Source organism: Candidatus Yanofskybacteria bacterium, assembly GCA_016181175.1.
Classification (GTDB): Bacteria; Patescibacteriota; Minisyncoccia; order 2-02-FULL-40-12; family IGHO2-01-FULL-4-A; genus 2-01-FULL-44-17.
On record JACOZV010000003.1, the window covers coordinates 1 to 115343 of the forward strand.

Genomic DNA, 115343 nt, shown 5'->3' on the forward strand with positions numbered 1-115343 from the left:
CGGAAAGGCGGCGGAGCCGCACGAATCAAAACCGCAAAAGAACCCGTTAAAAACATCGGCTCGAACCATATTTTGTAGAAGCAGAAAAGAAAAATTTTCATAAGATTCCTTCAGGATAATTTCAGCAAAAGTGCTGATTTTTTATTTGCCCTTGACTTGGAGTATGGTATATGCTATATTCTTTATTAGCGTTGGGCAATAGCCCAAAATCAAGTTCCTTGAAAGGAGAATACAATGTACCCAGTAGAATCCTTGATGCTTGACCGAGTACTCGATTTTCCAGTGACCATCTCGCGTTTGGAATATCGTCAAAGTCTCATAGAGGAGGAGAATGATATACTGACTGCTCTAAACTCGTTCATCCATTCATTGACCGATAAGATGGCCAAGTTTTGTCTCTTTCCTCTTTCTGTTGAAAGTGGGTGGCATAAAGATTGGTACAACAATGGAGTGTGCATGGAGCTGGTTGAGAGCAGGAGGATTTTTGGTGTCTCGATCTTTGAGAACATGTTCTTCCGCAACCACAAGCTGCTGGGTAGGTCATTCACCAGACAGAAGCATCTACGAGTCAATGTACACTACAACTCTCAGCTGAATGAAGTGCATATATACTCCCATTGTCTTGGAGATTACGAGCTGGTAGAGCCACTCATCAAAGAATTTCTTTCCCTACGGCCGAATCTCAAAATCCGGTGTCTAGTTCTTTATCTCTTTGAGGATAGACTTCCCCAAGGCGAATCGACCGCAAAAGGACAGATTCAAAAACTGGAGAGGGTTTTCTTTACTAAGGCTAACTAGGTAGCAAGTAGAGAGACTTCCTTCCCTCACAAACCGCTACGGCTAACACCGGCGCGGTTTTCTTTTTAATTTGAAAGAACAAAGAATTTGCCGCCAATCAATGCATTTTTCAATAATTTTTAGATTGAAAAATGCATCGAAATGAGTTATCATTAACTCATTAGAAAAACTTGAAATTGTCATTCGTGCGGCTCCGCCGCCTTTCCGAATTTTCGCGGGGGTACTTCCTCGCCGCCGCAGGCGGCGAAAGCGGTTCGGACTAATTCAAGTATTCTGCACCTCGGATGAGTACTACTGTTCTTATAATCCTTGTAGCTATCCTAAACGGCATGTTTAGTATTTTCGTTTCCAGGGCAAGCGGGAAAATCGACGCCAATCTAAGCCCGTCTATTTTTAACAGTCTGGGCGCGATAGTGCCCTTGTCGGTTTATTTGTTTTTGAGAATTACAAAACCTCTAGAAATTGCCGCAACCAAAACTTCGGGAATTATGTTTTCTGTTTTGGCAGGAATTTCAATAGCGCTTTTCTCTATTCTTCTGCTTAAAACATTTTCAAGGGGAATTAATCTGTCTTATGCCTTTCCCATCATATACGGGGGCACCGTCGTTGTTTCCACGTTAGGAGGACTGATTTTATTTAAGGAACATGTCTCACTTCTTCAGGGTGCCGGCATCATTAGCATCGTATTTGGCCTTGTTCTTGTCGCCGTTTCTAAGTTTTAGCAGAATATCCGCTACTCTAATTTTTTGAAAAAATAGCTCAAAAATGCTAGCATCTTTTTAATTAAGTTCATTAACAACTACCGGAGATTCTCTTGGAAACACCCGCAAGCAGAGATTTCTTGAAAAAGTTTAAAAAGAGACTTAAAAAAGACTACTGGGTCATAAAGATTAGGCGGCAACCGTGGTTAAAGTGGGTCCTGCTCGGATTTTTGTCATTTGCCACCGGCAGTTATTATGCTTTCTATTATTACACCGGCAATATCCCCTTTGTGGGCGATTTAAATGACGACAATGGCAAACCACTGGATTTTAGCAAACTTGCCCATTCTGATTTTAAAAAGGCATCATATGCTTATGCCTACGACAACAAAACCAAAATCGGAGTATTCAATGACGAAATAAGAGACCCGCTAAGGGCGAGCGAAATACCCGCTGTTGTTAAAAATGCCTTTATCGCAGCCGAAGATCAAAGATTTTATAATCACTCGGGTATTGATCCGCTAGCCATAGGAAGAGCCACCTTTGGAAACTTATTATTTAAGATAGGAATTGAGTATTGGACCAAATCCGGCGCCAGTGGCATTAACCAACAAGTGGCACGGCGGATTTTTGAAGAAGAAGTTGCTGATTTTAGAAACCGCGCGCCAACATTTAAACGAAAAATAAAAGAAGCACGTGTGGCCATCAAATTGGACCGTATGTACCCCAAAGAAAAAATACTTGAAGCATCTTTGAATCTGCCATGGCTTGGCAACGGCGCATATGGCGTGGCGGAGGCAACAAGATTATATTTCGGTAAAAATATCAGAACCGAGCCCATCAACTTAAGAGAAGCATCAATTCTGGCAAGCTTGAATAAATATCCGTCAAAATACTCCCCTATTTTCAAAAAACCAGAGGAAATTGATTTACGGCCAAACTCAACAGAAAAAGAAAAAGAAGAATTAAAAAAGAGACACGAAACAGAGTTGGCCATAGAAAGCGCCCGCTTGATCCAAGCAAAGGATCACTATAATTGGGTTTTAAAGCGCATGGAAAAAGAAGGCTTCATAAGCCGCAGTGACTACACCAGGGCCAGTTTCAAAAAAGAGGAATCACTCCAGCCGGATGTCATAAAGTTAACACCACTAAAAAATCAGGAATTCGGTTATGGAACAAGGCTGGTTAAAGAAATGCTCATGCATGATGGCTACAAGGATGAAGAGATTACGACTTTCGGCGGTCTAAGGATAAGAACCTGCATTGATGCCGATATCCAAAAAATAGTAAATGAAGAAATTGCCCGCTTACTGGCCGAACTTAACAAAGAAGTGGAAAACCCCGAAAAGCTTCACAACGTGGCAAGCAAAACCAACCCGATTGATGGATCGGCGGTAATGGTTGATGTAAAAACCGGCTGTGTAACAGCAATAGTCGGCGGACACAACTATTTAGAAACGCCATACGACCGGGCAATGGCTCTGCGATCGGTGGGGTCTGCTGTTAAACCGTTCGTCTATACCGCGGCATTTGAAGCAGGTAAAACTTTTGATGACACGATCGGCAACTCTCCATTTAGGATGCGCGGGGCCTATGGCAAACCGTGGGTTCCAAAAAACTTTAGGGAAGACAATCCGGTCCCTCTGGGCCAAATACCTATCTATGTGGGCCAAATCAGATCAGTCAACCTGCCCACACTCCGTTTGGCAATGGAAATAGGAATGGGCAAAGTGGTCGATACTATGCATAGGATGGGCATTTGGGGCGTCCGAGGAATAATTAAGGATCCAGGCGGCAATATAATATTTCGCATGCCCGGCATTAAAGACACCGGCGATGGCATCATTCCCCTGCTCCCAACCGCCATTGGCGCTTCGGATGTTAATCTTCTGGAACTAGTAAATGCATATGCGGTGTTTTTCAGAGACGGTTTGTACTTGCCGCCCAAACTTGTTTTGGAAGTTAAAGACCAAGACGGTGAACTGCTTTATCAAGCGCCTGAATCTAAAACATACAGGTCAATTTCAAAAGAAACAGCCCTAAAAGAATTAATCCTGATGCGCGCAACAACAAAGGTTGGCACCGCAAAAATCTCCATGCGCAACATTGAACAGCAAGTTGCCTGCAAAACCGGCACCTCCAATAATCCAAATGAAGAACTTGGTGAGGGTCCGGGCGATGTTTCTACTGTCTGCGGCACACCGGAATTTGTTATGGGTATAAGAATCGGGCACGATATGCCTAGGCCCATCGTAATTCCTCGCTACATGCAACGTGTCAGTGGCCGTGCAAACATGCAAGTATCCGGCGGCTGGGTTGTCGGGCCATTAACCAGAAGAATATGGGACAAAATATATACCAAAAGACCAAAGGTTAAATTCCCGCAGGAAGTTGAAACCGGCTTGCAAGAACTACTGGCGATCTACCCGGATAGATACAAATAAAAAACACCGAGCTTTGCTCGGTTTTAACTTGAAAAAAACAACAAAAAGTGGGATAATTAAGATTATCGGTGGGTTGGCCGAATGGGTTGAACTCAACTGCTTGAGTTCAACGGGAAATTTAGCCGAAGCTACGCGAAGGCGCAAAATTTCCCTGGAAAGGCACAATGCTCGTCCCGTTCATGGCGGAGGAGTGGCCGAGAGGTTGAAGGCGCGGCTCTCGAAAAGCCGTAAGGGCGCAAGCTCTTCGTGAGTTCGAATCTCACCTCCTCCGCTTTGAACAGAACATTAATCGGTCCGGCTTTGCCGGACACGGTTCGACAGAATTTTGCTTTCGCTCGTTCCTCGCTCAAGCCAAGAACTGATGGTTCTCTAAAATTATGGGAAAAGACAAATTGTTGTCTTTTTCTCCTTTACCCACCGCAAGGTTGATATCTTCATATTTGTGTTGTGGTATAATAAAAATAGTGGACGTAGAGCTCATTTCAGAACCCTCTTTGAAGCAAAAAGTAGCGTTTTGAAATGGGCTCTCAAATAAGCACAACCATTAGGATTTACTGGCGCGAGATAACTGGCGTGAGGGATTCTTTATTTCTGTTTTTGGCATCATGGACCGCAATGGTACTAATTATGGGCTGGGCAGATTTTTTGGTCCCCTCGCTGGACACACCAGATGTAGCAGTAACCAGTTACTTGATACTACTGGGCGTTTACATACTTCATAAAGAGTTCAACCGCTGGACTGGTATAAAAATGGCAGCTAGGCCAGGTGAGGTTATAGTGTATGTTTGGTGGACTTCACTAATGATTATGGTGCTAGTTAGCTTTCTTACCGAATTACAAGTACCCGAAGCCCTCAAATTCATGTCCTACGAAATACTCGGCGCCCTGCTTATTAGTGAAATATCCAAAAGTTTAAATTCTTATAAAATTAAAAACTCAATCCTTTTTAAGAAGATAAGACATTAATAGTCAGGTTTGCCTTTAAAAACCCGTTTTAGCGGGTTTTTGTTTGTAAAAAACCCAAAAAAATGTTACTTTTTTTAGCATGTCAGTTAAATCAAAAGCCGACGAACAAAATCTAAAAACCAACCATTCACCGCGTCCCCCGATTGTGGTTGTTTTGGGTCATGTTGACCACGGTAAAACCTCAATACTGGATAAGATCAGGAAAACAAAAGTGGCCGAAAAAGAGGCTGGCGGAATTACACAGCATATCGGAGCTTATCAAGCAGAACACAATGCTAAAAAAATAACTTTCCTTGATACGCCGGGGCACGAAGCATTCAGTGCGATCCGTTCACGTGGAGCTAAAGTGGCTGACATAGCCATACTCGTCATAGCCGCTGAAGAAGGTGTTAAGCCACAGACAAAAGAAGCAATTCAAATTATAAAAAAAGCCGAAATTCCATTTATTGTAGCAATTAATAAAATTGATAAAGAGGGGGCTAACCCAGCCAGAGTCAGACAGGAACTAGCTGAACTAGAGGTACAGGTTGAAGATTATGGCGGAACAGTGCCCGTAATAGAACTATCGGCCAAAAAGGGCAAGGGCATAAACGAACTGCTTGAAATGATACAGCTAGTAGCGGAAATGGAAGAACTTTCTGCGCCAATGGACACGCTAGCCAAGGGTGTGGTTATTGAATCGCATATGGACGGTCGCCGCGGCTTGGTTGCCACCCTCATTGTTCACGAAGGAGAACTTAAGATAGGCGATTGGGTTTTTGCCGGCAGTGCAACTGGCAGAGTAAAATCACTGGATGATTTTCTTGGCAAATCCATAAGCTTAGCCATCGCTTCACAGCCATGCGTAATGCTCGGCTGGGAAACAGCACCAAGAATCGGACAGGAATTCCTGGTTACTGCCAACAAAGAATCCGCTCAAAAATCAGCCGCGGGTTTAATGCTGGGCGAATCTTTGAATTTATTCGCCAAAGAGATAAGCACCGAAGAGCAAAAAAACAACAAAAGAACTGCCAATTTAATAATTAAAGCCGATGTGCAAAGCTCTCTGGAAGCCATAGATCAAGTATTGAAAACAATACATTCTGAAGAGGTTACTTATAATGTAACAAGTTATGGCATCGGATTGATTGGCGATAATGATATTAAAAATGCCAAGGCCACCCAAGCATCCGTAATCGGGTTCCATGTTGGTATAGACGGTTCTGCAAAACAACTAGCCGAGAGGGACAACATTAACGTCCGGACTTTTGAAATTATTTATGAACTTGTAGAAGCCGCGCGTTCAATCATGGCCGATCTGCTAGATCCAGAAATTAAACGTATACCACTTGGTAAATTAAAAATATTAGCTACATTTAAAAATACGGGTAAGTCGCAAATAGTCGGCGGCAAGGTTGTACAAGGCAAATTAGCACGCGGCACAATGATAGACGTTGTAAGGAATGGGGTCATAGTTTCAAATGGAAAACTAGGCCAATTGCAGCACAACAAGGCCGATGTTGCCGAGGTTAGCGAAGGATTAGAAGCAGGAATAAGGTTTGACATGCAATCACAACCCGCGCCGGCACAATTAATAAGAGAAGGCGACGTATTAGAAATTTATCAGGAAGAGAGGATTAAACGAACAATATAACCACTTAAACTAATAATCAAAAATTAACTTGTCAGATCGGCTTAAAAAACTAAATGATTTACTCCGCGACGAAGTCGCTAAAATACTTTTAATCGAACTGGAAAAAGATGACGGCATCTTGGTAACCGTAATTGGCGCCGATGTTTCCCCTACTTTGGAGCACGCCACAATCAAAATATCGATTTTTCCAACGGTAAAAGAAAATCAGATTTTAGAAAAAATAAAAAAAAGAATTTATCAGATCCAACAACTATTGAATAAGCGGTTAACTATGCGGCCAGTTCCCAAAATCAGATTTGAAGTTGACCGAAGCGAAGAACATGCCAACAAAATTGATGAAATGTTAAAAAATCTATAAAATTAACTTTGGCCGGGTAGCCAAGTGGTTAAGGCGTGAGTCTGCAAAACTCTTATACGTGGGTTCGATTCCCATCCCGGCCTCTATGACTAAAGGGGTGATCCTTGCTGGCGGTAAAGGCACGCGCTTACTCCCGCTGACCAAAATTACAAATAAGCACTTGCTCCCGATATTTAATCAGCCAATGATTGAGTATCCGCTCCAAACCCTTCTGAAAGCCGGCATTAAAGAAGTTCTGATTATCTCTGACCGCGAACACGCCGGTGATTTTGTTGAATACCTTGGTTCGGGCAAGGACTATAGTGCCCGCTTTACTTATAAAGTCCAAGACGAAGCCGGCGGTATTGCTCAAGCACTGCTTTTGGCTGAAGATTTCGCCGATAGTAAACCAGTTACTGTGATACTTGGCGATAACATTTTTGAAGATAGTATCTCTCGAGCGGTCAAGACGTTTCGTAGTGGCGCAAGTATTTTCTTAAAGAAAGTTGCTGATCCGGAACGTTTTGGCGTGGCAGTGCTTAAAAATAAACGCGTCATAAAAATACTGGAAAAACCTGAAAAATCACCAAGCCAATATGCCGTCACTGGTTTATATCAATATGACAAAAACGTATTCAAAATAATTAAACGGCTCAAACCATCCGCGCGCGGTGAATTGGAAATTACGGATGTAAATAACGTCTACATAAAACACGGCAAACTTAAAACTGAATTGATGAATGGTTTCTGGAGCGATGCCGGAACTTTTGATTCTCTTTCCAAGTCCACAAGCTGGGCTTTGAAAAAATCAAAAAGATAAGTTAAAATCACTTTGTCCAGTTGTGTATCAGTAGCGCTCGGGTGGGTGAAAAGCGAGCAGACATAGCTTTTCACGGGCAACAAAAAATTGCCCAGGCCAACACCCGAAACAATTTTTTGATTGAGGCTTTGCCGAGAAAATAATATGCTCGGGTGGTGGAATGGTATACACGCAGCACTTAAAATGCTGTGGCCGCAAGGCCGTGTGGGTTCGAGTCCCACTCCGAGCACCAGAAGTAACTTGTTCGGAATTGACTGCTCCGCGCGGCGAGTACGCCGCGCTCCGCAGGGCAAAATCCGCTAAAAGCGGATTTTGTGTTTGACCTTTGGGGCTAGCGGCGGTATAACAAAAAGGTAAAAGAACCTTAACAATTACCGGGGAGGTAAGATGAGATCAGCAAAAAACATGTTTTCTATTTTCCTATGTTGGACTATTTTGTGGAGCCAGTCGGCAAATCTCCAAGCCGGCCAAATCAATACAGGCAATACCGCAACGCCGTCTCTTGATGAGATTATAAAACTTTCATCGTGGCAAATACGCGACATTGCCGAAAAACACGACTTTGCCAAGGGCGAAATTGATAAGAAAAGTAAGGAAATTGAAAAAGCGGGTAAAGCCGAAGAACAAAATGCTAAAAAAATTGAAAAAGATGCGAAGGTAAAAATCAAAGCTACCGAAAAAAAACTTAAGGACATCCCGCAATCCGTTACCGACCCCAAAGCAATTGCCACCCGCCAAAATCTTAAATGCGACATCGTGGCCATCAAAAAAGAGATGGTGCAACAAATAGTTGCTTCTAATAGCAAGCAAACCGCCTACGATGTTTCGATCTCTAAACTTACACTCTTGAGGGACTGGCGAAATACCGCGATGGAAATTGATAAAAAAACAAAAGACGGAACAATTTCCCAAAGGACACTTGGCGACTCTAAGACACAAATCGGCAATGTTCTTGATATCGGCTCGCGCAGTTCTGAATCGCCGTTTGAAGGACAAGAAAAAGATATTCAGCTGGGCGCCGACGATCTAAAAAGATTAAAAATGTCGGGACAATTCCCTAAAGAAGTGGTTGATCCGTTAATTACAGAATACGTGAATCGTTTGGCACAAAATATTGCAAGAAATAGCGATCTCACGGTACCGCTTAGTGTGACGGTTGTGAGCGAAACCGAGAAATGGAACGGCCGTCCCGTTCTTGACAAGAATGGCCGGAAACGGCAAGTGGTAAATGCGTTCGCTGAACCAGGCGGATTTCTAGTTGTCTATGCCGGTCTTATTTTAGAAGCGGAAAATGAAGCTGAATTTGCCGGAGCTTTGGCTCACGAAATTGCTCATGTTACTGCTCGCCATGGCCATCGTATTATGAGCCGGGCCGCCAAGTTCAGCATTTTAAAAACGGCCGGGCAAATAACCGCACTTATTATTACAAGCGGAGCTAGTTACTTAGTATACATGTTGTTGCAATATGGCTTCAGTGGTTTGGATCTTTTTCTAAACCTTAATCTTCTTGGCGTATCAAGAGATTTTGAACTGGAAGCCGACCAACTTGGAATGCAATATGTTTGGCATGCTGGATATGACCCGGCAGGTTTTACGGCGTTGTTTGACCGCATGGCTTCGGAATTTGGTTACGCAAGCCACACATCATTTTTCCAAACACATCCGGCTTTTGGAGACAGAATTCTTGTGGCCAGCAAAGAAGAAAAAGCGTTGCGTTCTGTAGATCCTAACAGGGAATACACCAACAACACTTCTGAATTTGACGGAATTCGAGAGCGCGTACGCATGCTTGTTGACATTACCCACGAAGAAGAAGCAAAAAACCCTGACCAATACCAGCCGTCTCTTTACGCAAACGAGCAAAAGGATGAGGAAGCCTGCAAAGACATTCTTCCTGTTGCACCGCCATTATCATCAGTAAAATCTGTGCCCAATACACCTCCGGTTACTTCAATACCAAAAACAGAAGAAACTGCACAACCAGAACAAAAAACTGACGAAGAAGACAAACCGCCGGTCCTTAAAAGAAAAGAATAGCTCAAACCCTCAATTGAGGGTTTTTTTATACAAGGTAAGTAAGTTTTTCAAAACTGCAGCAATAACTATGGGCCCCACGCCGCCGGGAACAGGTGTAATCCAGCTAGCTTTTTTGCTAACTTCATCAAAATCAACATCTTTGGCAAAATCAATTATTACTGAACCTTCTTTTATCATGTCCTTCGTAATCAGGTCTTCCTGTCCAGTACCGGCAACAATAATATCTGCATGGCATGAAAGTTCCGCTGGATTGGACGTAAATTCATTTATGATTGATACTGTAGCGCCTTGACTGGCCAGCCAATGACCTATCGGCTTGCCCACCAATAAACCATAACCGAAAACGGCACAATTTTTACCTTTTGGATTGATGTCATACTTTTCAAAAATTATTTTTACGGCTTCAACTGCCGGCGGTAAAATTAACGACCTGTCCGCCAAAAAAGCACCTTGCGATTTTTCAGACAAAACATCCACGTCCTTTTCTTGCGGAACCGCATTAATAATATATTGGGTATTAATGTGCAGTGGCAAAGGTAATTCAACTAACACTCCGTGGTTTACTCCGGCTTTGGCAATATCGGCGACTTCCTTGTGTAATTTCTGCGTTGTGATGTTTGCTGGAAATTCATATATACGAAAATCAATACCAACTTTCTCTGCGGCCTTTTTCTTTAACTCCAAAAACTTTTTTACCCCGTTAGAAATCTGATGCCAACCGGCATCAGCTTCATTTCTAATGGGGACGGCGACCATAACTGCCGCTAGCCTTGGCGGCTTGTCTTTGGTTTGCCGAAGAACTTTCATTTCCTCGGCTAATTCGGCTAACATTTCTTCCGCTATTTTTTTACCGTCAATAATCATAATACTATTTTAGCAAAACTTTTTTAATTTTTCGCGCAATCTTGACCATTTCTTTTTCTTTCATTCCCCGCGTGGTAACTGCGGGGGTACCAAGACGTATGCCAGATGGATCCCATGGTTTACGCTGGTCATAGGGTATAATATTTTTGTTTACAACGATACCGGCGTGCTCGAGCCGCTCCCCCGCCTGTTTGCCGGTTAGGCCAAGCGGAGTAACATCAACCAACATCAGATGATTATCAGTACCACCGGTGATAACCATAAAACCCAGCCGCTTCAATTCACCAGCCAATACTTTAGCATTTACAACAACTTGTCTGGCATACTTTTTAAAATCTGGCTTGAGTGCTTCTTCCAAACAAACCCCGATTGCGGCAATAGTGTGCATTTGCGGTCCGCCCTGCAATCCGGGGAAAATTGCTTTATCAATTTTGTCTGACAAAACTTCTTTTTCATTTTTAACTTTACGTTTTGAGCTTATTATAACTGCACCACGCGGACCTCGCAGGGTTTTTTGTGTCGTAGTGGTAATAATGTCTGCATACGGAAACGGTGATGGATGCACTCCGCCAACAACAAGACCCGCAATGTGCGAAATGTCAGCCATTAGTAATACACCGTCTTGACTTTGCCTGGGATAAACAACCGAATCGGCAATTTGGCGAAATTTTTTAAAATCTAACTTACGCGGATAAGCAGTGGCCCCACAAACAATCAGCCGGGGTTTGAATTTCCTGGCAATCTTGGCCACTTCATCATAATCAATAAAACCATTGCGTACCACCCCATAATGCTCAAATTTAAACAGCTTTCCGGTCAGACTAACATTGTGCCCGTGAGTCAAATGGCCACCATGATCCAAGGACATGGCCAAAATCCTACCACCCAGACTCACAGAACCTAGATAAGCCGCAAGGTTGGCGATACTGCCTGAATATGGCTGAACATTAACACCAAATTTTTTCGGTGAAATTTTAAAAACCTTATAAACTAACCGCTTAACCTCATTCTCAATCTCGTCAACCGCTTTGGTGCCAAAATAATATCGCTGGCCAGAATAACCCTCGGAGTATTTATTGGTCAGCGGCGACCCCAAAGCCGCCAAAATATTTTTGGAAACATAATTCTCCGAAGGTATAAGATTAATTACCCTCCCTTGACGAACGATTTCTTTTTTTATTAAGTCTTTTATCATGTCCCAAGTAATCTCATTAATTGCCCTGGCTTAGATGGACCGACGCGTAAGATTTTTGGCTTAATGGTAGAGAGGTCCAGTATCGTTGCCGGTAACGATTTCGGCAAAACTCCGGCATCCAAGATTAAGTCGGGTTTCCAAATCTGGCTACGGAATAACTCAATTATTTTATTTATATCCCCTGTCGTTTCTTGGCCAGATATGTTGGCCGCGGTAGCCGTAAGGGGAAAACCGTATTTACCGAGAAGTTTATCTACAAAAGTATAATCCGGAATTCGGATTCTCACGTTTTTATTGCCAGCCGTAACAATCGTGGGGATAACTTTTTTTCGCGGCAATATCACTGTTGTAGTTCCGGGCCAAATTTCTGACAAGAGTTTCTCGAGTTTGGGAGGAACAAAAGCCAACTCCACGACCCATTTTATATTGCGGGCAATAATCGGCAATGGTTTTGATAACGGACGATTTTTAATTTTAAAAACCAAATCTACGGCATGATGGTCGCAGGCGTTGGCACCGAGCCCATAAACCGTATCCGTTGGATAAACAATAACTCCCCCATAGCGCAATACGTTAACCGCCTCGAGTAAAACATCAGAATAATCTTTATTAAAATCAATAGATAAAATTTTCATTTAGTTGAATTCAAAAAATTTAAAATAAATAACCGCTTAAAAGCGGCAAGTTGTTTCTCTTTTATCCTTTCCTAAAAACCGGATAGTGCCATTAAAACTTTGGCCAGCTTCTTTCTGGGATTATGGCGCACAAAACTGCCTTGGTCAAGTAAGTTGGCAAGCACTAATTTTGGTTTCTTCCCTTTTAAATCCAACCCCGAGACGTCAACAAAATGCGAATTTTCTTCCAGATATCGTTTTAAAATTTTAGGGGCCGGTTTTTTATTGTTAAAAACGGCATAATCCAGAGTTTCTTTACCGAGGTATTCTTCAACCTTATTCAAAAAGTCATGCGCTTTGAAACAGTGGGTCTCGCCAAACTTAGTCATTAAATTACAAACATAAACTTTTTTAGCTTTAGACTTTTTTATCGTGGCGATAACGCCATCAACCAAAAAATTCGGAACAATACTGGTAAACAAATCGCCTGGACCGATTACAATCATGTCAGCTGACAATATTGCCTTTTTCGCTTCCGGATTTATACGTGCTTGCGGACTTAACCAAACTTTTTTGATGGGCAATTCCGGATTGTGTTTGGGTTTATCTATGTTGGTTTCCCCTTTTATGACAACCCCGTTAGCTAATTGAGCATAGAGTGTAATGTTTTTTAATGTAACCGGCATTACGCTGCCTTTTATATTCAAAATCTGCGAAACAACTTTTAGCGCTTCAGCGAAGTTTCCTGTCATTTTTTCAAGTGTACTTAAAAAAATATTGCCAAAATTATGTTCCTTTAGATCGCCTGATGAAAATCGATAATTAAAAAGGTCTCGTAATGTCTGCGGGGCATCGGATAGTGCCACTAAAGCACGGCGCACGTCACCCGGCGGTAAAACACCGTATTGGTCGCGCAATCGACCGGTTGATCCGCCATTGTCAGCCATTGAAACAATTGAAGTTAAATGAACCGGGTAGCGACGCAAAGCAGAAAGCACCATAAAACTCCCGGTTCCACCACCGATTACGACGATTTTTTTATTTTTTACTCCGCGCTTCATGAGACTGGGGACAAAGCAATTTTTCGGCTTTCTTTATATCTTCGGGGTAACCTATGGGCAACCAAAAGTTAGTTTTAATCGCATATACTTTTATACCAGCCGCAATCATCTGCGCGATACTGTCTGACAAATAGTATTCGCCATTAGAATGCTTTCCAGCCGGAAAATTCATAACCTCTTTTGTGAGTAACTGAACCCCTGTTAACACCAAGTTTGTTTTCGGATTATTTGGTTTTTCCTCAATACCGGCAACACTGCCATCACCGGCCAATTCAACCACACCAAATCTGTTAGGAGTTTTGCTTTCGTCAATTACCAAACTTGGATTTTCGGATTCAGCACAGAGTTTTAGAGCCCTAGGATCGTGCAGATCATCAGCATATATGAGTAAAAATCGCTCTCCGGAATGCAAAAGATGCTCACAAAGTTTTAGGGCGTGGTAAGTGCCAAGCTTATTTTCCTGGACAACATAAGTTATTTTAAAACGCCGAACCCCGCACCTTTTGTGGACAGGAAAATTTGAATTGCGCGAAACGCAGTCCAAAAAAGGTGCGGGGCTGAAATTATCTCCAAAATAGTCCCTAATCTGATCCCGCAAATAGCCTACAACCAAAACAAGTTCATCCACTCCAGAAGGTAAAGCATCTATAATATATTCCAAAAGCGGCCGACCACAAATTTTTATCATCGGCTTAGGTGTCGCTAGTGTCAACGGCCGCATTCTTATACCCTCGCCTGCCGCTAAAATAATACAACGCATACATTTAGAACACCGGCCTCCCTACCGATGGAAAAAACAACATCAAACGGTTTAAGCTATTCTAATAAAGGAGTTGTCCAAACCACGACGAAGCTTACTGGCACGAAGAAGAAAAGCCAGAATACCCAACGCCAAGAGAACATATAAAGCCGCCGGCGAAAGAAAAAATTCGTAAGCGCCGACAACCAACTGGCCGAATGGCAAGCCAGAAACTGAAAAATAATCACCGCGCACTAAAAGCCAAGCCTCACGTACCGCCAATGGCACCATAGACAAAACCACGGCCAAAAAATAACCCGTCCAGCGCTGACGCCGGTTAATCATGCCGATTTTGGCCATAACTTGTCTGGTAAAATCAGCTGGAGGTTCTATCAGATATTTAGGCCGGCTTAAATCCTGAACCCTCAACCTAATAAGATCGTCTATTTGTTTGTCGTTATGTTTCATAATTTAATACCAAATCTTTTAGAGTATCGTTTGTCTGAATGGCCTCGAACAAAATTTTTCTTGCTCTATGAAGACGACTTTTTAACGTGTTCTGATTGATGTGCAATAATTCGCCAATTTCTTTATAAGAAAAACCCTCATAGTAAAGAAGTTTGATAATCGCCCTGTCTTCCTTAATTAGCTGTTCAATGCAATGTTCAAGTTCTTTGGAAGTCTCAAGATTGGCCACACGTTCTTGATAATCAACCGCCGTGGCTTCGGCAACATTTTCAAGAATGGCACTGTCCAACGCAAACGGCTTGTTTTTATTTTTCCTGAAAAAATCTATGACCGTATTGCGCGCTATGCTATAAAGCCAGCTTTTTAGTTTATCAGGCTCTTTGAGCGTATCAAATTTCTTGTACGCCTTTATGAAAGTTTCTTGGGCCAGATCTTCCGCCTCATAACGATTACCCACGAATCTATAGTGAAAATTGACCAAATCCCGCTGGTACTGGTTTACAATATCCTCAAATTGTTTCACTTTGTTTGTCTCCATTAATAAACCGATACTACCAAAATATTAACAGGATTACCAGTTAAGACGCTAAAAAAACACGACTAGTTGCGGTCATATGTTAGAGGGCACTAGCCCTCTTTTATTTTAATTAAATCACAAAATTTACAAGACGATCGGGTATATATATAAACTTCCTGATTTCCTTAAGTCCGATGTGCTTTTTAATTTTTTCTGAAGCCAGCGCAGTTTCTCTGACAACGGCCTCGCCCAACCCAACAGGCACTTCAATTATATCACGCGTCCTGCCGTTAACTTGCACCACTAGTTTGATTACGTCTTCAACAATTAATTTTGGATCATATTCCGGCCATTTTTCCAAGTGGATTGACTTTTTATTTTTCAAAACATCCGTCCATAATTCTTCTGCAAAGTGTGGAGCAAAAGGAGCAAATAATATAATAAAGGTTTTAATACTGTCTTTGCTTATTTCAACATCCGAAGGCAAACCTTCTAATGAATTAGCTGTCTTCATTAACTCACTGACTCCGATATTAAAACGCAGATTTTCAATATCCTTTCCTATTTTTTTAATTGCCGAACTAATAATTTTAGCCGCCACTTGATCGTGTGTTTTAGAAACAAATCTTCTTGTATTTACGAAATTCCACACTCTATTCAAAAATCTGTATACACCCACGATTCCGCCGAAATTCCACGGCCCGCCTTGCTCATAAGGGCCCATAAAAGCCAGATACATTCTTACGGCATCGGATCCATATTTTTTTACCAGATCATCGGGGTCAACGACATTTCCGCGCGATTTAGACATCTTCTGGTTGTCTGCGCCCAATATAACCCCGTGATTTCTACGCACAGTAAACGGCTCACCGAACTCCAACAAACCAAGATCACACATCGCCTTGGTAAAAAATCTGGAATACAGAAGATGCATCGTATTGTGCTCCGTGCCACCGACATAAATATCGACAGGCAGCCATTGTTTCATTTTGATCGGATCAGCAAATGTTTTTTTGTTTTTGGGGTCAGTGTAACGCAAAAAATACCATGACGAATCCACAAAAGTATCCATGGTATCGGTTTCCCGTTCGGCCTCACCGCCGCAATTTGGACATTTAACATTGAGCCAGTCTGTTGCTTTGGTTAATGGCGAATGACCGTCTGCGCTTGGTTTATAATCCTCCAATTTTGGCAGTTTGACCGGCAAATCTTTTTCGGGCACGGGTCTGTAGCCACACCTGCCGCAATTTATCATGGGAATCGGCGTTCCCCAGTAACGCTGACGCGATAAAACCCAATCATGAAGTTTGTAGTTGTTTTTAAATTCAGCCAAACCTTTTTCTTTGAGTTTTTCCACTATTTCCTCTCGCGCGTCAGCCGAGGTAAAACCGGTAAACGTATCTGACTCAACCAAGGTGCCTTCGCCAACAAAAGCAGCTTTCTTAAAATCCCACTCCATATTCGGTCTTACTACGATCTTAACGGGCAAATCAAACCTTTTGGCAAATTCAAAGTCTCGGTCGTCGTGAGCCGGCACAGCCATCACCGCTCCGGTGCCATACCAACCGATTACGTAATCAGAAACCCAAATCGGCACCCTTTCGTTGTTTATCGGATTAACAGCGTGGGCACCGGTAAAAACACCGGTTTTTCCCTTTTCCAGGCTAGTGCGTTCCAGTTCAGATTTTTTCTTTGTTTCCTCTAAATACTTACTGACAGAATCAAGATACTGGTCCTTGGTAAGTTTGGTAACCAACGGATGTTCAGGTGCAAGCACCACATAAGTTGCCCCATACAAAGTATCGGCCCTGGTTGTAAAAACTTTTATTGTCTCCGTTGAATTGGGCAATAAGAAACGGACTTCGGCCCCGCGCGAACGGCCAATCCAGTTACGCTGAGCGGTTTTGGTAACCTCGGGCCAATCCGCCTTTTCAAGGTCGTCAATTAATCTGTCGGCATAGTCAGTAATTTTATACATCCACTGGAACATTTCTTTTCGTATAACTTCCGTACCGCAACGATCACAACAGCCATCAACCACCTGTTCATTTGCCAAAACAGTCTTATCATTAGGACACCAATTAACCAGGGTCTTCGCCCGATAAGCCAAACCCTTTTTATAAAACTGCAAAAAAATCCATTGAGTCCATTTGTAATAATCCGTATCAATAGTTGATATTGTCCGCGACCAATCAAAAGACGCCCCCATGCTCTTGAGCTGTTTGGTCATGTAAGAGATATTCTTTTTAGTCCAGTCCTCTGGCTGAAGGTTATTTTTTATGGCTGCATTTTCAGCTGGCAAGCCGAAAGCGTCAAAACCGATTGGATACATGACATTCTTGCCTTTCATGCGCCAATATCGGGCAGCGATATCGGGCACTGAAAACGCATACCAATGGCCAACGTGGAGATTGCCGGAAGGGTACGGAAACTCCGTCAAAAAATAAAGATTCCCTTTGGATTTCACTGTATCTGACGCAGTAAAAAGTTTCTTGGTATCCCAGTATCTTTGCCATTTTTTTTCAATAAGTTGTGGATTATATTTTTTCATAATTTTCTTAATTTAAGGAGGTTCATAAGTCAACATTTTATTATTTTTACTCGCATGATACCCTGCAAGTAGAACCTATACAATAAAACAAGCGGAGAAAACATGGATAGTGATGAATCAACCGACTTGATAAATTGGGCTCATGTTAAACATATTAGTGAAATAAGCCGCGAGGATCAAGAAAAAGCATTTGAAATCCGCGATAAAATAAACCTCATATTAGAAACGTGTCTCCTGTTGCCAGCAGAAGAAACCAAACTACAAATAAAACAAGTGGCTAACCTAAGAAAGGAAATAGAAAAATTAGGATTTTTCATAAATATTGAATATGCAGAAGATGACTACAAACGTTTAATAGCAACAATCCGCCTTTATACTCTCAAATGTAAAACCGAAATTGTTAACTAACTAGATAAAAAATAATCTTCTGATATTCTCGCTGGTCTGTGTTTCAATATTTTCTAGCTTATCGCCCCTCAATTGGGCGATTTTTTTAGCAACTTCGATTATGTATGCCGGCTCGTTGCGCTGGCCACGATATGGTTCCGGGGTCAGATACGGCGCATCAGTTTCCAACAATATCATATCTGGCGATGCGTACTTTACCACCCCATCATACTGTTTAGCGAACGTAACTATACCGTTGAAACCAAGACACAAGCCCAAATTCAAAAACTGTTTCGCATCATCCAGACTACCCGTATAGGAATGCACCACTCCCCCATTTTTGGCATAACCATTCCTTAGAATATCGATCATCTGCGGATATGCTCTGCCCGTACTGCCAGCTTTGGAATCACGGCAGTGCAAAATAATCGGCTTTTTTAATTTATCGGCAAGTTCTAACTGCTTTATAAATCTTTCTTTTTGCAACTTTTGATCTTCAGGATTTTCGGTTCTGTAATAATCCAGCCCGATCTCGCCCATCGCTACAACCTTGGACATTTTTAATAACTCTTCATACGCTTTTTCGTCAAAACTTTCATTTAAATTATCATTCGGGTGCAAACCAACTGTCGCCCAAATACCGTCATATTCTGCCGCCAGTTCAATTCCTTTTCGTGATGTTTCAAGATCCGTCCCAACGCAAATCATTTGGATTCCAGCATCCAACGCGCGCTTGATAACTTCCTTTCGGTCTTGGTCGTATTGAGAAAACTGCGGATGGCAATGTGAATCTGTTATCGTCATTTTAACCTTGGAAACAACGGCTCTGTTTTTGTTACAATAAACTTCTGCCCCGCCAATTTATCGACTTGCGATGTCGAAAGATTAAACCCAAAGGCATTGCCTATTTTTTGTGAAGTTTCAGGTAAAAACGGCTCTGAAAGTTTTGCTCCATTTATTATGACAGCAACAAGGCTCGTAATGGTTTTGAGAAAATGCTCCGGATGATCGGCTAAATCCGCCCACGGCTTTTTCTCGTCAATATAGGCATTGGCAAAAGTAAAAAGATCCCAAATACGCGTTAATGCTTCGTGCAATTTAAATTCTTCTATCGCTTTATGGTAATCTTTTCTTGTTTTTTCAATCTTCGCTCCGACTTCTTTGTCAAAAAATTTATCATCAAAATTCAACTCGCCTTCAAGTTTTGTTTCAATCAATTTGGCCACGCGACTAATGAGATTGCCAAGATTATTCGCCAAATCACCATTGTATCTGTCCTCAAGTTTTTTATATGAAAAATCGCCGTCTTCTGTTGTCGGTATCTCTCGAAGCAGATAATAGCGCACCGGATCAATACCATATTTGCTAATGGCATCTTTGGGCGAGACCACATTTCCAAGAGATTTACTTATTTTTTCACCGTCAATTGAAACATAGCCATGGATATATATCGACTTGGGCAATGACAAGCCGGCAGACAAAAGCATGGCTGGCCAGTAAATCGCGTGAAAACGTAAAATTCCCTTACCTATAACGTGAGTATCGGCCGGCCACCATTTTTTAAAATTCTCCTCATCTCGGCCATACCCAACTGCCGTAATGTAGTTGGCTAGTGCGTCAAACCACACATATTGAACTTGTGTAGTATCGTCCGGTACCGGTATGCCCCAGCTGATTTTTTCAATCGGTCTGGAAACGCTGAAATCTTCCGCGTCGTTAAGCAAGTTTAGTATTTCGTGGCCCCGGTTTTCTGGCACAATTTTTAATTCGCCGGATTTGATTAACTCGCTGATTTTTTTCTTGTACTTGGTCAGTTTGAAAAAATAGTTTTTTTCTTTCACTTTTTCCGGCCTGCTGTGATGTTCGGGGCACTCTCCGTCAATTAGGTCTTTTTTATTTACAAATGCCTCACAACCAACACAATAAAGACCCTCATACTCTTTGGCATAAATATCTTCGGCGCAAGCACGCCAAAGTTTTTGCGCTCCCGGCCAATGCCGCGTCCTGTCGCTCGTCCTGATAAAATCATCATATGAGATGTTGAGGATTTCTTTGAGCTTAGCAAATTCGGCGGAATTGCGGTCAACATATTTCTGGAAGCTGATTCCTTCCATTTGAGCACTGCGATATACCTTAAGGCCGTGCTCATCCACGCCAGTCAAAAACCATACATCATTACCCAGCGCACGATGATAACGAGCCAATACGTCAGCTTGAACTATTTCCAAACCAAAACCCACGTGGGGATTCCCATTTGGGTATGGAATCGCGGTCGTTACGTAAAATTTATTCATGTGAGTAAGATAAAAACAGCCTTTGGCTGTTTTTATCTTACTCTAAAATTTAAGAAAAATCTACCTTACCACTATCTAACCACTACCGCTTTGCGGCTTTCTTTGTGTTTGGCCATGTCGTCGAAAATTTCAACTATAATCACGGCTACCGGCACTGCCAATAAAATACCCAGAATACCGGCGATCTTGCCACCGACAAGAAGGGCGATGATTACCGTGACTGGGTTAAGTCCCAGCGTTTTTCCAAGTATGAGTGGCGCAAAAATATGGCTCTCTACTTGTTGAACCGCAACATAAAAAACCACAACCCAAACACCCAGGGTCGGCGATTGGGTAAAAGCAAAAATAACGCCCGGTATGGCTGAAATAACCGGACCGACAACTGGAACAATTTCTAAAATCATAGCTAAAACCCCCAATAATAAAGCGTACCTTACATTCAATAATGAGAGGCCGACAAAAACTATCAAGCCAACCGAGAGCGCCATCAAAAGTTGTCCCTGCAACCAGCGTCCCACCTTATATTCTGCTCTCTTCCAAAGACTCACAACATAATCCTCGTATTTTTCAGGCAAAACAGAACTGATAAAGCCTATTATGCCACGGCGCATCACTGACAAATAAAAGGATATAATAATTATCGCGACAAACGACAAAATACCTCCGAAAATATTGACTATCAAATTAATCGCCGACTGGGAATAAACTTGTAAAAACTGTGCGAAGCTGTCCAGCAAATTCTGGATTTCGCTAAAAAAATCAAAGTAGCGGCTTGAGGAAGTTTGTTGGGCTTTTTCAAGAGCACCGGAAAGACTGGAAACAAATTTGGGAAGAGCTTGCGTCAATTGGCCTAGTTCTGACGCTAAAAATGGGACCACCAGCGACAAAAGGAAAACTACCAGCCCAAAAAATGCCAGGTACAAAAACAACACTCCCAGAAGACGAGGAATTTTTTTCTCTTCAAGCCAGTTTGCGAAAGGGCCGACGGCTGATGCGATAATTATGGCCAAAAACAAAATAATAATCACGTCTCTGACAAGATATAGAAAAACCAAACCCAGGAGGATGAATACCACCTTGAAAATTGCTGATGTATGGATGTCGATGGTTTGATGGTCTGGCATTTTGTTATTCTACCACGAATTCAAAATTTCTTTAATCTCTTTGTTTTCCCCCTTAAGCGGCCCGATTATTGCAAGATTAAGTTTTTCCGGCTTGAAAACATCGCGGGCCACCTCCAAAATATCCTCGCGTGTTATCGCGGTTATCTTGGCAAGACGCTGTTCAGGTGTTTCAATTTTATGTTCCAGCAGTTCCTGCTCACCGTAAAATGAGGCCATATCATCTGACTGCTCCAATCCTATGACAAACGAACCAAGAATCTGATCTTTTACTCTTTTTAATTCTTTTTCATTGACTAATTCTTCAACAAGTTTTTTATGCTCAGCAAGAATTACTTTTAAACCTTCGTTTAGGTTGGCGTTATTTAATCCTGCATAGGTAACCAGATTGCCGGTTTCATTATAGGCTGTCACGCCAGTTCTAACCCTATAGGCCAAACCGCGTTTTTCCCTGATTTCCACAAAAAGACGGGAACTCATTCCCCCGCCAAGTATTATAGCTAATATTTCCAAGGCTTCATATTTAGGATGAAAACGGCTATATGAACGAAAGCCGACGTTAATGTGTGTCTGGTCTGTTTTTTTATATTCAATTATAAGCCGGGGCTGTTTTTGGTCATCGTCCGTTACCGGCGGTTCAGTTCGTTGGCCATTGCGAATGTTGTCAAAATATTTGTTAATTTTTTCCTTAATTTCACCGCTAACAATATTTCCGGCAACAGCAATAACAGTATTGTTGTCAAAATAGTGGCTTTTGAAATAGTCCAGAAGATCTTGATGGCGCATCTTGTCTATATTTTCTTTTGTACCGCCTATATCCCATCCCAACGGCTGATCGCCATACATAAGAGTCTCGAAGATCTCAGCAACTCGGCGAGGCGGATGATCCATATACATATTTATTTCTTCTTTGATCGGACCTCTCTCTTTATCCATTTCGTGAGTATCAAATTTGGAATTTTGGAAAATATCAGAAATTACATCTAAAGCAATATCAACTTTTTCTGCGGCACATTTCACATAATAGCCGGTATATTCTTTTGAAGTAAAAGCGTTGTATTCAGCGCCGAGCGAGTCTAGCTCTTGCGATATATCCAGAGAACCAGGACGCTTAGTGGTACCTTTGAACATCATGTGCTCCAAGAAATGCGATATGCCGTTTATCTCTTTGGCCTCATAGCGGGAACCGGTGGCCACCATTACCAAAACCGTTACGCTTTTTGTATGCTCCATTGGCACGGTTATCAGCCGTAATCCGTTAGAGTAGGTGTGGAGATCGTAGTGATTGTTAGATTTTGACCGCATTGGACTTGATAATAACATGATTTAAGCCCAAAGACAAACCACGCTTTAAAGCGTGGTTTGTCTTTGGGCTTCGGAACACTATGAATTTAATTTGCCTAACAAATGTTCGCTTAGGTTTGCAATCTCTATTCTTTCCTGCTCCATAGTATCGCGGTCACGGACGGTAACTTTTTTGTCATTGATTGAATCAAAATCGTAAGTTACACAAAACGGGGTGCCGATTTCATCTTGGCGACGATAACGCTTGCCGATGGATGCCGTCTCGTCATACTGGCACATAAAGTGCTTCTGAAGATCACGGTAAATTTGGTAGGATGGCTTGGTTAATTCTTCTTTACGAGACAGCGGCAACACGGCAACTTTTATCGGCGCAAGAACCCTTGGCAAACGCAAAACAACCTCTTTCTCGTGTACTGCCTCCTCATCGCCTGATCTTGCTTCAACTTCTTCATAACTATTCACCAATACGGCCAACATTAATCTTTCCAAACCACAAGTTGGCTCTACAACATAAGGTAAAAATTCATCTTCTGTTTCAGGGTCTCGGTATTTCAAGTTCTGACCCGATAACTTCTCGTGATTTTTCAAGTCAAAATCAGTTCTTGAGGCAAGACCCGTCAGCTCGCCCCAACCGAAAGGAAATTCGTATTCCAAATCCGCCGTGCCCTTTGAGTAATGGGCCAATTTTTCTTTTGGATGCACATATCTTCTTATTTTGTTCTTATCCAACATTAGATTGTCAGTTAAAAACTTTTCGAGAAGTTCATCCCAATTTTTATAATGCTCGTCCTCAGTCCCGGGCTTAACAAAATATTCCAGTTCGGCAATGGTAAATTCTTTAGTGCGAAAAATAAAATTGCCCGTCGTAATCTCGTTGCGGAATGCCTTGCCAATCTGAGCAATGCCGAATGGTAGTCGTTTGCGAGTAGTTTCAAGTATTGTTTTAAAATCCGTAAACATTGTCTGCGCCAATTCCCCCCTTAAATAGGCCAGGTGCTGTTGATCTTCCACCGGACCGATATAAGTTTTGAAAAGCAGATTAAAGTTTTTGGGTTCTGTCCACTCGGCTTTGCCTTTGTGCAATTCGGCATGCTCTTTTAACTCCTCTTCTTTGTCCTGACGAAATCTTTCATGGCAAATTTTGCACTCCACCAACGGATCAGTAAAACTTTGCAAGTGCCCCGATGCTTCCCAGACCTTGGGATTCATGATAACCGGCCCGCGCAAACCAACAATGTCATCTCGCTCCTGCACGAATGTCTTCCACCACAAACTGGCGATATTATTAAATAACTCATTACCAAGATGCCCAAGGTCCCAACTATTTGCTAAACCGCCGTAAATCTCGCTCCCGGGAAAAACAAAACCACGCCGCTTGCAAAGCGACACTACTTTTTCTAGCAAATTTTCGTTTTCTTTTTTCATTATTTAGGGCTGGACCGCTCCGCTTTGATTCGTATCGCTCATGTTGTTCGTGCTTACGTCAATTATTGTACGGGTTATTTTTTCTTTAGTAAACGTATCCACACCGTCCAATCTCACGTTCTTCAAAAGTGCCACCAATTCTCCAACCTGGTTAGTTGACGGAGTAATTGATATTTGGAAATAAGATTCAAATTTCGGAAAACTAACCCCGGTTCCCGCAGGCAAGGTACCCAAATCCCAAACGACAGCGTTCAATCGCGTGTCATAAATCGGCTCAATGCCAGTTCCGCTGACTTTACTCACATTTTCCCAATTAACCCCGGGAGCCAGGGTCGCCGTAACTTTGGCTTGTGATAAGTCGTTGGATGGATTGACCAAATTCCAATTAACAGTAAGACTCGTTTTCTGATTGACTTTGGGCGGAAAAGGGCCGCTTGAACCGGAAGTTGGATTACTTACTAAAAGTTTTTGGTCAAATGTCGGCGCCGTAGATATGCGGGTTACCAACTCACCACCAGCGGTCAGTTTATCAAGATCAAGACCAGATGGCACGTTTGGCGTTTCCAGACGAGCAGTCACCTTAACAAAAGAGTCGCTCGCACCAAAACTGCCCGAAAAACTTTTTCTCAGATAAACCTCAAACTCAACTGACCCATCTCGATTCCTTGGTAAAAGGTTAAGCGTTGACACAGTTGAAGCGTTCCAGAATATAGTATTTTGCCGGCTATCAAAAAATCCGTCAGACTTTACGGTGACAAAATCATACATGTCGCCGTCCAAGCGCACTGACAAACTTAATCCTGTTATATCCGCATCATTATTATTCCGGAAAAGTATTTTGTATTTTAAAACATCACCCAAATGGGCTACATAGTCAGCAGAGTCATTAATCTTAAGCTCAAGAGAAAGAGGCGGGGTAGAAATAACCGAAGAGGCTTGGGATTTTTCAAAATCAACATAGACATCACCGCTCGGCGTGGTTATTTTTTTCTGGAGAGTAACCGATACGGTTTTGGTTTCTTTCTCGTTACCGCTAAGTATTCCTTGAATGGTAATTCTTGAACTGTCGCCCTGTTTTAGCTTGGGTATATCCCATATCGCTTGACCCCGCACGTTTAACGATGAACTAGGTGAAAATTTATTAGGTAAGAAACCTTCTGGATATTTAAATATGAAACGTAGGTTTTCAAGATCTTGGCTAGACTGGTTACGATAATCTATAAGATAACTTGTGCTCTGGCCGCTTATAACCGTAGGAGTCGCAACAAATGTAATAGGCACAGCCAGGGTTGTTATGGTAGTTGCAAGAGACGCCTCTTTTTGAAACGTTGAACTTAATTTACCAGCTCTATAAGTAAGTACCGCCTTGAGCGTCTTAATATTTCCGCTATCACCCACAATATATGCCGTTAATTCTTTCTCTCCAGCTTCATTACTATTAACAGTGCCTAAGTCAAAATTTTCTGTTGTCAGATTTATGATGTTACCATCCCTGACAACTATAGAGTCTGTCGGATAAAAAATATTAAGTTTTACGTCTGAAAGAGAAACTGCGCTGCTATTTTTGTAAGTTAATTTATATGTTACCAACTCACCACCAGTTACTTCTTTCGAACCATCAACCTTCAATTCAACGCCACTTTCACGAAATGACCCACGCCCCCAAAAGAAAAAAATAACGGCAATCAACAAAAGTATTACTAAACCATAAATAATATGCTTTGTTTTTAAGAAGTTAAAAATTGGCCACCTTGATAGCTGTTCAATAATAGAAGGATTTTGCAATGGTTCAACTTTGAATTCCATAACTCTAAAAACTTATTTTATTCTAGCACTTTTCTTGCAAATTGTGATGACTTGAATTGTGCATTAGCCACGTACTCAATAGGCACACTCGGATCGTAACCTAGAGTTTTTAGAATTTCCTGGCGAGTTTCAGCAATTAATTTGGGCCAGTCGATCGCCAATAATGATTGCCCGTTATAAATCTCTAATCGCGTCAACAAAAAATCCCACAACTTGGGATCAGACTCGCCCTCAAAAACCAGTTTATCAAAACATTCAAGTAAAAAAAACGCCGCGGCCATAGCTGAAAGCGATGATTTTAAATGTGGAAACGCCTTAAGACAGTATGCACTGGTTATAATAGGATGACTATTTTTATGTACCAGTGAAAAATCAACCAAATTAAGTATATCAAGATGGCCGGCCTGTTTGGATGTGGGCTGTAATATACCTTTGGCTTGATAAATCTGTTTACCCGAGTCTTTGATATAACAAATCACCAGCGCATCATATTCCCGAATCGGAATTTTTTTTAGAATTATTGCTTGAGTTCTCATCCCAAAAGTTCTTTTACTATTTTGCTCACCGCACCGCCATCTGCTTTACCTTTGAGTTTTGCCATAACCGCTCCGATTACTTTGCCCATATCCTTGATCCCAGCGGCACCAAGTTCAGAAATAGTTTTTTGTACTTCAGCGCGAATTCCGTCCTCGCTAAGCTGTTCCGGCAGATATGTCAGCAAAATATCTAATTCTGACTTTTCTTTTTGTGCCAGATCATCACGGCCGCCAGTCTTAAATTGCTCCATCGCCTCTTTTCGTTTCTTCACCTCACTCCCAATTACTCCAATAATTTCCTCGTCCATCAGCTGGCTCTGTTTCTCAAGCTCACCAGCATCACTGATTGTTTTACTTAATTGCTGGCGTTTCATCAATTCCTTATTTTTAACCGCAGTCATCAACATACCCAAAACCAACCGTTTGAGCTGGTCCTTTTCCTTTAGTGCCATATTTAAGTCGTTTTGTAGTTGTTGTTTTATCATAAAATCCTTATTTTAAGCCATTTTTTAGCATTTTCCAGTAAAATACTTGACAAACACACACCGAATTTGCTATACTTAAGTGACAGGCTGGTGATCCGGGCACAGCGGTTTTATGCAGCACCCACAGACATTTTTGATTGTGGTCTACCGGACCCAGCCTTGTTCTTTCTTCACCTTCGTAAAAAGGGGTGAAATTCCTCGGCCTCTGGAATCTTCCAGTATTCAGGGGCGGCAAGCTTGGCTAGGCCAAGACTTACTTTATTCGCATTGGACCGAAAAACTGGACGGTCCCGCCAATACTCCTTTATGGCGCAAGGGAGACGTGCTCGGCAAGCTATCACGATAGGCCGAGCTTTTTATTTTTCAAAACTACTCAAAAAATTACAACTGCGGGAGCCGATACCAATCGGCGATTTTTATTACTCCACACAAGATGTAGGTGAGACGAGCGACTATAGTGAGTTACCGGATTTTCGTCATTCGTCTGCCGACTAACAAATTGCCGAGTTGAGCGTACCTGCCTGCCGGCAGGCAGGTATTGTTCCGTTTGAAATATGCGGGTTGCGAAGCAGGAATGGATAACCGCATATTTCCAGGAACAATAGCTCAACGAGAATAATTTGTAGGAAGACATGACGTTGAAAGAAAATCAGGTAACGAACTATAGTCCGAGCTTCTGTTTTAATTTTTTCTTTTCGTCTTCAAATACCTCTTCTTCATACTGCCCGAATCGTTCCATTCTTTTCCTTAGCCCACGTAATTCCTCGCGCATAATCGCACGGTTTTTTTCAACGCGCTCATTTGGCTTCTTGGTAAAGTATCTGGCAGATTTAGCTCGAACCAAAAGCCGGCTCTGCTGAACCAACCGACTAAAGCGCCTCATCAGTGAACCTACGCTTTCATTTGGTTTTCGTTTAACTTCCATAAAATCCTCCTTCCTTGCCTCGCCATAGCCACAAGGACGAGGGCGGGTCAAAATTATTTTGTGTCACTTACGATTTTAGCTCCCAACTTCTTCCCTCCCAATAAATGTACGTGCAAATGCGGAACTAGCTGTCCGCCGTGCTCCCCATGATTTATTATCAGACGAAATCCCTTTTCTTCCAACCCTAATTTTTTTGCAACCTGACTTGCAGCCATCATTAATTCTCCAAGTAATTTGGCATCATTTTCAGTAACTGAACAAATATCAGCCAAGTGCTTCCTGGGAATAATCAAAACGTGAACCGGTGCCTGCGGGTGTATATCATTAATCGCAATCCAACCGTTGTCCTCTGCCACAATATCAGACGGCAATTCTTTATTTAAAATTTTACAGAAAACATCTTGAATCATTCTTTTTTGAGGCGTTGTTTTACAGCCACCAGTATTTTTTCCTGCGAAATAGTCTCCTGCACTCCGGAATCCATTTCCCGCAATATAACCGTTCCATCCAACGCCTCTTTCTGGCCGATTATTAGTGTATATTTTATTCCAAGACGATTTGCAATTCTTAATTGCGACTTGATGCTGTCCCTACCAAACGAAGCTCTGGTCGCAACACCGTGCTTACGAAATTCTTCAAAAAGAAGCAAACCCTTTCTTTTGGCTAACTCGCCCAATTGAGTAACAAAAACTCTGGCTTGCGGGTGATGTTCTGGTGCCTCAATGCCGGCTTCTTTAAGTTTCAATATAACGCGTTCAATACCCATACCCCAACCAGATGCTGGAGTCTTGGGCCCGCCAAGCATACTTACTAGTTTGTCGTACCGTCCTCCACTGCATAATGCCCACATTAACTGGCTATCACCTTCTTTTTCCTCTGGCCAAATTTCAAAAACAGTTCGCGTATAATAATCTAGTCCCCTGACTAAACGCGGCTCAAGCAAGTACGGAATCTTGGTTTCATCTAAAAATTCCAGCACATTCTTAAAATGCAGCTTGCAGTCTTCATCAAGAAAATCAACCATCTGAGGCGCATCCTTGCCTAAGTCTCTACAATTCTGCTCCTCACAATCCAACAAACGCAAAATATTTGTTTTCAATCTTTTCTTGCATTTATTGCAAACTTTTTTGCCGCGGTTACGATAAAAGTCCTTCAACGCTTTCAAATATTGCGGCCGGCAACTGGAATCACCTATACTGTTCACTTTAACAATTAGGTTTTTAAGACCAAGGCTTTCCAGCAATTTATATCCAATAAAAATTAGAGACGCATCGGTAGCTGCATTATCGTCGCCGAATGACTCAACGCCCAATTGGTGAAATTGGCGAAATCTGCCAGCTTGCGGATTGTCATGCCTGAAAAATTGGCCTGCATACCAAAGCTGAACCGGATGAGGCATAACGGACATTCCATGTTCAATATATGCCCTGGCAACCGCCGCGGTACCTTCTGGTCTTAATGATAATTCATCTCCGCCTTTGGTTTTAAAATTATACATTTCTTTCTCTATTATATCGCTCGCCTCACCGACAGAACGAGTAAAAAGCTGAGTCGACTCAACTATTGGAGTATCAATTTTTTCAAAACCATAATCAGACAGAATAGCTGATGCTTTTTTTAACACAAAATACCAATACGGCTGATCTGCCGGTAATATATCATTCATGCCCTTAACAGATTGTATTGATAGTTTAGCCATAGTCTAAATAGTCTAATATGTTGCCGTAGGCACACCTCCGAACTCATTAACAGGCCAAGCCCTAAAAAAAACTCTGCCGGTAATTAAAGCTCTGTTTAGCGGGCCCCAGCGGCGTGAATCAGAACTGCGCAGACGGTTATCTCCAAGCACAAAGTATTCGTTGGGATCTAGTTTCATTCTCATATCGCCCATTGTGTGTTGTCCGGCTGATAAATATTTTTCTTCCAAAATGAAACCGTCTGGATGTTGTTTATTGTAAATAATAACATCGTCGTTTTTAATCTCCACGGTTTCTTCTGGCAAGCCGATAATTCTTTTTATAAAAAACTGGGTTTTATCTTCCGGAAAACGGAAAACTACGACTTCGCCCCTTGTTGGATCACGAAAACGATAGCTTATCTCATCTATTAATATGTAATTGCCGTCCTCAAAGGTTGTCTCCATGGACGCACCTTTAACGAAAAATGGTTGGACAAGAAAATAACGGACCGGGACTATGATCGCAAGTGATATAACTACGATCTTGACAGTCTCCCAGATAAAAGTAAGCCCCGCACCTTTTGGGGACTCCGCTTCGCGCTGGCCCTTTGGGCTTGTCCCTAAAAGGTGCGGGGCAAGCGCCTCCTGGCGCGCCTGCGATTTAGGTTCCTGGCTGGATTGGGGTCCAAATTCTTCCGTCATTTTAGTGATCATAGCAGAAAATTTGGGTTTTGCAAACTAAGTCAATTTGGTTATACTTAGTTATAATATGAAACTAATCATTGGCTTGGGCAACCCGGGCGAAGAATATAAGAATACCCGTCATAATGTCGGGTTTGCGGTAGTAGAGGAAATTTTGAAACAAAGTGGGCCCTCCTACGCTAAAGCTTCAGAGGGTGAAAACTTTCAGTTTTCAAAAAAGTTTAATGCCGAAATCTCCAAGACGAGATTTAGCGGCAAACCGATTGTGCTGGCCAAACCGCATACATTTGTAAATAAATCGGGTGAAGCTGTTCGCAAGCTAAAATTATTTTATAAAATGAAGCCGGAAAATATTGTGGTGATACATGACGACTTGGATATTGAGTTTGGCAATTTTAAAATGTCATTTGCCAAGGATTCCGGAGGCCATCGTGGCATACAATCAATTATTGATCATCTTAAAACCAATAAGTTTTGGCGACTACGAATTGGTACCTCAAACCGCAAACTGACTACCGCTCGGCATCAACGAACGCTCAAAGCCAAAAAAGAATCCGTTGGTAATTTTGTTTTGTCCAAATTTACTCCAACCGAACAAGCAGAACTTAAAAAAGTAATCAAACAAGCGCTAGCAAGACTAGCGGAATCCTTGCCTTAGACTAAAAAATAACGGCTCACCCAGGTGAGCCGTTATTTTTTAGTCGTTGTTGCCCAATCACAAAGAAGCTAGTCCGTCGGTTTTTAGGAGGGGTAAACCGATGTTTCACCGCCTTGCGACGGGACAACAAAAACCAAACGTGTAAAAACTATCTCTGGGTATAGCAAGCTACCAATAGACCGTCAAGCATTATCAGAAATTTGCAAAATTTAAGTTTTGCGCCTAATATCTGCGAAATGACCGAGGTAAATCTAAAATTTCTTAACGCAATTAACATTCTGGCAACCGCCAAAAGCGGTGCACTGCAAGCAATCCATGATGCTTTTGGCGATGATTGGGAGCGGGCATGGCGCGCCAATCTTACTAAACACATACCGCGAGATAGAGATATTGAAGGCAGATTGATTGCCGCGGATTACGCCAAATTACAAAAGAAAATTAATCCCGACAAAGAATGGACGCAACTTATAAAAGAGGGCATCAACCTGATGACAATTTTAGATGAAGATTACCCCGAGCCACTGCGCCATATCCCCGACCCTCCTTTCCTATTATATGTAAGGGGTTCGCGGGAAGTACTGAGCAATAATTGCTTCGCCATCGTGGGCACACGGGCATTGTCAGAATACGGCAAGCGAAGCGCGCCGAATATCACTTTTGACATAGCCAAAGCCGGTTTTACAATTGTAAGCGGCTTGGCGATGGGCATTGATACGCTGGCCCATAAAGCCGCACTCGATACCGGCGCAAAAACCATCGCCGTACTCGGTACCGGTATTGATGGTGAGACTATTTTCCCCGCGCCTAATCTTGGACTTGCTCGCAAAATTATAGAAAAAGGTGGAGCAGTGATAAGCGAATATGCGTTTGGAACACATGGGACAAAATTCTCTTTTCCCCAGCGCAACCGGATTATAAGCGGGCTGTCACGAGGGGTATTGGTGGTTGAAGCAGACGAACAAAGCGGGGCAATGATTACGGCCAGGTTTGCCGCAGAGCAAGGACGCGATGTTTTCGCTATCCCCGGAAATATATTTGCCAAAACTTCCCAAGGCACGAATAATATAATAAAGAAGGGCGCGAAGATGGTAACTTGCGCCGAGGATATACTGGAAGAGTATGAAATTTATTTGAAAAAAATTGAGCGTAAAATAAAAGCAGACAACGAGACTGAAGAAAAAATACTTAGCGTATTGAGTAGCGAACCGACAACTACGGATGAGGTAATCCGACAAACCAGACTGGACGCTGGACATGTCAATGCGACATTGACAATGATGGAATTAAAAAAGAAAATTAAAAGCTCTGGTAAAGGATTTATTTTATTTCAATGAATTTAATAATAGTAGAATCCCCGACTAAAGCTAAAACAATTTCCAAGTTCCTCGGGAGCGAGTTTTTGGTGCGCTCATCTATGGGCCATGTACGCGACTTGCCCAAGTCAACAATGGGCATAGATGTAGAGCATGGGTTCAAACCCAAGTACACTGTGCCAGCCAAAGCCAAGCCTATTATCGCCGAGCTAAAGGAAACGGCAAGCAAATCAGACACCGTAATACTGGCAACCGACGCCGATCGTGAGGGTGAGGCAATTTCTTGGCATTTATTGGAGGCGCTCGGACTCCAGAAAAAAAATCCGCAACGGATCGTATTCCACGAAATCACCAAACCGGCAATAGAAAATGCGCTCAAAAACCCCAGGGAAATTGACTACAATCTTGTGGACGCCCAACAAGCCAGACGCATACTTGATCGCCTAGTTGGTTATGAGCTTTCGCCGTTTCTGTGGAAAAAAATACGCTACGGATTGTCGGCAGGAAGAGTACAAAGCGTAGCTTTGCGACTGGTTGTAGAGCGTGAACGTGAAATAGAAAAGTTTATCAAGCAGGAGTATTGGACTATTGAAGTAGATCTCTCAAAAAATAACCAGGAAAAAGTATTTAGAGCACGTCTTATAAAAATTGGGGAAAAATCCCTTGATAAATTAGATATACCAAACCAGTTGGAAGCAGAGAAAGTGGCAACCAGTCTTGAAAACGCAAAATATAAAGTTTTAGATATCAATCGCAAAGAAGTCGTCCGTAATCCCGCTCCCCCGTTTATCACATCTACACTTCAACAAGAAGCCTCGCGCAAACTAGGAATGTCAGCAAAACAAACCATGATGATCGCTCAGCAACTATATGAGACCGGCTATATAACTTACATGAGGACCGACAGTGTTAATCTTGCAGATTTAGCGCTCCATCAAGCACAAGAGGTTATAAAAGAAAGTTTCGGAAATGAATACGCATTGAGCCAACCGCGACACTATACGACCAAATCCAAAGGTGCCCAAGAAGCCCATGAAGCAATCCGGCCGACTGACTTAGCTCAAAAAACAGAAATCCTCAAAAACTCGTTGGATTCAAGGCAATTGAAACTATACGACCTTATCTGGAAACGAACGATAGCCAGCCAGATGCAGTCGGCTGTTTTTGACCAAACCGCAGTGGACATAGTTACCAGTTACCAGTTACCAGTTACCAGTTACACATTTCGTGCCAACGGCCAAGTCGTAAAATTTGACGGATTTATCAGGGCATACACAGAGGGACGCGACGAAAAAGACGAGGACGAAGCGGAGGGCATTCTGCCGGAACTGGAATCAAACGAAACGTTAAACTTTGTTGAACTCTTTAAACTCCAACACTTTACCGAACCTCCGCCCCGGTACACAGACGCGACTCTGATCAAAATCCTCGAAGCTCACGGAATCGGCAGACCGTCTACATATGCGCCAACCCTAGCTACCATACAGGAACGTGATTATGTTGAAAAAATTGATCGTCGCTATTTCAAGCCGACGGAAGTTGGTTTTTTGGTAAACGATATGCTTGTGGAAAATTTTCCGGAAATAGTTGATATTAATTTTACCTCTCATATTGAAGAGGAATTTGACGATATTGCCGAAGGTAAGATTAAGTGGGTACCGGTAATTGAAGAGTTTTATATACCCTTCAAAAAAAATCTTGACGAAAAAACTGCGAGCGTAGAAAAGTTAGTTGAAACCTCCAGTACGCCATGTCCGCATTGCGGTAAAATGATGATCATAAAATTCGGCCGCACCGGTAAATTTTTAGCTTGTCCGGAACCGGGTAGCAAAATTACACAACCCTTGCCGGAAGAAGCGGCAAAGATTAAAGAACTTACAGAAAAAACAAAAGATGAAAGATGCCCTATTTGCGGTAAACAGATGGAGGTCAAACGCGGCAGATTCGGCTACTTCCTCGGTTGCACTGATTATCCAAAATGCAAAGGCATTAAAAAAATATTCAACAAAACCGGATTCAAGTGCCCAAATTGTCGAGCACTGCGAGATGGTGAGCAAAGTCGAACCACGGAAGTTGGAGATTTGGTTGAACGAAAATCACATGGTCGGGGCAGGATTTTTTACGGTTGCAGCCGATTCCCTGAATGTAATTTTTTAGTTGGTAAAAAACCGGAAAATGAAGAAGAATTGAAAGTCGCCTTTGAAGAATGGAAAACCAACCCGCCTAAGACTAAAGATAAGAAACCATTGAAAAAATCAGAAAAATAAGTTAAAATAGGAAAAATGGAGGGGACGCATATCGGCTCGTGCAGAGGTTTGCTAAACCTCGACCCCGTAAGGGGTCAGGTGGGTTCGACTCCCACTCCCTCCGCAGTATTGGACTGCTCGCGTATAAATGTGCGAGTTGTTCTTTATTTGCGCTATTTTTGTGAGGTTCTACCCGGCTATGTATTCGCTTTAATTCCTTTGACGCATCTTCAAGATACAAAAGCGGTTTTTCTATGGTAATACTTATCTTTTTATCTTTTAGGAGGAGGTCCGACCCTAAATTAGCCAAGATGTTTTTTCTTGTTTCTATCCCGCCATTTTCAAAAGCATCTTTTGCCGTTGTGGCAAATTGAAACATCTCATCGGCTTTCTTTAGCCATTTGCCTATCCGGTCGCTTGTATCTTTCAGCAGTTCTTCTAGGCGGATTCTTTCTTTGTTGAGGTCGCCCTTCATTTCTTTGTATTCTTTGTCTGCTAGTTCTTCGTCAGCGCGCATATTATTAACCCTCTTTATTTTCTCAACGACCGCTTTATACGCCTTTTGGACATTATCAATAATTTTAGTGATGTTGCCGGCTTCTTTCTTATTCTCCTTTTTATATAAATCTAAAGCCCATTCTGTAAATTCGGGGTAAAGAGCAATTTTGTCTATCTTTACCCGTATTTGCCTGTTTAACTCTTTTTCCTCAATACATTTTTGGGTGCAATTCGGGTTTTTCTTTTTGCCGCAGTGATAATAAATATAATGGTGGACGTTGCCATTTTTCTGCCGCTTGGTTTTTTCTTCGGCTGTTATCATGCCTCTGCACTCACCGCACCTAATCATACCTGTAAAAGCAAATTCGTGGCTTCTGGGGCGTGGTTTTCCGTCTCGGCCAAGGATTGTTTGTATCTTGTCGTATTCTTCCTCTGCAATCATCGGCTTGTGTATGCCTTTATACCAGTTGCCGCTTCTGCGAGGATATTCAAACGAGCCGTAATAAAACGGATTGGTAAAAAGATAATAGGTGGCGGTCTTGCTTATTGGCCTGCCGCTAGGCATAGTAAGTCCTAATTTTTTGTGTGCTATCTTCTGTATCTGCGGAACGGTATGCGTGCCGGCAAGCATTAGGTCAAATAACTTGCGGACTAAATTAAAGCGTTCCTCATCTGGTATTATCGTCTTGTCGCCCTTAACAGCATAAGGGTCGTTTTTATAACCTATTGAAGCCGGCGCTGGATAAATGCCGCGTTCAGCTCTGGCGTGTAACCCGCGCTTAACATTTTGGCTTAAGTCGCGTAGATACTGGTTTGCCATGCCAAATTCTACACTCATCATTAAAACATTATCCGTTGGGTAATAGTCCCTATCGTAAGCGCGGATATGTTTTATCACTCCCTGTTGTAACATCCAGTTAATACTTCCGCCATCAACCGGGTTTCGGGCCAAGCGGTCTAGTTTCCAACAAATTATTCCCTGTGCTTCGCCCTTATGTATTCGTTCTAACATTTGGTTAAAAATCGGCCGGCCCGGCTCTTTAGCCGATTGGGATTCGGATAGTGGTTCGCCTATTACTTCTAATCCCTCTTTTTGGGCCAACTTTTTTAATTCGTCTATTTGCGAATCAATGGACAAAACCTGCCGGTCTTCTGATTCGGAAGATTTACGTGCGTATAGAAAGTATTTAATTTTCGTTGCGTTAGTATTCATAAAACCTTAAAGGGGCGACCTAGTTGCCCAACCACTTGCTCCGAACGGAGTAGTATTGCTGGTAGATCGCCCCATTAAGGGGAACAATACCAAACAAAAACCGTTCGGGTAGTATGTGGTTATGGGCAACGATATAAATATATCATATTTTTGTTAGAGCAACTATCGTCTTTCTGTATACCTTTTAATCTGGTCATTAAAGTATCTTCTCTTATCTCTTACCTTGCCTTGGCGTTCTGCGTCTTTAGTTATACTAAAACATTCTTCTATTCCATTCATACCGCATTGCGGATTTTTTCTAGCACTTAATATAAAGTTGATATGCTTTTCTCCTAACCACTCCGCTATCTCTGAACATCTAAAGTCGTCTCCGCTTTGTGCTTGGTCTCTAAATTCAGACGGCGTTGTCCCATTAAAAGAGAATATCTTTATAAGCGATTGCCTCTTATCGTTATTATAAATATTGTTTACCGAGGGGTTATCGTTTGTTGGCAGTTCTTCCGATGACGGAAAAACTTCTGGCGGTAGCAAGGTTTTACCTTGTTTTATCTGCTCTTTGTCCGTAGGAAGATTTCTTCCTCCGGTATAGTAGCGGGTTAGCAGGTCTTCCAAAATGGGTTTTGATATTGAATATTGATTACTGCTCCAAATTATTTGTCCTTTATCTATTTCTTTATTCTGTCTTGCTGTTATAACGGGCTGTCCGCGATATGTTGTTTTCTTGGCAATAGATACCCATGTGCTTATAGTTCGTTCGGTTTTGTTAAATATTCTGGCCAGCGTGCCCTCTTTTGGATTACACTCGCCGTTCTCATTTATGAAAGGTGCTAAGCCAATAAGCAATAGAAAAACCCTCTCGCCAATTTGAGGGATAATTCCGGACTTAATACCATCATCAAATATTTGACTATATTGTTTCGTTATCTCGGTCATTAAATAATTCATTAACCTTTTCTGTGATTGCATCTTCAATACTTTTTCCTGCTTCCTGACTAATGGGGTGAAAAAAGTTTAGATTCTTCTCTCCTAGTTTCTTGGCCGGATAAACAAGGCGGTAGCCGGATTTTCCTAATCTGGTAAAAATCGCCACACTTCCGACATAATATTTTCCGTCCAGCACAAAAGAAGCAAAGGCGATTAGCCCATCTTTTGGCTTTACTGGAGATATTTGGATTTCACTTATTGAGGATTCGTGGTTCATATGTATTCGCTACTTCTTTAGTTTCGCGAGACAGAAAATCAAAAATGGTTTTATGGAGTTCATAAACTCGGTTGGCCTTTTCTATGGCCTCCTTGTCACTCAATTCCTCCCCGAATTTTCGGGAGTATATTTGTTTAAATTCTTGGACGGCTTCTTTGGACAACATAGTTTTGCGCCCACTTTTTGAGAATAAAAAAGTAGGATTACTTTAATCCTACTCCTGTACAGAATGAGTCATTTTAGAGTCATTACGCAGTCCTAATGCTTTCTATAAAATGCTAATTCTGCCCATATAAACAGGTCTTTTTTGGTTTTATCTTTAATCTTGTCATTAACCATGTGCATTAAATCATATATTAATTGGCGTCCATGCTTTGGGTCATCTGCTAAATCTGTACCCATCTTTTCCGCCATTATATCCCACGAGATTACTTCTCCCGGGCCAAACCCGAACGCTTCTTTACAGAAAGCAAATTGTTTCTTTCCGGCTGGTATTTCTATTTCAAAACTGCCCCAGCGAATACGCGGTGGATTATCTAAAAATTCAGAGGGGGTATTGTTTAATTTTTCCCGTAGTTCTTTGGGGTTATTAAACTCTACTCCAAGCATTTTAGCTTTTTCCTTTAACCCGGCGGGATTTTTAGCTTCTAAGTAAAAAATTGTGCCAAATTCGCTGTTAGGTCCGATTTCGGCTACTTCTATTTGGCAAAGTCCGTCTAGCAGTTTGCGAGTGTATGTAATAACCAAATCTTTCTTAACACGATTAATATCGTCTTTGGTTATAGGAAATGTTTTGCCTTCAAGATTTGAGTTTGGGAAGAATTGTAGCCAATGCTCACCTCCTTTTGTCATTCTGGCAACTAATTCCTCGTGGCTTATATTGTCCTCATTTATTATTTCAATTTCGGGGTATGGTGTTGATTCTTCAGCCACCCTTAATTCTACGGGTTTTTTACTCCGTTTAGATGAATGTTTTAATACCTTACTTAATAAATATTTCTGATAATCAGTTGTTGCCGCGGAGTTTTCCGCTATTTGTAAAAACATAATTACTTTTTCATTACTTATTAAAATGACTTTTATAAGCCGGGGTTAAATCTTAGCTTTTTGAAGGGTCTAGTTCGTGTTAATGGTCTGCACCTCCTTATTCTACCCAACAAATAGGTCAATTTGCTTAATCCGTTACAAAAAACGCTGGAATCTAAATCCCGGGCATCTAAATATACGCTTTCAAACACGTCTTTAGCGGCTTTTTCATAATCAGGAAGAGTTATTAACCTTTGTGTCTCTTTTATTTTCTTGGTTTTCTTCATTTCATAATTCACCCCCTTTGTTTAGATATAATCTGGCCTAAAATAGCCCTTTCGTCAATTTTCCGATAGTCCTTTAGGAGGAGGGACATACCCATACCCTTTTAGAATTTTTTATTTTTCAGGAGTTACGGTATTCATTTGCCCCCGCCCCTCATTTTTCATCCTCATTTTTTCCAGCACTAATATATTTATTTATATCTTAAAAATTTAAGTGTGTTTGAGAAAAATACTTTAATTTTAGCCATCAGATGATTACCATTAGCCGGCTTTAGAGATATTGTGCCGCTTCGTGGCACTGCGCCGGTGTTTGCAGGATTGCATCGCCCAAAACATAACTTTGGCTTTACCGCTTAAAAAATATGGATTAAGCCAAAGTTATTGCTGATAACGACCCCTAGAGTAATAATCAAAAAGGAAGCCCGTTTACAGGTGTTATACCTCTCGGGTTTCCTTTTTGATTTCCTATAAATGATTTTATGAGGTCGTTTTCAGCAGATTTGGGCGATCCGGCGTCTTTGGGGAAGTTCTCGGGGTAAAACCTGCCGAAGACCCTTTAGGGTCTTTATTAGCGAATTTTAGCCCGATACGGGCAAGCGAATAGCGCGAGGAACATTCGTGCCGCTTGTCCGTGAAGGTGCTAAAATTCAACCTTTAGTAATCGCCGGCTGGTTTTATACCGCTAGTTCCTCCACCAAGCCCTGTGAGTTCAGGCGTAGCCCACTTGAAAATTAAAGTATTTTTCTCAAACACACTTAAATTTTTAAGATATAAATAAATATATTTATTTTGGCCTGATTTTGTGGTATATTTTACCCGTCTACCCATTATTCATTATGCCTGAAGGTGTAAGCCGCTCGTCTTTCCCGATTTGCGATTAAAGACGGGTGGCTGACCGCCACAAGTCGGACTGCCTTCGGGCACCCGATGAATAGTGGGTAGACCGGTCGGCTGCCCTTTTTTGTTATTTGTAGAACCTAGTTCTGCTAAAAATAGATAGAGCGCCGGAAATCTTATGCGTCTACCAAAGGTTTTATGGGTTTTTGTACTGGTCGTTTCTGTTGCCTATTTTGGCTACTCGGTTTATATGTTTTACTGGCGCATACTTTATTGTTCCAACTTGGCAACAGAGGGCTCTAAAATACCACCCATAGAGATTTATGACACCATTGCTTACGAGAAAACCTTTAGGAAAGTTTGTGGCGGAGGGCCAGGATTTATACCTATTGTGATTAGTGTTGTCGGAATGTACTATGGATTTCGTGGCTGGGTTCTAAATTCCGTAAAAGACCATAAAAAATAAAGGTGAATAAAAATATAACCATGTTATCCAAAAAACATATTAGAATTTTTTCTCTTGTAATCGCTATTATTTTTGTCGTCCTTTCCGTGGGCAATATGGTTTTAAGAGTTGCTACATGTATTCAGCTAGAAAAACCGACCGCACCGCCGACAGATTATAGTTCAGATAGCGAAGTGGACGCATGGATTACTTATAAAAAGTTCTGCAGAAATCCCGTGCCTTATATTATTCTTCTCTTAAGTGGTGGATATTTAATCTCTGCTATTCGGAAATTAAAGCGCAAGTACTAAAGGTATAGAAAATATAATAATTTAGTGCTAAATTGGATTTATCTAATAGTTTTGTATTACTCAAAGATGTAATGAAGAATCCTAAATTTCCAAAAGATTTTATAAATAAGATTGTCTGTGGTGATGTTTTAGATATAATGAGACATATCCCGAATGACTCTGTTGATTTAGTAATTACTTCACCGCCATATAATCTCAAGAACTCAACTGGCAATGGTATGAAAGACGGCCGAGGCGGTAAATGGGCAAATGCCGCTTTACAAAAAGGTTATACTCATCATGACGATTGTATGCCTCACGAAGAATATGTTAAGTGGCAGAAAAATTGTCTTACCGAAATGATGAGGATTATCCCTGAACATGGCGCTATTTTCTATAACCACAAGAGGCGAGTTCAAGACGGCATATTGCAGGACCGCCAAGATATAGTGGGCGGTTTCCCGGTGCGTCAAATTATAATCTGGCAGCGTAAGGGCGGTCTCAATTTTAATCCCGGTTATTTTCTTCCGACTCATGAGGTCATTTATCTTATCGCAAAACCCAAATTTAAGCTTGCACCTAAAGCCAACGCTCATGGTGATGTTTGGGAATTTACTCAAGAAATGAAGAATAAACATCCGGCCGCTTTTCCGGTAGACCTTATTGACCGGATTGTTTCGTCTACTACGGCCCAAACCATTTTAGACCCTTTCATGGGTTCGGGCACTACGGCAATTTCTGCCCTTAATCATAAAAGAAATTATATCGGGATTGAAATTTCTCCCGAATATTGTAAAATGGCACAACAAAGAATTAAAGACTATAAACCCCAAGACCCATTTTTATTACAATGAAAAAAGAACCGGTTATTTATACAAAGCAAGCGCTTATAGAAAAGCTCAAAGAAATTGCCGATATGGGTTGGATTAAGAACGCTCGCCATGGCAATCAGGGCGGTGTTGGGAATACTTTAGAAGATTTGCTTGGTATAGAGGAGAACAATCTGCCAATTCCTAATGCGGCCGAATGGGAGTTAAAGACACAAAGATTAAATTCCGGCTCTTTGTGTACTCTTTTTCACATGGAGCCATCGCCCCGGGCCATTGGATTTGTTCCGAAAGTTCTTTTACCTAAATATGGCTGGCCTCATCAAGAGAGTGGTAAGAAATATACCAAAGGAGAAATGAGTTTTAGGCAAACCATTCAAGGACTTTCTAGGAGCGACCGCGGATTTATGGTTAAGATTGACCGGAAAGCAAAAAGGGTGCTGGTTTCTTTTGACACTAAAAGCGTAGATGCACGACACAAGAAATGGCTTAAGTCAGTTGAAAAACGCGTAGGTTTAGGCGAATTAAATCCACAGCCCTATTGGGGCTTTGACGACTTGGAGCATAAGGCCGGGACCAAATTGCTAAACGCTTTCTATGTCCAAGCTAAAGTTAAAAAGATACGAGGCAAAGAGCATTACAAATATAGCAAGGTTATGATGTTGCAGAAGTTTAGTTTTGAAGGATTTTTGAAGGCGATTGAGGAGGCACAAATCTTTGTAGATTTTGATGCCCGCACCGGTCATAATCACGGGACGAAATTTAGGGTAAGAGAGGACAGTTTACCGATGCTTTATGAAAAAGTAACGACCATTTTATGAAAGGTATAAAAGAATCCAAACCCTGGAAAATTGCTAGAAGGGCAAACGATTTCTTACTTCGCTGGTTTGGGTTTGATTTAATCATTGTCTTTCTTTTGGTTGTAGGAATCATCGTTATAATTAATTTCGGCGATCGGTCTGATTTTGACAAACTTGCTGTTTCTTTAATTCTTTGGGGAACTGCACTTTCTATTATTCAATATACCAAAGAAACACACGGGCTTAGACTTTCAAATAAACGGCTTCTTGACAGTAGCGAGAGAGCAAACAATATAGCAGCAAGGCCGATACTTGCACCACGTTTTTTAGAAACAAACTACGGTACTGCTAATTACATCTCGGTTAATCTAAAGAATGTAGGAGGAGGGGTTGCAAAAAATATTCGGTGGAGCATCAAAGTAAATAAAGATTCAGATAGCCTAGCTGATAAAAATTTATTCTGGCGGAGTTTAAACGAAGACACATTGCCTAAAATTTGGCCTAACTTTGGATATAGGGTAACAATGTTTAAGAAAATGGATTACGATAACCTGTGGAAGACCGTTCTTATTGTTAAGTATGATTGGGAATTTAGAAACAATGAAACCGAGGTCTTTCCGTTGGACCTAGATTATTACGCGTCCTCTGACTTATCCGGAAATCTCTTAGAAAAGTTGGACGATGTCTGGGTTCATGAAAAAATTAGAGAAATCGCGATTCGGCACGTTAAATCACAGATAAATGAATAAGACGGGTTCAAATATCGTTTAATAGTCGGGGGGTAGTGTGATAAGATAGGTTCTAATATCATTCAATACCCTCCGCCAGTTAGGAAATGAAGTCATTGGCTCGCCCGCTACGCGGGCTCGCCAGCCGTTTTGAATCTAAAATTATGAGAAAATTAATAATTTTTATCATCATCGCAGTTATTGTCGGCGCAGGCGTGTACTACGCTAGTTTTTATTTCAGAGAGACAAGGGTACAGGAAGAAATTCCTAAAGAAATGCTTACTAATATCAAGACGCTTCGCCGGGGCAACTTCGAAAAAATTGACATTATCCACGGCGGTTCTGGAAAGGCCCTGTTGCTGGAAGATGCCACTGGGCACAAACTGTTGAGGTTCGAGAATTTTGAAGTAACTAATGGCCCCGATCTTTACGTTTATCTTTCACGTAATCTCAAACCAACCGGAGACACCGAAAGTTTGGGTGATTTTATAAATCTTGGGCCTCTCAAGGGTAGCAAGGGTAACCAAAATTATGAGATAAATCAAAATATTGACGGCTACAACACGGCGGTGATCTGGTGCAAACAATTTGGGGTACTATTTTCTTTCGCGGTTTTACAATAATTCGAATTGGTTTGGAGCTTCTCAAAACCACAATTTTGTGGTATTTTTATACTTGGAGGGTTCGCCTAATGGTTAAGGCACCACTCTTTAATCCAGCTCTTGGCGGTGAGGTGGCCGAGTGGGTTGAATGCGAAGCAAGCAGCATTCAACGGGCAACAAAAAGTTGCCCCGGAAACATGAGGTCAACAGTTTTTTGATTGAGGCTTTGTTGAAATTATTGGTGAGGTGGCCGAGTGGTTTAAGGCAACGGTCTTGAAAACCGTCATACGGGAAACCGTATCGTGAGTTCGAATCTCACCCTCACCACCAAGAGCTGGGCAAGTGCTATATAAAAAATGGCTCACATAATTGATCTTAAAAATAGGCAGACGGTATTGAAACCAGAAAATGGCGAAAGGTTGAATTTAGAGCAATCCTCAATCAGGGTTATTTCCTGGTCCGGCCGACTTTATCACCAGCCCAATAGGTTTGCGGCTACGGTTGCGGCAGTTATTTTTTTTGGAATCGCTGTTTTGATCCAAATTTTTCAAAAAAATCTCATCACAACCGTTTTTTTTGCTTTGATTGGTGCGGTAATTTTGCTCAACACAAGACATGAACCCACAAACAATAATTTTGAAATAAACCCGGGCGGCATATCAGTAAATGGCAAAATATACAACTACCGTGAAATCAAATCGTTTTGGATTGAATATGACCTAACGCTTGGCATAAAAGAATTGAGTCTGCAATTAAAAAAATGGCACACGCCTTATGTTAAAATACCCATAGCCGAGCAAAATCCTGTACAGCTGAGGTTGGCTCTGCTAGAGTTTTTACCTGAGGTTGAACACAAGGATACACTTGTTGAAATATTGGCGAGAAAATTAGGAATTTAAACCTCTCGTAGTTCAATGGACAGAACGCGAGATTGCGGATCTCGTAATCCAGGTTCGAATCCTGGCGGGAGGACAAAATTGAAAAGCCGCCACGTTCTTTGGGGTGTGGCGGCTTTTCAATTGGAGAGATTGGTGATATTAAAGTTATAATTAAACCATGTTTGACTTGAACACTCCCATCGAAAAACTCACTCGTGTCGGACCGAAGTTTTTGGCACGTTTGAAAAAACTGGAAATAAAATCAATCAAAGATTTATTGTGGCACTTCCCGGCACGCTATGACGACTTCAGTAAGTTATTACTAATATCAGACATTAATAACGCGGGGGAAGTTGTAAGTATTGCCGGCGAAGTGACAGATATCGAAATGGCAAGGTCATGGCGGCGCAGAATGATCATTGTTAACGCAACTGTTGAAGACCAAAGCGGTTCTATCCGCGCTGTCTGGTTCAACCAGCCTTATATCGCTGATGCCTTAAAAATCGGGACAAATGTCAGCTTATCCGGCAAAATTTCCATGGACAAAAATGGCTTATACTTTTCGTCACCATCTTATGAAAAAATTTTTCCGCTAGAAACCGGTTTAACACACACCGGCCGGCTGGTTCCTGTTTATCCGGAAACCGAAGGCATTACCTCCAAGTACTTGCGTTTTTTGATTAAACCAATCCTTTTAAAAATGAGAGGTGTGCCCGATCCCCTACCGTCAGAGATTATTAAAAAATATAACCTGCCAAACTTAGTTAAAGCCATCAATCAAATACATTTTCCGAAAAATCTGGAACAAGCCGAATCGGCAAGAAAAAGATTTACACTTGAAGAGTTACTTTTATTCCAACTGAGAACGTTGCGCGATCACAGGCAACTCCGAATGTTAAAAGCACCCCGAATTAATTTTGACAAGAAAATAATATCAGACTTCGTGAAAAATCTGCCCTTTAAATTGACCGATGATCAGAGAGTAGCGGCATATGAAATTCTACAAGACTTGGAACGGCCTTTTCCCATGAACCGGCTCCTTAACGGCGACGTCGGTTCCGGAAAAACTGTTGTGGCATTAATATCAGCTTTTCAAACAGTTTCAGCCGGCTTTCAGACAGTATTCATGGCCCCAACGGAAATACTGGCCAAACAACACTTTGACTCGCTTTGTTCAACCATACTCACTGCAAGTCGCTCGCTCAACGCGGACGCAAAAATCAAAATCGGATTGTTAACCGGGAGTGAAGCAAAGCAATTCCCGACAGACGAGGTTGTTGAAGAAAAAATCAGTAAGAAATTGCTGGCATTAAAAATTGCCAAGGGGCAAATAGATATTGTAATCGGCACCCATGCAGTAATTCAAAAGGGTATAAAATTTGCGAAATTAGGCCTTGTAATAATAGACGAGCAACACAGATTCGGAGTTAAACAACGAATGCAGCTAATTAAAAATCAAGAATTGGTGCCGCACCTCCTGTCCATGACCGCGACTCCGATCCCGCGCACACTAGCTCTGACCGTCTATGGAGACTTGGACGTTTCACTGATTAAAGAAAAACCCAAAGGTAGGCAGCAAATTATCACCAAAATTATTCCGCACAGTAAAAGAAGTGACGCTCTTGAATTTGTAGAACAACAAATTCGGTCTGGACGCCAAGTTTTTGTCATATGTCCTCAAATTGAAACATCAAAAACAGAAGAACCGGCGCAAAACAAACCAATTTCACAAACAAAATTAGTTTGGGCCGAAATTAAGGCCGTATCCGATGAGTACGAGAAACTCTCAAAAAAAGTTTTTTCCCACCGTAGGGTGGCAATGCTCCATGGAAAAATGAAACCAAAAGATAAGAATGAAATTATGAAAAAATTCAAAGATGGGCATTATGACATACTGGTATCCACTTCCGTTGTTGAAGTGGGCATGGACATACCCAACGCCGCCGTCATGATGATTGAGTCGGCCGAAAGATTCGGCTTGGCCCAATTGCATCAATTCCGGGGACGGGTCGGCCGCGGCAAACACCAATCATATTGCTTATTGTTTACAAGCAGTAACGACACACGGACAACCCGTAATTTAAAAGCACTTGAAAAAACCGACAGCGGTTTTGAGTTGGCAGAAGCTGATCTAAAAATACGCGGTCCCGGGGAATTTACGGGAACGCAACAGTCAGGCCTTCCTGATTTTGCAATGGCGTCACTTGCCGACATTGATCTGATAAAAAAAACCAGGCTTGAAGCCAGGTTATTATTAAAAGATGATCCGGCGCTGAAACGCCATCCGCTCCTTGCCGCCAGATTGGCAGAAATGCAAAGATTGGTCCATTTTGAATAATTTAGCCGGTAATTCTTTGTTTCACAACCTCGGCTAACTTTTGAAATTCGTACACGTCAAATGATTTTTTGTATGCCTGAATCTTTAGAATTTCTTCTATCTGCCGGTCAATAAACTCACAAATGGGCAAAATGTCTAAAAAGTCTCTGGAGCTCACGGAAGGATCATTATCCATTTCCAGCAACTTTTGTTCTAAATCTTCATAATCATCCAAAATCCTATTGACCCTTTTTGCTCTTTTAATGTCGTAAAGAATTTTAAGGGTAAACGATATGACGGCGCCAGCCATCAAAAGGAATAAAAGCGTAGTGTTTGCTCTCACACCGACCCTCATTAAAATATTAAGATTCTGTATTAAGAATATAAATAAATACTTTACTTGTAAAGATCACCCCTTAGGTTTTTGGGTAACTCCGCGACTTTGGAGTTACCCAAAAACCCATATATTTACCGAGCATAAGACGGGTTTGAGCCTCAAGACCCGGTAACGAACCAAGAAGAATAGTCGTTACCGGAAATAGAATCCACTGAAGTAACATCCAAACATGCTTAAATTTTCCATATCGCGGAGGCCTGGGTGGCAAAACAAAAATTGTAAATATGGCTGACGTCACCAATCCAATCATCGCAAAGGTCATAATTAAACGCGTAATAAACGGCAAGTTAAAAGACAAGACTGTTCTGTTAAACTGACTGCCTCCAACAATTACAGGCAACCAGCCAAGTAAAAATATTATAATCGCATTGGTGGCCCATGACCAAAATCTTTCCAACATTGTAAGGGCCAGGTAAATTTTCTTACCCAGACCGATTGCCTTATTTTTATAAAACCCAAAAATAAAATATGGCACATTTTCTACGCCATATCCCCAACGCCGCTGTTGCTTATAAACATTTACCATGGTTCGCCAAAACGTTTGGCCCACATTAGCATCCATTGAAACTGGGTAATATAAAGGTTCTACCTTGTATCGACTGTCATACCGCAAAAAACATTGCCAAAAAATGCGCGAATCCTCAGAAACCATGTTGGTCTGCCAAAAATCCACATCAACCAATGCGGCCAATGGCATTGAATGGCTAGAAAAAGTAGTGTCACTTTCCATGCGTTCCTGTTTTATCGTATGCCAGAATGTTGAAGAAAAAGCCACAACCCGCGCAAATGACGGTGCTTCCCAAATGTTATTGGTATAAAACGGCACTGGCTGATAAGAAGAATGCAGTGGATCTTGCGAAGTAAGAAATGTATAAGTTAGGCGTAAAAAATATTGCGGAAAAACGATAGTATCAATATCCAGAGCCGAAACTAAAACGCGATCATGTAAAATTCCCATATTATCTATTACTTCGCGTTTAGTAAATTTACCAGCCCAAGCAATGTTAGATCCCTTGCCAGCCAACTCACCCTGTAGCGAAGCTGGGTGTTCAACAATTATCAATTTTAAAAAAACATTTTGGTATTTTGAAATTATTATTTTTGCTACCGAGGAATTAAAATCTTTCCCTGCCCGTTCTTCCTGAGCAACTACGACAATCATCCTGTTCTTTGGGTAATTTGAATTTGTTAATCCATCCAAGGTTGCATTTATCATTTCCGGATCTTCCTTGTAGGTAGGTAACAAAACTAAATGATAAATATCCTGCCAAGACTTAATGGCTGGCAACTGATAACTGGCGACTGGCAACTGGTTTAAAGCCTTTGACCAGTCAATTTTCATATTCAAGCGCATTTGTTTAAACGCGACCCGCAAATGGAAAGACAAGTAAACCGTTTTAACAAACCAATAAACATCAAAAATAATTATAAAAATTGCGACAATAACAGGTTGAATAAATGATAAAACAACCGCAGCTATTAAAGTGGCCCAGGCCAGAAATCCAGGCAAAATCTCAAAAAACCGGTATAAAAACCGGTCCTTTTTATCAATTAAATCAGGGGCTCTACCTAATTTTAAATAACTATCAACCACAGACTCACATTAGTTTAAAAATTAAAAGGGGGCAACATGCCCCAGCTATTCGCTAATTGTGCCATTTTCCTCCGGCTCTAAGTTTATAGGACTTGCAGTGTCAATATCCGTAAATGAGTCGGTATATTGAGATACGACAACTTCTTGCTGTAATTTTTCCACAATAGACAAAAGGCGGTCAACAACTTTGTCGGTTTTGAGCATCTCTTCCTTGAACTCAAGACTAAAAAAAGTAGGAAAATTAACTAGTATGTGCCAAGGCAGAGAATAAATGATTTCTTTTTCCCTTCGTTGTACGTCGATTCCTGTTAACTGCCCGGCAATTAATTTACGAAGCTCCTGCTCTTCTTTGGGAATTTTCTCTTGCCATTTTTTCAAAAACAAACGTATAGACTCAACACACCCCCATAAAATTGGCATTTGTGCGCCAGTCAATTCACCAATGGTAGAAATATCTTCCAGCTCTTTGATGCTTGCGATCAGCACCCCTTTATCACGCCAAATTTTAATTGCTTCGGCCCTTGATTTTCCGCTTAAAAAATAAGCGTTATCCTTTTTTTCTAGTGAGCATACGGTTCCGACGAACCACAGTTTTGAGTCTAACTTACCCTCGGTTTCATTTTTTAACACTAGAAATCTTGCCTCGTCGAGTTGTTCTGGCAATTTAAAAGTTTTGATAAATCCAGTAACTTTCAAAAGTGTTGACGGAAAAATTATTGATTTTGACACGAATACTGGTAAAACAACGTCGTCACCCGCGCTCACAATTTGACCCGCAGATTTTGACATAGCTAACTCCGTATAAATTTAAGGTGCTCATTTAATGCTAACAGATTAAACGCTCATTTAAAACCCTAAACGGTTGCGGAGAATACAAACCTAAAAAGGCTGTTCTCAATGTCTGATACGCCCGATTTTACTTCAATGTCCATTTGCGCTAGTGAAGCAAATAATCGCCTAAGCTCGTCAAGGTCATAGCCGTGGCACTGTTCGTATGTTTTTTTAACAACAAATGGATTAAGGCCTGTTTTTTTTATAATCATTGGAAAGGGCACCGCATTTTTCATTAAGCTTTTGACTCGAAGTAAATTTCTGAATTGGTAAACAATCATGGAAAAAATGTAGTGTGGATCATCGCCATTTTCTATGTGATTGTGAAGTAACACCATGGCTTTCAGTTTATTTTTACCGGCCACAGCATCTACAATCTTAAAAATATTTAAATTTTCCTTGGAATAGACAAGCAGGTCAACGTCGGCAACGGTAATTTTTTTGTCATCAAAACCAATTCTGTAGTTGGTAAGTTTTGCAATTTCTTGGCCAAGACGCCAACAGTCGTTATCCGCATAAGAAATTAGTTTTTTAATTGCAGCGGGTTCAATCTCTATTGATGCCAATCTGAGTTCTTTTGTAATCCAGGTTTCCAGTTTTTTTCCTTCTAAAAATTCAAAAGATTTAACAACATTCGGCTCCGCCGTTAATATGGCAAAAAAACTTTTATTTTTCCTTGCCAACTCCGCTCCATCTATTTCTTCAACAAAAATAAGAATCCTCTGCTTGTCACCTATTAAACTCCAGGTTTCTATAAGTTTACCGATTGTGTCGGACTCATTAAAAGATTTCTTCAACACAATCAGCCGTTTCTCATCAAAAAAAGAAACCGTTTTTACGATATCTTCCAACAGGGCCATCTGACCCGTTTCGTCAAAGTCTAAGACCGAGTAACCCAAACCACTATATTTTTTTTTATATTCATCAATAATCTTTTCCAAATTTTGTTTAAGCCGATACCCATCCCGGCCGTATAAAAAGATAATCACGTAATTTAGTTTGTGGTTATTTCTATCCAAACACTTCCCGGAACAAAAGGTATCTCTTTGTGGTTTTGATCATAAAAATATAGTTTGCTTTTGTCGATTTTCTTTTCCCAGGTACCAGAAACTACTTGGCCGTTTTTATAAAGCAATAAACCACCTGAACCAATAGTTTTAACCCGAATGTAATCTTTACTGATCGGTGACCATGAAGTTTTCATAATAACAACATTTTTAGTTTCTACTTGTTTGTTGGTATTTTTATCTACTTCCGGCTTATCAGCACGAAAACGTAAATACGAATTTGTTTCCTTATTGTAACGCCATGCGACATCAAATCCATGATTAAAAACTGGCTCTGGTTGGACTTCGGCCTTGCTTTTATCATCTTCATCGTGGGGATACTTAACTTGATCGCCATCCAATTTGTAACCCAGTTTTGAAGAAATCTCGATCAAAAGATCAAAATTGGTAAAAGCATTATGCGGCATGGGGATAGATTTCTTACGGTAATAAATTGTACCGTCGTACTTGAGACCGTCAATGTTATCTATAATCCCACTGTTTAATTCTTCGAGTGCTTGACGCTCTCCACCGAAATGAGCATAAATTGCATTAAGACCGAGTGCTAGTGGCACAAAATCAAGCCGAGATGAACGAACAGAACCAAGTTCCTTGGGACGATTACACTGGTAAATTGCCATCATGCGCGTAAAACCATTCTCAACTACCGGCATCTCAAATACCATATCCGCCTCCCCCACCCCGGACAACGACCTCGCTTCTTTGTCTGATGACAACATCACCGCATATGGCCGCGCATCATAATTAATGCATTGAATGCCGGCAATAAAGCTCGTGCCAAGTTTTTGACTTTTTACACTGCCACTATTGAAAATCTCAATATTTTTGTGGCCAAGTCTTACGAACCACAAAACCAGCAATAACGTTATTACCAAAATGGATATGATTATTTTTTTGTTTTTGTGCAATTTCATTTTTGATGCACCGAACAGAAATGAGCGGAGCGGCCACCCACAACAAGACGTTTGATGGTGCCGCCATCATGCTTCTGGCATTTTTCACCGGTCAACTGATAGGCTTTCTGCATATTTTGGTAATTGCCGAATTTTCCTTCAAGCGTGCGATAATCTTGCTGGCTATTACCCTTGGCGCCTATGGCTTTTTTCAAAATAAATTTAATATATTTGTAAATCTCGGCAAGTTCTTTATCGGTTAATTTTTCTACCCGGCGCAGTGGCATAACGCCAGCGTACCAAAGTATTTCGTCAGAATAAATATTGCCGATACCAGCAATCACAAACGGGTCCATCAGAACTTTTTTGACCACTCCCCTCTTGCGGCGCATGAGCTCTTTGAATTTTGCCAACGTAAATTTCAAGTCCAGGGGTTCCGGTCCAAGACGGCCAATCTCGTTTATGTTTTCAACCTTGTCGGTATCACCTAAAAAAACCTTACCAAAACGCCGGACATCAGAAAGCCCCAGCATGTAACCGTTGCTTAAATATAAAATAAATCTGATAAAACGGTTAAAAGGATCAGACTTAATCGGCCCCGCCATTGCCGGCTTAACTTTCTTGCCGTCAACTTCCCACTTTCCATACAAGAGGTGACCGGAAATTTTTTGATGAATTATAAGCGTTTTACCACCAGACAGATCCAACATTATATATTTTGCCCGCCGATGAGCACGTAAAATTTTACGGCCATTTATTTCGCGTTTAAATTTATCAAGCGAGTGCGTCTTAATAGTTTTCGCCCAGTCGGTCCAGGCACCCTTAATTTTAAGTCCAACCACTTTGTGATTAAGCCCGCGAACAATAGTTTCTACCTCCGGTAGCTCTGGCATAGGAGTATTTTAAATAAAAATGTGCGATTTGTCCATTTAAAAACCGGCTTATTGGGCCGGCAACGTTTTTTCAGATAGGGCAACAATTCTTTCGGAACTTTCGGTTAAGCCAAAATGAAGCAAACCGTCTCTGACAACATTTTTATCTTTTAAAAGTTCCACCGCGAATCTATCCGCAACAAGCTCATCACTTGTTGCTTTTATTATATGACCCAGCTCGTGAGCTACGGCCACTTTTAAATACCTTGATTTCACTGCTTTGGGCGTTAGAAAAACTCTATTTCTTCTCACGCCATGAAAATCCGACATAGTAAAAGCATTACCATTGGGGGTCCTTGGTAAATCATAAAAACCATAATAAACTGCGAACGATGTATCCTTGCGTTTTACAATCGGACTGGCCATTACTTCCTGGCAAACTACAAAAGCATGTCGGTCTATAATCGCTAAAGGCAAAGAGGAAATTTCCGGGTAAATAAATGAGACAAATATGTAAAAATTTATAAAAATAAATAAAAAAACAACAGCGAAAAGAATCCAGAATAATTTGCGCATTTGACTCCAATTCTCCTATTTTAAAATAACTACGGTTTATTCATTTCCTGCCAATTCTGGCCACACTTTACATCTACTATTAACGGTACGTCAAGGTGGTGGACCGATTCCATAATATGTTTAAATTCGGGAAAAAGTTTTTTAGTTAAGTCGGACTTGACCTCAAACACAAGTTCATCGTGAACCTGAAGCAACAGCCTTGCCTGACTGTCATCCAAATTTTTATGTATAAAGTTAGAAATATTTATCATGGCCATTTTCATCAAGTCAGCCGCGGTTCCTTGCACCGGATGATTTATTGCCGCACGTTCTGCCTGGGACTGCATCTGGGGCATGGTTGAGTGAATGTCAGGAAGCTGACGACGACGGCCGAATATAGTCTCGACATAACCATCGCGGTGAGCCTTGGCTTTCATTTCTTCCATATATCTAGCAACACCGGAAAAATCGGCAAAATATTTGGTTATAAACTCGCGGGCGCGCAAAGTACTGACTCCCGCAGCACGCGCGAAACCAAGCGGCCCCATGCCGTAAATTATTCCAAAATTTAATGTTTTTGCCTGTCGGCGCATTTCTTTAGTTACCTGATCTGGTTTTACTTCAAAGATTTCCGCGGCCGTCGCGACGTGAATATCCTCACCACGACGAAAAACATCTATCATTTTTTGGTCTTTAGCAATATGGGCGACGATACGAAGTTCGAGCTGTGAATAGTCAAGCGAAATCAACTGATAACCATCTTGTGCAATAAATGCCTTGCGGAACTCCCGCCCCAGCTCGGTTTTAACGGGAATATTTTGAAGATTTGGGTTTTCAGAAGATAAGCGGCCGGTACCGGTACCGGTTTGATTATAAGTTGTGTGCAGTCGGCCATCTTTCGAATCAATTAGTTGCGGGAAAGGCTCGATATATGTTGTCTTTAATTTTTGGAGTTCTCTATATTGTAAAATCAAATCAATAATCTGGTGTTCACCGCGAATTTTCTCAAGCTCCGGAGCGGCTGTAGAAAGCGCCCCCTTACCGGTCTTACGCACCCTACCCTTTATGCCAAGCTTGGAAAATAAAATTTCGCCAAGCTGTTGCGGCGAGTTAATATTGAATTCTCCACCGGCCAATTTATATATTTTTTTCTCCAGTTGTGCCTGCACACCGGTTGCCGACTTGAGCAGTCTTGCGATGTTTTTTACATCTATCTTAATGCCCCACAATTCCATTTCAGCTAAAACAGGAATCAAGGGCATCTCAATGTCTTCAAAAACTTTAACCAAATTAGCCGATTTTAATTTTTCCCAAAGCTGTTTTTTAAGTTTCCAAATAAGAGCCGGCTTTTGTGACACACTTTCACCTGGCATTTCATTAAATTCAGCGTAGTAAATCTTAGTAAAATCATAGTCTTTGGTATCGGGATTTAACAAATAGGCGGCGATCTCCGTATCAAAAACTCGATTTTTAATATGTTTGCCCTGCCCAATGGCAAACTTAAAAAATCCCTTAAGATCGTGGCCAGTAAGAGTTGCTTCATTACTGGCAAATACTTTTTTAATTGTATTTCCGTCGTTAGAGTCAATGACATATATATTGTTTTTGTCTGGGTCAAATTCTAATTTTGCGACATCTGATGCTCGCAAGACATCCAATGCTGTAATATTTTGTTCGGGCTCAAGATTAACCTCCGGCAATCTTTTCAATAAACTTGAGAAACCCAAATCCCTGAAAGTTTTTTCAATTTTTTGCAAATCTAAATTCTTTCGCCAATCAGCTTTTTCAAATGAAAAATCAACATCTAGGTCTGTTACCATTGTTGCAAGTTGTTTGGAAAAAAATGCCTGATCTTTATTGCTAAGCAATTTTTCTGTGAGTTTTTCGCTAATTTCTGATTTTTCGGTTTCTGCTTTTTGGACTTTAGATTTTGGACTTTCAAGAAACTGATAAAGAGACCCCAAGTTGCCAAATCTTTTTGTCAGTTCCGAAGCAGTCTTCTCCCCCACTCCGGGTACCCCCGGTATATTGTCCGACGGATCACCCTTCAGGCCTTTGTAATCGTTAAGCTGATCCGGACGCAAACCGTAACGCGCCGCGACTGCTTCTTCATCATAAACCACCGTGTCACTCACGCCCTTGCGCAAAGTAAAAACAACTACCTTTTTGTTATCCACCAGCTGAAGGGCGTCCAAATCACCGGTAGCTATAATGACTTGTAGGTCTTTTTCCACTTTTGCTTTAAAAACAAGCGAACCTATAAGATCATCGGCCTCATAACCCTCTTTTTCATAAATCGGTATGCCAAAAGCTGATACCACTTCTTTAACCAAAGGAATCTGATTGTATAATTCCTGCGGAGCTTTTTCACGGTGTATTTTGTATTCTGCGAATTTTTCATGGCGAAAAGTCGGTCCTTTTAAGTCAAAAGTTGCCGCTATATAATCCGGCTTGATATCTTTAATTGTTTTTAAAAGTATGGAAGTAAAACCAAAAACAGCATTGGTTACAATGCCCGTTGGCGAAGTCAGGGGCGGCAAAGCGTGGAAGGCGCGATGTACCAGCGCATTACCGTCAATTAGAATCAATTTTTTCATTGGAAATTTGAAATAGTAATTTTTCTTACGGTTTGGTTGATATGATCAATGTGAATTTTGATATATTTCTTGGGCAGTATCTTTTTAACCCGGTCAGACCATTCAATTAAAACGATATTTTTTGAATCGGATATAATTTCTTTTATACCAAGCGTTATAAAATCTTGATAATTTTTTAGTCTATATGCGTCTATGTGAACCAACAATCTGTAACCTGCGACCGATAATCTATAATTACGAAGTATTACAAATGTCGGACTGGTTACTTGGGATTTAATGCCAAATGCCCCGACAAAACCTTTTACAAAAGTGGTTTTCCCAGCGCCAAGCTCACCCTCTAAAGCAACAACTTGCGCATGTTTTGACTGGCCGTTTTTTTTTATTTTTTTACCCAGTTCAAAAGCAATTTTTTGTGTCTGCCGCGGACTTTTGGATTTTAATACCATTATGTAAAGAATAGCTTTTTTAGTGCTTTTTTTCAATAAAAAATGCCCCACGCGATGCAGGGCATGACATGGGCCATTGCGGCCCAAACAAGTTACGGGAGTTGATTCCAGACTCGGCATCGCCGATATCTGGTAGGTTCCCGCGCCCAGTTGGCACAGGGATCGATTGAACGTTGCTCCCCAGACTCAGCTGCCGGCGTTAAAACCTTATCCGACTGTTTTAGATTCTCGGCAATTTTGCCAAGGCCCCTTTCAATCGGAGTCAGATCCACTGCTGCGGTAGTTGCCGACATAGCGGCAGATGCAGATGTAGTAGAAGCAGCATTTGTTTTAACTGCTCCAAGTCTATCCGCCGCTGACTTGAGGTTTGCAGTAGCTTCTTTAAGTCCCGGTATTTCCACCGTAACTTTGGAGGCTACCGGCTGGGTTACTGCCGGTTGCGACGGAGTGGCGTTGTTTGTGGCCGCCGGTGCGATTGATTGCGACGGAACAGCAACGGCTACTGCTGGAATTGCTGACATGGGTGCCATCTCGGCCTCTGGTGTCGTCCAGCGACCAACCATGAACCCCATATATAGCAACCAGAACAAGAAAGCCACTCCACCGATTCTCAACGCCCACAAAAGAAAACGATTCCAATTGTGATCGATGAGATCTTCATCTCGATTCACTGTAGTATTCAATCTTTGAGTTGTTGTTAGGCGGGCCATCACCTTCCTCCTTGAGCCGCTTCGGCCGGCTCTTCAAACGCCCAACCATTCGTGGTCGGGATTGGATACAAACGGTCGGATGAAAGCCCGCCGTTGTAATTGGGAATCAGGGTATAGCCATAATAAGACTCGCCCGGTTTCGGCGCTTGGACTGCCCAAGTGTCGCCGGAACCCAACCGACCGAGAAACTTGTCCTTACCCTTTTGATTCCGGAAGTAAATATCCGCCGGATATCTCATAAGGTTGGAAAGTTCAAAGTCTCCTCGGCCGCCACCAGCTGATGGGCCGGCAGCTGCTGAACCGCCTCGAGTCACAAGCATAGACGCTCCGAATCCAGCGCCGCCACCAATGATAGCGCCCCGACGGCCGCCCAAGGTACCACCCATGACAGCGCCAGCGATGATGCTACCGATAACAGTAGTTCGACGACTAACGCCGCCGATACCTACGCCGCCTCCATAGTAACCACCAGAGCCAGCTGCCCCAAGAATGCGGTCAATGGGCGCATAGGCTTGTCGAGCGATACGCTCAGCGCAAGGCCCGGGAATCAGTTCACAGGTCGTACCCTGGAACTGGGCATTTGCCAGCGACACAAGCGCCACCAGCATGAACAGAGCAAACATTATTCGCTTCATTTCAATCTCCTTTTCTGGCCTGTTTCCAGGCCTTTCATTTTGCAAAATGGATGAGAATGTCCCATGCCACCTCAAATAACTTGCTCGCACTGAGCGAGCAAAACGAATCGAAGTGTTAAAGAACAAACCTCATCTTGACTGACTTAATTATATCAAAAATAGACAATAAAGTCAACACAATAAAAAGCTAATAAAATAAGGGGTTTTAGCCCCTAATTTCTTTAAGTACCTCTAGGTCAAGCATTCTTTTTGAATCCTCGGTTTCCAATAGCCAGTCAATTTTCATAAACTCCGGCGTTTTCAAAATATTTGCTATTCCGATTTTGCCCACAAACCCGTCTCCGATATGCTCGTGCCGATCTCGCTTTCCGCCCAGATCTACTTTTGAGTCGTTCACGTGCGCCAGTTTCAGGTATTCAAGTCCAATTTTTTTATCAAATTCCTTAAGCATTTGCTGGACGGTTTCGGGAGTACGAAAATCATAACCCGAAGCAAAAGCATGACAGGTGTCAAAACACACTCCACTTAAACCATTTATATTCTTTACGCTGTTTAAAATATTTCCGATTTCTTCAAATTTATCTCCGATTATATTGCCGGTCCCAGCGGCAATTTCAAGCAGTAATTGCGTAGAACCGAGATAACCATCCAAAATCTGGCCAACCGAGTCTGTCACTTTCTCTAACCCTTCTTCAACGCTCTGACCCGTATGCGAACCGAGGTGTGTCATGACATAACGCGCGCCAAGCGCACTCCCCCGTTCCAACTCTTCCCTCACAACCCTGATTGATCCATGCCTAATGCGCAGATCAAGAGAGGCAAAGTTGATATAGTAAGGCGTGTGTATGTAAAATGTCTCAAACCCAAAGTTTGTCATTTGCGATTGGAAACTGGCAACTAGTGATGGTGTAAGTTCCGGTGCCGGTCCGCCCTGCGGCGACCTGGTAAAACACTGGAATGTTTCACAACCCAAGTCCTTAGCACGATTAGGCGCCAAATGTATTCCGCCAGATATTGAAATGTGTACTCCAATTTTTGCCATTATCTAATAATAGTAATTTCTAGAGCAAAATAAAACCCCGAAATGGGGTTTAATGGCTCTTTGTTACCAGATATCCTTCTCTGTGTAAAAGTTTGGCGGGTAACGGCTGCCACTTGCCATCTGAACTGACATTGCCTACGCGTACCCTGATTTTAACCTCATCGCCGTCTTTATAATCTGGGCTTAATTCATAACTAAGATGGTATTGATTGCGAAGATCCTGCAACACTTGCCTGGCAATTTCCGGCAATTTGTTCTGCTCGGGCAGATCAAAAAACCTTCCACCAGTTAGTTGAGAAATCTGTTTAAGGTTGTTTTCATAACTATCAAGGAGAAAAGAATCAATATCGTGCTTGGCCGTACCAATCGTGTAAATAGGCAGGTCAACTGCTTGAGCACGATAAGTAGATTCTTTCAAATCAGCAAGCGCCACGTTGTCCTGGCCATCTGCCACGATAATCAGAAAATTGGCAAAATTACCGCGGGCTTCTTTTTTGAATTTTTCTGCAGCGAATCTTACACTGCCGAAAAGTGGACTGGTACCAGCGGCTTTTTTTGTCTTTCTGACTATGGCTCTTACCAGAGCGCTGCTATCGTCAGACCAATCCTGTTTTAATGTAAATGCTCCTTGGCTCGGATTTAAGTCAAGCGATTCATAGTAAAATTCGGCAACAAAAAATTTGTCGCCGCGTTTTTTGTCGCCTACCGCTTTTATAATCCACTTTACCAGTTCTGAAGCCACATCCAGCTGATAACGGAATTGCCTGGCTGTTGAACCGCTGGTATCTATGATTATGCCACCACGAAGCGGCAATTGTTCTGGCTGATCAAGCTTTATATTTCTTTCACGAAAGTTCTGCCCGCCAGCCAAACTCTCTTCTAACTTGAAATTCTGTTTCTCAAGCTGGGGTAATGGTTTACCGCCAGCGCTTAAGGCCACAACGGTTACATTAACCATATCTACTTCGGCGCTAAAAATCGGTTTATCGTAAGCCGGTTCGGCCGTTACTTGTGCCTTTGCCAACCAGGGCAAAATTGACACAAAAGTCAGAATAAAAATAAACACTTTCATTCTTTGCCTCTAATCTTTTTAACGAACATATGGCTTTTGTTCTATCACATTTTATAAAAAAAATAAACCCCCGAGGGGGTTTAGGGCATATTACCATTTATGTGATTCTTCTGAATTATTCTAACTTTGGTTCCTATGGGTAAAAGATTTATTACTGCCGGCTCCTTTAAGCTTTCGCTGTTAATATCGTAGATTATGGTTGGCGATTTTTGCGTTAAAAGATTGAAAAGAATCCGCCCCGTGGCACTAAAACCAGCGGCGGTGATACCAGCAATAGCAGCGTTTTTTATCTTACTTTCTGATGGTTGAATGCTTTTTGGCGGATCAATTACGCCCACTCTGGCAATAATTCCGCCGCTCGCTCCGCCGATGATAGCGGTAGTTCCCACTCCGTCAATTAGATCTTTCGAATCTCTGACTGCCAAGCTCTCAATATCGGCCAAACCCAATTCAATGCTTTGTGATTTCTTGATCTCAATAACTATGCTTTTTGAGGGTTCTACCCTAACAATTCGCCCTTCAATGGCCACGGAGAATTCGGTCGCCCAAACGCTATTTGCACAGGAAAAAATCGCTAAAATTGCAACTGAATATACTAATAGCTTTTTCATCGGGTTCCTCCTTGCTATTATGCTCATTCTACTCTCAACCTTGCCAACAAGACGGTAAAGTTTACCTCGTAAATTATGGCTTTTTCCCTAACCTCGTCGGTAACCGTCAGCTTTAACTGGTAATAACCGGTGGGCAACGGATTGTCCGTCGGCCAACCGAGCATAAAACTAGTCAGCCTCTGATAGTCCTTACTTACATCAATATACTTATTGGCCTCATTTATCATGAATCTACGTTCACGGACCAACTGTGGCTGATCGTCATTTTTGCTTGTATAGTAAAATATTTTTGACTCTACCGATATTTGCGGAATATCCTTTTTAAAAAGTGTTCCGGCGCTTGCCTCTTCAACTTTGTAACCCACTCCTTGCAAAAGTAAGACCATAACCGGATTTTCGTCGTCATAGAATACCAATTCAACACCAGAGTTTTTCCTAAATCGCAACAATTCCCTTTGGATTTTGGCAAACTCATTTGCTAACTGCTTTAAATTTTCCTCAAATTCGTTGACCAGGGTTTCAATTTCTCGCCGACCACCGGCATTTGAGTTAATCAAATTTAGAAACTGTTTCTTGTCATTTTTTTTAGGCGACAGGGTGTTTTGCCAAACCGCTATCTTGTCGAATGCTTTTTGACCTTTTTCAGAAGTAAGAAGATCGTCTTTTACTTTGTTGTAAATCTTATTTAAGGCGTCGGCTTGAGCAAAACTCAGTCGGCTGATTTTTGTGTTAAAAACTATGCTTACCAGTTCAAGATTGGCAAGCGCGGCGCCGCCTTTGGCATTTTCAGCAATGGCACCCAGACCGAATTGGTCCGCAAACCTGAACCTACCGGATAGCAATTGCTCAAGGACCTCTTCCGGTGTTCCGGCCATCTTGCTCTTGTAAGCAGCTACAAGTTGGTAGTCCTCAAATCCGGTTCCTTGGCTTTGGCACAGATTAGCCAACGCCAAATCGCGCATTTGGGGTTGTAGATATTGATTTGAAACAAACCAGTCTAAGTTGGGATTCCTTTCCGCAAAAACAAACTGATAAGTTCCCTCTTGCCCGGTGTGATATTCAATAATCATAATTTTGGGCGGCGCGCTCAACTGAAAAGTTCCGGAAATTCTTTGTTGTGAATCTGGTCTCGAAGACTGTTGATCACCCAAATCACCAGAATTACCGGTATACATGCCACCAGTGGGTGCAAAACACGTAGACGCGCTTAAAAGCATTTCTGTCCCGTCATTAATTTGAAAACTAAACCTCCCCATGGGTCCGACCCTGACATTCCTGGGGTCTGGATGGCCCATTTTTTCAACAACTACGTCCCTGCCATCCTTAAATTCTTTAGGCTGAGATTTGGTTTTATCTCTGAATCGCGGCGCCCTTTTTAATTCCTGCTTTATTTTTTCAAACGAATCATCAATGACTCGTAAAATACCTAATACGGGCTCGTAATCTTCAGTAAGATTGGCCTCAAGATAAAGCTTTTCGGCTTCTTCCAATAAACTTTTGGAATTGTCAAGTATTTTTTCGGCTTGGCTGGTATTGACACCCTCCGCCCTTTTGGTGGCAAGAGTTATCTCGTTTTCTTTGAGTTTCTCCCACAGAGAATCAATTTCTTCTGTTGTTTGGGCTTTAGTTTTTATTCTTTTTTTGTTTTCTTTGGCAATTTTTTCCACGTCTTCATTTTCTTCCAATGCTACCTTCACCGCCTCTGGTGTTTTGGGCAGGCTAGAAGGAATAGGCGCTGTAGAACGTGAGTGGACACTGCATCCAATACAAGAAAAAATAAAAACAGAAACAGATAGAAATAAAACCAAAAATGACTTATTCACTTACTACCTCGCTTTTTGTTGTTAATGTTCTTGTTTAATTTACGTTATTACTTTCTGGATACGGGGTCAACCCGTCCAAATTTTTGGGCTGGCATCAGAAACATAAAAGCCGAAGGCATGTTCAAAAACTTGGGCGGGCTAAACGTTTTTAAAATGTTTGATTTTTGCTTTTTTATTAACTCTGTCAAAAACCACAGATATTACATCGATCTGCCATTCCAAATCCATGCCGCACAATTCATGCTCAAGATATAACATAGCGGTACGTTTAATTTTTGCCATTTTTTTCCAATCAACCCTGACTTCAGGGTTAAAATCACCCTCAAATTCTTGGCTGTTTGACTTAACCTCAACAAAAATCACCACTTCATCTTTGCGGGCAATTATATCTATCTCTCCCCACGGCTTACGATAATTTTTATCAACCACTTCGTATCCCCCGACTTCAAGATATCTTGCCGCAATATTTTCTGCGAAAAATCCCAGTTCTTTGGAGTTAAGCATGAACCTAGTATTGTGAATTATAAACCAATAATCAAGCCACTGAACCATGACAACCTATTGACAAATTTAGTATATAGCTTTAAAATAGAATAGTGGTATTTTAAGGAGACAAATCTATGTATCCAGAGTTTCAGTTAATACACCGAGAGTATGGAAGGGTTGGTGGGGGTTCGGACAGCAAAGCAGAGTTTCCGTTAAGTTCATTGAAAATAGAAAAAGGTGGATGGTTTACATATGCCTCTTTGAAGTTAAGAGGGGTAAATGGCGAAGAGTTTGATGTTTCTTTTTATGAATGTTGCGCGCCAGAAAGGTTTAAATTTGAAGTGGATAATTCTAAAAAGCATATTACTGTTCTAATTTTTTTACGCGTTATTGTTGTTGCCCCTGAAGATGGCACTAGAAGTTTTGATATTAAATTTGTTGGTCCTGATGATAAAATAAGGAGCTTAAAAAGGAAAATATATGAAAGTCAAGGATTTGTTTTTGTTGATTAAAAAATTATTGCCGAGAAAACCTCGGCTTTTGTATTAACTAATTATCAACTTATGCCTCTTGACTTACCTACTACACATTGCTACTCTTAACTCTAGATTCTCGCGAGAGAATCGTTATTGTTTTCAGCAATATTTCAACATTCTAGCTAGTAACCGCAAACCGATAGCTGGAAATTAACCTTATTAAAACACTTATAAATAATACTTTTTTTGGGCAATTTTTAAAAAACGAGAGAGTCGGATTTTTTGTTGTTATGAGTCTAGCTATTATTGTATTGATTTTTAAAGGTTCGTCAGAGGGTCAGAGAAGTGTTCTTGGTAACCTACTAACAAGCTATGTAGAAGAAACCGCTGCTTCAGTAATCACTATCCCATCCCAAAACCAGCTTGCTGACATTAATAGCCTCGCTGCCTATGCCGGAACTGAACGCATGCCAAAGCCGTCCGTACTTAACACAATTCAAGACAACTCTCTCGTTTCGCGAGGAACAATTTTGACAGATATTCTTGATGAATTTTTAGATAGAGGATCTCAAATAGCAATCTATACTGTACAAGAGGGCGATACCCTCTCTTTTATTGCTTCTGACTATGGCGTGAGCATTAACACTATAATTTGGGCAAATAATCTTAGCGATGCCGATGCAATTAGACCCGGTATGGATTTGAAAATACCGCCAGTTACAGGAGTCATACACAAGGTTAAAAAAGGCGATACCGTTGCTTCGTTGGCCAAAAAATATGGGGTAAAAGAAGAAGAAATAGTTAGTTTTAACGGTTTGCCGTTAAGCGGAGACCTGCAAACAGATGAAGAAATTATAATTCCTGGTGGAAAAATAAATACGCCCAAAGCTCCTCTCCAACAAAGCACAGCTCCAAGATTCGCCTATTTACCAACATTAGCGGGTTACTTCATCCAACCGGCTACAGGCTATAATTGGGGCAGGATCCACGGAAGGAACGGCGTAGATGTAGCTAATTCATGCGGTACGCCGATATACGCCGCCGCCAATGGCAGAGTAACTATATCTGATGCTGTGGGTTATAATGGCGGCTTTGGCAAATTTATTAAGGTAAATCACCCCAATGGCACCGAAACTCTTTATGCTCATGCCAGCCGATTATTGGCCAATGTCGGAGATTTTGTTGCACGCGGTCAGCAAATTGCAGTTATGGGTTCTACTGGCCGTTCCACTGGCTGCCACGTCCATTTTGAAGTACACGGAGCGAAGAATCCATTGGCAAAATATTAGAGATGGTTTCAAAATCCTATTTCTACTGCAATCTCTAAAGGTTTTGAAACCATCTCTAGAAGGGGAGGGACCTTTGAAAATGATTGAAGAAAAAGACGGCTATCGTGAAAAATATCTGGGAAAACCCGCTATATTTTCAATACCCTCGTCAAAACTTGAAAAAGTAGAGTACGAAATACACGCTTTTCTGGAGAAAAGTTACGGCCACGCCTGGAGCCGAACAGAAAAAGTTAAGGGCTTCTGGATGGGAAAACCAGATGGCGAATACACAAAATTTGAGATTTCTTTTGTTGGTAAAGAAAGGATTCCGAATCTTAAAAAATTTTTAGCCAAAATCGCCAAAAAGATAGGGGAGGAATGCATTTACTTACTCACTGGAGCTGATTCCTGGTACGTATATCCACCTAAATAAGCCAGCTTTGCTGGTTTTTTGTTTACCCTCACTTGTTTACAAAGGCGGGGTTTCCCATGAAACATTGATGGACGAATGAGCCGGTATTTAGCATTTCGTCATTCATCCCGTTAGAGAGCCCGCTATTTAAAAGATGATTGTTATTCGATGGATTACCTAACTAATATAACACTCTCTAACGGGATTCATCTGCCGACTAATAAATTAACGGATTGAGCGTATGATTGTTACGCTAGAAATATGCGGGCCCCGGAGTCAGAAGACGAAGGGGGAATGGATAACCGCATATTTTTAGTAACAATAGCTCAAGGAGGAAAATTTATAAGAAGGCATGATGTTGAAAGAAATGTTAAATACCGGCAAATGAGTCGTTTTCTGGGCGAATACGGTACGCTATAGCTTCGGCCACATGATTGGCCTGTATAATTTCACTATCAGCCAAATCGGCGATTGTGCGCGCAATTTTGAGAATTTTGTGGTAGCCACGTCCAGAAAGACTGTGAGATACAACTGCGTTTTTAACCAGTTCCTCGGCTTCCGCAGTAAGCTGGCAGAATTTTTTAATATCTTTAGGACCCATCTCGCTATTCGTATGCAATTTGGCATCAATAAATCTGTCCTGCTGTATTTTTCTTGTTTTTGCCACGATTTGCCTAATTTCACAGCTAGTTTGGCCACTTTTTTCACTAGTCAAATTGGCATAAGTTTCACGAGGAACACTTATTTGAATATCGATACGATCAAGCATGGGACCAGAAATTTTTCGCTGATATTTATAAATCTCATGTGCCGAACACACGCAAGGCTTAACTTCATCACCATAATTACCGCAAGGGCATGGATTCATGGCGGCCACAAGCATAAACCTGGCAGGAAATCTTACGGAACTTGAAGCGCGTGAAACGACAACTTCGCCACCTTCCATTGGTTGGCGAAGCGCCTCAATAACATTTCGCGGAAATTCAGGAAATTCATCAAGAAATAACACGCCGCGATGAGCAAGAGAAATTTCACCTGGCTTTGGCCACGTGCCTCCGCCAACCACTGCAACGGCTGAAGTAGAATGGTGTGGATTGCGGAATGGACGCTCAAAAATTATCGCTTGGTTCTTTATGAGACCACAAATGCTGTATATTTTTGTCACTTCTAGCGCCTCATCTCTGCTCATTTCTGGCAAAATACTTGAAAGGGCTCTAGCCAAAAGCGTCTTGCCGGTACCAGGCGAGCCATGCATCAACAAATTGTGGCCACCGCTAGCAGCAATTATTAGGGCCCTCTTGGCACTTTCTTGTCCCTTCACGTGGGAAATATCAAAATCACCACAATCGTAGCTCTGCGAGCCATTTTTTACCAAATAATCATAATCTAAATGTTCTGCTGGAGAAATTACGGTCTTGCCTTCAAGATACCCGGTTAATTCCGTTAAATTATTTATACCAATTATATTAATTCCACCAACAACTGAAGCTTCAACGGTATTTTCTTTGGGTAAAATTATTTCCTTAAACCCTTTGGCCTGTGCCATCAGCGTTACCGATAAAACACCATTTATTTTACGCACAGAGCCGTCAAGCGACAATTCCCCAAGAAAAATTCTGTTTTTATGTTCAAATTTTATTTGTTTAGTTGTAAGCAAATAACCCAACGCAATCGGTAAATCGTAAGCAGGTCCTTCTTTCTTGATATCCGCTGGCGCAAGATTGACGATTATTCTTTGGTTTTTCTTATTGGGCGCAATAAAACCGCTATTTTTGATAGCGGAGCCAATTCTATCTTTAGACTCCTCGACTGATTTATCAGGGAGCCCAACAATATTTAGTGAATGAAGTCCAGGTGTAGAATCAACTTCAACCTCTACGGTAAGAGCGTCGAGGCCAGTAACAGCGGCCGAAAAAACTTTAACAGATGGCATTCCCAAAGCAAATTAGCATTCCTCCTAATCAGCTAATCGATTACCTTTGATTTTCTTAATTGCACTTTTCCACTCACGTTTCTCTATCTAAAAAGAGTTTATAATAACTTTACTTTTTTGGCACAATCAACACAAAACTTAGCTACTGGTATAACTTTTAAGCGCCTTACATCAATAGGGGATGAGCAATTCTCACAAATACCATAAGATTCTTTGTCTATTTTCCCAAGAGTCTCGTTGATTTCACGTAAACGCAATTCAAGATTCTGTTCAACCGCCCTTTCTTGCTCAGAATCAGTTACGCTGTGAGCTTTTTCATCAGAAGTATCTGACTGATCAACAGCATGGAAGTGTGATTTATAGTCACCCCTAACAACTGGGTTTTCTGTAGTAAATTCGCCTAGTAATTTTTCAATATTTACCTTTTCGGTTAATAAATCTTCTTTTAATTTTTTTTGTTCTTCTTTGTCCACCCCGTTAGAAGTAGTAACAGCGGTATGCAAGTTTTACTTACAGTCGCTGTTTAACTTTGATAAAATAATAATTTTGGCTCGCAAACCCGTTAGGGCTACTTCTAACGGGGTCCATAGTGTTTTAGAATAAACTCAAAAAGAAATTGTAGCACGAGATATTATATGTAGGCAAGAAAAAAACGGGCATCGAGGCCCAGAAACAAAAGTTGCTTAGAGGCTGACACCCGTAGTGCCTGCCCAAGTTTCTAGAAACACCGTTACATCAACACTAACTTAGGTGCTAGTCTAAAAACTTGAGCAGGCTGCAAAACTGCCGGTCGTTCCATCACATCGGAACAACTAGCCAAAAAGAGAACTATACTTAGTATAAATGCCCCCAAGAATGATGACAAGTAAAATCTGTGGATAAGTTGTCATCATTAATCACTAAATTACCCTTAAAAACAAGGATATCTTACAATGATGTCAATGATGTCAACACTTTAATAACAATGGTGTCGGGTAACCCGACACCATTGTTATTATTAAGAAATATATTTTTAAGTACTGCTACTTAATCTTATCTATTACTCCAAATATGTGGTCCCTAGAATTAACCAAAACGAGATAGGCATCGTTATTTTTTGCTAGAATTACCGAATAATCAATCGTTAAATTATGATCTGGAAAGTTAATATATCTAATTGCTGTCCCGTTGTAAGTATTATCTAAGAATACCATGGATGATGCCTTGGATTGGTCAAATTGAAGCATGTTAACTAACGTTTGTTTCATTGTGTCTTCCCAATTTTTTAAGATTGTACGCACTATTGGGGTCATATCTGTGCTTTGAATTTTTACAATAAAACCAGGGCTAATAGTACCATCTATTTTGGGCATAAAAGTCAACCAAAAGTTTTTATCATCAATCAAGGTTTTCAATTCTAACGGTAAATTAGCTAACATACCATCCATAAATTCTTCAAATCCATACCGCTTAGTCCCATCTACATTATTAACCTTGTAAATTCCAATCTCCCCGGATGAAATCAATGAATCAAGCTTTCCAGAACTGGAAAACTGGCTTACTAGGGTCGCAGGTGCAGTACCTCCAATTGAAAAATTTACCGAATCCACCACCGAAAACAGGTTTTCAATAGAAATTGGCGTGACAGTTGGTGAAGTAGAAGGAGATGGACTAAATATTGGCGTAGGTATTGTTTGACTACGATAAACAAAAAATTCAGTAATAGCAGCAATTAAAACTACCAGACCAATAATAATAAAAAGCGTCCTTTTTGAACCAGCTTTGTCAAATTTACTCCAAAAACTACCTGTGGACGGTATATTCAATGAAGGCTTCGTTAAGCTAATAGGGGGCATCGTCGGCTGCATCGTCGGCTGTGAAACTCTTGGCAAAACTGCTGGCGGAATAGCTGTGCCTGGCAATGGCTTGGCTTTTTCAAGCTTACCAAGCTCAACGTGAGATATTGGTGATAGTGGTATTTTTGTTGGAATAGGTTCAGGCATTGTTTTAACTTCTTTTTCCGATTCTTTTTCTATTTTAAAACCGGCTGGTGTCTGGCCTTTTTTGATAGCTCCCAGATCGTCCAGCATTGTCCTAATTGAAGATTTAAAAACAGTAGATGGTTGACTCTGTTGAGTAACTGGCGGCAACGTAGGAACTGTGGGTCTGGAAAATCCTGGCGTTGAAGGTCGTGGTGGTATTGGCATGGTAGGTATAGCCGGCCTAACAAAAGTGGAAGTTGGTGATTTCGTTTCACTAATCGGCAAATTAGGCGGAATTTTAATATCCGGGGTTAGAGGACTTGCTTTGCCCTCCATAGCTACAGGCGAAGGAGGGTTCACGCTGGGTTTGGGCGGCGTTGTTACGCTTGGAAAAGAAGGGGGTGGCGGTAAACTAGTCGACCTAGAAACTGGCGGTTTTATTTCATCGGCCATTTGCGGAAGGTTTTAGGTTTTAGGTTTTAGGTTTTAGTAAAATTTATAAATCTAAAAACTAACGCCTAACAGCTAACACCTAATTTTTTACTAGACTAATTCTATCACACATACCCAAAATCTTATCTACAGCCTAGCGTTTTGGTTATTAATTTTTATGAAATTGATTTTATTTGTAAAATATATTATTCTTTTGCCAGAACTTTAATATTCTACCAAATAAGAGGATTGGCTGATATGGAAAATATTCTCAAGTTTTTCTTTCTTGCCTTTTTTCAATTACTACTACCTGGCCTTGGCCATTGTCTTATGGGGAAAAAAGGATCGGTTTAATTTTTATTGCTATTTTTTCCTTATCTTTAGCTTGTTATGCGGTTTCTCTGAATCCATTTCTTCCAATTGTCTGGTGGCTTCTATAATTTTTATCCATTATTCATCTCACTAAATATTTTGTTTCTTACAAACCAGAGGAAAAACAAAATTAGTCTTGCGCCTAGCAGGACTTTTATTTTGAAAAAGATCCTCTTTTCAAAGACCTTCTTTAATCTAGCACCAGTACGACCGCCACTACCGGCGGTTTTTGATTTAACCTAGCACTCCATCGTATTTTATGCTTTAATTGTGGCTACAAATGGGCACAAAGAAAAACAAAATTAGGGTCGGGGTTATATTTGGAGGAAAATCGGTTGAGCACGAGGTTTCCTTGCAATCGGCCAAGAATATCATGGAAGCGATTGATAAAAATAAATATGAAATCGTACCGATTGGAATTGATAAGAATGGCAGATGGCTTCTCAATAGCTCCACAAGGTTTTTGTTAAATGCTAATGATCCCAAACTAATTAAACTTAACAATGAAGCCAATGTCGCGTTGGCATTATCACCGGGAGAACAAAATAGACAACTTCAAAGTTCGTCTGACAAAATTCAGGCAAAACAAATAGATGTCGCTTTCCCGGTTCTTCACGGAACTTTCGGCGAAGATGGCACGATGCAGGGCTTACTAAAATTACTAAATATACCATTCGTCGGTGCGAGCGTATTGGGTTCGGCCGTGGGAATGGATAAGGACATCCAGAAACGATTACTGACGGCTGCCGGTATACTAACTGTCAATTTCTTGGTATTTGAAAAGAGTTCAAAAATAAATTTTAAAAATACTGTAAAACAATTGGGGCTGCCATTTTTTGTAAAACCAGCCAACTCCGGTTCTTCCATCGGAATATCGAGAGTAGATAACCAAAAACAATTCAAAAGTGCCGTAGCCAAAGCGTTTAAATATGACAGGAAGATTTTAATTGAGGAGTTTATTAAGGGCAGAGAATTAGAGTGTTCGGTACTTGGAAATGATAAGCCAATTGCTTCAATTCCTGGCGAGATTGTAGTAAACAATCACGATTTCTATTCTTATGAAGCAAAATATGTTGACGAGAAAGGAGCGATACTTGCGATTCCAGCAAAATTGCCAAAAAACATAATTAAAAAAATTCAAAACATTGCCGTAAAATCTTTTAAAACCCTCTGCTTAGAAGGTATGGCACGAGTAGATTTCTTTTTAAGAAACGACAACGAAGTGATCGTGAATGAATTAAATACCATTCCTGGTTTTACTAAAATCAGCATGTATCCGAAGCTTTGGGAAGCCAGTGGGATATCTTATAAAGAACTAATTGATAGGTTGATTATGCTAGCCATTAGACGATTTAACGAAGAAAAGAAACTAAAAACGTCAGTTGACTTGAGCTAAAGCGACGCCTTTATTGGAACCGCGCAATGGTTAGTGCAAGTCCTTGCCAAAAATTATTCAAAGCGAACCATTATGTCTTATAGCACCGTTGAAAGGGTGGATTGCATGGTCGCCGAGTAGTAAAATATTCATCACTGCGAGACGAATCCACGCTTTCAACGGAACGTAGAATTCTCGCTGGGAATTCAAGTGGTGATAGAAAACATAATGGCGAGCGATAATTTTTGACAAGGGCGAGCCTTACCGCATTGTAAGGTTTATGCGTCCCATCTCGTCTATTTGTTTCACGCGTACATGCACGGTTTGGCCAACCTTGAGGACATCTGACGGACGGCGGATATGATCTTTTGATATTTCGGAAACATGAACCATTCCTTCCTGGCCGGGCATAAATTCAACAAAAGCACCGAAATCCATAAGTCGGGTTACCTTACCGTCAAACTCATCACCAGGTTTGGCTTCATAAGTTATCGTTTCAATCCATTTAATCGCTTTTTCCATGCCATCCGGACTATCAGAGGTTATAAATACCGAGCCGTCCTGCTCAATATCAATTTCAACACCGGTTTTTTCAATTATTTCGTTAATTACCTTGCCCTGTGGGCCGATAACCATTCGGATTTTATCCGGATCAATTTTTATAGTTGTAACTCTGGGAGCATATTTAGATAATTCTTCACGCGGCTCTTTGATTGCTTTCGCCATGTGATCAAGTATTTCTAGTCTTGCTTTACGGGTTTGTTCCAACGCTTTTTCAAGTATTTTTTCGTCTATACCCTCTATTTTCACATCCATTTGCATGGCAGTAACACCGTCCCGCGTACCCGCCACCTTGAGATCCATGTCACCATGATGATCTTCCGGTCCTTGAATGTCTGTTAGGACCTTATACTTTTCGCCTTTTTCATCAAACATTAAGCCCATGGCAATACCGGCGGCTGGCGCCTTAATTGGAACCCCTCCGTCCATCATGGCCAGCGATGAACCACAGACAGATGCCATGGAAGAAGACCCATTGGAGGATAAAATTTCTGAAACTACTCGAATCGTATAGGGGAATTCGTCTTTGCTTGGTATCAACGGCTCAAGAGCGCGTTCAGCTAGGGCTCCGTGGCCTATTTCTCGCCGGCCAGCCCCACCCATGCGTCCGGTTTCACCGACACTGAATGGCGGAAAAACATAATGATGCATAAACCTCTTCTTGGTAAGCTCAATCTCCATCGTCTCTATCCATTGCTCCATTCCGGGAGCAGCCAAAGTCAAACTGGATAATGCTTGCGTTGTGCCACGATTAAACAAACCCGTGCCATGCGAGTGGGGGAGTATTCCAACTTCAGCGCTTATATCTCGCAATTCGTCAATCTTACGACCATCAGGACGCTTTTCACTTTCAAGAATATTTTTGTGCACAATCCTGTCAATTTCCTCTTCAAAAATTACATTGGCTTCTTTGAGTTTTTTACTTAAATCGGGATGATCGGTATATTGAGCGGCAATATACCCAGCCAGTTCGTCTTGGGCTTTGTGCAAACCCTCAACATACTCAAGTTTGTGGGGAGTGTACAAAACTTTCTCAAGCTTTGGACTGACAAAATCTCTGACCACTTTAGCTAACGCCTCGTCACGGCTAAAAACCGCCAGTTCCCGCTTTTTGGGAGCAATTTCTTCGGCAATTTTCCATTGCAACTTAATAAGCGCCTTCAGTTCTTTATGCGCCTTGGCCACCGCTTCTACAATGTCTTTTTCCGGCACTATTTTAGCACCGGTTTCAATCATGTTTATCTTGTTTTCAGTACCGGCAACCACGATATCAAAATCACTTAGTTTGCGTTCTTCATAGCTGGGGTTAAATACCAATTTTCCATCCACTCTTCCGACACGAGCCGCAGCAACAGGCCCGTCAAAAGGAATATCGGAAATCATTAGAGCCAGTGAAGCCCCGAAAAGCGCCGGAATATCAGGGTCGTTTATAGCGTCAAAAGACAGGATAGTAGCAATAACCTGGACTTCGTTTCTTATATTGTGGTCAAACCTTGGCCTTAGTGAACGATCAATTAAACGCGCCGACAAAATAGCCTCTTCCGAGGGTCGAGTCTCGCGTTTAATCCATTTTGAACCTTTAATTTTACCGGCAGCGTAATACTTCTCTTCGTAGTCTAGGGTCAGCGGAAAATAATCAACATCCTTGGTATGCGCTGACATAGTAGCGGTCACCAAAATGGTTGTTTCACCATATTGAATACGACAAGAACCGTTGGCCTGCCCTGCCAATTTACCAATTTCAATCTGAAGAGGCTTTCCAGCAAACTCTTCTTTATAGGTTTTTACTGACATCTAAAATCCGACAGAATAGAAGAGAAGAGAGTGACTTGGAGTCAGACCACAGCCATCGAATTGCCGATAACTTTGGCCTAAACCTAAGCCCTGCGCACCTTTTGTCCTTCTCTGCTTTTCTATTTAGTTGTAATTATTAAAATTTCAAATTTTAATCTAGCATATTTTAATCGGAAAAGCCAATCTTTAAAATTAGAATCAGTAGATCAAAAACTTCTTTGGGTCGTCGCCCAAGTCGGTAAAAACATCGGCGACTTCTTTGAGTTTGGCCGAGGTACTACGGCCAAATGATATGACTTCCACTTTGAGACCTTGCGAAATGCGAAGATATTCAACTAGCGGGATAAAATCGCCATCACCGGTTACAAGCACCGCCACATCAATTTTGTCAGCCAGTATCACCGCATCCATGGCCAAACCGACATCCCAATCGGCCTTTTTCATACCGCCGGGAAATATCTGGAGATCTTTTTCTTTGATCTCGTAGCCGCCCTTTTCAAGCGCTTCAAAAAAGGCTTTCTCTTCACCAGATTCAGTCCTGATAACATAGATAAAGGCGCGTATTAAGCGCCGATTGCCAACGGCCGTTTCAAGGACTTTTTTAAAATTTAACTTGGCCTTGTAAAGATTCTTGGCCGAATGGTACATATTCTGCGCGTCAACAAAAACACCGACTCTCTGGTGTTCTGAAGTTACATCGTGAGACTTACTAGTATTTTTGTGTTTGCGCTCGGCCAAAATTATTTCTTTAATCCTAAGTCTTTTACAATTTTTGCGTATCTTGTTGGCGACTCCTTTTTTAGGTAATCCAAAAGACGTTTGCGCTTGGCAACCATTTTCAAAAGGCCGGTGCGTGAACTGTTGTCCTTTGAATGTTTTTTGAGATGCTTGGCTAAAGCCTCTATTTCCTCGGAAAATAAAGCAATCTGCACTTCTGCAGAACCGGTATCCCCCTCATGAATGGCATGTTTGCTGACTATCTTTAGTTTTGTCTTGGGGTTTAACACGTTAAGTCCTTATACGCTTTTCGCCACGAAGCCCATAAGATTTTGGGCTTATCGTGGCTCAAAGCCATAGGCGGTTTAGCCAATTTCTTCGTTAAGCACTCCGGTGCTCCCTCAACGTAGTTATACTACGTCTCGGTTTGCTCCTCGTGCTTGCCTTGAACTTGGCTAAACGCAAAAGTCCTAATAAATTTAATGATAACACATATTTAAAAAATAAAAAAGCCCCTTAGCGGTGGCTTTATTAATAGCGGCTCTTTAACAAGTAATCGACCTTCTCAAGAAATATAATTGTTTCGTCTGTTTTGCCTAATTTACGAAGGGCAACACGCCAATCCTGACCCGTCTTTGTGCGTTTAATCGCTTTAATTACCCGCCCAATACCACAATTGTGGGCGGCATATAAATAATGATCGAGTTTTTCATCATCCAATATTTTTTCACCAAATACTTTTTTTAGTTCGTTAAGATTATAGTCATAGAGCAGTATTGCGGCCATTATTGACTCTATGTGCTGCATTGCGCCAACATTAAACTCTGGCAACTTAGCTAAGGGATATTTCTTCTTGATAATATTCCACGTCCCCCTTGTAAACTGCGTAAGACCTACAGCACCGGCATAATTGTAGGTAGAAAACGCCCCTTCGCCGTTACCTGCAAGCAAAATCTTAACTCTATCAAACGGATTGAATTTTAAAGTTCCTGACTTAAAAGCATAAAATTCCTGTGGATCTGTTAATTCCACTAAAACAAGGTTTATGGGAAATAAGAAGCTCATCGTTTCACTTACCTTTTTATCCGAATTTGCCAAAGATATGACACCTAAAGAATGTAGCTCTGCAACGGCAGCGACAAAATGACCCTCAAGGTGAAAGTCGCCCATCTTAATTAATTCATCTTGATGAAGACTAGTAGAGTAAGGAAAATAAATGCGTTCCGCTGGTTTACCGCTTACAAGGTCGATCCAGCCATTAGCAATCACTATCCACCCATCGGGTGCAACAACGCGAAAGGCGGTATTCCTGCCATTCCAGGTTATGCCATTTACCCTCGGCTCAATTTCAACCGTAAATTCTTTATCTAGATTAAAAAGTTTTTGGCCTTCTTTCCTAATTTTAATAAGCTTTATTTCGCCCGTTTCTGTATTCATTAATACCAGGCCAGCTTCTTTCCAGGCATAATCTGTCCTTTTTGTGGTTAAAATTTTGGATTTTTTCTTCTTGACTTGTGCTGGTAATTTTCTTGTTTCCTTATAAGTTACTATTTTGACGCTGTGCTTCAATTCCACATTTTTAAGCATCTGTTTTGCTTCATCAATTTTATCAAGCCAGCTGTATTTTTTTTCTTGAGCTTCGGCTCTGGAACAATAATGCACAGATAATGAAAAAACCACCAAAGTAGCAAATAACAAAATCCTCGCACGTAATTTGTTCATGTTTGCCTTGTTAATTTTTAAAAAACTATTTAGGAAATAGTAGCAATTTTTGTGAATAAATCAAATTAATAATGTGCGACATATCTGTGCTATAATAGCTTCATGACCATCAAAGACCTCAAAACACAATTTCTAGAATATCTGGAGATAGAAAAAAACCGTTCAGCAAAAACGGTTGAAAACTACAATCACTACCTAGTTAGGTTTATTAATTTCGCCAAAATGGGACGGCCGGAAGAAATTACCGAAGAACTTATCAGAAAATATCGGCTCTACTTAAACAGATTAAACGATGGCGGTGATAAACCGCTAAAGAAGGTCACCCAAAATTATCACATCATTGCCCTGCGGGCGTTTCTTAAATATCTGGCCAAACGTGATATCAAAACTGTTTCAGCGGAAAAAGTAGAGCTTGGCAAACAGGAAGAACGTCAGGTTACGTTTCTGGAACCGCAAGAATTGGAAAGATTTTTAAAAACGCCGGCGGGTACGGCTCTGGCTGACTTACGTGACCGTGCAATACTTGAAACACTTTTCTCCACCGGTCTTCGTGTCTCTGAACTATGCTCTTTAAATCGAACTGATATAGACGTAAAAAGAGGGGAGTTTGGAGTGCGTGGCAAAGGCAGTAAGATACGGGTAGTCTTCCTGTCCGATACTGCAAGGATGGCCCTTGTAACTTACCTGAATAAACGTCCGGATGCCGATGAAGCGTTATTCATTCGCATACCGCAGAATGAAAAACTGGAGAAATATGAAAAACTAAGACTTACTCCGCGCAGTATCCAACGTATTATCAAAAAATATGCCATTGTTGCTGGCATTGTTGGCAAGAGGGTTAGCCCTCACAGCTTGCGCCACTCGTTTGCCACCGACCTTTTGCGCAATGGCGCCGATATCCGCTCCGTCCAAGCTATGCTAGGCCACTCCTCTGTAACCACTACCCAAATTTATACCCATGTCACAGACAAACAGTTAAGAGAGGTACATGAGAAATTTCACGGAAAAAAATAGCACTCGCCATATTACCTTTTGGGAACTTCAAAAATCCCAGCGAGATTTTTTCATCTTTTGTGATTGCCGCCATTTGTCAAGATGTTCCCCTTCGACAAGCTCAGGGTCAATCATTGACAAAACCATGCTGGCGGCAACCCCAGAAGTCCCAAAAGGCAATATGGCTCGCTTCTACGTAAAAAGGATTGCAAAGTTACTTTTTAGTTGTTACTATATTAAAACTTCTTTGAAATATAAACGAGGTATGAAAAAATGCCTACAAAAATAGGCGAGGAAAAAAATTATCTTTGTGCCATTTGCAGAAAAAATCAGATAAGCAAAAAACGTATATGTGAATTATTTGAAGGCGGAGGCGGCTTTGATGGGGATATATTTGGTTTTGATCCTATTTCTTATACCGACTACCGCATAGAAGGCGGCAAATTGTTTGCAGAAAGACCAGACCTATTTTGGGAATCTGATACTAAAAGAAAGCTAGACGAATTATTAAAAACCCCAAAAAAAGAACCGCCGATTGGCGGGATTTGTACCGAATGCTTAAAAAATCCGATAGTGCTCTCACTTATGGAACACATACAATTTGAAAACAAAAGCCGATAATTATCGGCTTTTTTTATTAATCAACGATTCATGGCGTAGCAGTTTTTACCCTGATAGTCGCAAAAGAACGCGCAGAACCACCAGGAGAAGTAACTGTGTAATAAAAAGTGTAAGTATATCCGGCCTGTCTTGGATCAATTATCGCGGGACCCAGCGATCCGCCACTGCCCGGACTAAAATAGGGAACTTGTCCGCTACAGTTACCAAGCGGATCGCAAGTTTGTCCGGACGGACCCAGAACCGCGAGATCAAATCTGTAAAAAGTTCCCTCTACACTTGACCACTTGTAGGTTATTTGATCGCCCGCTTTTACCGTTATGTCAACGGAAGAATTTGCTGAAAAATTGGCCGCTGGAGTCCTCGCGTAAACAGTGGTTTCAGCAAAAACAACGGGAATATCGCCTTCGGGGTAATAAATCAGAAGCACTCCAGTTGCATTACCGGCATTGACGGTTATCTTCTCCTCACCCTGGTAGTTCGTAAGTTCTCTTAATGTACCACCGTTAAAATTGTCATATAAGTAAACTTGCCATCCCCTCGGCTCAACTGTGTAACCCACTGTAACTTCACAGCTTTGTTGGTCAACTACAATGCTGCAAGCAAAAGTTTCTTGACTAAAAAATCCGAAAACTGGCAACCGGTTATCAATACTTGCAAAAGACGTATAAGCGCGAACCATGCCCCAACCTGTTTCGTCATCGCGACCGCCAGGAGGAACATCATCAGCGGTTTTTGCGAGAATTTTCCTGATCTCTTCCGGATCTCGGATGCCAGCCGTCATCAATAAACCAGCTAACCCGCTAACAACGGCTGTGGCCGGCGATGTGCCGGTCATAATATACATTTTATAATAGGGAATACCCGTCAGGTCGTTTATTTCATTTATCCAACCCTCAACAACAATCCCATCGGAACGATTATTTTTATCCAGATCTTCATCTAGATCGCCCACTGGAACCATAATTTCTGTTTCCGGGCCATAGTTGGAATATGGGGCTCTCTTTTTTTCGCGAGCTCTTGCATCCGGAAACGTTGTCGCGCCAACCGCAATAACTTCCGGAAACGCGGCCGGGAAAATGACCCTGTTTGTGCCATCATTACCGCTCGCGGCAACAAATGTTATTTTTTTTACTGACGAACCGTATTCAACGTAATATTTGATAAGGGGGTCTTCCACTTTAGTGCCTAGCGCTAAATTCACTATCTCATTTCCCAGCCCCTCGCTTCTGTTTACAATTTCTCCGATGGCGGCAGCGATAGCAAAAGTTGAACCGCTTCCATTTTTACCAAGCACACGCCAAATATGGAACTTGGCTCGCGGCACTATTCCTGCTCCACCATGACCATTATTAGTCTTTGCCGCAATGATACCCAACATAAATGTACCGTGCAGGCCCATACCGTATGGTGAAGAGCACGGGTTATCGTCAAAATCAATATAATCTTTCTCCGGTATAATATTACCGGAATCGACGTCAGGGTGATCGCACCCGCCGCCGCTGTCTACGATGTGAATGTGGATGTCTTCTCCCCTTGTTTCATCTCGTCCCAGTTCAAAGCCGTATCTTTTATATACAGTATCCATACCGATAAAACGCAGGTGAACCTGTATAGGGTAGTACGGATCGTTGGGGGGAGCGATGTCGGACAACGCTTGGCCGGCAGACGGTTGCCCTTGTTCCACAATGTCAGTGCCAACCGCTTTATAGACAAAGTCTGGTTGGGCATATTCCACATCGGGCAAACCCTGAACATACTGAAGCATATCTTCCACCTGGATACGCTTATCAAAAGACAATGGGTACACGGAGGGAGAATCGTTACGTTTATAGACAATCCTGCCAGATAAAAATTTATCCTCTTTTCCTTTTAAAGATTTACTGGCTATTAATGCCTCCGTATTCATTTTGTGCAAAGAAATTTCTTTTTGTTGAGCAAAACTAAAGCTTACAAACGATACAAAATATATTAGAAAACAAACACTACAAAAAAGTTTTTTAATTCGCGTTTTCATTACCTATCTGCTTTCCTGTTTTTAATGTACCGTCTTCTACATCACAACTTACATGTTATTTAAATAAATGCCAAGTTCGTTTTTGAGAATACGGTTTACTTCCTCAACAGGATCTTTCGCGCTTAGTATCTGCCGCCCCATAACAATATAATCAGCACCCCTATTTATCGCGACTTTTGGGGTGGAAATACGTTTTTGGTCCCCTGGATCAGCACCAGATGAACGTATTCCGGGCACAACAAGAGTAAACTTGGGGAATCTTCCGCGCAATTCACTTACTTCTTCGGACGAACACACTAATCCATCAGCGCCCGCATTTTTAGCAATTTGTGCCAATTCCATAACTTGCTCCGCCGGTTTTCTGTGATAGATCTCCTCGCAGGTTTTGGGGTCAATTGAAGAAAGAACCGTTACAACCAGCACCTTGGTTCCCACACTTTGCAATTCTTTACAGGCCACCTCAATCATCTCCTTGCCGCCAGAACCATGCACTGTAACTGCCCACGGGGGACAGGCACGCAAATTGCGGCAAGTATTGGCAACTGTATTAGGAATATCATGGCATTTAAGGTCAGCCATAACGCGTCCGTAAACAGAAAGTTTTGGCAATAAATTTCTAAAACCTTCTCTGAAAAGTAGATCATTAACCTTCAAGATGCAGCCGGTGGTTCTAAGTTTATCAACGACAGGCAAAACTTGATCCCAGCTCATGCCATCCAAAGCTACAATTATAGGATTTTTTATTGACATTTAAAGTATTATATCAAAATCTAAGCAAAAATACCTTTTGGGAACGTGGAATTTTAGTAAAAAAGAGGAGCAGGTATTTCCTGCTCCTATGAGCCGATAGATATCGACTCTTTTTAATTTCTGGAAAAAGATTGACCTTTCCCTTTTGGTTTGTGGTTTGTGCCGTTGGACTTCTTTGTCAATTGTGGCAAATCAGAATTTGGTTAGTCAGATATAAGAGCGCGTAAAGCTCGGCGAGTTATTTCGCCAAAGTAACCGGATACCGGTTTAACTCCGTATTTTGCTTGAAGTCTTTTCACTGCATCGTGGGTTATACGTCCAAAATATCCGGTAAGCAAATCTGCGGGATAGTTGACTTCGTTAACGAGAAGCGCCTGAAGTTCTTTTACGTCAATGCCGTTTGAACCAATGGCTAAATTTCTAGAAAAATTTGATTGAATTTTTGGTACCGTATTTAGGTTGCTAATCTGACTTGATCCCGGCTGGACTATTCCGCCACTCCCGGTTTGCCATACTCCATTCGTGAAATATTGCCCCCCGTAGCTATAATCAAATGGTGTCTGAATATATGTGGAATTTTCCGGATATCCGTTTGAGTAATACCGGCCGTTAAGAAGTTGGTTTGACGGCCAAGTGCGCCATTCACCATTCCGTCCGCAAACATCTACGCTACAAACTGCTCCGCTTATAACTTTTCCCGTTGCATTATCAACTTCATTCCATGCAGTTCCACTAAGATTTTCTGGCATTAAACAAATTGGAAGTCCTGACACTCGGTCATCACCACCAACACAAGTAGATGTGGGTGAAATAGGAGCTGGTGTAGGGGTTGGGGTAGGTGTTGCTCCAAAAGTAGTGGTATTCGCAGAAATACTCAACTCTGAATTCAATGTTCCAACAGCAGTTACCCAATAAGTATAGGTAATATCGGCAGTAAGATTTGTGTCAGAATATGAATATGTATTTGAGTATGGAGATGCGCTTACATTTGTAACATAAGAACGGCCGACTTGTCCGCCATCTGGGCGATAATATAGCCTGAATACATCGTATCTATTGACTCCTGTTTCAGTGGCATTACTAGAAGCAGACCAACTAAGATCTATACGAGAAGAGGACTTGGCTACAGCAGAAAGATTGCTAGGTGGGTTGGGTCTTGAACTGGAAACTGGTGTGGGAATGGGGGTGGCTGATGAAGAAGCGGTAACACTGGGTGTTGGTGAGGTAGTTAATGTCGGGGTCGGGGTAAGGCTGGATGGTTGAGTTGGAGTTGCCGGCGTTGCGGGAATAGCAGGAGTGGCTGATTGGGCATCTGAAGCGGGTATTGGCGTGGATGTTGGCGTTGGTGTGAACGACCCTGAAGCCGGAGTCGGAGTGGCTGTCGGAGAAACTAACGGTTGAGAAGGTGAAGCTGGAATGGCTGGTATGGCCGGTACTGCAGGAACAGCAGAAGTGGCTTGCGATGAACCCGTAGAAACACCTCGGTGATATTGCGGCACTTCTTTGACTGATTTTAATTCCTCGCCTCTTTTATACCATTTAAATTCCCTGTCATTGATGCAAAATACTTTTTTGAAAAAGTCAGGATCATCAACAACGGCTTCTTCTCCGGAAGTATTGACCCAGCGAATCTTTCCTTCATCTTCATCTTCCGATTCAAAACCATATACTTTGGGGTCGTTTTGTTCGCAATTTCTAAAAAGACCGACCGTTGAAAATGCATCTCTGACATCTGCGGTTACAAGTTTAACATTGGTAAAACCTCCTAAGTGGGCATAAAATTTGAAGATTTCTGGATTGAGAAATAATCTCTTAAAACCGTGCTCGTTAATGATATATACATCAGGATCATCAGAGAAGATAGCACTAATGAGATCGCCTTCTTTGAGACCAAAATCTGATGGCTTGGCGGCACTGGTTAGGGATATTTTGTAAAAAAATATTGAGACAACAACCAATACGGCAAACAAAAAATAGGTCTTTTTCATATACATCTATTATCATCCATTTTTAATGCTGGGACTATTAAGTTATCAACATCAAAGCATTAGTATATTCCACAAAATCAAAACGGCGTCATGCCGTTTTGATTTTGTGGTGTTGGTAGAGAACAATGGAAAACTATTTTGATATTTTTGAAAAACAATCTATTCCAGCCGCTGGATTACCTATGTTGATAATTCATTGACTTTGCATACACGGTTTGCTATATTTAAAGTCTAAATGGCTTCGGCCCGACCTCGCTGCAAAGCGAGGGTAAAAAAGACATGATCAAGGCAACAAAGCCTTGATTTTTTGTTTTAACTGGCCAAATTCAAACTTTCCAACCTCTCCAATTTTATGGGACAATCTGCGGGCATCAATTAATCTAATTTGAGATAAAATAGCGACACTTTCTTTATTATGTAATTTAAAATGGAAGTAATAGAGTGACTTTTTATTAGTTCTGGTAAGCGGAATGGCCCAAAAAATTTCATTATTAAATTTGCGAATAATCAAGACTGGTCTTAGAAAATCTTCTCCTTTTCCATCCTGTTCAAAACCGATATTTAATCCTAAGTGGCAAAACCATATTTCTCGTTCATGGAAGAACGGTCTTTTTGCTAGCTCGTCAACCACGGATTTTTTATCATGCCACTTCCTAAAATCTTTCATGTGCATTATTAAAACAAAGTCTGGTAAAAATTACCAGTACCGATGTTTTCTGCGTAATCAGATTTTGGTGGGGGATTAAAAACAAAAAGCAAGCCTAACGCTTGCTTACTAAATTAATTATCTATCTCCTTGGAATCCATAAGACCATCCCCATATTTCTGCTTTTTGATCGTCATTATCCTCATTTTCTTGGCTACCAACCCCGGCCTTAGCTACAACAACTAGAGATTCAGGATTGTTTTTGAAAACAAACATAAAAGAATCTCTGACAATAGTCTCGTCTTCTGGTCCCCATTCTCTTGTATTCTTTACTCTCTCTCTTTCTCGTCTTGCAAGACAGGTGGCCCACTGCCAATCGTGCCCCGGACACTCCGGTATACCAAACTGTTTTCTAAATTCATACAAACGGTATGCGGCTCTTTCAACCCAGCGCCGCTCTCCCATTCCTTCCTCATTGCTTGTTTTTGACCCTTGCCACACTTCCTCTTGTTTGTTTAAGATTAACTGCTCTCTTTTTTCCGGCGAGTTAACTTGTCTGGCCATTACAAAATCCCCACAATATTGCCAAGCCCAGAAGCCTCCACAATGTGAACAATGGATAAAGCTTTTAAATCCCAATGTGCCCTCATCTATTTTTTGTAAGTGGGGATGACCAGAACATTTTGGACACCGAAAATCTAAAACCCACGATTCTTCCGAACGAAATAAGTCAAATAACCACATATTCTCCTCCTTTTTATTCAATTAAAAGAACATGCCAGATGGGATTTTACACCCCCAGCATCATTAGCACACAGAACATATGCTGTCAAGTTTTTTCCTCGGAATATCTGGAAAACCCACAAAATCCTTGTTTTTAATGAAATTTAATAATTAGTATTTTTTAGACATTTTTTAAGAAAACCGTTAATTAATAACCCCTGCCTAACAAAGAACACCTTATTTGAGGTGTTCTTTGAATTGTGGATCTGGGGAGAGTTGGCTTTGGCTAAAATTTTCTTCCGAAAATTTTGCCTAGCCACCTGCTCGCGTGATTTTCTGCCAACTGCAGAAAATCACATGCTCCGCCGTTCATCTCTCCACGCGAGACAAGCAGTTGTCTCGTTTCCAGATCTAGGACAAAACTAAACCCGCCACAAGGGCGGGCTCGTTTTGTCCGTGGATCTGGGGAGAGTTGAACTCCCGTCTAGAAGTTGATTTAAAATTGCACTACAAGTTTAGCCGGACTGTTTAGTCCTCGGTTAAAAGCCCGACAGAATAACCGAAAACCTGTTTTGTATTTTTCGAATCGTAACGCCGAAACATTTAAAAAACGCTACAATCTTATCCTGCTAATGACACCCTGATTCGGCTAGCAGAAATCACCGAGAGGATGCGCCTTAAGCGTAAGCTAAAGCGTAATTGCTATTGTAGTTGGCAATTATAATTTTGGGTAGGTACTTAAAGTGGTGACTACCCATCCACTACTTGCGCAAATTTTAAAAGAAATTCTATCGAAGCCGGTCAGACCCGCCTAAATTTTTTGTTTGATTGCTCTTTCTATCTTCCTTTGGACTTCGCGTTTGGTTATTTTTTCTCTCTTGTCTGATTTTTTCTTACCCCGACCAATGCCTATTTCCAACTTAATCAAACCGTTCTTATTATACAATTTAATTGGCACCAAAGTCAACCCATGCTCTTGCGATTTACCAATGAGATACTTGAGTTCCGAACGCTTTAACAGCAATTTACGAGAGTTTTGCGGATCATAACCGGCTGGTGCGTTACCTGCTTGATACGGCGGGATAGTTGCTCCCAAAAGCCACGCTTCGGTACTCCGTCCTGAGCCTATCGAAGGACCAAGCACTTTTACATAAGCTCCCTTAATTGACGCGCTTCCGCGTCTGATTGATTTAACTTCCTGCCCGGTCAAAACAATACCCGCCTCAAGCGTTTCCAATATCTCATAATCAAACCTTGCTTTTTCATTTGTGGCATAGATTTGCATAAATTAACTATATCACTAACAGACCTCGCCATTAATGGCGAGGTCTGTGTGAATTATAAATATTTAATTTTTCGGACATCTATTTCCTCTCTTCAAGCACGGTCTTAATCTTTGTTGTCTTGTCTTTTCTCATCACTGTCATTTCAATTTCCTCGCCAACCTTGGCGACTTGAACCAAATCTGCAAGCTCTTTCTTTTCGGTAAGCTTTTCCCCGTTTATTTCCAGTACTATATCGTTTTCTCGAATACCGGCCTTGTCGGCTGGAGAACCCTTGACTACCGCCTCCGTACCAGGAACGTGATCCTTGATGACTAGAGCGCCGTAATCCACGGGCAAATCGTACCTGTCTTGTAATGACCTATTCAACATTACGTAACGCAATCCAATAAATGGTCTGACAATACGACCAAATTTAATTATGTCTTCAAGGTCAGCCTTGGCCCAATTAATGGGAAGGGAAAAACCAATGTTCTGCGCTCCGAAAATTATCGCGGTATTTATGCCCACAACTTCCCCATCCAAGTTAATAAGCGGCCCGCCAGAATTGCCCTGATTAATTGCGACATCGGTTTGTATTACATTTCTAAGATGTTCCATCTCTCCGCCCTGACCCATTGAAGCTGAAATCTTGCGCCCTAAACCGGAAACTATGCCCTTAGATACGGTATTGGTGAAAAGTCCCAAAGCATTACCTATAGCGACAACTGTCTGGCCAAGGTCAATTTTGTCAGAGTTCCCGAGTCTGACAGCTGGCAGTCCTTTTGCGTCAATTTTTAGTACCGCCACATCATTGATAGGATCGCGTGAAATAACTCTACCTTTATATTCTTTTTCGTCGTTGGTTATAACCGTATACTCGGCATCAGTATCAAACACTACGTGTTTGTTTGTTAAAATCAAACCATCGGGATGGACAATTGAGCCGGATCCGCCACCGATTTTTACTTTTTCTCCTTCAACACCATGAACCTTGTGATGGGGGTGGGGGATAAGCTGATCATCATTGTCAAAATCCTCACCGCCGTCAGGCATACCAGGAATTTCTTGGCCGGGCAGACCCTGGCCTGGCAAACCGAATGGCATAAATGGCCCAAAAAATGGCATCATCGGCATACGTTTAATCTTGGGCAAGTGCTTTGAAATAACGATGCTGACCACCGCTGGCAGTACTTTTTTGACCGCTTCTATTGTTTGTCGTTCTATATTTTCCATGATAAAGATTATAACATGGCGTGCAAAAAACTTACAAGAGAATTTTTCAATAGGCCCACCCTGAGCGTAGCCAAAGAATTGCTTGGCAAGTTTTTGGTTAGAAAAACTGGTAGAAAAGTTGTGGCGGCGATGATTACCGAAACCGAGGCCTATTGCGGGCCACGAGATCTTGCCTCCCACGCATCGCGAGGCAAAACAAAACGGACGGAAGTAATGTTTGGCCCGCCCGGTTATGCTTATGTTTATTTAATCTACGGCATGTATCACTGTTTTAATATCGTCACCGAACGTGATGGTTATCCCGCAGCAGTTTTGATTAGGGCCATTGATGTCTCGAGCATCAACGGCCCTGGCAAGCTGTGCCGCTATTTTCAAATAGATAGAACTCTCAACAACAATGACCTGTCAAAAAATAACAAACTTTGGATTGAAGACCGTGGCACCAAAATCAGACAAAACCAAATCACACGTTCGCCCAGAATAGGAGTGGATTACGCCGGCAAGTACAAAGACAAGTTGTGGAGGTTCTGTGTTAAAAATTGACTTTTTGTAATTTTATTGATAAATTTACAACCAAAAGTTGCTTTGAAAATTTAGAAAAGGGACCGAGCATGCGCAACGAAATTAAAGTTGGCATTCTTCCAAATGGTGTGCGTTTTTATTCTCAATATGACTGGTCCGGCAGCAGCAATCTGGCCGGCATAGGCATAAAAGCTGGCGCGATCCATGCGCCACCAGGCTATACCGGACTGCCACACTTAGTAGAGCACCTGCTTGCTAGAGAATCCTTGAAATACACACTCGGTGAGGTAGACCTTGCTTTTGAAAAATTTTTGGGTGGCCCCGACGATGACATCAATATAAGAATAGACCGGGTTAGCACTCACTTCGGCTTTGGTAATTTATTAAGAAGAAAGGATATGTTTTTTTGCTTGGATGTTATGGCTTACTTTTTACGTGACAAGATTGTAACCACTGAAGGGATTGATGTGGAAAAGGCAGCTGTCCTTAATGAATATTGCTTGCGCGGCACTGACGTAATGCCGGTCTTGCTGGACGATTTATTGCACCAAACAGCCTATGCAACCAATCCTGCAAGGCTTAGGATAGATTGTGAAAAAGAACATTTAGAAAAAATGCAACGTAGTAAAATAACAAATTTTATTAAAAAACATTATGTTACTGACAATATATTTCTAATAGTCTTCGGCCCAAAATTTGAAGAAGTGAAGGAATTGGCCAAAATGTATTTCGGCGATTGGTCTCAAAAATCTCGGCCCCAGTTGGATTACGATCACTCCGATGATTTTCCCACCATAACCTCTGTCAAATCATGCGAGGTGGAAAGAAAAATTAGTCAATGTCACCTTGCTTTGGGTTTTTACACTGAAAATTATATGGGTAAAAATACCGAAATACTCACAGTTTTAGCAAGAATATTGGCTTTTCGCTTACGGCACCGGCTTCGCGACGGCAACCGCAATTTTAATGAGGGCGTATACCGAGTTAATGTTGACGTTTCCAAGTCGTTTGTTCACGGTTTATTCTGTATTACATTTGCTTCAACAAGCGAAGAGTTTGTGAAAAAAGGAGAAGATATTGTTTTGGAAGAATTGCGCAAACTAAAAGAAGTACCCGTTGATAATCGCCAATTAGATGCCGCACTCTACCGCACAGATACGGTTTACCTTGAAGCGTTTCGCAAAAATCCCGATATCCTAGCTGAAATGGTTATAGAAGCAGCATGCAACGGCGACGAGGATTTAACACATCTTCATTCCTTTAGAGAAAGGCTGGGTAAAATTACAAGGAAAAAACTGCTAAGTGTCGCCAATAAATATTTCACTCCCAATTATATCAAAGTCATCATTAGACCCGCCTAGCGGGTTTTTGTTTGCATTAATTTTCCCTTAAGAGTAACTTAAATCTTAAAATTGATCATTAAAATCAGGAGGCCGAAATGGCCAACATTCCCGACGCGGAAATAAGTGGAGACGAAAATCACATAATTTTCAACATTGAAAAACGTCGAATTTATATTTTCCGTGTAATAGACAGAGACGCCACCTTGGAAATGCAGTCGCTTTTGGATGAATTCAAAGAAAATGGCGATGCTACTAAAAAAGATTCGGTACCAATTACGATAGTCATCAACTCTCCCGGCGGTTCCGCATTTCAGGGTTTGGCAATTTATGACCTGCTCAAATCAAGTGGATTTAAATTAATAACAATTATATTGGGGGAGGTAGCCTCGGCCGGAGTGGCCATATCTCTTGTCGGCGACCAAAGATGGATGCACAAAAATGCTGTAATTCACTTTCATGCTGCCGCTTTCCAATTTGAAAACCCCAAAGAAAGGTTAGAACGATTTGAAAGAGATATAATGCAAAAAGAGGTAAGAGTTGTAGAAACCCTTTATGAAAACATCTACCTGGCCAATTCTAAACTTACTAGAAAAAAGCTGAGGGAATTAGAGTTGCACGAGGATTGCCTTACTTCTGACCAGGCATTAAAATTTGGACTTGTACACAAAATTATTAGCTAGGGATAGGATAGATAGATAGACGCTTACCGCGTCTTTTTAATTTGTCATTGGGCATGTTAGGATTTATGTATGATTAAGGATTTACTTAAAAATTTAGTCATCAAAACTTTGAAAAGCCAAAAAAATTGGCCGAGTTTTGATGTCTATGAAATTACAATAGAGAAACCGGCCAACCAACAGTTCGGGGACTATGCCACAAACATCGCATTCAGATTAGCCAAACAACTTGGCAAACCGCCGCAAGAAATAGCACAATTTTTAGCTGATGAAATTTCTAAAATCAAACCAGCCGAAATTGTCAAAGTTGAAGCTAACGACGGGTACGTTAACTTTTTCTTAAGCAGTGAGTTGCTCCGCCAATCACTGGCTGATATTTATAAAACTCGGGGATCTTTCGGCAAACTAAACATCGGCCGAAAACAGAAAATAATAGTTGAGTATTCCCAGCCCAATATCGCCAAGCAGATGCACATCGGCCACTTGCGGACAACTGTGCTCGGCGATGCCTTGGCTAACATTTATGAGATGCTGGGTTATAAGGTAATACGCTGGAACTACCTCGGCGACTGGGGCACACAATTCGGTAAACTAATCACTGCTTACAAACTCTGGAGTGTCCAACTTAGAGGCTCAGCCTCTAAGTACTTAGAGGCTGAGCCTCTAAGTAATAAAAAACAGCTAACAATCAGGGTTTTGACAGAGCTTTACGTCAAATTTCACAAAGAATTAAAAGAGCATCCTGAGTTGGAACGCCAGGGACAGGAAGAATTTGCAAAACTGGAAGCCAGTGATAAAGAAAACCACAAGCTGTGGGAATGGTTTCGCAAACTATCTATCAAAGAATTTGAGAATATTTATAAAACACTGGGAGTTAATTTTGATATTTGGCTCGGGGAAAGCAATTTTGAAAAAGACCTCAAGCCATTGGTTAACGATCTCCGCAAGCGGGAGATTGCCGAAATTGGCGAAGAAGGAGCAATTATTATAAAACTAGACCGATTTAACCTACCACCGGCGTTGATACAAAAAGCTGATGGGGCAAGTTTGTATCTCACACGTGACATCGCGACTCTCAAGTACCGCTTAGCTAAATATAAACCGGCAAAACTTCTTTATGTCGTCGGCAATGAGCAATCTCTGCATTTTGAACAGCTTTTTATGATTGCAAAAGTCTTAGATTTAAACACATCCCAACTCCTTCATATAAAATTTGGCTTGGTACTCGGGGAGGACAAGAAAAAAATGTCCACGCGAGAAGGCGAGGCAATCCCGCTTGAAGAAGTAGTTGAAAAAGCCATTAGCTTGGCCCGAGATATTGTAGAAAAAAAGAGTCCGAACATTGCCGAAAAAGAAAAATATCATATCGCTCAAACCGTTGCTCTTGGCGCACTTAAATACGAAATGCTCAAGGAGCACCGCAATAGCGATATCGTTTTCAGTTGGGACAAAATGCTAGATTTCAGCGGTAACAGTGCACCATATTTGCAATACACTTATGCGCGATTATCAAGTATACTGCAAAAAGCCGGCTGGACTTGGAGGTTGAGCCTCCAAGGGAGGCTCAACCTCTCAAAACTCGGTGAAAAAACAGAGTTGGCCATCATGAAACATCTTTTGGATTTCCCCGAAGTCATCACCGATTCTGCTCGCACTAATCTGACCAATAATCTTGCTCTCTATGTTTATGAACTTGCCAACTTGTCCAACCAATTTTATGAAACCTCACCAATTCTCAAAGACGACAATACCTCCCGCCGGAACGCCCGTCTCGTACTCATACAAACCACGGCCTCTGTTCTCAAATCCGGCCTTAATCTGTTGGGTATAGAAGTCCTAAATAAAATATAATTGAATAAATATCGATTTTTCGCTATAATTTTTACTAATGGCCGATTTTGATTTCCCCAAAGTAGAGGAAAAAATCCTCCATTTTTGGAAAGATCGGAAAATTTTTGAGAGATCTCTTGAAAACCGCGAACACGCGCGGCGGTTTGTTTTTTTTGAAGGGCCGCCGACAGCCAACGGCAAACCGGGCATACACCATTTCCTCGGCCGCATATTGAAAGATCTTTTTGTCCGCTACAAAACTATGCGGGGTTACCTGGTTGCACGCAAAGCTGGCTGGGATACACACGGCTTACCGGTTGAAATTGAGGTAGAAAAAGAACTTGAATTAAAAGATAAAAAAGAAATAGAAAAATACGGCATAGCCAAATTCAACGCAAAAGCCAAACAAAGTGTCTGGAAATATAAAGATGAATGGGAAAGATTTACTCACCGCATTGGTTTCTGGTTAAACATGGGCGAGCCTTATATAACTTATGATTGGAAATACATGGAATCGCTTTGGTGGATCATCTCACAAATAGACAAACGTAAACTTCTCTATCAAGGTCACAAGATCCTTCCATGGTGTCCTCGCTGTGGTACTGCATTATCAAGCCATGAAGTCGCGCAGGGCTATGAAGACGTAACCGAAACCTCGGTCTATGTTAAATTCAAACTCAAAAACCCGGAAAAAATTTTACCAGTTACCAGTGACCGGTTACCGGTTACCTACTTATTAGCTTGGACAACAACCCCATGGACACTTCCGGGTAATGTTGCCTTAGCCGTAGGAGAAAAAATCAAATATGCAATCGTACGAAAAGACAACGACTATTTATTGCTTGCCAAGGATTTAATTGAAAAAGTTGTACCCGATTCACAAATAATTCAAGAAATAAAAGGCAAAGATCTTGTTGGACTAGAATACAAACCGATTTTTAATATTCCCGTCCTTCGACAAGGCTTCGGAGGACAAGCCTCATATAAAATTTATCCGGCCGATTTTGTCACCACAAAGGAAGGCACAGGCATTGTCCATACAGCCGTAATGTACGGCGAGGATGACTATGAGTTGGGTAAAAAAATAGGCTTACCCAAACACCACACCGTTGATGAACAGGGTAAATTTACCAAAGAGGTAAAAGAATTCGCCGGTCAATACGTAAAAGATGCTGAAAAAGGAATAATAGAATATCTTGGTTCCCACGGACTACTTTTCAAAACGGAACAATTTACACACTCTTATCCGCATTGTTGGCGTTGCAACAATCCGCTTCTTTATTACGCAAAAGACTCCTGGTTTGTGGCAATGTCTAAACTCCGCAAACAACTTCTTAAAAATAACAAAAAAATAAACTGGGTGCCTAACTATCTCAAGAACGGCCGTTTTGGCGAATTCTTAAAAGAAGCGAAAGACTGGGCTTTTTCACGCGAACGTTATTGGGGAACGCCGTTGCCAATCTGGCAATGCCAAAATTGTAAAGAACAAAAAGTAATAGGCTCACTGGATGAATTAGAAAAACATAGATACCACGGCAAAAATACATTTTTTGTTTTGCGTCATGGATTCAGCACTAAAAATGGCGCCCACGGACAAGACGCGATTACCGCCTCAAAACTTGAACATGACAAGTATGAACTAACGGACGATGGAATAGAACAGGTGCAAAAAACAGCTGATGAGCTTCTCGCAAGCGGGGGAGTAGATGTTATTTTCTCATCCCCGTTCTTAAGAACACGGCAATCAGCTGAACTCGTTGCCAAAAAGCTAGGCATGAAAGTAACGATAGATGCCAGGCTAAAAGAACTGGATCACGGCACTGTTTGTGAGGGTCAAACACACATGGTTTGCGTTTCACCCGATACTATTTTGACATTTGACACCAAATACGGAGACGGCGAAAGCTGGCGAGATGTCAAAATCAGAATGGCCGAGATTATCCGTGAACTTGACCAAAAATATGAAAATAAAAAAATCCTGCTCGTAAGCCACGGCGACCCGATTTGGATACTAGAAGGGTTTACCAAAAACTGGAACGATGAAGAAATGCTAAACGGACGAGGCGGCATCTATCTTCGAGAGGGTCATATGAAAAAAATTGAGTTGAAAAATCTTCCATATAACAATCGGGCCGAACTTGATATGCACCGGCCGTATGTTGACGAGATATCGCTTAAGTGTGAAAAATGCGGAAATAAAATGTCCCGGATTAAAGATATCGCCGATGTTTGGTTTGACTCCGGCTCAATGCCGTACGCGCAGTGGCATTATCCATTTGAAAACAAAAAACGTTTTGATGAAAATTTCCCTGCTGATTTCGTTGCCGAAGGTATAGATCAGACTCGCGGCTGGTTCTACACATTGCTTGCCGTATCTACTTTGCTTGGCCTGGAAACTCCATATAAAAACGTTATTTCTTACAGCCACGTTCTGGATGAGAAAGGCAAAAAAATGTCTAAATCTACCGGCAATGTGGTGGATCCGCGGATTATTATAGAAAAATTCGGAGTAGATGCCGCGAGGTGGTATTTTTATACAGTAAACAATCCTGCTGATTCTAAATTGTTTTCCATAAATGACGTTGGCAAAAAACTTAACGGTTTCATTATGACGCTGATGAACTCTTTGAGGTTTTTTGAGTTATATGGCAAACCCAGCAACAAAAAACCCAAAGCAGTTCCAACGAACCAATTGGATTCTTGGATACTTTCTCGACTAAATACTACTGCGGGGATTGTCGCCAAGTCCATGGACGGTTACGATCCCACAACTGCCACCCGCGAAATGGAAAAGTTTGTAGTGGAAGACTTATCAAATTGGTGGATCCGTCGCTCGCGCCAGCGTTTTCAGAAACCAGAAAATAAAGAAGAGCTTAGCCATGCGGTAGAACTTTTGCGGCACCTTCTGGTGGAATTAAGCAAAATGCTGGCACCGTTTACACCATTTCTTGCTGATCATATTTATAAAAAACTTGATAACCGCAAAGAATCAGTCCATTTGGAAGATTGGCCGAAAATAAAAAAGAAGCTCATCAATCATGAGCTTGAAACACAAATGGCCGAATTGCGCGAAACCGCAACGCAAGGCCTTGCCCAAAGAAAAGAACGGGGGATAAAAGTGCGCCAGCCGCTTGCCGGCATCACGCTCAAGAAAGCCAATAAATTTGACCCCGGCTTGGAACAACTACTTTTAGATGAATTGAATGTTAAAAATGTACTCTACGAGACCGGCCAACAAGATACTATAAGTATAGACCACAAACTTACGCCCGATCTGTTAATGGAGGGCTATGCCCGAGAAATAATGCGTCAGATTCAGGATATGCGAAAAGAAGCCAAATATAAATTATATGAAAAAGTACATGCGGCTTGGGAAAGTCAAAATCAGGAAGTTATTGAAGCCTTAAAAAAACACGAAAAGGAAATAGCTGAAGACACACTGCTTTCGGAATTTAGTCGCGGACACGATCCAAAAAAAATTTTTGACGTTGAAAAAGAGTTTGAACTAGGACCACAAGCTAAAATTTGGTTAGGAGTCCACGCTAAAAATAGGTTATGATTATATCCGATTTTGTTTTTCATAATTTAACTACTGACAGGAAATACAACGGCGGTTTTTTTGAGAAGATCGTAGAATTTGCCGCAAAAGAGTTGGATTTGGAATCCAAAAAATTTGAACTGTCCTTAAGTCTGGTGGGTGAGGGCAGGATTAAGGCGCTGAACAAAAAATATCGCGGCAAAAACAAGACAACCGATGTTTTATCATTCCCGTTGATGGAACGTGGCCCCATCAGAAGTCGCGCCGGCCAAGAGCTGATTACTTCTAACGGAGTAAATGATATAATAAGCTTGGGTGACATATTTATTTGTTTGCCAGTAGCAAAGAAAAATGCCGCTCGTGAAAAAGTGAGTTTGGATTATATCATGTCTTTTTTAACAATTCACGGATTTATGCATTTGCTCGGATATGACCACGAAAAATCAGCCATAGAAAAAGACAAAATGTTTACATTGCAAGATAAAATACTAAAGCGACTAGCAACTAGCGACTAGATGAAGAATAAGATAATTTTTCACTAGCCACTAACCACTAGCCACTAGTTATTTGCGTCAACAAATAATCACCGGCATAGACATAGGCAATCACACCATTAAAACGGTAATCGCGGAATTGGATCGCGAAACTTTGCATCCCCAAATAATCGGCGTTGGCAACACTCCTTCTAGCGGCCTGCGCAAGGGAATGGTTTTTGACATGGAGGAGACCATAAATAATATAAGGGAATCTGTGGGCGTGGCTCAAACAATGGCTGGTGTGAAAGTTGGCAGGGCTTACGTTTCTGCTAACGGTCTTCATATCCACACCCAGCCTTCGCGCGGAGTAATAGTGGTTTCGCGAGCCGACAATGAAATAACCCAGAATGATATTGATCGCGTTATTGATGCTGCTTCTACAATAAATCTCCCCCCTAATAGGGAAATAATCCATACTATCCCCAAGAATTTTACAATAGATGCCCAAGAACATGTTAAAAATCCTTTGGGCATGAAAGGTGTACGCCTAGAAGCAGATGTCTTGTTGGTAGAGGGCCTGTCGCCATATATTCGCAACCTCGCCAAATGTGTAAACGCTAACGATATAGAAGTAACGGAGTTTGTTTTTGCACCACTGGCAGCTTCAAAAGCAGTACTTGATAAGCACCAACGCGAACATGGAGTATTAAGCATAGACTTTGGCGGGGGAGTTTCTTCAGTCACACTTTTTCATGAAGGAGATTTGATTCATACGGCAATATTGCCTATTGGTTCAAGACATATCACCAACGATTTGGCTGTCGCCTTTCGTACCTCTATGGACAAGGCGGAGGAAATCAAGTGCCAGCACGGTCTTATCGGCACAGAACAAAATAGTAAAAAAGATAAAATTGATTTATCAGAACTTTTAGGGGAAACTGATTTCATAGTTCCGCGCACCCAAATAGCAAAAATAATTGATTCGCGAGTGGCTGAACTTTTTGATTTAATATCTGACGAAATGAAAAAACTACAGCGGGGCTATCTTTTACCGGCTGGCGTAGTTTTGGCTGGCGGTGGAGCTAATCTAACTGGTCTGCCTGATTTTACTAAAAATCGCCTCAAATTAGCCGTACGAGTAAGCGATAACTACTTACTAGAAGGACTCACTGATCAGGTGGCTGATCCGGCTTTTGCGGTTGCGACAGGCTTGGTGCTTTGGGGTCTTGAAAAAGAATTTTCAGGCGGCAAGCTGACATTATCCAGCAGATTTTCTTATACCGATACTGTTTCAAAAATAACCAGATGGTTTAAAAATTTTCTACCTTAGTTATTTGGGTTTTTATTGTATAGTAAGTTATCCACAGACTAGAAACAGGTGTGTATATTGCACACCTTTTACTTTTATGCTAAACCCAACCTAGTAGTTACGCGATTATTTTACGTTAATTAGCTTTGTGTTTTTGGCTTTTTTAAGATGTCAGCTAAAAGTTATTTAGATACTAATTATGGCACAACTCAAACCTCCATTTGAAACATTCGCCCGCATTAAAGTAGTTGGAGTCGGTGGCGGAGGAAATAAGGCAATACAAAGGATGATGATGACAAAAATACACGGCGTAGAATTTGTTGCCGTGAATTTGGATGCCCAAGATCTTAATATCGCAAATGCTCCAACAAAAATTTTAATAGGTAAAAATCTTACACGCGGATTGGGAGCCGGTATGAATCCGGAAATTGGCAGACAAGCAGCTAGCGAAAGCAAGGATGAGATACAGGATGCGCTCAAGGGTTCTGATATGGTATTTATCTGCGGCGGCCTCGGTGGGGGAACCTGCTCCGGAGCTTCACCAGTGATCGCCGAAATAGCCAGAGATGTTGGCGCTCTTACTGTCGGCGTTGTAACTAAGCCGTTTTCTTTTGAGGGAGCCGCCAGGTCACGCATTGCAGAAGACGCTTGGAATCTTTTAAGAGAAAATGTTGATGCTTTGATAACCATACCTAATGACCGGTTGCTTTCTATAATTGACCGCAAAACCCCCCTACTTGAAGCTTTTGCAAAAGTAGATGACGTTTTAAGACAAGGTGTCCAGGGAATATCTGACTTAATTACTATTCCCGGCTTGATAAATGTAGACTTCGCCGATGTTAAGGCGGTAATGGCAAATTCAGGTTCCGCCTTGATGGGTATAGGCTACGCCAGCGGAGAAGACCGGGCCATAGACGCCGCCAAAACCGCCATAAGCTCACCCCTACTAGAAGTTTCCATAGACGGGGCTCGTGGAGTACTTTTCAACATATCTGGCGGCACTGACTTGGCAATGGCAGAAATTAACGAAGCGGCTAAAATCATAACCGATAAAATTGACACTGATGCAAAGGTGATATTTGGAGCAGTACAAGACGATAAATTGAAAAAGGGCGAGATAAAAATCACCGTTATAGCGACTGGTTTTAATAATGGTATGCCCAAGCCCGCCCCTAGACTACAAGCTAGCCCAACACTTTTTGAAGAAGCAACGGGTAATGGGCAGGTAAAAAATGGCGGCATTTCACAATCAAACGGACAAATTAAAGAAGTTATAGATGCAACGCTAGATGACACGGAATTCGATATCCCGGCATTTATTAGGAGAAAAATGAAGTAGCATTCTAAATTTTTGTGACCGTGAAAATAAAAACCCGCCGACAAGACGGGTTTTTATTTGACAAAAAAGTCACCTCGGAAGATTATATTATGATAGTAACGCAAGTTCATTAAAAAGGCACAGATATGCTCGAAAAGGAAGTAAGAGATATTTTGGCAGAAGAATTAATGGACAAAACAACGCCAGAAGCGCTTATCATGTCTCAGGTTAGAATTGCATGGGAAATTATAAAAAAAATAACAAAATCAGCAATATCTGCCGAAACAGAAGAACTATTTAAAAATATTATATTAACCAAGAATCGTCTCGGTACATTTCTTGGCATCAAATCCAACTCCATAGTGAAAATGGAAAATGCCGTGCTCAAGGAGGTCCTCTCTTTCTACGAATTTTGGCTAAAAGTTTTAACTTTTCTATATGACAACTACGACGATATTAAATCTGAAGAATTCCGGAAAGGTTGGGACAAAGAATCAACCTTAGATAGCAAAAATGCACTGTCAAAAAAATACGAGGACTTACAGCATCAATTTACAACCCCCAAAACCCTACGCATTCACAGCCAAGATCTTTCTTTAATAAACGCGACTCTTACCTGGGCATTGATAGCAATGTTTGGTTACGACTCATATACACAACTAACAAAAGAATTCAATGAAACCGAAGTTTTTTTAAAAAAATACAGGGACGAGCTTATCCCAGCATATATCGAAAAGGGGGATAGTAATGAGACTGTTTAAAAAAACGTCTAAATTAACAGATTTTGTAGAAGGTACTATTTCCTTTGACCAGCTTGCTTGTTGTGCTCTTGCTAATGGATTTGCAAAAAATCCTATCGCGGCCGGACAGTTGAAAAAACTGGTACCAGAAAATCAGCTTAGATTATTTGAAAACATCTTACTCGATACAAAAGAAATGAAATTTATGCCATCAGAAGAAATGAAAATAGTGTATAATCAGATTGCTAGCATAGAGTTGGGACGTCTGGACAATTTATTTCAATCCGATTTACATTGTGAACATTCAATTGTTGAACACAAAAAAGCTCTCGAAGACGTAATTGAAAAAACTGCCACGCCTATTCAATAAACATAGGATTCTTATTACACAAAAAACACCAAGGCGGTGCTTTTATACTTTGTTGCGGGGGAGGGATTTGAACCCCCGATCTTCGGGTTATGAGCCCGACGAGATAGACCACTTCTCCACCCCGCGATATTATTTGGCCGTATTCGCAATTTAACACACGATAACGCTTTTTACAACTTTTTTTGCAACTAAATTTGCATGAATTTATTTTTTGCTTATAATAAGTTCATGCTTCCAACAAAAATTTTTTTTACTAAGGGCGTCGGGATGCATAAAGAATATCTGGCTTCATTTGAGTTGGCTCTGCGTTCGGCCGGAATCGCGCCATATAATCTTGTTACCGTCTCCAGTATCTATCCGCCAAATGTCAAAAAGGTCAGCAAGGACGAGGGATTAAAATTATTGCCGCCCGGATCCGTCGTTCATGCGGTCATGGCCCGAAATGCCACAAACGAACCCAATCGTTTGGTTTCAGCGTCTATCGGTGTCGCTATTCCACAGGATCCCAATCAATACGGTTATCTGTCCGAACATCATCCTTTTGGCGAGACTGATGAAAAAGCAGGGGATTACGCCGAAGACTTGGCCGCCACGATGCTAGCCACAACACTGGGCATTGAGTTCAATCCCAATACTTCGTGGAATGAAAGAGAGCAAGTATTTAAGGCGTCAGGGCAGATCATAAGAACTTCGAATATTACTCAATCGGCCATCGGCAACAAAGACGGCCTTTGGACTACGGTAATCGCAACGGCTATTTTGATAGAATAGTAATTGAAAAAATTAACTACTTCGGTTATTCTGGTGATATAAAGCCGGCGTAGTTCAACGGTCAGAACAAGGGACTCATAAGCCCTGGACGAAAGTTCGACTCTTTCCGCCGGCACAATGGAACCTTACTCTTGGGAACAATTTGATGAAGATGCTGAAAAAATAGCAAACTGGGCGCAAAACAAAAATTTCAAAAGCGTCTACGGCATACCACGCGGTGGACTAATACTGGCTGTAAAATTTTCCCATCTGCTAGATATTCCACTGATACGAAACGAAAATGATATAACAAAAGATACTCTGATCGTGGATGACATTGTAGATACCGGCGGAACCGTTGAGCGTCTTCTGGCATCTCTAGGGCCGGGATATAGAATCGCGACCATATTTTGCAATGAAGAAGCCAAGAAGCCCGATTTTTACATACGAAAAAAAACTGAATGGATCCTCTTTCCCTGGGAAACAAAAGAAACATCACGCTATGATGGGACAATTTAATTTCTGACATACTCAACCATGCCCTTTCTATAGAAAGGGCATGGTTTTGATTTTGAAACAAATCTACACTATACTAACCAAGTTATTGAAACAGCACATTAAAAAGGAGTTGGATGCACCCGCAAGAAATTTTGACTCAACTGGCACGTTTTCGCGGTATAACTTATCGCGATGTATCCTTGCCGCCGCTTGGCAAAAATTTAGCAATATCAAGAGATGCGGTCACGCTTAACACGCACTTTTCAACCAACGTTCCGTTAAAGCAGCCTCTGGTTTCAGCAAATATGCTTGACGTTACAGAATCTAAAATGGCAATCGCCCAATCACTGGAAGGCGGAATCGGTATAATACATAGGTTTTGCCCGCCGGATCGCCAAGCCCAAGAAGCTGGCACAACAAAAAGAGCTCATAATTTCTTGGTTGAGGACCCATATTCATTACAAGGTTCTTCCACGATTGGCGAAGCCAGAAATATGATGGCTCTATATAAAATTGGGAGCTTATTGGTAAAAAATCCGGACGGCAAACTAGCAGGTCTTCTGACACAAAGGGACGTAAGATTCGTGGATGACAGAGAGCTCGTAAAAACTCATATGACACCGCGAAGACCTGGCAAAGAGAAAAGGGGAGATTTGGTTGTCGTTACTCGTGAAGAAACATTATCTATTAATCAAATAGTAGAGAAACTAAAACAACACAAAATTAAAAAATTACCGGTGGTTGATTCCGATAACTTTATTGTCGGGCTTATTTCTGCTAAAGACATTGAGCGCCTCAAGCAATATCCCTTGGCAAATCTTGACCAAAGGGGCAATCTCGTAGTTGGAGCGACGATTGGCGCAATCGGCGATTTTATAGAACGCGCACAAGAACTAAAGAAAAAAAATGTTGATGTAATTGTCATGGACGTAACCTCGGCCAATTCCGTCTCTGTTGAAAATGCAATTCATGAATTTAGGCAAAAGTTGGGGGATTACGAACTAGTAGTTGGAAATATTGGCACCGCGGAACAAGCTCATGCCTTAATGCAAGAAAGTGTACAGGGACTAAAAATTGGAATTGGTCCAGGGGGACCATGCACCACGCGCCTTAGCACAGGGATCGGGGTGCCCCAACTTTATGCAATTTTGGAAATTTACTGGAAACTAATTTTTAAATATCACTACAAGCCAGAGCAAATTCCACCGCTCTGCGCTGACGGCAACATAGGAGCCGGCTGTGATATCGTTCATGCACTTCTTGCTGGAGCTTCATCTATAATGATCGGCACACTTTTTGCCGGCACCGAAGAAACACCAGGAGAAAGTTACGAAAAACCGGATGGCCGCTACAAACGCTATGCCGGCATGGCTTCAATTGAGGCTGCCATAGAACGTTTTACGGCCATGGGTTTTGACGATCCGATTGTCGAAGCATTAAAAAAAGCTCCAGAGGGAATTCCTCGCGAAGTAAAAGTCGGGGGGTCAGTTAAAACCACGATTAGAACCTTGCTTGGTGGTGTCAGGTCGGGTATTAGTCACCGTGGAATACTAAGTTTGAATGATTTTAAGAAGCAAAATCCATTTGATCCAGAAACCGGTTTCCATATTTTGTCCGCCGCTTCCAGAGACGAGTCTTATAAAAGATAGATGGCATAACTGTTATTAAGTATTTTACATGCGCTAAAACGCGCATTTTTTATTTGCTATTTCCGCAAAAATTAATTATAATTTGAAGTCTGTGACGTTAAGCGGGCCTGCCCGCCGAAGCTCACAGAGTGAGCGTAGGCGGGCGTAGCTTAGTTGGATAAAGCGCCTCCCTGTCACGGAGGAGATCGAGGGTTCGAGTCCCTTCGCCCGCGCAGTATAAAAATGAAACATGCCTTGAGGCATGTTTTGCGTTTAGATAGCTAATGGCGAAGGGACTCGAACGCCGGAACGATATTTCGTCAGTAGACTAAATCGTGAGGCGGTGGCTAGACAAAATTTTGCGACGGCAAAATTTTAGTCAAAGCCGAGTCTCTTCGCCCGCGCAATATAAAAACCATCGTGTTTGATCTGGTGGTTTTTTTATTTTGGGTAGGTTATGTTGCTTTCAACTTGCGGGAATATAACATCGGATTTGGCGCGAAATCTCCGGTAATTCTTCCACATTCCCGAAGCAAAATACCACTTTCTGTCACGATTAAATTGCGCAGCCATTTCTATACTCACCGGCAATCTTAAAAGCTCTTGATTTTCACCGAGACCAACAAATTCATAATTTACACTTATAAAAAGAGTTGACGATAACAGGCCTTCTGGCAAGTACAATTCTTGAAAAATCTGCAGAACATTAAACTGTTCGTCAACAACAACTCGACCCGAACACCCAACAGCCCCGTCCCAGTTACTAAAAAAACTGTTGCGTTCAGTATAGTGACAAACCTTATCTTGCGAAAATGCTTTGTAACTAAAAACTTGCACAATTTTTCCTTTGTAACTACTAACGCCCTGATAGCTGACGGGGGTAGTAACCAAATGCTTAAACAGATCATGCCATTCTTGCCCTGGCCTAACGCCTATTCCCGGAATTGGGAGCGCAAATCTCTCTTTGCCGAATTTGCCACCAGGTTCTATCTTGCGAAACACCTGACGGTTGTTATAAATTGCAACTTCATATCGCCAAGTTTCTCTGGATTTAGTTTCACCCCACAACCGCAATTCTTGTTCTGCCAACAGATCAGTCATCAACGCCAGGTTTTTACTCACCTTGTTTTTCATGACAAAAATTAAGTTAGCTGAATCCGTTTCCTTGTCTAACATGAGCGGTTTGTCTAGCTTTAACTTCAAATCCGGCAAATAAGTAGTGCTTTCATTTTTTTGTTCAGCGAATAAAGCCGGAAAAAAAATAAAAACTGACAAAATGCAATAAAAAGGCACCCTCATTTGAATCCCTTCTTGTTTTGTTAAGAATCTATTTACTAATTATGGACACCGATTTAAATTCTGTCAAAATAAAAATACTTCGCTTAAGTCTTTGATCATTACTTATATTTCTGCTAAAATTATAAAATGAGATGGCAGATTTATGGCGTTTGGACGGCATTTGCCGTTTCGTTTGTCAGCCTGGATTTTATCATATGGAAAATCGGACCAGATACCTCTTCGTTTAAGATAAAGGTTCTGTTTTTCATTGCTTTGTTTATTTTGGTGTGGAGCATAGCAACCTTAGTAATTTTTGAAATCAAAAATAGATTTCTCAAGTCACGACTTCTTGGACAAAATGCCTACGAATCGGCTTTTTTATTATCATCATTGCAGAGTTTAATTTTTTCTGCTGTTATTATAATCATCATTTTAATTAGAAAATTTGTTCTATGAGAGAAATAATCGCGGCAAAAGCGCCTGAAGCGGACATACTGCAAAAAGCGCTAGAATCTAAAAACGACCCGGAAAGCTTGCGTCTAAAGAGGTTTTTAAGCATGCCTGATTTGTCGCGCACTTCCGGCAGTCCGATCTGTGAACTGGCACAACGCATTATAAACCTGCCAGATTTTAAGGACTTCGATATTGTGGAGGCACCGGAAATTGTCCCGGCCGATATCAGTTTTGACTTATTTGATTTTCCACCGGATCATCCGGCACGCTCCAAGTCAGACACATATTACGTAGATGATAAAAACATACTGCGCACTCACACCACTATTATGTGGTACTACTACCTAATGAATGAGGGTATAAAAAGCCGTATTAAAAACATGGAAGCCGTCGGTTCTCTTTCTTATGGAAAGGTTTACCGCAGGGACGAGATAGACCGCCACCACATGAATGTATTCCACCAAATGGATGGTTGGTATCTGTGTTTAAAAGAGCAAAAAATAATCACTACCGAAGACCTGCAGAACGTCTTGATAAAAATCGCACAAGCGGTTTTCGGTAATGACGTGAAATACCGCTTCAATGAAGATAAATTCCCATACACCAATCCGAGTCTTGAGATGGAAATTGAAAGGGGTAACAGATGGGTGGAAATACTGGGAAGCGGCGTGGTAAGCGGCGTGGTCCTGGAAAAACTAGGCGTTGATTCTTCCAAATACAATGGCTGGGCGTTTGGTTTCGGTTTGGAACGCCTCGCAATCGCCAGCATGGAACTACCAGATATTAGACTGCTTTGGTCAAACGACGAACGGGTCAAAAAACAGCTTGTGCTAGATAATAAGTTCAAAGAAGTTTCCAAATTCCCGCCGATTACCAGAGACATTTCTTTTATTGTGAACAAAAAGTTTGTGCCCAATGATTATTTTGACCTTATACGCGACTTAGGTGGGGACTTAGTAGAAGAAGTCAAACTTTTGGACCACTACGATGACACTGAAAAATTCGGTTCGGACCAAACCAGCTATACTTATCGGATCACATATCGCAGTAACGAACGCACTCTTCAAACCAACGAGATAGACCCAATTCAAGAAAAAATCACCCAAGAAACAATTAAACAATTTAACTCTCAAATTCGCTAAAAACCTTGGCGGTTTTTCAAGATTAAACCACTTTTGACATCCTTGTTTGACTTCTCAAAATTTGTTATAATTAAAGTACAAAACATGAACAGAGACTACCTAAAACGACATCATCGCGGGTAGTCTATTTAATTAGGAAATGGCCAAAAAAGAAGACCAAAAAAATCAAAATTCTTATACTGCTAAAGACATATATGTTTTAGAGGGTCTTGAACCGGTTAGAAAAAGACCAGGAATGTATATCGGCTCAACCGGCGTGGACGGATTACACCATTTGATATGGGAGGTTTTTGATAACTCACTTGATGAAGCCATGGCCGGCTATGCTAAAAATATTGAGGTTACACTGCTAACCAACAATCGCGTAAAGGTAAAGGACGACGGACGCGGCATACCGGTAGAAAAGCACAAACAAACCGGGGTCTCGGCGCTTGAAACGGTTATGACCACGCTCCACGCAGGAGGCAAATTCGGCGGAGAATCATACAAGGTGGCAGCGGGTCTTCATGGAGTCGGCGTATCTGTCGTGAACGCTCTCTCTGTCTACCTAAAAGTGGAAGTCTGCCGAGACGGGGGATTATATGAGCAGGAGTATGAACGTGGTGAGGTAAAAAAAGCAGTCAAAAAAGTCGGCACTTGCAAGGGCTCCGGCACAACGGTTACTTTTGAGCCTGATCCCGAAATTTTTAAAGAAATACGTTTTGACTGGCACCAGATACTTAACCATATACGCCAACAAGCATATCTAACCAAGGGAATCAGGATAATCGTAATTGACCAACGTGAACCGATAAAAATAGAAAGTTCTGAAAAAGGAAAAGAACACGGTCACGTGATACATCCGAGCTACACATTTTATTTTGAGGGTGGCATTGTTTCTTACGTTAGTTTCCTCAATCGGCACGAGGAAATGGTTCACTCAAATATTTTCTACACCGCCAAGGAGCAGGATAAGATTTTAGTTGAAGTGGCAATGCAATACACGACCGAGATACAGGGCCACGAACTTAGTTTTGCCAACAACGTTCATACTGTCGAGGGAGGTATGCATCTCACTGGCTTTCGTTCGGCTATTACACGAACCCTGAACGACTATGCCCGCAAAAACGGCTTCCTCAAAGAAAAGGATGAGAATCTTAGCGGTGAAGATGTCAGGGAAGGCCTGACTTCAATTGTATCGGTAAAAATAAATTCGAGTGTTTTACAGTTTGAAGGCCAGACCAAAGCCAAACTTGGCAACCCGGATGCCAGAACCGCCGTTGAAAACGTAGTGAATGTGGAATTTGCTGATTGGCTTGAACGCAATCCAAATGACGCCAGAGCCATTATGGGTAAGGTGATACTAGCTTCCAAGGCGCGCATCGCGGCTAAGGCCGCCCGTGAAAGCGTTATTCGCAAGGGCGCGCTTGAGGGCTTTACTCTTCCGGGTAAACTCGCTGACTGCTCGTCTAAAAACCCGGAAGAATCGGAATTGTTCATCGTGGAGGGTGACAGCGCCGGCGGTTCTAGCAAGCAGGGACGTAACCGTAGAACACAGGCCATTTTGCCGCTTCGCGGCAAAATACTGAATGTTGAAAAAGCAAGAATAGATAAAATGCTTGCTTCAGAAGAAATTAGAGCTTTGGTTATAGCACTCGGCACCGCTATTGCTGAAGAATTTGATATATCAAAATTACGCTATCACAAGATTATTATAATGACCGACGCTGATGTTGATGGTGCTCACATTCGTTCACTGCTTCTGACTTTATTTTACAGATACTTCCGCCAACTAATTGAATCGGCATATATTTATATCGCCCAGCCACCGCTTTATAGGATACAAAAGGGCAGCAATGTACAATATGTTTATAGCGATGCTGAAAAGGAAAAATTATTAGGCGAACTGCAAAAAATTGCCGAGGAAAAAGCAAAAACAAAAGAAACCAAAAAAGGCAACCCGGCAGAAATTGCGGACTGGAAAATTGCACCCGTTAATGGCTCGCCCGCACAAGAAGAAAGTGGAGAGATGGAAGAAAACGAAGTCAAAATAGCCGGGGTTTCAATACAACGTTACAAGGGTCTTGGTGAAATGAATCCTGACCAACTCTGGTCAACAACAATGGATCCGAAAAGTCGAATCTTGCTACAGGTTACCATGAAGGACGCGGAAGAAGCTGACAAAATTTTTGATATTCTGATGGGTTCCGATGTTTTGCCTCGTAAAAAATTCATCCAAACTCATGCCAAGAACGTCAAGAATCTAGACGTCTAGATTGACTGCCAATAGTGATTTTGCTATACTGGGGTTAAATAAATAAAGCCCCTGCGGGGGTTTTAAAATGGAGCAAACCAATGAATAGATTAATCATTTTCCTAAATGATGTGAAAATTGAGTTGGCACGTGTAAGCTGGCCGACTAAAAAGCAAACCACTCAATACACTTTGGTGGTTATTTTAATGAGTGTTGCTGTTTCATTATTCTTGGGTGGTTGGGACGCAATCTTTGGATTTGTTTTGAACAGATTTGTATTAAAATAAATTACATCAGGTTTTATGCCAAAACAGATAACAACCGGGGAGCGCAGGTGGTATGCTATACATACTTATTCAGGATATGAGGATAATGTGATGCGCAATCTTAAACAACGCATAGAATCTCTGGGCTATGAAAACAAGATCTTCAATGTTTTGGTTCCTAAAGAAAAGAAAATCAAAATCAAAAGCGGTAAACGTGACGTCGTAGAAGAAAAAATTTATCCGGGTTATGTTCTGGTTGAAATGATAGTATCTGACGATTCGTGGTACGTGGTAAGAAATACGCCAAACGTGACCGGTTTTATCGGTTCTGGGGTTATTCCGGTACCATTATCAAACGAGGAAATAGAATCGCTACTTAAACGCACGGGAGTGGAAGAACCAAAGTATAAATTTGACATTGCTCCAGGAGACAGTGTTAAGATAACCGACGGACCATTCAAGGACTTTGACGGTAGGGTGTCGGAGGTTGATGAAGAACGCGGCAGAGTAAAAGTATTAGTTACGATGTTTGGTAGAGAAACACCAGTTGAACTAGATTTTCTTCAAGTTAAGAAAATTTAAATTATGTTATGGCGAAAAAAGTAAAAACAATTCTTAAACTCCAGATAGAGGGCGGCAAAGCTACACCGGCACCACCGGTAGGAACGGCCCTGGGTCCGCACGGACTCAACATTGGCGACTTCGTCAGACAGTTTAATGAAGCAACCAAAGACAAGGTGGGCGAGGTTACACCCGTTGAAATAACCGTCTACGAAGACAGGTCATTTAGTTTTGTAACCAAAACTCCGCCTGCCGCGTTCCTTTTACGCAAAGCTGCCGGCGTTGAGAAGGGTTCGAGTGAGCCCAACAAAAATAAGGCTGGAAAGGTAACCAAAGAACAAGTTCGCCAAATCGCCGAAACCAAAATGCAAGACCTTAACGCAAATGATGTTGAAGCGGCAGTCAAAATTATAGAGGGCACGGCAAGAAGTATGGGGATAGAAGTTAAGTAGTCTGTCAATGTTGATTTAAAAAAAATAATTCCTAAACTAAAAACAAGCTAACGCTTGTTTTTAGTTTTTTAACAAACAGGAGTTCACGCGATGAAAATATATCTCGGAATCATTGGCAAACCGTTTGCGGGCAAGGAGACAGTTTATAAAATAATCAGCAAATTAGCACAATCTCGTAAATTAAAAACGTCAATTCATCACTTTTCAGACCCGCTAAACGAAATTCTAAACCTACTCCACCTGCCGCTAGAAAGGGCAAACCAACAAAAACTCTCAACAATGTTGCGCGAGGGTTTCAGCGAAGAGGTTTTGGGCAACGAACTTATACGAAGAGCGGAAATGGATCCAAGTGATATCGTTTGCTTGGATGGCGTCCGACGTCCCAAAGATGTAGTCAAACTGCGCAATTTACAGAATGGTTTTTTAGTGTTCGTTGAAACGCCACTGGAGAAACGTTTTGAATTCGGCCAAAAAAGAGCCGACCGCCAAGTACGAACTTGGGAAGAATTCAGCGCTCAACAAGGAGCCGAAGCCGAAAGTAAAATTGACGAAATTGGCTGGCAAGCAGATATAAGATTGGATAATTCCGGAAGTAAACAATATTTGAAAAAACAGATAGAAACAAAAATTATACCGCTGGTGCTTACATCCAACTCAATAGTCGACATGAAATAAGGAGGCACACATGATCCCAAATCCCTATCCAGGAATTTTCATTGTTTTTGAGGGTATAGATGGCTGCGGCAAGACGGCTCAACTCAATAAGGTTTTTGGCTGGACGCAAACTCTGGGTATTCTCAAACATCACGACAAAGTAAAAGCCAAAGAGCCGGGCAAAGAAAGAGATTTCGGCAAAAAAATCTATGAGGATTTGGCCAATAAAAAACCAACCGCCTTACACAAGGCAAACCCGCACGGCTTTCAAACTTGGTACGCCTCGGATAGTAAGGAAAACCTGCGGCAACATATAATTCCCGCGTTAAAGAACGGCTCAATCGTTTTGTGCGATAGGTTTAGGCCGTCAATGGTTTACGGGGCTCAAGTGCTAGGTGAGATATCAGAACTAATGACCATGAATCAGCAAATAATCGGCGAGGATTTTTTATGGCCTGATTTAATTTTGATTTTTGATCTTGCCGTAAATATCGCAATTAAGCGTCTCAAGGAAAAAAACAGGGATCTTGATGAGCATGAAAAATCTGATGTTTTAAGTAGGGTCAGTATGAATTACCGACATTTTGCCAAGTACCCAAACTGCCAAATTGTAAATGCCGAACAAACAGAAGAACAAGTTTTTGAAAAAGTAAAAAAACTAATTTTGCCTGTTATTGAATCTGGGAGGGAAGATGAGTCTTGAACAGTTAAAACAAGGTTTCACGCCAAAAAGAACTTTTTCTTGTAATCATACGAAAATTGAGGTTGATGGTGTTTTTGTAAGAATATCAGACGAAGAAGAACACGATTGGTTAATAGACCGAGAAAAAGGCACCATAACTTTGCCGACAGAGGATATACTGCAAGACCCCAGCGTTGTAAGGAGTGCTAGAGTTTCTACGGGCAGAGATACGAAAGCAGTTGATGAAAAAGCTACCGGCATGATTAATTCTCTTTGGCAAAATAAGCATGCCACTCCATTTGAAGGCGGGGTACACTTCCGTCTTAAAATAACCACTCCAATTATGTACGCCCAGCCATTCTTCAGAATTTTTGCTTCTCATAATGAATTTTCCGGCAGATATTCTAAAATAGACGGCCAATATTACACGCCTAATACCTTGGGAGAAGAGGAACTCAAAGAATTCCAACAAGCCGAGGCCGAAGCTCAAGAACTTTATCGCAAATTTAGCAATCTACCCCCCGACGGATTCGGCATAGCCAACGAAATGGCAAGGTTGGTTCATTTGTACCGCTTTTATACTAAATTCTACATGACCATCTCGCTTAGGCATGTTATGGAGTTTCTAACTTGGGAAAATTTCCAAGGAAACCGTTACGTTGAGACTGAATTTGACGAAATTAAATCTTTACTCCATCAAATACTTGAAACTTGGACCCCGTGGTCTTCTGAATCGCTTAAAAAAACTCCAAACAACATCAACTTTTACTGGACAAAAGAACTTGCCGACAGATTTAGAAATCCTTGGCAACTGCCATTTTTAGAAATTGATAAGTTTTTGGACAAAGGCGAGATACGTCTCTTGGAAACATACGGAAAAGAAAATTTAATGTTTGCGTGTCTGGACGATTTTCCAAATCCCTTACGTGGTTTTGGCCACGGTGGTATGACATTTTTGATGAGAATACCTATACATGTATTCAGACAGTGGGTACGCCATCGTTTCGGAACAACTACCGAATTGGGGTTTCACTTTGACGATGTTGTGGAAAATAATCTTTTTTATATCCCGACCCGTTTCAGAAAACAAGTTGGCAAACCAATGCAATACCAATTTGAGGAGTGCAACGACGAAGAAAACGAAAAAATCAGGCAGGAATTTATTAACCACACAAAAAGAGCATGTGCAAGATATGTGAGGATGAGGGAAAATTCTGTGCCTGACAGTTTGGCAGGAATGATTTTGCCCTACTGTTTCTATGTCCCTGTTGTAATAACATATCCGGTTGAGGCCTTGATTAACTTCCTGTCTCTACGATTAGATATCCACGCTCAAGCTGAAATCCGTGAACCGGCAAAGATAATCTTAGAAATGTTCCGCAAATATTTTCCGGAGGTTGCCTTCCAATCTCACAATATATACTTACCAAAATAATTTAATCTATAAAGCCCACCTGGGCTTTTTTATTTGGAAAAATCATGATAAATTTTGTTTATGCCCTATGAACCAACTATCGGTCTGGAAATACACGTAGAACTGAAAACCAAAACTAAAATGTTTTGTGATTCACTGAATGATCCGGATGAGAAACATCCTAATTTAAACATATGCCCGGTCTGCATGGGACATCCCGGCACGCTTCCGGTCGCCAATCGGGAGGCAATACAAAAACTTATAAAAGTCGGGCTGGCGCTTAATTGCCAAGTTTCTGAATTTTCCAAGTTTGATCGCAAAAATTACTTTTACCCCGACCTGCCCAAAGGTTATCAGATTTCACAATATGATTTGCCGCTATGCAAAGACGGGTATTTAGAAACAGGGGATCGCAAGATTAGAATTGAACGTATACATATTGAGGAAGACACAGGACGCTTACAGCATTCGTTGGATGGCAAGCACACCTTAGTTGATTTTAACCGTGCCGGAGTGCCACTAATGGAACTAGTAACCCACCACGATATTAAATCCGGCGAAGAAATAGAAAAATTCGCCAAAGAGTTGCGTTTGGTTTTGCGATATCTGGACGCATCGGATGCTGATATGGAAAAGGGACAAATGCGTGTTGAGGTTAATGTATCGGTTAAACCCGTAAATTCAGAAAAACTAGGTACCAAAGTAGAATTAAAGAATATCAACTCAATCAAAGCAGCAGCGGCGGCCACGAACTATGAGATAACAAGGCAATCAGAAATACTTGAATCCGGCGGTAATGTGGTCCAGGAAACCCGCGGCTGGGACGAAAATAGCGGCAAAACATTTAGCCAGCGGCTCAAAGAAGGTTCTGCCGACTATCGTTATTTTCCTGAACCTGATTTACCACCGTTAAGATTCGGCGAAAATGAAATTGAAGAAATACGTCTTGGCTTGCCGGAACTTCCAACCCAAAGACGCATAAGATTCAAAGGATATGGCCTGACCGATGCCCAAATTGAAGTTTTTACAATTGCCAAGCACCTTGGAGATTATTACGAGAAAGTGGCAAGCGAATTAGATATCGCGGCAAAAGATAAACATATGGCCAAGGGCTTAAAAGATGATTTTCCAATCGGAGAGAGCCACCTACCAGCTAAACTTCACGCACTCTCCGCCAACTATATTATTACCGAATTTCCGCCAATTTTCGAAATGCGGGGCTTGGAAATAGATGAAATTGAAGGCATAAAAATTGAGCCGGAAGCATTTGCCGAATTGATGGTTTTGGTTTTTCACGAAAAATTATCGTCAACCGGAGCCAAGACAGTGCTCAAAAAAATGGCTGAAACCGGTTTGCACCCGGAACAAATAGTGAGGGAGTCGGGTCTGGAACAAATATCTGATTCCGGTGAATTGGAAGTGGCGGTGGATGAAGTTATTGCAAAAAATGCTAAAGCATTAGAAGATTACAAAAAGGGCAAGGTCGAATCCCTAAAATATTTAGTTGGTCAGGTAATGGCGGTAACCCACGGTAAAGCCAATCCGCAAGTTGTCGGTCAAATACTTGAACAAAAATTAAAAACTCATTAATCTCTTCTACTTCCGGCTCCGCGCGTGTGTTTTGCTCGTCATGGAAGGTTACAATCTGTGGCGGGGACCCATCCGTAAGGATGGGACGCCACAATAAGATTGGAATCCCTGTTGGCCCTTCGGGACAGGCGCAAAACGCACGCGCCTCCGCCGGTAAACCCGTTTCACTAGCGCTTAGTCTTAGCAATTTGCTAGCGATAAAAACCGCCGATTGGTATCGGCTTGTAGTTCATAAAAACACAACACCTAAAGAGATTGATTCGTTTAAAAAATGTTTAAAAAACTTTTTGCAAAATTAGTTGGTCTGGAGAACTAGCCAAAATCCAAAGCAGAAACCGGACAAGAAAAATTTAACCGTACCGAAGCAGAAGAAAGAAGATTGGCCGAGGAACGCCGACAGGCAAATCTAAGAAGAATGGATGAAGAACAAAGAAAAAAAGGCGAAGACCTAACGGAAGAATTAGAAAAACAACAAGAGGGTGGTTCAAACTAAGACAAAATAAATTTAGAGATGGCTCTCAAAACTTTTTTCTTTGCCATTTTTTGATTAGCACCGTTAGAAGTCTCACTCGCGCCTTTGGCGCGAGTCTGAAGGACCTCAGCGAGGCTACTTCTAACGGGCTTAAAATCAAACCACAAAATAGCAGGGTCTTTTCGGAACCACGTCATTTGGCGCCTCGCATAATGCCAGGTGTTTTTGTTAATTAAATCTTCGGCTTCTTTTAGATTAATTTTACCTCTCAAGAAATCTATTATTTCCCTATAACCAATGGCCTCAAAAGCTTTGGGCTTGTAGCCGTATTTTTTAACAAGTTTTTTAACTTCTTCAACCAGGCCGTTTTTTATCATCTGCGCCGTTCGTTTTTGTATTTTCTCTTTTAATGTTTCTGGTAGTATCTTAAGCCCGATCTGCAAAAAATCAAAAAGAGGCGGCCCGCTTTTTCTTTGAGATGAAAACGGCTGACCAGTCAGAATGGCAACCTCCATGGCACGTATAACACGGCGCGGGTTGTTAGGGTCAACAATATAGGCTGACTCCGGGTCCAGTTCAACTAATTTTTTAAAAACATACTTTAATCCTTTGGTTTTTATTTCTTTTTCCAGTTTAGCGCGAAGTTTTTTGTTTTCTTCTACTTCCGGAAAATCTAAATTGTTCACCATGGCCGAAACATACAAACCGGTACCCCCAACTATAATGGGCAGTTTTCCGATCTTTAATATTTTTCTTATCGCCACCAGCGCGTCTTTCTTATACTGACCAACTGAATAATCCTGCCTTGGATTTTTTATATTTATTAAATGGTGTTTTATTTTTTTTAACTCTTCCTTGGTTGGTTTGGCTGTTCCTATATCCATGCCACGATAAATCTGCCGCGAATCGGCAGAGACAATTTCACCATTAAATTTTTTAGCTATTTTCAAAGACAAAGCCGTTTTGCCGGAAGCGGTTGTCCCCACGATAACTATAACCTTGGGCAATTTGTTTTTCATGGTCATTTGGAGTTAGTATATGGCAAAGTAGTATTTTTACAACAAGGAGAAAACTTGAAAAAATGGCTGAAGTTTTTGCCCTTTTTGGGCATCCCAATAGTGCGGATCATTGAAGTTGATATGGTGGTAATTCCCGCTCTTCGTCACTACTTTTCTTTTTGGACAACCGTAGCCCTTGCTTCTACTGTGGCAACTCTCGAGCTTATCTACATATATTTCATAGTGGGCAGATTCGAGGTACTAGCTCAAGAAGCAGCCAAGAAGATAGCACGGAAAGTCAACAAAGATGATCCGGAATTTGCTCACCAAGTTATCACCGACTCTAAAAGCCTTTTATCAAAAGCCAAATGCTTAGCAGAAAAACTTTATGACTACACGATAAATAAGTACGGCCGATTAGTCGAGTTGGCAAAAAATACTATATTCCCACTCCTAAAACGCGGCGGATACATTGCTATTTTTTTTATTGGAATAATACCTGAACCTGGATTTCGCGTCGGCGGAGCAATTTTTTGCCAGATCATTAACTCACGAAAAAGTCTTATTGCCTTGCTTATGGGCAACATCGTCAAGACCATAGGCATGGTAAAATTTTGGGAACTTCTCAGATTTATGCCATTTTGGTTAAGGCTTTTAATTATCTTGGGGTCTTTACTCATATTTGCACTTTTGGCAAAATTTTTCATTAAGAAAAAACCTCCCGAATAGGAGGCTTTTTTTATGCTTTTTCTTTTATTTCCTTTTTGAGTTTCTCAACAAACTCATTCAACTTTATCTGACCAATATCACCTTTGCCGCGCTCACGTATGGCGACAGAATCTGCTTGAACTTCCTTTTCACCAATTACCGCAATATAAGGTATCTTCTGCAATTCCGCCTCGCGGATTTTTTTACCAATGGTTTCATTTTGGTTATACCACTCCACCCGGATACCTTCGGCTTTTAATTTTTCCACGATTTCTCCCGCATATCCCAACTGTTCATCATTTATATTCGCCACCGCCACCTGGACAGGGGATAGCCAGAGCGGAAGCTTGCCTTCAGCATGCTCCAGGAGGACACCGATAAATCTTTCGAACGAACCGAATATCGCCCTATGTATCACCCAGGGCAATTTACGCTCGCCTTTTTCATCAGTGTAATGTGTCTCAAACTGTTTTGGCAGCATTACCAAGTCTAACTGCGCTGTTCCCATCTGCCAGTCACGTCCTTGAGAATCATTGAGATGTACCTCAATCTTTGGCCCGTAAAAAGCACCCTCGCCTTCAGCAAAAGCAAAATCAACATTGGAAGCCGAAAGCGCATCCTTTAGAGCGTTTTCTGCCTTGTTCCATTCCTCTTTGTCTCCCAATGCTTTTTCCGGTCGAGTGGCCAAAGTGAAGCTGGTTTTAAAATCAAACATGCCGTAAAAATCAATTATGGTTTTAAGAATTTTACTAACTTCGGCTTCAACCTGTTCCGGCGTGAGATAAATATGGGCATCATCCATTGTAATCTGCCTGACACGGAAAAGCCCGCCCAAAGTTCCTGATAGTTCATTTCGGTGCAGTCTGCCTATTTCAGCCAGTCTCAATGGTAATTCGCGGTAACTTCTGACTTTGGAGTTAAAAACATACGTTGATTCGGGACAATTCATCGGCTTTATAACTACGTGTTCAGCCTCATCGCGTGGGTTGTCAAAATAAAACATGTTTTCTCGGAAATGTTCCCAGTGGCCTGATTTTTCAAAAACCTCGCGCTTTACAATTATGGGCGTGGATATTTCCTGATAGCCGTCGCGGTCGTTTATCTCGCGCGCCACTCGCTCAAGCTCGCGGAAAATAATCATGCCCTTGGGATGCCAAAACGGCGCCCCAGGCGCGATTTCATGGAAACTAAAAAGATCCAGTTGTTGGCCTATGTCTCGGTGGTCGGTCAATTTAATTTCGTCAGACATAGTAAAAATTTTATCACCGTTTTTCAAAAATTACAAACTTAATTAGCTAAAAATTATCGCTCGCCATTATACCTCCTATCACCATTTGCAACCCCAGCGAGGTTGCTGCATTCCGTCAAAAGAGTGGATTTTGCTCGCAGTGCTTTACTATTATACTGCTCGCAAACCGTGCAATCCACTCTTTTGACGGTGCTATGAGGCATACTGGCCTCGCTCTAATTTTTAACAGAAATTCATTATCGGAGTGATAAAAACGCCGATTGGTATCGGCTTGGGGTTTGTAATTTTTGAAAATCAACCCTATTGACTTTTACCACAAAAGTATGCTAGTCTTGTTTTAGAGGGGGTGAGGTATGGCAAAATCAAAATGTTGTTCTTTGGCAAATGAGAAAAGTCCACTTCCCGAGGCTGGTTCTGGTGTCGACAAGGTTCGAGTCGGTGGTTCATCGGAACAACTTCAACACACACTGGATGCCCACGACCTTAGTACGGGTGTAGCAGACTGTGGTTGCGTTGTTATGGACTACCAATTCTACCCCTGCCAGAAGCATGGTGGACCGGAGTAATTCCGAGTACCTTAACTGGACTCGCGAGAACAAGAATCCGATTTGTTCCGACACTCGCCTTGCAGTGGCAACACTGCAAGGCATTTTTTTATTTTACAAAATATGCTACTATGCCGAAAGTTGTTTAATAAGGAGCCATCACGATGACAGTAGCAAAATTGAACTTG

Annotated in this window: 107 protein-coding genes, 9 tRNA genes, 1 other RNA gene and 3 pseudogenes (1 of these 120 running past the window's edge); 59 read left to right on the forward strand and 61 right to left on the reverse strand. The window is 41.5% G+C overall.

Annotated features, from left to right (window positions below; genetic code table 11):
* Nucleotides 1-1082: 1082 nt before the first annotated feature.
* The 10 genes from HYT61_02645 (at nt 1083) to HYT61_02690 (ending at nt 9736) form a co-directional block, all read left to right on the forward strand.
* Nucleotides 1083-1520, forward strand: coding sequence for a hypothetical protein (locus HYT61_02645; GenBank protein MBI2063117.1), 438 nt, complete (start codon nt 1083-1085; stop codon nt 1518-1520).
* Between the two features lie 92 nt (nt 1521-1612).
* Nucleotides 1613-3943, forward strand: coding sequence for a transglycosylase domain-containing protein (locus HYT61_02650; GenBank protein MBI2063118.1), 2331 nt, complete (start codon nt 1613-1615; stop codon nt 3941-3943).
* A 184-nt stretch (nt 3944-4127) separates the two neighbouring features.
* Nucleotides 4128-4214, forward strand: a tRNA-Ser gene (locus HYT61_02655).
* Nucleotides 4215-4462: 248 nt separating this feature from the next.
* On the forward strand, nt 4463-4909 hold the full coding sequence (locus tag HYT61_02660; protein MBI2063119.1) for a hypothetical protein: 447 nt from the start codon (nt 4463-4465) through the stop codon (nt 4907-4909).
* Between the two features lie 79 nt (nt 4910-4988).
* Entirely contained in the window at nt 4989-6542 is a 1554-nt protein-coding gene (infB, locus tag HYT61_02665; protein MBI2063120.1) for a translation initiation factor IF-2, read from the forward strand.
* A gap of 28 nt (nt 6543-6570) precedes the next feature.
* Nucleotides 6571-6900: a 30S ribosome-binding factor RbfA gene (rbfA, locus tag HYT61_02670; protein ID MBI2063121.1), complete on the forward strand. Its 330-nt coding sequence runs from the start codon at nt 6571-6573 to the stop codon at nt 6898-6900.
* Between the two features lie 10 nt (nt 6901-6910).
* Nucleotides 6911-6983, forward strand: a tRNA-Cys gene (locus HYT61_02675).
* Nucleotides 6984-6985: 2 nt separating this feature from the next.
* Nucleotides 6986-7699 (forward strand): NTP transferase domain-containing protein, encoded by a 714-nt coding sequence (locus tag HYT61_02680; GenBank protein MBI2063122.1) that lies wholly within the window; start codon nt 6986-6988, stop codon nt 7697-7699.
* A gap of 146 nt (nt 7700-7845) precedes the next feature.
* A tRNA-Leu gene (locus HYT61_02685) sits at nt 7846-7931 on the forward strand.
* 155 nt (nt 7932-8086) lie between these two features.
* On the forward strand, nt 8087-9736 hold the full coding sequence (locus HYT61_02690) for a M48 family metalloprotease (protein ID MBI2063123.1): 1650 nt from the start codon (nt 8087-8089) through the stop codon (nt 9734-9736).
* A gap of 9 nt (nt 9737-9745) precedes the next feature.
* Here the strand turns inward: HYT61_02690 and HYT61_02695 are convergent, their stop codons facing one another.
* The 8 genes and pseudogenes from HYT61_02695 to HYT61_02730 form a co-directional block, all read right to left on the reverse strand.
* Nucleotides 9746-10315 (reverse strand): bifunctional 5,10-methylenetetrahydrofolate dehydrogenase/5,10-methenyltetrahydrofolate cyclohydrolase, encoded by a 570-nt coding sequence (locus tag HYT61_02695; GenBank protein ID MBI2063124.1) that lies wholly within the window; start codon nt 10313-10315, stop codon nt 9746-9748.
* Nucleotides 10316-10543: 228 nt separating this feature from the next.
* A pseudogene (locus tag HYT61_02700) lies at nt 10544-11795 on the reverse strand (serine hydroxymethyltransferase).
* A complete protein-coding gene (locus tag HYT61_02705) occupies nt 11792-12430 on the reverse strand; it encodes a threonylcarbamoyl-AMP synthase (protein ID MBI2063125.1) in 639 nt (212 codons plus the stop codon). Before HYT61_02705 ends, HYT61_02700 begins: the two are co-directional and overlap by 4 nt.
* A gap of 71 nt (nt 12431-12501) precedes the next feature.
* The gene (locus HYT61_02710; GenBank protein ID MBI2063126.1) at nt 12502-13470 is read right to left on the reverse strand and encodes a YvcK family protein; all 969 of its coding nucleotides are present in this window, start codon (nt 13468-13470) and stop codon (nt 12502-12504) included.
* Nucleotides 13448-14230: an NTP transferase domain-containing protein gene (locus HYT61_02715; protein MBI2063127.1), complete on the reverse strand. Its 783-nt coding sequence runs from the start codon at nt 14228-14230 to the stop codon at nt 13448-13450. The genes HYT61_02710 and HYT61_02715 overlap by 23 nt, the downstream gene beginning before the upstream one ends.
* Nucleotides 14231-14281: 51 nt before the next feature.
* Nucleotides 14282-14677 (reverse strand): hypothetical protein, encoded by a 396-nt coding sequence (locus tag HYT61_02720; GenBank protein ID MBI2063128.1) that lies wholly within the window; start codon nt 14675-14677, stop codon nt 14282-14284.
* Nucleotides 14667-15215, reverse strand: coding sequence for an RNA polymerase sigma factor (locus HYT61_02725; GenBank protein ID MBI2063129.1), 549 nt, complete (start codon nt 15213-15215; stop codon nt 14667-14669). Before HYT61_02725 ends, HYT61_02720 begins: the two co-directional genes overlap by 11 nt.
* A 109-nt stretch (nt 15216-15324) precedes the next feature.
* On the reverse strand, nt 15325-17745 hold the full coding sequence (locus HYT61_02730) for a leucine--tRNA ligase (GenBank protein MBI2063130.1): 2421 nt from the start codon (nt 17743-17745) through the stop codon (nt 15325-15327).
* Nucleotides 17746-17847: 102 nt separating this feature from the next.
* On the opposite strand from HYT61_02730, the gene HYT61_02735 reads away from it, so the two are divergent.
* Nucleotides 17848-18153, forward strand: coding sequence for a hypothetical protein (locus HYT61_02735; GenBank protein MBI2063131.1), 306 nt, complete (start codon nt 17848-17850; stop codon nt 18151-18153).
* Here HYT61_02735 and HYT61_02740 read toward each other — a convergent pair whose 3' ends face one another.
* The 12 genes from HYT61_02740 to lepB all read right to left on the reverse strand — a co-directional run bounded on the left by HYT61_02740 (nt 18154) and on the right by lepB (nt 30409).
* The gene (locus HYT61_02740; GenBank protein MBI2063132.1) at nt 18154-18936 is read right to left on the reverse strand and encodes a TatD family hydrolase; all 783 of its coding nucleotides are present in this window, start codon (nt 18934-18936) and stop codon (nt 18154-18156) included. It abuts the gene before it with no gap.
* Complete coding sequence (locus tag HYT61_02745) at nt 18933-20426, reverse strand: methionine--tRNA ligase (GenBank protein MBI2063133.1); 1494 nt, start codon at nt 20424-20426, stop codon at nt 18933-18935. The genes HYT61_02740 and HYT61_02745 overlap by 4 nt, the downstream gene beginning before the upstream one ends.
* Before the next feature lie 71 nt (nt 20427-20497).
* Nucleotides 20498-21550 carry an AI-2E family transporter gene (locus tag HYT61_02750; GenBank protein ID MBI2063134.1) on the reverse strand — a complete coding sequence of 351 codons (1053 nt, stop codon included), beginning with the start codon at nt 21548-21550 and terminating at the stop codon, nt 20498-20500.
* Between the two features lie 9 nt (nt 21551-21559).
* Nucleotides 21560-22852: an insulinase family protein gene (locus HYT61_02755; GenBank protein ID MBI2063135.1), complete on the reverse strand. Its 1293-nt coding sequence runs from the start codon at nt 22850-22852 to the stop codon at nt 21560-21562.
* Nucleotides 22853-22930: 78 nt separating this feature from the next.
* Nucleotides 22931-24277: a glycine--tRNA ligase gene (locus HYT61_02760; protein ID MBI2063136.1), complete on the reverse strand. Its 1347-nt coding sequence runs from the start codon at nt 24275-24277 to the stop codon at nt 22931-22933.
* 3 nt (nt 24278-24280) lie between these two features.
* Entirely contained in the window at nt 24281-26083 is a 1803-nt protein-coding gene (locus HYT61_02765; GenBank protein ID MBI2063137.1) for a hypothetical protein, read from the reverse strand.
* A gap of 17 nt (nt 26084-26100) precedes the next feature.
* Nucleotides 26101-26619 (reverse strand): DNA repair protein RecO, encoded by a 519-nt coding sequence (recO, locus tag HYT61_02770; GenBank protein MBI2063138.1) that lies wholly within the window; start codon nt 26617-26619, stop codon nt 26101-26103.
* Nucleotides 26616-27101 carry a GatB/YqeY domain-containing protein gene (locus HYT61_02775; GenBank protein ID MBI2063139.1) on the reverse strand — a complete coding sequence of 162 codons (486 nt, stop codon included), beginning with the start codon at nt 27099-27101 and terminating at the stop codon, nt 26616-26618. The genes recO and HYT61_02775 overlap by 4 nt, the downstream gene beginning before the upstream one ends.
* Before the next feature lie 664 nt (nt 27102-27765).
* Nucleotides 27766-28029 (reverse strand): 30S ribosomal protein S21, encoded by a 264-nt coding sequence (locus HYT61_02780; protein ID MBI2063140.1) that lies wholly within the window; start codon nt 28027-28029, stop codon nt 27766-27768.
* A gap of 53 nt (nt 28030-28082) precedes the next feature.
* Nucleotides 28083-28439, reverse strand: coding sequence for a histidine triad nucleotide-binding protein (locus HYT61_02785; protein MBI2063141.1), 357 nt, complete (start codon nt 28437-28439; stop codon nt 28083-28085).
* Nucleotides 28436-29728, reverse strand: a complete 1293-nt coding sequence (locus tag HYT61_02790) for a histidine--tRNA ligase (GenBank protein MBI2063142.1) — start codon at nt 29726-29728, stop codon at nt 28436-28438. The genes HYT61_02785 and HYT61_02790 overlap by 4 nt, the downstream gene beginning before the upstream one ends.
* Before the next feature lie 12 nt (nt 29729-29740).
* Nucleotides 29741-30409, reverse strand: a complete 669-nt coding sequence (gene lepB, locus HYT61_02795) for a signal peptidase I (GenBank protein MBI2063143.1) — start codon at nt 30407-30409, stop codon at nt 29741-29743.
* Between the two features lie 67 nt (nt 30410-30476).
* Here lepB and HYT61_02800 point away from each other — a divergent pair, with 67 nt between their 5' ends.
* From HYT61_02800 to HYT61_02815, 4 genes are all read left to right on the forward strand, one after another.
* On the forward strand, nt 30477-31067 hold the full coding sequence (locus tag HYT61_02800; GenBank protein ID MBI2063144.1) for an aminoacyl-tRNA hydrolase: 591 nt from the start codon (nt 30477-30479) through the stop codon (nt 31065-31067).
* Between the two features lie 236 nt (nt 31068-31303).
* The gene (gene dprA / locus HYT61_02805) at nt 31304-32401 is read left to right on the forward strand and encodes a DNA-protecting protein DprA (protein ID MBI2063145.1); all 1098 of its coding nucleotides are present in this window, start codon (nt 31304-31306) and stop codon (nt 32399-32401) included.
* Nucleotides 32392-34647, forward strand: a complete 2256-nt coding sequence (gene topA, locus HYT61_02810; GenBank protein ID MBI2063146.1) for a type I DNA topoisomerase — start codon at nt 32392-32394, stop codon at nt 34645-34647. Before dprA ends, topA begins: the two co-directional genes overlap by 10 nt.
* A 17-nt stretch (nt 34648-34664) precedes the next feature.
* Nucleotides 34665-34750, forward strand: a tRNA-Ser gene (locus tag HYT61_02815).
* Between the two features lie 558 nt (nt 34751-35308).
* Here the strand turns inward: HYT61_02815 and HYT61_02820 are convergent.
* From HYT61_02820 to HYT61_02845, 6 genes and pseudogenes are all read right to left on the reverse strand, one after another.
* Nucleotides 35309-35566, reverse strand: a pseudogene (locus HYT61_02820) (recombinase zinc beta ribbon domain-containing protein).
* 306 nt (nt 35567-35872) lie between these two features.
* Nucleotides 35873-36337 (reverse strand): annotated as a pseudogene (locus HYT61_02825) (recombinase family protein).
* 162 nt (nt 36338-36499) lie between these two features.
* Nucleotides 36500-37270 (reverse strand): hypothetical protein, encoded by a 771-nt coding sequence (locus tag HYT61_02830; GenBank protein MBI2063147.1) that lies wholly within the window; start codon nt 37268-37270, stop codon nt 36500-36502.
* The gene (locus HYT61_02835) at nt 37245-37538 is read right to left on the reverse strand and encodes a septation protein SpoVG family protein (protein MBI2063148.1); all 294 of its coding nucleotides are present in this window, start codon (nt 37536-37538) and stop codon (nt 37245-37247) included. Before HYT61_02835 ends, HYT61_02830 begins: the two co-directional genes overlap by 26 nt.
* Before the next feature lie 258 nt (nt 37539-37796).
* Complete coding sequence (locus HYT61_02840) at nt 37797-38585, reverse strand: hypothetical protein (protein MBI2063149.1); 789 nt, start codon at nt 38583-38585, stop codon at nt 37797-37799.
* 917 nt (nt 38586-39502) lie between these two features.
* Nucleotides 39503-39676, reverse strand: coding sequence for a hypothetical protein (locus HYT61_02845; GenBank protein MBI2063150.1), 174 nt, complete (start codon nt 39674-39676; stop codon nt 39503-39505).
* A 187-nt stretch (nt 39677-39863) separates the two neighbouring features.
* Between HYT61_02845 and HYT61_02850 the strand changes: the two genes are divergently transcribed.
* The 9 genes from HYT61_02850 (at nt 39864) to recG (ending at nt 46593) form a co-directional block, all read left to right on the forward strand.
* Nucleotides 39864-40151, forward strand: coding sequence for a hypothetical protein (locus HYT61_02850; protein MBI2063151.1), 288 nt, complete (start codon nt 39864-39866; stop codon nt 40149-40151).
* 361 nt (nt 40152-40512) lie between these two features.
* Nucleotides 40513-41274, forward strand: a complete 762-nt coding sequence (locus HYT61_02855; protein ID MBI2063152.1) for a site-specific DNA-methyltransferase — start codon at nt 40513-40515, stop codon at nt 41272-41274.
* On the forward strand, nt 41271-42068 hold the full coding sequence (locus HYT61_02860; protein ID MBI2063153.1) for an MvaI/BcnI restriction endonuclease family protein: 798 nt from the start codon (nt 41271-41273) through the stop codon (nt 42066-42068). The genes HYT61_02855 and HYT61_02860 overlap by 4 nt, the downstream gene beginning before the upstream one ends.
* Nucleotides 42065-42796, forward strand: a complete 732-nt coding sequence (locus HYT61_02865) for a hypothetical protein (GenBank protein ID MBI2063154.1) — start codon at nt 42065-42067, stop codon at nt 42794-42796. Before HYT61_02860 ends, HYT61_02865 begins: the two co-directional genes overlap by 4 nt.
* 254 nt (nt 42797-43050) lie before the next feature.
* On the forward strand, nt 43051-43398 hold the full coding sequence (locus tag HYT61_02870; GenBank protein MBI2063155.1) for a DM13 domain-containing protein: 348 nt from the start codon (nt 43051-43053) through the stop codon (nt 43396-43398).
* Between the two features lie 219 nt (nt 43399-43617).
* Nucleotides 43618-43707 (forward strand) — tRNA-Ser (locus HYT61_02875).
* Nucleotides 43708-43733: 26 nt separating this feature from the next.
* Nucleotides 43734-44276: a hypothetical protein gene (locus tag HYT61_02880; GenBank protein MBI2063156.1), complete on the forward strand. Its 543-nt coding sequence runs from the start codon at nt 43734-43736 to the stop codon at nt 44274-44276.
* Nucleotide 44277: 1 nt separating this feature from the next.
* Nucleotides 44278-44349: transfer RNA gene (locus HYT61_02885), tRNA-Arg, on the forward strand.
* A gap of 84 nt (nt 44350-44433) precedes the next feature.
* Nucleotides 44434-46593, forward strand: a complete 2160-nt coding sequence (recG, locus tag HYT61_02890; GenBank protein ID MBI2063157.1) for an ATP-dependent DNA helicase RecG — start codon at nt 44434-44436, stop codon at nt 46591-46593.
* Between the two features lies 1 nt (nt 46594).
* On the opposite strand, the gene HYT61_02895 is transcribed toward recG, so the two are convergent.
* From HYT61_02895 to HYT61_02970, 16 genes are all read right to left on the reverse strand, one after another.
* Nucleotides 46595-46915 carry a hypothetical protein gene (locus HYT61_02895; GenBank protein MBI2063158.1) on the reverse strand — a complete coding sequence of 107 codons (321 nt, stop codon included), beginning with the start codon at nt 46913-46915 and terminating at the stop codon, nt 46595-46597.
* 73 nt (nt 46916-46988) lie between these two features.
* Nucleotides 46989-48563: a glycosyltransferase family 2 protein gene (locus HYT61_02900; protein MBI2063159.1), complete on the reverse strand. Its 1575-nt coding sequence runs from the start codon at nt 48561-48563 to the stop codon at nt 46989-46991.
* Nucleotides 48564-48608: 45 nt separating this feature from the next.
* A complete protein-coding gene (locus HYT61_02905; protein ID MBI2063160.1) occupies nt 48609-49352 on the reverse strand; it encodes a hypothetical protein in 744 nt (247 codons plus the stop codon).
* Between the two features lie 65 nt (nt 49353-49417).
* Nucleotides 49418-50413 (reverse strand): DNA polymerase III subunit delta, encoded by a 996-nt coding sequence (holA, locus tag HYT61_02910; GenBank protein ID MBI2063161.1) that lies wholly within the window; start codon nt 50411-50413, stop codon nt 49418-49420.
* Nucleotides 50389-51375, reverse strand: a complete 987-nt coding sequence (locus tag HYT61_02915; protein MBI2063162.1) for a DUF3048 domain-containing protein — start codon at nt 51373-51375, stop codon at nt 50389-50391. Before HYT61_02915 ends, holA begins: the two co-directional genes overlap by 25 nt.
* A complete protein-coding gene (gene mutM, locus HYT61_02920; GenBank protein ID MBI2063163.1) occupies nt 51372-52247 on the reverse strand; it encodes a bifunctional DNA-formamidopyrimidine glycosylase/DNA-(apurinic or apyrimidinic site) lyase in 876 nt (291 codons plus the stop codon). The genes HYT61_02915 and mutM overlap by 4 nt, the downstream gene beginning before the upstream one ends.
* Before the next feature lie 48 nt (nt 52248-52295).
* Nucleotides 52296-52802 (reverse strand): hypothetical protein, encoded by a 507-nt coding sequence (locus HYT61_02925; GenBank protein ID MBI2063164.1) that lies wholly within the window; start codon nt 52800-52802, stop codon nt 52296-52298.
* Nucleotides 52803-52831: 29 nt separating this feature from the next.
* Nucleotides 52832-55378, reverse strand: a complete 2547-nt coding sequence (locus tag HYT61_02930; protein MBI2063165.1) for a DNA polymerase I — start codon at nt 55376-55378, stop codon at nt 52832-52834.
* Entirely contained in the window at nt 55375-55824 is a 450-nt protein-coding gene (tsaE, locus tag HYT61_02935) for a tRNA (adenosine(37)-N6)-threonylcarbamoyltransferase complex ATPase subunit type 1 TsaE (GenBank protein ID MBI2063166.1), read from the reverse strand. The genes HYT61_02930 and tsaE overlap by 4 nt, the downstream gene beginning before the upstream one ends.
* A gap of 92 nt (nt 55825-55916) precedes the next feature.
* A complete protein-coding gene (locus HYT61_02940; GenBank protein ID MBI2063167.1) occupies nt 55917-56534 on the reverse strand; it encodes a hypothetical protein in 618 nt (205 codons plus the stop codon).
* The gene (locus tag HYT61_02945) at nt 56534-57169 is read right to left on the reverse strand and encodes a hypothetical protein (protein MBI2063168.1); all 636 of its coding nucleotides are present in this window, start codon (nt 57167-57169) and stop codon (nt 56534-56536) included. Before HYT61_02945 ends, HYT61_02940 begins: the two co-directional genes overlap by 1 nt.
* 205 nt (nt 57170-57374) lie before the next feature.
* On the reverse strand, nt 57375-58211 hold the full coding sequence (locus HYT61_02950) for a deoxyribonuclease IV (protein MBI2063169.1): 837 nt from the start codon (nt 58209-58211) through the stop codon (nt 57375-57377).
* 49 nt (nt 58212-58260) lie between these two features.
* Nucleotides 58261-59283, reverse strand: a complete 1023-nt coding sequence (locus HYT61_02955; GenBank protein ID MBI2063170.1) for a VWA domain-containing protein — start codon at nt 59281-59283, stop codon at nt 58261-58263.
* Nucleotides 59284-59363: 80 nt separating this feature from the next.
* Nucleotides 59364-59894 (reverse strand): hypothetical protein, encoded by a 531-nt coding sequence (locus tag HYT61_02960; GenBank protein MBI2063171.1) that lies wholly within the window; start codon nt 59892-59894, stop codon nt 59364-59366.
* Between the two features lie 23 nt (nt 59895-59917).
* Nucleotides 59918-61717 carry a hypothetical protein gene (locus HYT61_02965; protein MBI2063172.1) on the reverse strand — a complete coding sequence of 600 codons (1800 nt, stop codon included), beginning with the start codon at nt 61715-61717 and terminating at the stop codon, nt 59918-59920.
* A 138-nt stretch (nt 61718-61855) separates the two neighbouring features.
* Nucleotides 61856-62269, reverse strand: a complete 414-nt coding sequence (locus tag HYT61_02970; protein MBI2063173.1) for a YraN family protein — start codon at nt 62267-62269, stop codon at nt 61856-61858.
* A 68-nt stretch (nt 62270-62337) separates the two neighbouring features.
* Here HYT61_02970 and HYT61_02975 point away from each other — a divergent pair, with 68 nt between their 5' ends.
* The 3 genes from HYT61_02975 to HYT61_02985 all read left to right on the forward strand — a co-directional run bounded on the left by HYT61_02975 (nt 62338) and on the right by HYT61_02985 (nt 64380).
* Nucleotides 62338-62715 carry a hypothetical protein gene (locus HYT61_02975; protein ID MBI2063174.1) on the forward strand — a complete coding sequence of 126 codons (378 nt, stop codon included), beginning with the start codon at nt 62338-62340 and terminating at the stop codon, nt 62713-62715.
* A 254-nt stretch (nt 62716-62969) separates the two neighbouring features.
* Complete coding sequence (locus HYT61_02980; GenBank protein ID MBI2063175.1) at nt 62970-63968, forward strand: peptidoglycan DD-metalloendopeptidase family protein; 999 nt, start codon at nt 62970-62972, stop codon at nt 63966-63968.
* A gap of 79 nt (nt 63969-64047) precedes the next feature.
* Nucleotides 64048-64380, forward strand: coding sequence for a hypothetical protein (locus tag HYT61_02985; protein ID MBI2063176.1), 333 nt, complete (start codon nt 64048-64050; stop codon nt 64378-64380).
* A 349-nt stretch (nt 64381-64729) separates the two neighbouring features.
* Here the strand turns inward: HYT61_02985 and HYT61_02990 are convergent, their stop codons facing one another.
* The 3 genes from HYT61_02990 to HYT61_03000 all read right to left on the reverse strand — a co-directional run bounded on the left by HYT61_02990 (nt 64730) and on the right by HYT61_03000 (nt 68361).
* Entirely contained in the window at nt 64730-66292 is a 1563-nt protein-coding gene (locus HYT61_02990; protein ID MBI2063177.1) for a YifB family Mg chelatase-like AAA ATPase, read from the reverse strand.
* Between the two features lie 98 nt (nt 66293-66390).
* The gene (locus tag HYT61_02995; protein MBI2063178.1) at nt 66391-66765 is read right to left on the reverse strand and encodes a TraR/DksA C4-type zinc finger protein; all 375 of its coding nucleotides are present in this window, start codon (nt 66763-66765) and stop codon (nt 66391-66393) included.
* A 549-nt stretch (nt 66766-67314) separates the two neighbouring features.
* A complete protein-coding gene (locus HYT61_03000; protein MBI2063179.1) occupies nt 67315-68361 on the reverse strand; it encodes a hypothetical protein in 1047 nt (348 codons plus the stop codon).
* A 70-nt stretch (nt 68362-68431) separates the two neighbouring features.
* On the opposite strand from HYT61_03000, the gene HYT61_03005 reads away from it, so the two are divergent.
* Nucleotides 68432-68722, forward strand: a complete 291-nt coding sequence (locus tag HYT61_03005; protein MBI2063180.1) for a hypothetical protein — start codon at nt 68432-68434, stop codon at nt 68720-68722.
* 615 nt (nt 68723-69337) lie between these two features.
* A complete protein-coding gene (gene ddlA / locus HYT61_03010; protein ID MBI2063181.1) occupies nt 69338-70453 on the forward strand; it encodes a D-alanine--D-alanine ligase in 1116 nt (371 codons plus the stop codon).
* Nucleotides 70454-70693: 240 nt separating this feature from the next.
* Here ddlA and HYT61_03015 read toward each other — a convergent pair whose 3' ends face one another.
* From HYT61_03015 to HYT61_03030, 4 genes are all read right to left on the reverse strand, one after another.
* Nucleotides 70694-72787, reverse strand: coding sequence for a polyribonucleotide nucleotidyltransferase (locus tag HYT61_03015; GenBank protein ID MBI2063182.1), 2094 nt, complete (start codon nt 72785-72787; stop codon nt 70694-70696).
* A 198-nt stretch (nt 72788-72985) separates the two neighbouring features.
* A complete protein-coding gene (locus HYT61_03020) occupies nt 72986-73435 on the reverse strand; it encodes an NYN domain-containing protein (GenBank protein ID MBI2063183.1) in 450 nt (149 codons plus the stop codon).
* A gap of 92 nt (nt 73436-73527) precedes the next feature.
* A complete protein-coding gene (gene rpsO / locus HYT61_03025) occupies nt 73528-73794 on the reverse strand; it encodes a 30S ribosomal protein S15 (GenBank protein ID MBI2063184.1) in 267 nt (88 codons plus the stop codon).
* A gap of 241 nt (nt 73795-74035) precedes the next feature.
* Nucleotides 74036-75226 (reverse strand): hypothetical protein, encoded by a 1191-nt coding sequence (locus tag HYT61_03030; protein MBI2063185.1) that lies wholly within the window; start codon nt 75224-75226, stop codon nt 74036-74038.
* Nucleotides 75227-75328: 102 nt separating this feature from the next.
* On the opposite strand from HYT61_03030, the gene HYT61_03035 reads away from it, so the two are divergent.
* A complete protein-coding gene (locus HYT61_03035; protein ID MBI2063186.1) occupies nt 75329-76240 on the forward strand; it encodes a tyrosine-type recombinase/integrase in 912 nt (303 codons plus the stop codon).
* A 252-nt stretch (nt 76241-76492) separates the two neighbouring features.
* Nucleotides 76493-76840 carry a hypothetical protein gene (locus HYT61_03040; protein MBI2063187.1) on the forward strand — a complete coding sequence of 116 codons (348 nt, stop codon included), beginning with the start codon at nt 76493-76495 and terminating at the stop codon, nt 76838-76840.
* Between the two features lie 28 nt (nt 76841-76868).
* On the opposite strand, the gene HYT61_03045 is transcribed toward HYT61_03040, so the two are convergent.
* The 8 genes from HYT61_03045 to HYT61_03080 form a co-directional block, all read right to left on the reverse strand.
* The gene (locus HYT61_03045; GenBank protein ID MBI2063188.1) at nt 76869-78854 is read right to left on the reverse strand and encodes a S8 family serine peptidase; all 1986 of its coding nucleotides are present in this window, start codon (nt 78852-78854) and stop codon (nt 76869-76871) included.
* 48 nt (nt 78855-78902) lie between these two features.
* A complete protein-coding gene (gene pyrF, locus HYT61_03050) occupies nt 78903-79604 on the reverse strand; it encodes an orotidine-5'-phosphate decarboxylase (protein MBI2063189.1) in 702 nt (233 codons plus the stop codon).
* Nucleotides 79605-79807: 203 nt separating this feature from the next.
* The gene (locus tag HYT61_03055; GenBank protein MBI2063190.1) at nt 79808-81592 is read right to left on the reverse strand and encodes a peptidoglycan-binding protein; all 1785 of its coding nucleotides are present in this window, start codon (nt 81590-81592) and stop codon (nt 79808-79810) included.
* A 283-nt stretch (nt 81593-81875) separates the two neighbouring features.
* Nucleotides 81876-82259: a type II toxin-antitoxin system PemK/MazF family toxin gene (locus tag HYT61_03060; protein ID MBI2063191.1), complete on the reverse strand. Its 384-nt coding sequence runs from the start codon at nt 82257-82259 to the stop codon at nt 81876-81878.
* A gap of 117 nt (nt 82260-82376) precedes the next feature.
* Nucleotides 82377-82982 (reverse strand): hypothetical protein, encoded by a 606-nt coding sequence (locus HYT61_03065; GenBank protein ID MBI2063192.1) that lies wholly within the window; start codon nt 82980-82982, stop codon nt 82377-82379.
* Between the two features lie 433 nt (nt 82983-83415).
* Nucleotides 83416-83770, reverse strand: a transfer-messenger RNA (tmRNA) gene (gene ssrA, locus HYT61_03070).
* Nucleotides 83771-83772: 2 nt separating this feature from the next.
* Nucleotides 83773-84246 carry an SsrA-binding protein SmpB gene (gene smpB / locus HYT61_03075; GenBank protein ID MBI2063193.1) on the reverse strand — a complete coding sequence of 158 codons (474 nt, stop codon included), beginning with the start codon at nt 84244-84246 and terminating at the stop codon, nt 83773-83775.
* 79 nt (nt 84247-84325) lie between these two features.
* The gene (locus HYT61_03080) at nt 84326-85459 is read right to left on the reverse strand and encodes a trypsin-like peptidase domain-containing protein (protein ID MBI2063194.1); all 1134 of its coding nucleotides are present in this window, start codon (nt 85457-85459) and stop codon (nt 84326-84328) included.
* Nucleotides 85460-85474: 15 nt separating this feature from the next.
* Here HYT61_03080 and HYT61_03085 point away from each other — a divergent pair, with 15 nt between their 5' ends.
* The 10 genes from HYT61_03085 to HYT61_03130 all read left to right on the forward strand — a co-directional run bounded on the left by HYT61_03085 (nt 85475) and on the right by HYT61_03130 (nt 97582).
* Nucleotides 85475-86002, forward strand: coding sequence for a DNA-3-methyladenine glycosylase (locus tag HYT61_03085; protein ID MBI2063195.1), 528 nt, complete (start codon nt 85475-85477; stop codon nt 86000-86002).
* Nucleotides 86003-86070: 68 nt separating this feature from the next.
* Nucleotides 86071-87342, forward strand: coding sequence for an insulinase family protein (locus tag HYT61_03090; protein MBI2063196.1), 1272 nt, complete (start codon nt 86071-86073; stop codon nt 87340-87342).
* A 77-nt stretch (nt 87343-87419) separates the two neighbouring features.
* Complete coding sequence (locus HYT61_03095) at nt 87420-88004, forward strand: ATP-dependent Clp protease proteolytic subunit (protein MBI2063197.1); 585 nt, start codon at nt 87420-87422, stop codon at nt 88002-88004.
* 69 nt (nt 88005-88073) lie between these two features.
* Entirely contained in the window at nt 88074-89852 is a 1779-nt protein-coding gene (gene argS, locus HYT61_03100) for an arginine--tRNA ligase (GenBank protein ID MBI2063198.1), read from the forward strand.
* 37 nt (nt 89853-89889) lie between these two features.
* Entirely contained in the window at nt 89890-93390 is a 3501-nt protein-coding gene (locus HYT61_03105) for a class I tRNA ligase family protein (GenBank protein ID MBI2063199.1), read from the forward strand.
* A complete protein-coding gene (gene ybeY / locus HYT61_03110) occupies nt 93387-93884 on the forward strand; it encodes an rRNA maturation RNase YbeY (GenBank protein MBI2063200.1) in 498 nt (165 codons plus the stop codon). Before HYT61_03105 ends, ybeY begins: the two co-directional genes overlap by 4 nt.
* Nucleotides 93885-93936: 52 nt before the next feature.
* Nucleotides 93937-95175 carry a cell division protein FtsA gene (gene ftsA, locus HYT61_03115; protein ID MBI2063201.1) on the forward strand — a complete coding sequence of 413 codons (1239 nt, stop codon included), beginning with the start codon at nt 93937-93939 and terminating at the stop codon, nt 95173-95175.
* A gap of 178 nt (nt 95176-95353) precedes the next feature.
* Nucleotides 95354-96493 (forward strand): cell division protein FtsZ, encoded by a 1140-nt coding sequence (gene ftsZ / locus HYT61_03120; protein MBI2063202.1) that lies wholly within the window; start codon nt 95354-95356, stop codon nt 96491-96493.
* A gap of 125 nt (nt 96494-96618) precedes the next feature.
* A complete protein-coding gene (locus HYT61_03125; GenBank protein ID MBI2063203.1) occupies nt 96619-97233 on the forward strand; it encodes a hypothetical protein in 615 nt (204 codons plus the stop codon).
* Entirely contained in the window at nt 97220-97582 is a 363-nt protein-coding gene (locus HYT61_03130) for a hypothetical protein (protein ID MBI2063204.1), read from the forward strand. Before HYT61_03125 ends, HYT61_03130 begins: the two co-directional genes overlap by 14 nt.
* Nucleotides 97583-97634: 52 nt before the next feature.
* Here HYT61_03130 and HYT61_03135 read toward each other — a convergent pair.
* Nucleotides 97635-97708, reverse strand: a tRNA-Met gene (locus HYT61_03135).
* 102 nt (nt 97709-97810) lie between these two features.
* Between HYT61_03135 and HYT61_03140 the strand changes: the two genes are divergently transcribed.
* The 5 genes from HYT61_03140 to HYT61_03160 all read left to right on the forward strand — a co-directional run bounded on the left by HYT61_03140 (nt 97811) and on the right by HYT61_03160 (nt 100691).
* Nucleotides 97811-98353 (forward strand): arginine decarboxylase, pyruvoyl-dependent, encoded by a 543-nt coding sequence (locus HYT61_03140; protein ID MBI2063205.1) that lies wholly within the window; start codon nt 97811-97813, stop codon nt 98351-98353.
* Nucleotides 98354-98396: 43 nt separating this feature from the next.
* Nucleotides 98397-98468 (forward strand) — tRNA-Met (locus HYT61_03145).
* A 2-nt stretch (nt 98469-98470) separates the two neighbouring features.
* Entirely contained in the window at nt 98471-98851 is a 381-nt protein-coding gene (locus HYT61_03150) for a phosphoribosyltransferase (GenBank protein ID MBI2063206.1), read from the forward strand.
* A 113-nt stretch (nt 98852-98964) separates the two neighbouring features.
* Nucleotides 98965-100479, forward strand: coding sequence for an IMP dehydrogenase (locus HYT61_03155; protein ID MBI2063207.1), 1515 nt, complete (start codon nt 98965-98967; stop codon nt 100477-100479).
* 138 nt (nt 100480-100617) lie between these two features.
* Nucleotides 100618-100691 (forward strand) — tRNA-Asp (locus tag HYT61_03160).
* Between the two features lie 208 nt (nt 100692-100899).
* Here HYT61_03160 and HYT61_03165 read toward each other — a convergent pair.
* On the reverse strand, nt 100900-101733 hold the full coding sequence (locus HYT61_03165; GenBank protein ID MBI2063208.1) for a hypothetical protein: 834 nt from the start codon (nt 101731-101733) through the stop codon (nt 100900-100902).
* 150 nt (nt 101734-101883) lie between these two features.
* Here HYT61_03165 and HYT61_03170 point away from each other — a divergent pair, with 150 nt between their 5' ends.
* From HYT61_03170 to HYT61_03220, 11 genes are all read left to right on the forward strand, one after another.
* Nucleotides 101884-102192, forward strand: coding sequence for a hypothetical protein (locus HYT61_03170; protein MBI2063209.1), 309 nt, complete (start codon nt 101884-101886; stop codon nt 102190-102192).
* On the forward strand, nt 102189-103331 hold the full coding sequence (locus tag HYT61_03175; protein MBI2063210.1) for a hypothetical protein: 1143 nt from the start codon (nt 102189-102191) through the stop codon (nt 103329-103331). Before HYT61_03170 ends, HYT61_03175 begins: the two co-directional genes overlap by 4 nt.
* Nucleotides 103332-103470: 139 nt before the next feature.
* Nucleotides 103471-105585 carry a DNA topoisomerase (ATP-hydrolyzing) subunit B gene (gyrB, locus tag HYT61_03180; GenBank protein ID MBI2063211.1) on the forward strand — a complete coding sequence of 705 codons (2115 nt, stop codon included), beginning with the start codon at nt 103471-103473 and terminating at the stop codon, nt 105583-105585.
* 80 nt (nt 105586-105665) lie between these two features.
* The gene (gene secE, locus HYT61_03185; GenBank protein MBI2063212.1) at nt 105666-105851 is read left to right on the forward strand and encodes a preprotein translocase subunit SecE; all 186 of its coding nucleotides are present in this window, start codon (nt 105666-105668) and stop codon (nt 105849-105851) included.
* A gap of 15 nt (nt 105852-105866) precedes the next feature.
* A complete protein-coding gene (gene nusG / locus HYT61_03190) occupies nt 105867-106412 on the forward strand; it encodes a transcription termination/antitermination protein NusG (protein MBI2063213.1) in 546 nt (181 codons plus the stop codon).
* Nucleotides 106413-106420: 8 nt separating this feature from the next.
* Nucleotides 106421-106843: a 50S ribosomal protein L11 gene (gene rplK, locus HYT61_03195; GenBank protein MBI2063214.1), complete on the forward strand. Its 423-nt coding sequence runs from the start codon at nt 106421-106423 to the stop codon at nt 106841-106843.
* 90 nt (nt 106844-106933) lie between these two features.
* Nucleotides 106934-107518 carry a hypothetical protein gene (locus HYT61_03200; GenBank protein MBI2063215.1) on the forward strand — a complete coding sequence of 195 codons (585 nt, stop codon included), beginning with the start codon at nt 106934-106936 and terminating at the stop codon, nt 107516-107518.
* Between the two features lie 10 nt (nt 107519-107528).
* Complete coding sequence (tmk, locus tag HYT61_03205; GenBank protein ID MBI2063216.1) at nt 107529-108200, forward strand: dTMP kinase; 672 nt, start codon at nt 107529-107531, stop codon at nt 108198-108200.
* The gene (locus tag HYT61_03210; GenBank protein MBI2063217.1) at nt 108190-109614 is read left to right on the forward strand and encodes an FAD-dependent thymidylate synthase; all 1425 of its coding nucleotides are present in this window, start codon (nt 108190-108192) and stop codon (nt 109612-109614) included. The genes tmk and HYT61_03210 overlap by 11 nt, the downstream gene beginning before the upstream one ends.
* A gap of 60 nt (nt 109615-109674) precedes the next feature.
* Nucleotides 109675-111183, forward strand: coding sequence for an Asp-tRNA(Asn)/Glu-tRNA(Gln) amidotransferase subunit GatB (gatB, locus tag HYT61_03215; protein MBI2063218.1), 1509 nt, complete (start codon nt 109675-109677; stop codon nt 111181-111183).
* Between the two features lie 80 nt (nt 111184-111263).
* On the forward strand, nt 111264-111482 hold the full coding sequence (locus tag HYT61_03220) for a hypothetical protein (GenBank protein ID MBI2063219.1): 219 nt from the start codon (nt 111264-111266) through the stop codon (nt 111480-111482).
* 190 nt (nt 111483-111672) lie between these two features.
* Here the strand turns inward: HYT61_03220 and miaA are convergent, their stop codons facing one another.
* On the reverse strand, nt 111673-112674 hold the full coding sequence (gene miaA / locus HYT61_03225) for a tRNA (adenosine(37)-N6)-dimethylallyltransferase MiaA (protein MBI2063220.1): 1002 nt from the start codon (nt 112672-112674) through the stop codon (nt 111673-111675).
* 54 nt (nt 112675-112728) lie between these two features.
* Between miaA and HYT61_03230 the strand changes: the two genes are divergently transcribed.
* Complete coding sequence (locus HYT61_03230) at nt 112729-113382, forward strand: hypothetical protein (protein MBI2063221.1); 654 nt, start codon at nt 112729-112731, stop codon at nt 113380-113382.
* Nucleotides 113383-113392: 10 nt separating this feature from the next.
* Here HYT61_03230 and thrS read toward each other — a convergent pair whose 3' ends face one another.
* Nucleotides 113393-114610 carry a threonine--tRNA ligase gene (gene thrS, locus HYT61_03235; GenBank protein MBI2063222.1) on the reverse strand — a complete coding sequence of 406 codons (1218 nt, stop codon included), beginning with the start codon at nt 114608-114610 and terminating at the stop codon, nt 113393-113395.
* Nucleotides 114611-115319: 709 nt separating this feature from the next.
* Between thrS and HYT61_03240 the strand changes: the two genes are divergently transcribed.
* On the forward strand, nt 115320-115343 hold the 5' portion of the coding sequence (locus HYT61_03240) for a hypothetical protein (GenBank protein ID MBI2063223.1). 606 nt of this gene lie beyond the right edge of the window; the window shows 24 of its 630 coding nt (coding positions 1-24); its start codon is at nt 115320-115322; the stop codon falls past the right edge of the window.

What these genes read in the sequence shown, in the direction of transcription:
- HYT61_02645 (MBI2063117.1), top strand. Translation starts at nt 1,083, where the DNA reads ATGAGTACTACTGTTCTTATAATCCTTGTAGCTATCCTAAACGGCATG.
- HYT61_02660 (MBI2063119.1), top strand. Translation starts at nt 4,463, where the DNA reads ATGGGCTCTCAAATAAGCACAACCATTAGGATTTACTGGCGCGAGATA.
- infB (MBI2063120.1), top strand. Translation starts at nt 4,989, where the DNA reads ATGTCAGTTAAATCAAAAGCCGACGAACAAAATCTAAAAACCAACCAT.
- HYT61_02680 (MBI2063122.1), top strand. Translation starts at nt 6,986, where the DNA reads ATGACTAAAGGGGTGATCCTTGCTGGCGGTAAAGGCACGCGCTTACTC.
- HYT61_02690 (MBI2063123.1), top strand. Translation starts at nt 8,087, where the DNA reads ATGAGATCAGCAAAAAACATGTTTTCTATTTTCCTATGTTGGACTATT.
- HYT61_02705 (MBI2063125.1), bottom strand. Translation starts at nt 12,430, where the DNA reads ATGAAAATTTTATCTATTGATTTTAATAAAGATTATTCTGATGTTTTA.
- HYT61_02710 (MBI2063126.1), bottom strand. Translation starts at nt 13,470, where the DNA reads ATGAAGCGCGGAGTAAAAAATAAAAAAATCGTCGTAATCGGTGGTGGA.
- HYT61_02715 (MBI2063127.1), bottom strand. Translation starts at nt 14,230, where the DNA reads ATGCGTTGTATTATTTTAGCGGCAGGCGAGGGTATAAGAATGCGGCCG.
- HYT61_02720 (MBI2063128.1), bottom strand. Translation starts at nt 14,677, where the DNA reads ATGAAACATAACGACAAACAAATAGACGATCTTATTAGGTTGAGGGTT.
- HYT61_02725 (MBI2063129.1), bottom strand. Translation starts at nt 15,215, where the DNA reads ATGGAGACAAACAAAGTGAAACAATTTGAGGATATTGTAAACCAGTAC.
- HYT61_02730 (MBI2063130.1), bottom strand. Translation starts at nt 17,745, where the DNA reads ATGAAAAAATATAATCCACAACTTATTGAAAAAAAATGGCAAAGATAC.
- HYT61_02735 (MBI2063131.1), top strand. Translation starts at nt 17,848, where the DNA reads ATGGATAGTGATGAATCAACCGACTTGATAAATTGGGCTCATGTTAAA.
- HYT61_02740 (MBI2063132.1), bottom strand. Translation starts at nt 18,936, where the DNA reads ATGACGATAACAGATTCACATTGCCATCCGCAGTTTTCTCAATACGAC.
- HYT61_02745 (MBI2063133.1), bottom strand. Translation starts at nt 20,426, where the DNA reads ATGAATAAATTTTACGTAACGACCGCGATTCCATACCCAAATGGGAAT.
- HYT61_02750 (MBI2063134.1), bottom strand. Translation starts at nt 21,550, where the DNA reads ATGCCAGACCATCAAACCATCGACATCCATACATCAGCAATTTTCAAG.
- HYT61_02755 (MBI2063135.1), bottom strand. Translation starts at nt 22,852, where the DNA reads ATGCGGTCAAAATCTAACAATCACTACGATCTCCACACCTACTCTAAC.
- HYT61_02760 (MBI2063136.1), bottom strand. Translation starts at nt 24,277, where the DNA reads ATGAAAAAAGAAAACGAAAATTTGCTAGAAAAAGTAGTGTCGCTTTGC.
- HYT61_02765 (MBI2063137.1), bottom strand. Translation starts at nt 26,083, where the DNA reads ATGGAATTCAAAGTTGAACCATTGCAAAATCCTTCTATTATTGAACAG.
- recO (MBI2063138.1), bottom strand. Translation starts at nt 26,619, where the DNA reads ATGAGAACTCAAGCAATAATTCTAAAAAAAATTCCGATTCGGGAATAT.
- HYT61_02780 (MBI2063140.1), bottom strand. Translation starts at nt 28,029, where the DNA reads ATGGAAGTTAAACGAAAACCAAATGAAAGCGTAGGTTCACTGATGAGG.
- HYT61_02785 (MBI2063141.1), bottom strand. Translation starts at nt 28,439, where the DNA reads ATGATTCAAGATGTTTTCTGTAAAATTTTAAATAAAGAATTGCCGTCT.
- HYT61_02790 (MBI2063142.1), bottom strand. Translation starts at nt 29,728, where the DNA reads ATGGCTAAACTATCAATACAATCTGTTAAGGGCATGAATGATATATTA.
- lepB (MBI2063143.1), bottom strand. Translation starts at nt 30,409, where the DNA reads ATGACGGAAGAATTTGGACCCCAATCCAGCCAGGAACCTAAATCGCAG.
- HYT61_02800 (MBI2063144.1), top strand. Translation starts at nt 30,477, where the DNA reads ATGAAACTAATCATTGGCTTGGGCAACCCGGGCGAAGAATATAAGAAT.
- dprA (MBI2063145.1), top strand. Translation starts at nt 31,304, where the DNA reads ATGACCGAGGTAAATCTAAAATTTCTTAACGCAATTAACATTCTGGCA.
- HYT61_02830 (MBI2063147.1), bottom strand. Translation starts at nt 37,270, where the DNA reads ATGACCGAGATAACGAAACAATATAGTCAAATATTTGATGATGGTATT.
- HYT61_02835 (MBI2063148.1), bottom strand. Translation starts at nt 37,538, where the DNA reads ATGAACCACGAATCCTCAATAAGTGAAATCCAAATATCTCCAGTAAAG.
- HYT61_02840 (MBI2063149.1), bottom strand. Translation starts at nt 38,585, where the DNA reads ATGTTTTTACAAATAGCGGAAAACTCCGCGGCAACAACTGATTATCAG.
- HYT61_02845 (MBI2063150.1), bottom strand. Translation starts at nt 39,676, where the DNA reads ATGGGTAGACGGGTAAAATATACCACAAAATCAGGCCAAAATAAATAT.
- HYT61_02850 (MBI2063151.1), top strand. Translation starts at nt 39,864, where the DNA reads ATGCGTCTACCAAAGGTTTTATGGGTTTTTGTACTGGTCGTTTCTGTT.
- HYT61_02855 (MBI2063152.1), top strand. Translation starts at nt 40,513, where the DNA reads ATGAAGAATCCTAAATTTCCAAAAGATTTTATAAATAAGATTGTCTGT.
- HYT61_02860 (MBI2063153.1), top strand. Translation starts at nt 41,271, where the DNA reads ATGAAAAAAGAACCGGTTATTTATACAAAGCAAGCGCTTATAGAAAAG.
- HYT61_02865 (MBI2063154.1), top strand. Translation starts at nt 42,065, where the DNA reads ATGAAAGGTATAAAAGAATCCAAACCCTGGAAAATTGCTAGAAGGGCA.
- HYT61_02870 (MBI2063155.1), top strand. Translation starts at nt 43,051, where the DNA reads ATGCTTACTAATATCAAGACGCTTCGCCGGGGCAACTTCGAAAAAATT.
- HYT61_02880 (MBI2063156.1), top strand. Translation starts at nt 43,734, where the DNA reads ATGGCTCACATAATTGATCTTAAAAATAGGCAGACGGTATTGAAACCA.
- recG (MBI2063157.1), top strand. Translation starts at nt 44,434, where the DNA reads ATGTTTGACTTGAACACTCCCATCGAAAAACTCACTCGTGTCGGACCG.
- HYT61_02905 (MBI2063160.1), bottom strand. Translation starts at nt 49,352, where the DNA reads ATGTCAAAATCTGCGGGTCAAATTGTGAGCGCGGGTGACGACGTTGTT.
- HYT61_02915 (MBI2063162.1), bottom strand. Translation starts at nt 51,375, where the DNA reads ATGAAATTGCACAAAAACAAAAAAATAATCATATCCATTTTGGTAATA.
- mutM (MBI2063163.1), bottom strand. Translation starts at nt 52,247, where the DNA reads ATGCCAGAGCTACCGGAGGTAGAAACTATTGTTCGCGGGCTTAATCAC.
- HYT61_02925 (MBI2063164.1), bottom strand. Translation starts at nt 52,802, where the DNA reads ATGCGCAAATTATTCTGGATTCTTTTCGCTGTTGTTTTTTTATTTATT.
- HYT61_02930 (MBI2063165.1), bottom strand. Translation starts at nt 55,378, where the DNA reads ATGAAAAAATTGATTCTAATTGACGGTAATGCGCTGGTACATCGCGCC.
- tsaE (MBI2063166.1), bottom strand. Translation starts at nt 55,824, where the DNA reads ATGGTATTAAAATCCAAAAGTCCGCGGCAGACACAAAAAATTGCTTTT.
- HYT61_02940 (MBI2063167.1), bottom strand. Translation starts at nt 56,534, where the DNA reads ATGGCCCGCCTAACAACAACTCAAAGATTGAATACTACAGTGAATCGA.
- HYT61_02945 (MBI2063168.1), bottom strand. Translation starts at nt 57,169, where the DNA reads ATGAAGCGAATAATGTTTGCTCTGTTCATGCTGGTGGCGCTTGTGTCG.
- HYT61_02950 (MBI2063169.1), bottom strand. Translation starts at nt 58,211, where the DNA reads ATGGCAAAAATTGGAGTACACATTTCAATATCTGGCGGAATACATTTG.
- HYT61_02955 (MBI2063170.1), bottom strand. Translation starts at nt 59,283, where the DNA reads ATGAAAGTGTTTATTTTTATTCTGACTTTTGTGTCAATTTTGCCCTGG.
- HYT61_02960 (MBI2063171.1), bottom strand. Translation starts at nt 59,894, where the DNA reads ATGAAAAAGCTATTAGTATATTCAGTTGCAATTTTAGCGATTTTTTCC.
- HYT61_02970 (MBI2063173.1), bottom strand. Translation starts at nt 62,269, where the DNA reads ATGGTTCAGTGGCTTGATTATTGGTTTATAATTCACAATACTAGGTTC.
- HYT61_02975 (MBI2063174.1), top strand. Translation starts at nt 62,338, where the DNA reads ATGTATCCAGAGTTTCAGTTAATACACCGAGAGTATGGAAGGGTTGGT.
- HYT61_02980 (MBI2063175.1), top strand. Translation starts at nt 62,970, where the DNA reads ATGAGTCTAGCTATTATTGTATTGATTTTTAAAGGTTCGTCAGAGGGT.
- HYT61_02985 (MBI2063176.1), top strand. Translation starts at nt 64,048, where the DNA reads ATGATTGAAGAAAAAGACGGCTATCGTGAAAAATATCTGGGAAAACCC.
- HYT61_02990 (MBI2063177.1), bottom strand. Translation starts at nt 66,292, where the DNA reads ATGCCATCTGTTAAAGTTTTTTCGGCCGCTGTTACTGGCCTCGACGCT.
- HYT61_03000 (MBI2063179.1), bottom strand. Translation starts at nt 68,361, where the DNA reads ATGCTGGACGATCTGGGAGCTATCAAAAAAGGCCAGACACCAGCCGGT.
- ddlA (MBI2063181.1), top strand. Translation starts at nt 69,338, where the DNA reads ATGGGCACAAAGAAAAACAAAATTAGGGTCGGGGTTATATTTGGAGGA.
- HYT61_03015 (MBI2063182.1), bottom strand. Translation starts at nt 72,787, where the DNA reads ATGTCAGTAAAAACCTATAAAGAAGAGTTTGCTGGAAAGCCTCTTCAG.
- HYT61_03020 (MBI2063183.1), bottom strand. Translation starts at nt 73,435, where the DNA reads ATGTACCATTCGGCCAAGAATCTTTACAAGGCCAAGTTAAATTTTAAA.
- HYT61_03030 (MBI2063185.1), bottom strand. Translation starts at nt 75,226, where the DNA reads ATGAACAAATTACGTGCGAGGATTTTGTTATTTGCTACTTTGGTGGTT.
- HYT61_03035 (MBI2063186.1), top strand. Translation starts at nt 75,329, where the DNA reads ATGACCATCAAAGACCTCAAAACACAATTTCTAGAATATCTGGAGATA.
- HYT61_03040 (MBI2063187.1), top strand. Translation starts at nt 76,493, where the DNA reads ATGCCTACAAAAATAGGCGAGGAAAAAAATTATCTTTGTGCCATTTGC.
- HYT61_03045 (MBI2063188.1), bottom strand. Translation starts at nt 78,854, where the DNA reads ATGAAAACGCGAATTAAAAAACTTTTTTGTAGTGTTTGTTTTCTAATA.
- pyrF (MBI2063189.1), bottom strand. Translation starts at nt 79,604, where the DNA reads ATGTCAATAAAAAATCCTATAATTGTAGCTTTGGATGGCATGAGCTGG.
- HYT61_03055 (MBI2063190.1), bottom strand. Translation starts at nt 81,592, where the DNA reads ATGAAAAAGACCTATTTTTTGTTTGCCGTATTGGTTGTTGTCTCAATA.
- HYT61_03060 (MBI2063191.1), bottom strand. Translation starts at nt 82,259, where the DNA reads ATGAAAGATTTTAGGAAGTGGCATGATAAAAAATCCGTGGTTGACGAG.
- HYT61_03065 (MBI2063192.1), bottom strand. Translation starts at nt 82,982, where the DNA reads ATGTGGTTATTTGACTTATTTCGTTCGGAAGAATCGTGGGTTTTAGAT.
- smpB (MBI2063193.1), bottom strand. Translation starts at nt 84,246, where the DNA reads ATGCAAATCTATGCCACAAATGAAAAAGCAAGGTTTGATTATGAGATA.
- HYT61_03080 (MBI2063194.1), bottom strand. Translation starts at nt 85,459, where the DNA reads ATGGAAAATATAGAACGACAAACAATAGAAGCGGTCAAAAAAGTACTG.
- HYT61_03085 (MBI2063195.1), top strand. Translation starts at nt 85,475, where the DNA reads ATGGCGTGCAAAAAACTTACAAGAGAATTTTTCAATAGGCCCACCCTG.
- HYT61_03090 (MBI2063196.1), top strand. Translation starts at nt 86,071, where the DNA reads ATGCGCAACGAAATTAAAGTTGGCATTCTTCCAAATGGTGTGCGTTTT.
- HYT61_03095 (MBI2063197.1), top strand. Translation starts at nt 87,420, where the DNA reads ATGGCCAACATTCCCGACGCGGAAATAAGTGGAGACGAAAATCACATA.
- argS (MBI2063198.1), top strand. Translation starts at nt 88,074, where the DNA reads ATGATTAAGGATTTACTTAAAAATTTAGTCATCAAAACTTTGAAAAGC.
- HYT61_03105 (MBI2063199.1), top strand. Translation starts at nt 89,890, where the DNA reads ATGGCCGATTTTGATTTCCCCAAAGTAGAGGAAAAAATCCTCCATTTT.
- ybeY (MBI2063200.1), top strand. Translation starts at nt 93,387, where the DNA reads ATGATTATATCCGATTTTGTTTTTCATAATTTAACTACTGACAGGAAA.
- ftsZ (MBI2063202.1), top strand. Translation starts at nt 95,354, where the DNA reads ATGGCACAACTCAAACCTCCATTTGAAACATTCGCCCGCATTAAAGTA.
- HYT61_03125 (MBI2063203.1), top strand. Translation starts at nt 96,619, where the DNA reads ATGCTCGAAAAGGAAGTAAGAGATATTTTGGCAGAAGAATTAATGGAC.
- HYT61_03130 (MBI2063204.1), top strand. Translation starts at nt 97,220, where the DNA reads ATGAGACTGTTTAAAAAAACGTCTAAATTAACAGATTTTGTAGAAGGT.
- HYT61_03140 (MBI2063205.1), top strand. Translation starts at nt 97,811, where the DNA reads ATGCTTCCAACAAAAATTTTTTTTACTAAGGGCGTCGGGATGCATAAA.
- HYT61_03150 (MBI2063206.1), top strand. Translation starts at nt 98,471, where the DNA reads ATGGAACCTTACTCTTGGGAACAATTTGATGAAGATGCTGAAAAAATA.
- HYT61_03155 (MBI2063207.1), top strand. Translation starts at nt 98,965, where the DNA reads ATGCACCCGCAAGAAATTTTGACTCAACTGGCACGTTTTCGCGGTATA.
- HYT61_03170 (MBI2063209.1), top strand. Translation starts at nt 101,884, where the DNA reads ATGAGATGGCAGATTTATGGCGTTTGGACGGCATTTGCCGTTTCGTTT.
- HYT61_03175 (MBI2063210.1), top strand. Translation starts at nt 102,189, where the DNA reads ATGAGAGAAATAATCGCGGCAAAAGCGCCTGAAGCGGACATACTGCAA.
- gyrB (MBI2063211.1), top strand. Translation starts at nt 103,471, where the DNA reads ATGGCCAAAAAAGAAGACCAAAAAAATCAAAATTCTTATACTGCTAAA.
- secE (MBI2063212.1), top strand. Translation starts at nt 105,666, where the DNA reads ATGAATAGATTAATCATTTTCCTAAATGATGTGAAAATTGAGTTGGCA.
- nusG (MBI2063213.1), top strand. Translation starts at nt 105,867, where the DNA reads ATGCCAAAACAGATAACAACCGGGGAGCGCAGGTGGTATGCTATACAT.
- rplK (MBI2063214.1), top strand. Translation starts at nt 106,421, where the DNA reads ATGGCGAAAAAAGTAAAAACAATTCTTAAACTCCAGATAGAGGGCGGC.
- HYT61_03200 (MBI2063215.1), top strand. Translation starts at nt 106,934, where the DNA reads ATGAAAATATATCTCGGAATCATTGGCAAACCGTTTGCGGGCAAGGAG.
- tmk (MBI2063216.1), top strand. Translation starts at nt 107,529, where the DNA reads ATGATCCCAAATCCCTATCCAGGAATTTTCATTGTTTTTGAGGGTATA.
- HYT61_03210 (MBI2063217.1), top strand. Translation starts at nt 108,190, where the DNA reads ATGAGTCTTGAACAGTTAAAACAAGGTTTCACGCCAAAAAGAACTTTT.
- gatB (MBI2063218.1), top strand. Translation starts at nt 109,675, where the DNA reads ATGCCCTATGAACCAACTATCGGTCTGGAAATACACGTAGAACTGAAA.
- HYT61_03220 (MBI2063219.1), top strand. Translation starts at nt 111,264, where the DNA reads ATGGGACGCCACAATAAGATTGGAATCCCTGTTGGCCCTTCGGGACAG.
- miaA (MBI2063220.1), bottom strand. Translation starts at nt 112,674, where the DNA reads ATGAAAAACAAATTGCCCAAGGTTATAGTTATCGTGGGGACAACCGCT.
- thrS (MBI2063222.1), bottom strand. Translation starts at nt 114,610, where the DNA reads ATGTCTGACGAAATTAAATTGACCGACCACCGAGACATAGGCCAACAA.